We start from the raw sequence: 115,343 nt of genomic DNA on the forward strand, positions 1-115,343 counted from the left end.
CAATACGGCAATTGGTCCGCAACTACCGAAAACATGGTTGCCGGAAAGGGCTATATTGTAAGAGGTGGTCCGGAAGGTAATGGAACAAATGATACTGCCGCATGGAACACAGCAACATTTCAGGGTACACCTCACAATGGTATTATTACAATACCTTTATTAAGAGGTGATTGTATTGGCAACGGCTGTAGTGGTGCAGGTAATGGTGGCACTAATGGAACTGATTATACAGAGGATGATGATAATTGGAATTTAGTAGGAAATCCTTACCCATCGGCATTAAGTGCTGAATTGTTTTTAGAAGAAAATTCTGATTTAAATTCTAGAATTGAAGGAACTGTTTATTTATGGACACATGGGACTAAAATAAGACGAGGTAATAGTCCATTCTTTGGAGAATTTGTATTTAATTATGATATAGAAGACTACACAGAATATAACTATACGGGGTCTACTGGGGGCTTTAATGGATACATAGGTTCCGGACAGGGATTTTTTGTGCTTATGGATGATGCCAGCACTTCTGGAACTAATTTAGTGTTTAATAATAGTATGCGAGATCGGAGTTTTGAATCAGGTGTTCAATTCTTTAGAGTTTCTAATCAATATATGGGAGATCATGATAGGGAACGCCACAGAATCTGGTTAGATTTAATACCTCCATCCAGAAATGTTAGTACGACATTAGTTGGTTATGTATATGGAGCCAGTAACAGTAAAGACAAACTTTTTGATGCTAAATTCATGAATGGAAGTAATAAAAAAATATATTCCATAATAGAGAATAGTGACAAAAGATTCAGCATTCAAGGCAGATCAGTCCCTTTTGATGAAAATGATATAATTCCATTGGGAATAATTCTGGATGAAGAAGGCGAATATGCCATAAACATTCAAGAAATTGATGGGCTATTTGAAACTGAAAATCAAAATATCTATTTAGAAGATCTCGAACTAAACATTGTTCATGAATTGAGTGATACTCCATATTTCTTTATAGCTAATCAACTAGGGGAATTTACAAACCGATTCCGAATCAGATTTACCAGCAATCCCCTTTCAACTACCGATTTTATTAATGATTCTGAAATTAGTATTTCCACACCTAATAACAACTATATTAAAGTTGTCTCCAACACAAGTACTATTGACAAAGTAACTGTTTATGACCTTTTAGGTAGAACTTTGATTGACAAAAAACAACTAAACCTAAATGAATTAAAAATAAACCATATCGGGCAAGGTAATGTATTACTGGTTAAAGTTACTTTGATGGACGGCAGTCAAAAAATTCAAAAAGTTGTATTAAAATAAAAATCACAAATATTTTATAAATGCCCAAAAGAACCTTGACTTTAGATAGTCAAGGTCTTTTTCATGTTGATATGCTTCTCTTTCAAATGACAAATTTTGATACGTCATTTGCCAGTTTTTGTACATCATGAACTTGACCAAAAACTCCAAGATATACCAAATATAAAATATTACAATCAGACACTCCAATTGTTGACGCAAATGAATCCGTTCATGGTTAATCAATATCCTATCCTGCTTATTTGTGCGATATTTTAAGATGATAAATGGAAATATTGAAATTCCAATATAGCCTCCAGGTATCAAATATTTTGAAATCAAAATCATATTTTACAACAATCAAAAATCAATCCAAATTACATTATCTTTGTGGTATGAAAAAAATAATACCTATTGAAGAAGGTGATTTTTACTGGACACCTGAAGGGTATCGTTGTTTCACCGAACAATACCATTTAAAACGCGGGTATTGTTGCGAAAGTGGTTGTAGACATTGTCCGTATGGCTACAACAAAAAAACAAATTCACAATAAAGGATTTGGACATTCTTTTAATGACATACCGTATTAAAGTTGCCAACACCCACCATCGTGTTGATATCCGCTATCCATAGTTTCTATCTAAATTCAGACTTATAATTTAGATGATATTATTGATTAAAACATAAATTAAATGACATTTCAAGAACATATACTACAGGGTATTCCTGATATTTTACCCAATATAGAACCATTTGATGCAACCATCAACCATGCACCAAAACGAAAGGATATCCTTTCTGATGAAGAGAAAAAATTAGCGTTACAAAATGCCTTACGCTATTTTGAATCGAAACACCATGCTACATTACTTCCCGAATTTAAAAAAGAACTCGAAACATTTGGCCGTATTTACATGTATCGTTTTCGTCCAGATTACAAAATGTATGCTAGGCCTATAAAGGAATATCCCGCAAAAAGCAAACAAGCTGCAGCAATAATGCTCATGATTCAAAATAACTTGGATTATGCTGTAGCCCAACACCCTCATGAATTGATTACCTATGGTGGTAATGGTGCGGTTTTCTCCAATTGGGCGCAATATTTGTTAACGATGCAATATTTGGCAACCATGACCGATGAGCAAACGTTAGTGATGTATTCTGGTCATCCAATGGGATTATTTCCATCTCATAAAGACGCACCTCGAGTAGTCGTTACTAATGGGATGATGATTCCCAATTACTCCAAACCTGATGACTGGGAAAAATTCAATGCCCTTGGGGTTACTCAATATGGGCAAATGACCGCGGGTAGCTATATGTATATTGGACCTCAAGGAATTGTTCACGGGACCACCATAACCGTCTTAAATGGCTTTAGAAAAATAAACAAATCACCCAAAGGAAACATATTTGTTACCTCTGGTTTGGGAGGTATGTCTGGTGCACAACCCAAAGCAGGTAATATTGCAGGTTGCATCACAATCTGTGCCGAGGTGAATCCTAAAATCACTCAAATACGTTTAGATCAAGGGTGGATAGATGAAAAAATAACTGATTTGAATCAGTTGGTTGAACGTGTGAATTTAGCTCAAAGAAACCAAGAAACGGTTTCGATAGCCTATTTAGGCAATGTCGTTGAAGTTTGGGAAAAATTTAATGAAGCTAATATCCATATTGATTTAGGAAGTGATCAAACTTCCTTACATAACCCTTGGGCTGGTGGTTACTATCCAGTGGGTTTGTCATTTGAAGAATCCAATGATTTGATGGCTAACAATCCGGAACTTTTTAAAACCAAAGTTCAAGAAAGTCTTCGTCGTCATGCGGCAGCTATCAATAAACATACAGAAAAGGGCACCTATTTCTTTGATTATGGAAACGCCTTTTTATTGGAAGCCTCCCGAGCCGGAGCAGATGTAATGTCCAATAATCCAACGATTGGGCGTGAATTTAAATACCCAAGTTATGTTCAAGACATCATGGGACCCATGTGTTTTGATTATGGTTTTGGTCCTTTTCGTTGGGTATGTGCTTCTGGTAAATCAGAAGATTTAGCTAAAACAGATGCCATTGCTTGCGAAGTTTTAGAGGACATTATGAAGCATTCTCCAAAAGAAATTCAACAGCAAATGGCCGATAACATCCAATGGATCAAAGGCGCACAAGAAAATAAATTGGTTGTAGGCTCACAAGCACGCATCTTGTATGCTGATGCTGAAGGGCGTATGAAAATAGCTAAAGCCTTCAATGACGCTATAGCAAAAGGTGAAATTGGTTATGTCGTGTTAGGCCGAGATCATCACGATGTATCTGGAACCGATTCTCCATACCGAGAAACCAGTAATATTTATGATGGCTCGCGTTTTACAGCCGATATGGCCATTCATAATGTGATTGGTGATAGTTTTAGAGGTGCTACCTGGGTGAGTATTCACAATGGTGGTGGCGTAGGCTGGGGAGAAGTTATGAATGGTGGATTCGGCATGGTTCTTGATGGTAGTAATGATGCGGAAAGACGCTTAAAATCGATGTTGTTCTGGGATGTTAATAATGGTATATCGCGTAGAAGTTGGGCAAAAAACGAAGGTGCTATTTTCGCTATAAAACGTGCTATGGATGGCAATCCAGATTTAAAAGTTACGTTACCAAATTTTGTAGACAAGGATTTACTAAACTCGTTATAATCTAATTTAAAACAAACGCTATGAAAAATAAATTTTATAACCTGACCATTTTGGTTGTCTTGACCCTTTTTATAACTTCATGTAGTTCTGTTAGGGTTGTTGCAGATTACGACAAACAAGTGAATTTTGACAATTTTCAAACATTTGCTTTTTATAAAACCGGGATTGATAAAGCTGAAATAAGTGATTTGGACAAAAGACGCATTTTAAAAGCCATTGAATCCGAATTATTGGCAAAAGGATTTACGAAATCTGAAAATCCTGATTTACTGGTTAGTATTATTGCCTCATCACGAGAAAAAATTGATGTTTACAACAACTTCTATGGCCCTGGTTGGGGTTGGGGTTGGAATCCTTATTTTTACGGTAATTACAATACTGTTTCTACTTCAACAGAAGGGGTTTTATACATTGATTTGATTGATGCCAATAAAAAAGAGTTGGTTTGGCAAGGACAAGGTGTTGGTTATTTGAGTGTATCTAATAATATTGATAAAAAAGAAGCTCGAATTAAAGAATTCGTAAAACAAATTTTAGAAAAATACCCACCTCAAAAACAATAAATAAAAAAAGCGGCTTTCATTAAGCCGCTTTTTTTTAATAGTTAACTCAAACTTATTTTTTAACCTTTTCTTTTTCTTTCTCAAGCGATTTTAAATAAATAGCATATTGCTCAGCATTTAAAATAGCCTTGATTCTGGTATTTGTATTTTCAAGAACAGCAGATTTTGTCTTTTGAGATGTCTGTATATTTTGACCTTGAGAATTAATAGCAGACATATTGCTTTCAGCATCAACAAAAACCTTAAAAATCTCACCTTGTTGCTCACCAGTTAAATCAACTAATTGATGAAGCTCATAAGTTTTTAGTTTAGCAATTTCTTCTGGTCTCTGTTTTTTCTCTTGCGCTACTGAATTTTGCATTCCCACAAAAAACAAAGCAATAACACCAAATAATGTAATGTATTTCTTCATGATAACTTTAAGTTTTATTGATTTTAAGAGGTTGAATATACAAAATATATCAATATTTTATTTAGAACATATTTAATATTCCTCATACTACCAAAATATCGGTTAAATAACATTATGATACAGAGAAAATTGTCAGGAAACCCTTAAGCTACAGCTCACATCTGTACATTATGCTCTTCTGGAAATTGTTTGGGAATAGAATCAGGATCTTCATCTAACATCTGCCGTAAATCAATTTCTATGCCTCTGGCTATTGTCGAAATTGGTACATCATTTGAAGTCCCTTCAAAAGGATTCTCTCCTGCCCTAGCCATTCGCTCCATGATATGGAAAGCCCAAGAAACCGCTGCACAAAATGGGATACCTAGCCAAATAAAATTTTGTCCAATATGCCAAAAATCATCCACCATAGTTTCACCTATTTCAGCAAATTCAGGAATGATACCAAAAGGTAACAGCAGAGCAAATAATCTAGTTAAATATAATGCCAAACTTGCATATTGTCGAGGGTAAGGAAAATTCTTGATACGTTCGGTTTTACCTTGATGGGTAAATAACTCTTCCAATACATTTTCTAATTCCAGAAATGAAAACCCCCAAATAAGTCCTTTTTCCTTTAATTCCCTTAAATGTTTTGATTGTAAAAACAATATGGCTGTTTGCTTATTAGATTTACTTAAAACATAAGCTTCTTCCTCTGGAGATAAATACAACAATAAATTATCTTCTAAATTTGAGATTTCCTCAGGAATATGAATCATTTTTGACCATTCCTGATTGGTTTTGGCCTTATGTTGTGTCTCCCATGATTTTTTTTCTCTCATGGCATAACGTAAAGCCGTCAACCAAGCTATATGTCTATAAACCAATGTTTTTTTATGATTTGCTAATTCAACTTCAGAAATTGGTTGACTGGTGTAGGTATTTGATACCATATCCTGAACTTTCATGGCCCATGTTCTGGAGCTGTTGACTATAGCGCCCCAAATTTTTCTGGCTTCCCATATACGTCCATAAGCCGAATTATTTTGAAAACCCACCATAAATGCTACAGCCGTACCAATGAGTGCGATGGGAGTCCATGGCATATTTAAAAAAGTAAAACCAAAAACCTTGTAAAGAACAGTTATAATACCTGCGTAGCCAAAATAGATAAGTGTTTCCCATCTTGACCACATAACGATATCTCGGACAGAATAACGTTTTTTAGTTAACATTGAAGATTATTTTGCCCTCCAAGTTAAGTATTAAAAAGAAAATTTAATAACTCAATAAGAATTGTATTTTCTTTTTCACTTTTTCAGTAGACGGAATCATAGTTTGTTCCAATGTAGAATTTAACGGAATTGCCGGCATATTCTCACTTCCCATGGTCATTACAGGAGCATCTAAATACTGAAAACATGCTTCTTGTATTTTTCCTGATAAGGCTCTAGCAAAACTATTGTTACTAGGCTCTTCTGTTACGACTAAACATTTCCCTGTTTTCTTTACAGACTTCATGACAGTATCCTCGTCCAATGGATACAATGTTCTCAAATCAATAATCTCGATTTGATCCCGCATATTTAATTCTCCTGAAGCATTGTAAGCCCAGTGTACACCCATGCCGTATGTAACAATGGTACAGGTTTCTACATCTTCTTGTTTCCAGATTTCTTGTAATAGCCAAGCTTTTCCAAAAGGTAACACATAATCTTCTGCTGGTTCCACAGATGTGGCCCCTTGCGTTCCTGGAACTTTAGACCAATACAAACCTTTATGCTCAAATATGACCACTGGATTAGGATCATGATAGGCAGCCTTCATCAAACCTTTCAAATCAGCTCCATTACTTGGATAGGCTATTTTTACACCTCTAATATTTGTCACAACACTTTCAACTGAAGATGAGTGATAAGGTCCGCCACTACCATACGCACCAATAGGTACACGCAAAATCATGCTTACTGGCCATTTACCATTGCTTAAATAACAACTACGACTTACTTCCGTAAATAACTGGTTTAATCCTGGCCAAATATAATCAGCAAACTGAACCTCAACAATGGGTTTTAATCCAACAGCACTCATCCCAACTGTAGAGCCCACAATAAACGCTTCTTGAATGGGGGTATTAAACACACGATCGTCACCAAACTTTTGAGCCAATGTTGCGGCTTCCCTAAAGACTCCTCCAAGTCTTCCTCCTACATCTTGACCATAGAGTAAACATTCAGGATACTTTTTCATCAGTTCTTCAACAGCAAACAAGGCACAGTCAACCATAACAACCTTATCAGCTCCTTTTGGTGAACGCTCACCTGTTTCCTCTAAAATAGGTGTTGGAGCAAAATCATGTGTAAATAAATCTTCTGGCTTTGGATCTTCTGCTTTTAATGCTTTTTTAAAATCACTTTCAACTAACGCTTTTACATCAGCTTCAATCTTATCTATATCTTTCTGTGTGATACCATTATCCAATAATTGCTGTTTTAAAACCGGGTATGGATCACGTGATTTAGCCTCTTCTAAATCATCACGATACCACTCCATACGCACACCAGACGTATGGTGATTTAACAATGGAACTTTAGCATGTACCAAAAATGGTCGTCGCTCTTGTCGAATTGTTTTAATAACTTTTTCTAATGCTTCATAACTCTCCATAAAATTAGCGCCATCTATAGAGATAGCTTCTAATCCATGAAAGCCTTGGGCATACTCCGCTGCATTTTGCGCTCTGGTTTCAGCTTCATTTGCCGAAATATCCCAACCATTGTCTTGTACTAAATAGAGAATAGGCATTTGCTTTAATGCGGCCATTTGAAAAGCCTCCGCAATTTCCCCTTCCGTAACAGAAGCATCTCCCAAACTACATACCGTAATTGGTAAATCCGAAGATAAATCAGCATCACCCAAATTTGGGTTTCTTAAATTCTTCTTTTCTAAATATTGCATACCCATGGCAACACCAGTTGCTGGAATGGCTTGCATTCCTGTAGCCGAAGATTGATGAGGGATTTTTGGTTTATCAGTATCTTTTAAACTGGGGTGAGAATAGTAAGTTCGGCCACCAGAAAACGGATCGTCTTTCTTGGCTAACACTTGAAGCATTAAATCATACGGACGCATACCAAAAGCCAGAAGCATGGCATCATCTCGATAATAAGGAAAGGCATAATCTTGTGGCAGTAATTGCATGCCTAATGCTGTTTGAATAGCCTCGTGTCCACGAGACGTGGCATGCACATATTTAGACACCACTTTAAAATTAGCTTCATATAATTCTGCCATAGTTTTGGCAGTAACCAAATTTGTAAATGCCTTTTTTAATATTGATTTGTTCATATCTTTCTATCTACATCAAATTGTTCAAAATAATCGGCTACCCGTCGTACAAAACTACCTCCAAGAAATCCATCAACCACACGATGATCAAAAGACAAGGATAGATACATCATACTACGAATAGCAATTTCATCGCCTTTTTTAGTTTCAATTACTTCAGGACGCTTTTTTATAATTCCTAATGCTAAAATCGCTACTTCAGGTTGGTTAATGATAGGTGTACCCATAACACTTCCAAATGTCCCCACGTTGGAAATTGTAAATGTGCTACCCTGAATATCATCTGCTTTCAGTTTATTGTCACGCGCTTTTTCAGCTAGATCATTGACGTTAGCGGCTAATTCCTTGAGATTCTTGGAATTCGCATTCCTAACCACAGGTACAATAAGGTTTCCACTTGGCAAAGCGGTCGCCATGCCAATATTGATATCATCTTTAACAATGATATTTTTTCCATCTACAGAAGCATTGATATTTGGGAAATCTTTTATGGCTTTGGCAACAGCCTCAACAAATAACGGTGTGAAGGTTAAACGTTCGCCATATTTTTCATGAAAGGCCTGTTTATGTTTGTTTCGCCAGTTAACCATATTAGTCAAATCGGCTTCAACATAGGCCGTTACATGTGGTGATGTATGTTTGGAATACACCATATGATCGGCAATCATTTGACGCATTCTGTCCATTTCCACAATTTTACCTTTGCCTTTATCAAAATTTAACAGTGGAATACGATATGCCGTAGGGTCTTGAAGCATTGGTTGGGCAAATTGATACGGACGACCTTCTTCTATATAATTGAATACATCACTTTTTCGTAAACGTCCTTCCTTTCCTGTTGCTGGAATTCGAGCTAATTCTTCAAAACTAATATGGTGTTGTTTGGCAATTGAAATGACCAATGGTGAAAAGAATCGATCTTCGTTAGAAATTGTAAATGACGTGCCACTCGAAGGCATGACTATAGACGCCTTTGATACTGTTCTTTTCTTATTTTCCTTTTGTTTTACTTGAGGCTTTTCTTCAACCTTCAAAGGTGTTTCTTTCTTTTTAGATGCAGAAACTTTACCATCTGTTTTGATTATAGCAATAGTCTCTCCTATTTTAATAACTTCATTTGCCTTATACCGAATTTCCTCAACAACGCCTGTAACGGTTGACGGTACTTCTGAATCTACTTTATCTGTGGCGACTTCCAAAAGCATTTCATCTTGTTCAATGGTATCACCAACATTCTTAAACCATGTTATAATGGCTGCTTCGGTTATACTTTCACCCAATTTGGGCATTTTAAATTCAAACTTCATATTATTTACTCATAAAATCACGAAGTGTTTGATAAACATCTTCTTGCATCCTTCTCTCTTTAGGAACTTCTCGTAATGGTTCTACCTCCCTTAATGTGTCATGACACTCTTTTGGTAGTTGCTGATACAACCGTGTGCCTTTGGTTTTCCAAGCAATCATATCATCACTAACTTCCTTAACAACTTTAGCTGGATTTCCTACTACTAAACTTCTTGGGGGTATTTTGGTTTCAGCCTTTACAAATGCCATAGCTCCCACAATACTTTCGTCACCTATTTTGGCATCGTCCATGATAACCGCATTCATACCGATTAAGCAATTACTTCCCAAATTTGCACCATGAATAATAGCTCCATGACCTACATGAGCACTTTCTTTTAAGGTGATTGATTTTCCCGGAAACATATGAACAGTGCAATTTTCTTGAACATTCACGCCGTCTTCCAAAATAATCTGTCCCCAATCACCACGAATGGCCGCTCCTGGTCCTATATAACAGTTTTTACCAATAATCACATTCCCAGTAACCGCTGCTAGTGGATGCACAAAACTGCTTTCGTGAACAACGGGTATGTAACCTTGAAATTCGTAAATCACTACTTAAATCGTTTTAAGGTCTCTTTTGTAAATTCACTTAACACCAAACGACCACTTATGGCAGCACGTTCAGCTAATAAGTTATCCCAATCTTCAGTGCCTTTCCAAAAAATGGCTTTCATCTCTTGCATAGCTTCAGGATTGTAAGTACATAAATGTTCTGCAGTAGTCTTGACAGCTTCGTCCAATGCTTCGGTACTTTCAAATACTTGCGTAAACAAACCTTTTTCTTTTGCCCATTCGGTTGGATAAAACGTATTCGCATCAATGGCTATTTGAGACATGGCACTTAATCCCATTTTACGTTCAATAGCAGGCCCAACTACAAAAGGTCCTATACCAATATTCAATTCGCTTAATTTAATAGCTGCAAACTTGGTTGCCATGCAATAATCTGTAGCGGCTGCCAATCCTACTCCACCTCCAACTGTTTTGCCTTGAATACGTCCAATAATAAACTTCGGACATTTTCGCATGGCGTTAATCACATTAGCAAAACCAGAAAAAAACACTTTGCCCGTGGCATCATCATTAATATTAATTAATTCTTTAAAACTGGCGCCTGCACAAAATGTTCGGTCTCCGCCACTTTTTAATACGATGACTTTTATAGCATCATTTGTTCCTGCATCGGTTATAGTTTGGGCTAATTCTGCCAAAACATCACCTGGCAAGGAATTATGTGCAGGATGAAAAAATTCTATATAGCCTACTTGGTTTTCTATTTCTAACTTTACGTATGGGTCACTCATATTTTTATGTTTTTGTCATTGCGAGGAACAAAGTGACGTGGCAATCTTTTATAAGATTCTTCCCTTCGCTCTGAATGACACTTCAATTTATATTAATTCAAATTGTTCAAAATGGTGATTCAAGTGCTTACGCTCCAATAAATACCATTCATATCGGTTCATGTTGCCAAACACCGCATTTTTCAATACAGCCTCTGGGTTTTCTTTAAAAAACTCCAAATAGGCTTCCCGAGATTCGATTAGTTTGGATTTGGCGGCTTCCAAACTATCATATTTGGTTTCTTTTATCTTTGATTTTTCGGCTAATGGAAAATCATATTGACGCGGCATTTTATCATAATTGTATAAAGTCGCATGCACTTTTTCCATTATCTTTTCTGGTGTTGCTATATCAAAATCTTGAATGTCACCTGATGCAATTCTATAGGTATATTCTAAATGTTCGACCATTTGTTGTGGCGTCATGGTTCCCCATAGCGGTTTAGAATCTTCTGTTAATTTGTTTAGGCATTCATGGATTTTATCATTAGTCATTTCAACAAAAGTCTGTTGCTTTTTCTCGACCATGGTTAATATTGTAGCTACTGCTACCAATGGACTATCCTTATCGGTCTTCTGACTTGCTGGTCTATTTTCAAAATTTGCATCGAATACCTCAACATGCCACTTGACAATACCGCTTGGATGTTCTTTACCATTAACATCTCTATCAACTTTTTCTTTACAAGTCAATCGCACATAAATGGTATCGTTGTGATATAAGGGTCTTAAAAATCGGATGGAATCCAAACCATAATTTGCTGCTACAGGACCCTTGTTTGGATATACAAATAAACCAGCTGCAGCCGAAATAATGAAATAACCGTGAGCCGTACGTTTTTCAAAAATACTACCATCCAGTGATGTAATATCCGTATGCGCATAAAAATGATCCCAAGTTAAATTGGCAAAATTTTGAATGTCGGAATCTGTTAGTGTACGCTTATGCGTTTTTAAAGACATTCCTGGTTGGATATCCTCCCAATGGTATTTAAACAGATGATCCTCTGCGTCTTTATACTTGGCATTTTGCTGATAAATACCGGTAATTTCGGTAATAGTTGAAGGCGTACCTTGAATAGCTGTACGTTGTAAATAGTGTTTTATACCTCGCAAACCACCCATTTCTTCACCACCACCTGCACGTCCAGGACCACCATGAACCAAATAAGGTAGTGGTGAGCCATGTCCTGTACTCTCTCTTGCCATTTCGCGATTAATGACTAAAATACGGCCGTGATGACTCGCTGCATTTACAACATATTCTGATGCTATTTTATCATCAAAAGTTGCGATTGATGACACTAAAGATCCTTTACCCATTTGCGCCAACTGAACAGCCTCATCCAGAGTTTTGTAAGGCATAATGGTACTTACTGGACCAAAAGCTTCTCTTTCATGAACCGCGTGACTTTTAAAGGGCTCATTTGTTCTAAATAATACTGGGCTTATGAAAGCACCTTTATTGGCATCAGCACCAATGGTCTCCAATTTATCTAAATTGCCATATACTATTTCGGCTTCTTTGGCGATATCTGAAATAGAATTTCTAACGGCTTCAACTTGTTGTTTACTAACCAAGGACCCCATGCGAACCTCTTTTAATCGCGGGTCACCAATAGTTACTTTATCCAATTCTTTCCCTAGAGCAATCTGAACATCTTCAACCAAATTTTCAGGTACAATAATGCGTCGAATAGCAGTACATTTTTGACCAGCTTTAACAGTCATTTCTTTTCTTACTTCTTTTATGAATAAATCGAATTCTGGTGTACCTGGAACTGCATCTTCACCTAAAACAGCAGCATTCAAGGAATCGGCTTCCATTGTGAATGGCACGGATTCCTGAATTAATCTTGGATGCGCTTTTAATAATCTTCCTGTGGAAGCAGATCCAGTAAAAGTCACAACATCTTGAGATTCAACCGTATCTAAGATCGATGTCACAGTACCATTAATAATTTGTAAAGCGCCTTCTGGTAAGATACCCGAATTAATAATTTCTCTTGCAACAGCTTCTGCCAAATATGATGATGAGGGTGCTGGTAAAACAACTGCTGGCACCCCAGCCATCCAGTTAACCGCACACTTTTCTAGCATGCCCCAAACAGGGAAGTTAAATGCATTGATATGTACAGCAACCCCTTTCTTAGGGACCATGATGTGATGCGCCATAAATCGTCCACCACGTGATAAATCAATAGGATCACCTTCAACATGATAGGGTTGATTAGGAAATAATTTTCTTAAAGATGCATTGGCGAACAAATTACCGAATCCACCTTCAATATCTATCCAACTATCTACTTTTGTCGCACCTGTTCGATAACTTAATTCGTAAAAAGCCTCCTTTCGTTTGGTTAAATATAACGCGAGACTCTTAAGCATGTTTCCTCGCTCCTGAAAGGTCATCTTACGAAGTACCTCTCCTCCTTTTGTTCGGCCATAATTCAGAACCTCTGGAATATCCAATCCTTCTACTGCCCAGTTAGTAAAATGTTCACCCGTTATGGCATCATAAATAGGCATGCCTTCTTCTTTGCCTTCAGTCCATTGTCCTTGGACATAATGTTTTATTTTGTTCATACTTGAAACTTTATAGTAGACTCCACATCAAACGCGGAATGACAAATCATTTAATATTTACATTTTCAATAATTGCGGCATAACCTTGCCCAACACCCACACACATCGTGACCAAGCCATAACGTTTATTTTGCTCTTGTAATTCTAATGCAGCCGAATAAGCAATCCTAGTTCCTGTGACACCCAATGGATGACCAATAGCAATGGATCCTCCATTTGGATTTAATCTAGGATCATCATCGGCTAATCCCCAAGCTCTGGTGCATGCCAAAGCTTGAGCTGCAAAAGCTTCGTTAAGCTCAATGATATCTATATCTTCTATGGTAAGACCTGCTTTAGCCAATGCTTTATTTGAAGCTTCAACTGGACCAATACCCATAATTCTGGGTTCTACGCCAACCACAGCTGAACTAACGATTCTTGCCAATGGTTTTAAATTATATTTTTTGACCGCTTCGTCTGATGCAATAATGGTAGCTGCAGCACCATCATTCAATCCAGATGAATTTCCAGCAGTCACACTTCCGCCTTCGCTTTTAAAAGCAGGGCGTAACTTTGCTAATATCTCTTTTGTGGTTGTTGGTTTGACAAATTCATCTTTTGAAAACACGATGGGGTCTTTTTTACGCTGCGGAATGGCCACTGGAACAATTTCCTTTGCTAAACGTCCATTTTCCTGCGCTTTGGTTGCTTTCATTTGACTCCAATATGCAAATGCGTCCTGATCCTCACGTGAAATATTATGAATTTCCACCAAGTTTTCCGCCGTATTTCCCATGCCATCTGTCCCATACATTTTTTCCATCATCGGATTTATAAAACGCCAGCCGAAACTACTGTCATACATTTTGGCATCTGTACCAAAGGCACTTGATGGTTTGGCAATGACATATGGACCTCTGGTCATATTTTCCACACCTCCGGAAATAAAAAGATCGCCATCTCCGGCTTTAATAGCTCTATTAGCATGAATAATGGCTGATAAACCTGAACTGCACAAGCGATTAACAGTTTCACCAGGAACGGTATATGGTAATCCTGCTAACAGGGAGCACATGCGTGCCACGTTACGGTTATCCTCGCCTGCTTGATTGGCACAGCCTAAAATAACATCGTCGTAAGCCTCTTTTGGGATGTTAGGATTGCGCTTTACAATTTCTTTAATGACCAATGCTCCTAAATCATCTGTACGGACGACTGATAAGGTCCCTTTGTAATTTCCTATTGGTGTTCTAACACCATCTATTATATATGCTTCTTTCATTCTAATGATTCTAATTTCTTATTCCCAATCCTTTTGAGTGCGATAAACCACTCCTTTAAACAGGGCTACCAATTCATCATCGCGTTTGACTTCTATGATATTAAATCCTAATTTAGTATTCACCTTATCAATGACTGATTCGGCAACCAAATAATCACCTTCTTCCAATGCTTCAATATGATTAATACTAGTTTCGATGGATACCGCAAACTTCCCGTGTGTATTGGCTGCAAATCCAAAAGCGGTGTCAGCTAATGCATAACTAATGCCACCATGAGCTTTGCCCATACTATTTAACATATCACTTCTAACAGTCATTGCAACTCGGCAACGACCAATTTCACATTCCAATATTTCTATACCCAACCATGTACTGAATGGATCCAGACTCAACATTTTATGTGGTATGAGTTCGCCCTTCAAAATTTATTATTTTTTAATAGCTAATTTGTGACCCAACCAAGCCATTGGAATGTAGGCTACAGCTAAATCTAAAACAATAAACCATGTTGGTGACGGTATCATATATGCTGCTGAAATGCCTCCCAATAAGAATATCACACCCACTATCATTGCTTTCATAAATTCATTGGTGGTTGCAATTTTAGTCGCAACTAAAGCACCTACCAATGTTCCAATAGCATGCGCTAGAAATGGCATAATGTAGTGTTTGGCTTCCAACAAATCTGCTGCTGCCTTGATTCCTTCTGCGGTAGTCAAATCGGCTCCTTCTGGTGGAGGAATGATGGAGCCACTAATGGTAATGATACCCATGTTAACCAATCCGCCAATTATAATACCTGAAATAACAGCCAAAATGTTTTTTAATGTTGTGTTCATAATTCTGTTTTTGATGGTTAGTAAAATTTTGAATTATTTCGTTTCATTTTACGCAATAATGGACTACAACGATAGCGGTCTTCGTGATACTCGTTATACAACTCATCTAGTTTTTCAACACACCAATCAATACCTTTTTCATCAGCCCATGCTAATAAGCCTTTTGGGTAATTAACCCCTTTTGTCATGGCATTATCAATATCTTCAGCAGAAGCAATATTCAAAAACAAGGCATCTGCCGCCTCATTGATTAGCATCACTAACACACGGTCAAAAATTGATTGTGATAATTCCTTATCTTGTTTTGGTTCAGATTTCATCGCAGCTTCTGAATAGTCATAATAGCCTTTTCCAGATTTTTCGTCCTAAATAACCTGCTTCTGCAAATCGTTTTTGGGTAAAACTTGGTTTATACCTTGGGTCGAAATAGAACGCCGTAAACACGGTTTCTGTTACCGTATAATTAACATCGTTCCCTATGAAATCCATTAGTTCAAATGGTCCCATTCTAAAACCACCAAGTGTTTTTAAACTATGGTCTATCGTCGCAAAATCAGCTATACCTTCTTCATAAATACGAAGGGATTCACCATAAAATGGCCTTGCCACACGATTAACAATAAACCCAGGAGTATCTTTAGCTACAGCCACAGTTTTCCCCCAACTTTTTATGGTTTCAACAGATTTATCTAAAACCGTCTTTGAAGTTTGAACAGCAGGAATAACCTCAACCAACTTCATTAATGGTGCTGGATTAAAAAAGTGAATTCCAATACACCTATCTGGTTTTTTTAGTGATGCAGCTATGGATGCGATTGATAAACTCGACGTATTTGACGCGATAATACAATCATCTGACAAATAGTTTTCTAATTCAAAAAAAACTTTCTTTTTAATATCTAGGTTTTCGATAATTGCTTCAATGGTCAAGTTGGAATCTCCTAAATCCTTTAAGCTATCCACATAGGTAATATTCCCTTGTATTCTTGATTTTTCATCCGAATCGATACGTCCCTTCTCCACTAATCGACTCAATATTTTTTCTAAACTATCTTTGGCTTTATCTAAAGCCGCTTGGTTGGTATCGTATAATTTGACCTGGCAACCTGCAGTGGCAGCCACTTGAGCAATGCCACTTCCCATAGTTCCAGAACCGATGATTCCTACGTTCATTATTTTCCTTTAAAAGTTGGTTTGCGTTTTTCAACAAATGCCGAAACACCTTCTGTATAATCGTCTGTTTGAGCAGCTTCGATTTGTAATTTTGATTCCAATGCCAATTGTTGCTCCAAATTATTTGTCAACGATTGGTTGAAAGCTTCCTTAATTTTCCCTAATGCCAATGTTGGCATATTGGCCATTTTAAGTGCTAACTTGTTCACTTCCTCTTGAAAACTATCAGATGGAATGACTTTATAAATCATTCCCATTTTTTCAGCTTCTTCTGCCGAAACCTTATCTCCTAACATAGCTAATGCTGATGCTTTTTGAAGCCCAATTAAACGCGGCAAGAAAAATGTACCCGCACTATCAGGTATCAGTCCAATAAGACTAAAGGCTTGAATAAAACTGACATTTTCATGTGCCACAACAACATCACAAGCTAGGGCAATATTTGCTCCAGCTCCAGCGGCCACACCATTTATGGCGCCAATTATTGGTTTTTTTATATTCCTTATTCTTGTGATTATAGGGTTGTAATGCTCCTCCAATATCTTTTTAAAACCAGGATTCAATTCTGGCGTTGTGACTTCTTTAAGATCCTGCCCAGCACAAAAGGCTTTTCCATTACCAGTTAAAACGATGGCCCGAACCTCTTGATTGGTTTCGCAATCATCCAAAATAGTCTGTAAACGTAATGCCATTTCCCGATTAAAGCTGTTGAATACTTCAGGTCGGTTTAGTGCGATGTACGCAATATTGTTTTCAATTTTTAATGCAATTGAATTGCTGCTCATACCTTTTTTACTAATTAAGCCTTCCCGAGGGAATGCATTATAATTTAAAATGGGGATTATAAATAATCCCTATAATATTCTTCCAAGGGTCATAGACCGAAGCCAAAGTAATATCGCCTCCCACATTATTTGGTGGTTCATGTGTTGTAGCTCCTGCTTCAAGCAATCTATTATAAACCTCGCTTATATTATCAACGCCCCAATAGGTCAATACGGTTCCGTTGTCTGTTCCAGTAACCCGTTCTTTTGGATGCAATCCCAATTCATAACCACCAATATTAAAGCCTACATAATAGACTGTATCATAGTAAGGTTTTGATTCAAATACCTTGGCATACCAAGCTTTTGCTTTATCCAAATCATCAACCATGTATACGATCGTTCGGAGTCCTAATAGAGGTGATTTTTCCATGTTACTTTAAACATTTAAAATAATCAAATGGTTCCTGGCAATCTTCACATTGAAATTGTGCTTTACATGCTGTTGAACCAAACTGACTAATCATTTTCGTATTTCTACTACCGCATTGCGGACATTTAACTAATTTTTTACCATGAAGCAAAACTGATTTATCAGCTTCCGCATCCAATGGTGCCGCTATGCCATATTTTTCCAATGCTTCTCTTCCTTTTGGGGTAATCCAATCGGTTGTCCAGGCAGGATGTAAAATCAATTCAACTTCAGCTTTATAACCAGCTTGAGACATGGCGCTTTTTATATCATCACCAATGACATCCATAGCTGGGCAACCACTGTAGGTTGGCGTGATTTCAATTTTCACTAGGTTATTTTCAATAACAGCTGAACGTACAACGCCCATATCCATAATGGAAAGCACAGGAATTTCAGGGTCTGACACTTGTTCCAAAATTGGAATTAAGGTTTCGTCTATATGTTGTTCTTGTGTTACCATTTTGAGACCTCTCGACTAGGCTCGAGGTGACATTTTTTTATAAGATTCCTGTATACACAGGAATTTGGTTACCATTCCATATTGGGATATGCCCGTTGCATATATTGTAATTCTGCCAATAAATAGCCTAAATGTTCGGTGTGAATACCTTGTTTGCCGCCTTTTTGAAAATATTTGCTTTCTGGAATTTCCAAGGTAGCCTCTTCCAAGATATTTCCAACTTGATTGTAATAGTCATCTTTTAACTTCGTAACATCTACACCAATACCTTCAGCTACCATGATTTTATCGGCCTCTGTTTGATGAAACAACTCATCGGTATATGTCCATAAATCATTTATGGCCGTTTGAATACGCTCATGACTTTCTGGTGTCCCATCGCCCAAACGCTTGATCCAATCTGAAGAAAACCGCTTATGATAACTAACTTCCTTTAGTGATTTGGTTGCAATAGCCGAAAGCGTTAAATCCTGACTCTTTTCAAGTTCAGTTAGCATCAAAAAATGATAAACATCAAACAAAAATTGTCTAGCTATGGTATAGCCAAAATCGGTATTGGGCTGTTCCACTAATAACACATTCACATAATCTCGCTCTTTCCGCAGCATAGCGATATCATCTTCTTTTCGCCCATCTCCAGCAAATTTGGCAGCATATTGATAAAAGCTTCGTACTTGACCTAACAAATCCAGAGAGATATTAGTACATGCAATATCTGTTTCCAAAGTTGGGCCGTGTCCACAAAGTTCTCCCAAACGCTGACCTAAAATCAGATTATTGTCAGCAATCCCAAGGATATAATTGTATAAATTTTCGTTTTTCATTACATATGTTTTACTTCATCTGGTAAATCATAAAAAGTTGGGTGACGATACACCTTATCTTGAGCTGGTTCAAACAACTCTCCGTTGTGTTCTGGGTTTGAAGCTGTAATATGCTTTGATTCAACTACCCATATACTCACACCTTCATTACGACGTGTGTAAACATCGCGAGCATTTTCAAGAGCCATTTCTGCATCAGCCGCATGAAGACTTCCAAAATGACGGTGCTCCAATCCGTTTTTACTTCTCACGAAGACCTCCCACAGAGGCCAGTTCTTTTTATCTGACATATCTAAACCGCTTGTTTATTTTTTAATTCATTCTTTTTATCGGCATAAGCCATGGCAGCATCTCTTACCCAAGCGCCATTTTCCCAAGCATTAACTCTTGCTTTCATACGTTCTTTATTACATGGACCATGACCTTTTACCACTTGCCAAAACTCATCCCAATTGATTTCTCCAAAGTCATAACCTTGCTTGGCTTCATTCCATTTTAATTCAGGATCTGGAATTGTCAAACCTAAAATGTCGGCTTGAGGTACCGTTTGGTCAATAAATTGTTGACGCAAGTCATCATTGGTTTTTATTTTTAATTTCCAATTCATAGATTGCGCCGTATGTGGTGATTCATCATCTTTGGGACCGAACATCATTAAAGAAGGCCACCAAAAACGATTGAGCGCATCTTGCGCCATGTCCTTTTGCTCTGGTGTTCCATTAGCTAATTTTAGCATAATTTCATAGCCTTGTCTTTGATGAAAACTTTCTTCCTTACAAATTCTAACCATAGCTCTAGCGTATGGTCCATAAGATGTTCCACATAACGCTACCTGATTAATAATAGCTGCTCCATCAACCAACCAACCAATTGCTCCCATATCGGCCCATGTTAAGGCTGGATAATTGAATATGGATGAGTATTTAGCCTTACCAATGTGCAATTGATCAAACATTTCATCTCGTGAAATACCTAATGTTTCAGCTGCACTATAGAGATACAGACCATGTCCGCCTTCATCCTGAACTTTTGCCAGAAGCGCCACTTTTCGTCTTAAAGAAGGTGCTCTGGTTATCCAGTTACCCTCTGGTAGCATTCCCACAATTTCAGAATGTGCATGCTGCGATATCTGACGTATATGGGTTTGCCTGTATTTTTCAGGCATCCAATCTTTGGGTTCAATTTTATCATCACGTAAAATTCGTGCTTCAAATTGTTCTTCTAAATTTTTTATTTGTTCTTCACTCATAATACAGTATTTAGATTCCGCATCACATTTCGAGCACCTCAATGTCCGTGCGGAATGACAAGTCTTTTTATTTAAACATCGAAATCAACGACAACTTTATCTGACGTTGGTACCGCTTGGCAACTCAATACATAATTTTGAGCCACTTCTTTTTCTTCTAGGGCATAATTAATTTTCATTTCTACTGCCCCTTCCTTCACTTGGCATTTACAAGTGCTGCATACCCCTCCTTTACAAGCAAAAGGCAAATCGGCCCCTGCACCTAATGCAGCATCTAAAATATTATCGTATTCTTTGGTCATGGTAAATAAAAACTCTTTACCGCCATCAATTATGGTTACTTGAGTACCTTCAACATTTTGTTGCGAGAGGCGTTCAGCTCTTTTTATGTCTTCTTCAGTCAGCCCTTTAACAAATAACTCAAAGTGAATTAACTCTTTTGGCAAACCAGCATTGGCTAAATAATTACTCACGTAATTGACCATATCTTCCGGACCGCATAAAAACACTTCGCTAGTGTCTGGAATATCAATAAATGTTCTCGTAAGAACTTTCATTTTTTCATCATCAAAACGACCATTGAAAAGTTCTATATCACGTCTTTCTTTCGTCAGAAAATAATAGATTTCCAATCGGCCAAAGTAAGTGTTTCGTAATTGCTCCAGTTCTTCCTTAAAGATAATGGATTTTGCTGTTTTATTTACATAAAACAACTTACATGTAGAATTAGGTTCAGCTGCCAAATGTGTCTTAATCATAGACATAATTGGTGTTATACCACTGCCAGCTGCAAAAAACAAATAATTTTTAGCATTTGCGGCATTGGTTTTTACTCCAAACGCTCCACTTGGCTCCATAATATCCAGTACATCACCTTTTTTAAGGGTAGTATTAACATAGGAAGAGAATTTACCACCTGGAATTTGTTTAACAGCTACTTTCCACTCATCCTCCATAGGGCTTGAACATAAGGAGTAGGATCGTCTTAAATCTTCACCATCTATAAGCGTTCTCAAAGTTAAATGCTGACCTTGTGCGTATTTAAAAGTCTCTTTTAAATCTTCCGGGATATCAAAAGTTACTACCGAAGTATCTTTAGTCTCTTTGTAAATATCTTTAATTTTTATTTTATGAAAGTCTGCCATACAAATTAAAAAAACCATTAAACTAACACTTGTTAGTTTGCTTGACAAATTTACAAAATAATTTTCAATTTAGATGTTAATTCCGTTTATCAAGACCTTACTCAATTGAGACGAAAGTAATTGGGTATCTAAATCTTCTTTTTTAGGTATCCAAAGATACAATGAACGTAAGGTTGATAGAACCGAAAATAACATGACTTCAATATTAAGATCTACAATTTCTCCTTTATTGACACCGTCAATCAAAACATTTCTAAAGTCATTTTCGTAAGCCGCGCGCAAAGCGAGATAGTAATCTCTTTTTTCTTCTAAATGCATCCAATCATTATTCAATGATGCCATACCATAGGTATTATTAGCAGTAATATCAACATGTAACTGGACAACCTTTTCCAATTTGTCAATATTGGAAATATTCGCTTGTTTAATCTTTTGCATGCCTTCTGTGAAATCTTCAGCTAAAGAAATAATGATCTCCTTTAAAATTTCCTGTTTAGAACTAATATGATTGTAAAGACTCGCTGCTTTGATACCCATTTCTGCAGCTAAATCTCTCATAGTAACAGCACTATAGCCTTTTTCTTTAAAAAGTTTAGCCGCCGTGTTGATGATTTCTTCTCTTCTTGTTTCTTGCCTCAATTTTATATTCTAATATTTTATTGTAAATTTAAGTAAAAAGGAGGATTATGGGATTTTTAGATTTTTTGTTTGGAGCTAAAAAGAGGCAGGTACAATTTTATATGGAAAACGGTGCTGAAATTCTTGATGTGAGAACGCAACGGGAATGGGACCATGGCCATATTGAAGGTGCCAGACATATTCCTCTTAATGAATTACAAAACCATGTTGACGAACTTAAATCTTTAGAAAAGCCCTTTATAGTATGTTGTGCCAGTGGCGTGCGTTCGGCCAAAGCTGCGAAATTTTTGAATCTACACAATATTGAGGCTACTAATGGTGGCGGTTGGGTGAGCCTTAAGCGAAAATTATAGTTTTAACCCTTGAAAATCTTCTGGAAGTGATATTGGTGTTTCATGATACTTTAATGTCCAACCCAATGAATTCGTCAATATATAGAACTTGGACAATTCACTAATCAATCTGTTTTTAGCATTCTGTTTTAATTCTGACTGCTCTAGTTTTTTTAATAAAGATGCCTTGACAGTTTCTTTGATGTTATTGTAATCATCAGCCTCAAACGGGTTAAAAAAATCGGCCTGAATATCATAATACTCCAAGTCTGGACTTATTTTAATTTCTTCTTTAGGAATATCAAGAATGGTTAATGTTTTAGTAGCTTCATCAATTTTAAAAGCAATCTTGCTCAAATCATAAGCCATATAAACATCAGCATTAACAACAACCAATGCTTTTTTTTCTGAAGTAAAATATTCCCCAAAAATCTCTTTGGAGTTTTTATAATTAAACACCTCACTAAAATGACCTTCGGTAACGATTAGCTTACTGACATTATTGATCTGTTCCTGAATCAGTGATGAGCTTTCTTTCAATATGACTTGATCGCTTTCTTTATCGTTACAGTTCTTGACTATCAATAAGGTAATGAGTGTTATGATAACACCCAACAATATTTTTCTCATACCCTAAAATACATAAAAAAACAAAGCATTGGAAACTTCGACGTTGAAGTCTTACCAATGCTTAAGTCCTCCTTGATTAATAGCACTTCAAAAGTATGCTATAACTATAATAACGATGTTATTTAAAAGTTAATTAACCATTAAATCAAATTTGTAAAACAATTTTCACAAAGGAATAAACAAAAAAAACACCAATCTTAAATCGCTTTTACCCGATCTATTAAATTGATGTTTCTTTATATATTGATTAATAGCATAATAAATTTACAACTAAAAGTGGTTTCAAAATTAAATTTTCGATAAACGGCTTTTAAAAAAGATTAAGCGTAATAACTCTCTTGTCATCACGCCCAATCAACAAATCTCAACAACAAGATTCATCTTTTATCTGTTAAGATTTTAATGTTCTTATGACAAAATATCGTTTTGCTTATTGAAAATTCAAGTTAAACGAACCGTTGGTGACACTCTTTACAGTATCATCATTACTATTTTTGCAATCAAAATTAAAGGTTCCCTTAACTTTAGAATCCGTTTGTTCAGAAATATTGATTTCTCCTATAATCCCTGAATCCTGATATGGTGCCGACCACGTTTGAGTTTCTGATGGATTACTAATATTAGGCTCAATGTAAGAGGCAATAATAAATACATTGTCATCTGAAATTTCATAGCTACCAACACCTTCATAACCATTGATAACGATATTAATTGCTTGCGACTGGGTATTACCTTGTAAAACCAAAGTAGTCTGACCTCCACCAGAAGCCATGTTTGCAATTGAAGTTATTTGAAGAGAGGTAAATTGATCTCCGTTAATTTTAGCAGAAATTGTACCTGAAGCTGCTCCCACACTACCTGGATCACCTCCATCATCATTGCTTTTACATCAAGTAAGGGATACCATAGACGTTACTATAACCAGTAACATAAATTGTTTTAAAATTCTCATTGTTGATAATATTTATTGTTAATAATGGTTCAAAAATGAGATAAAATGAAAGTGAAAACAATACGATGAATTACGTATTTTTCTAAAACATGATATGAGAATATACCTCTTGTACCTTTTGTTGCTTTGCTTTTAGATCTTTGAGAAACACTTGGTACGATTCAGAATTCGGATTAAATGGTTTATGATCTAATCCTCTTTGAATAGCCTCTATATCCTTAAGTGTTGCATCGGTTTTGTTTGAAATCCATACATTTTGAAACTTCTTCCAAATATATTCTATGGCCAAGTTATTGGGATGTATCATATCATTCTTATAGAATCGATACTCGCGGAGTTCATCCATCATGATTTCATAAGAGGGGAAATAATAACTTTGATTTCTAGGTTCCACCACATTATGAATGGCAGATATTAAATGTGCTTTACTTTGTGAATTAGCCACAAAACCATCTTTTAAATGCCGCACTGGCGAAATCGTAAAAATAATCGAAACTTTCGGATTGACACTTTTTAACATAACCCTAATAGCCTCCAACGACTCTGTTATCTGATCTACCGTCAATAGTTCTTTTTCAAACTGTTTTTGTGGCACTTTATGACAGTTTGCCACTAAAGAATCCGATTCAATATGTCTATAAACCCAAGCTGTACCCAATGTAATTATGACATGGGAACACGATTTTATGAAACTTGAAGTAAGTAAAATTTGATTATTTAGAGTATTTAAAAAACTTGCTTTTGAGGCATCACTCAATTTAGAATGCGTATCAAAACAATGCCATTGTTCATTATGAAAAAAAATATCCTGCTCTTGATATTCTTTTTCATTGATAGCATTGGTAATTAATTGTTCAATGGCCAACGGATGGAATAAAATTCCGAACGGGTTTTGAAGATGTTGAAATTTATAGTAGTTGAACTTCCCCCCAATATTTTCGGCAAAACAAGATCCCAATAACGCTAGTTTAGAGTGATAATCTATTTGATTATGTGGCTCTGATTGCAACGGTATTTGGGTTTGTAGTTTCATAATATGAGATTCTGAAAAGTCTTCAGAAAGACAATTTTATGCTATATAGTTTTTCACAGCCTCTAAAGCTTCATGTATACCACTAGGATTTTTACCACCAGCAGTAGCAAAAAATGGCTGTCCACCACCTCCACCTTGAATATGCTTTCCTAACTCCCTGACTATTTGTCCAGCATTTAAGCCTTTTTCAGCTACCAATTCTTTTGAAATATAGCAGGACAACAAAGCTTTCCCATCATTTTCAGCCCCAAAAAGTAAAAACAGGTTATCATATTGACTTCCTAACTCAAAACATAAATCCTTAATGCCTGCTGCATCTAAATCAATTTGTTTGGCTAAAAATTGAATCCCGTTTACATCGGAAATTTCATTTTTCAACTCGCCTTTAATGTTTTTGGCCTTGTCTTTTAAAAGCTGTTCAATTTGCTTTTTTAAATTATTGTTCTCGTCTTGTAAGTTTTGAAGTGCTTTTACAGGTTCTTTGGCGTTATTCAACAGGCTTTTAATTTCTGATAAAACTTGGTAGCCTTCTTCAAAATAATCTTTCATGGCGTCATTAGTGATGGCCTCAATTCTTCTTATTCCAGCAGCCACAGCACTTTCTGAAACAATTTTAAAATACCAAATATCACCTGTATTATTAACATGGGTACCTCCACACAGTTCTATAGACTGCCCAAATCTTACCGTACGTACCGCATCGCCATATTTTTCGCCAAATAGTGCCATAGCACCTTCAGAAATGGCTTGTTCCATAGGCACGTTTCGCTGTTCTTGTAATGGCAATTTTCCGGCTATTCTAGCATTGACAAAGTTTTCAACTTCTTGTAATTCCTCTGTAGTTACTTTAGAGAAGTGAGAAAAATCAAATCGTAAGTATTTGGCATGTACCGCACTTCCTTTTTGTTCCACATGTGTTCCTAAAATATCACGTAATGCTTGATGCAACAAATGAGTTGCTGTGTGGTTACACTCTGTACGATAACGTTGATTGGCATCCACAACTGCTTTATGGATTTCATTTAAATGCTCTGGAAGATTTTTGACAAAATGAATAATGACGTTATTTTCCTTTTTAGTATCCAAAACATAGACCACATCACCATTGATGTCTTCCAAATATCCTTTGTCACCAACTTGCCCACCACCTTCGGCATAAAATGGCGTTAAGTTAAAGACTAACTGGTACATATCGCCATCCTTTTTTGACGTCACCTTGCGATATCTTGTGATTTTGACATTAGCTTCAAGACTATCATACCCAATAAACTCCTGTTCGGCATCATCAATTAAAACCGTCCAGTCCTCCGTACTCATTTCACTGGCCGCGCGAGAACGGTTTTTCTGTTTCTCCAATTGTTCCTGAAAACCTTGTTCATCCAATTTCAATCCCTTTTCAGAAAGGATCAAAGCGGTCAAGTCTATTGGAAAGCCATAGGTGTCATATAATTCAAAAGCTCGCTCTCCGGAAACAGTATCCCCTTTTGTGTTAGAAACAATACCATCCAACAACACCAGACCCTGATCCAGTGTTCGTAAAAATGAAGCTTCCTCTTCTTTAATCACATTTTCAATCAAATGTTTCTCCTTTTTTAACTCTGGAAAGGCCTCTCCCATCTTCTTGCTCAATACATCAACTAATCGGTAAATAAATGGGTCTTTTTGATCTAAAAAAGTAAAACTGTAACGAATGGCACGACGTAAAATTCTACGAATCACATAACCAGCACCAGTATTACTAGGTAATTGTCCATCTGCTATAGAAAATGCTACGGCACGCACATGGTCAGAAATCACACGAATAGCCACATCTACCTTCTCGTTTTTACCATAATTCTTTCCAGCAATAGTTTCAATTTCTCGAATGATAGGTGTAAAAACATCGGTATCATAATTACTTTTCGCACCTTGAAGCACCATACACAAACGTTCAAAGCCCATCCCTGTATCTATGTGCTTACTTGGTAAGCTTTCAAGTGATCCATTGGCCTTTCGATTGTATTGCATAAAAACCAAATTCCAAATTTCAACTACTTGTGGATGATCCATGTTGACTAAATCCTTTCCAGAAACTTTCGATTTTTCTTCATCAGAGCGAATATCCACGTGTATCTCACTACAGGGTCCGCATGGTCCTTGATCACCCATTTCCCAGAAGTTATCCTTTTTATTACCCATCAGGATTCTATCTTCGGAAATGTGTTCCTTCCAAAAATCATAAGCCTCTTGGTCCATAGGTAAATCGTCACCCTTGTCTCCCTCAAAAACAGTTACATACAAAATATTTTTATCAATTGTGTATACTTCTGTCAACAACTCCCAAGCCCAAGCAATAGCATCTTTTTTAAAGTAATCACCAAAACTCCAGTTACCCAACATCTCAAACAAGGTATGATGGTAAGTATCATAGCCAACTTCTTCTAAATCATTATGCTTACCAGAAACACGCAAACATTTTTGCGTATCAGCAATGCGCTTGCTTTTAGGCTCGGCATTTCCCAAAAAATACTCTTTAAAAGGCGCCATCCCAGAGTTAACAAACATCAAAGTTGGATCATCCTTTAACACCATAGGCGCTGATGGTACGATGGCATGTTGCTTGTCTTCAAAAAACTTCAAAAATTTAGAACGTATATCTTGGGATTTCATATATGAATTTGTGTTTCAGGCTTATGTTAAAATTCAGTAATGTGCTAAACTATTTTTATATTTGTTAGTTTACGTATTAGAAAAACTAATTATTCCTTATAATTAACTGCAAAAATAGTAAATTTAGCCAATGAGTAAGGTAAAATATTATTACGATTCCGAAACGCTTTCTTACCGCAAAATTGAGAAAAGAAAGGGTCGTACTCTTAAATATATATCTGTATTTCTATTGGGATCCGCTTTGTTTGGCTTTCTTACGGTATTCATTACAAGCCAATATTTGGAATCACCTAAAGAAAAAGCTTTAAAGCGTGAATTGGCCAATATGCAGTTGCAGTATGAATTATTGAATAGGAAGATGGACGAGGCCCAATTGGTTTTGGAAGACATTGCCAATAGAGATAATAATATCTACCGTCTTTATTTTGAAGCCAATCCCATACCAGATGAGCAACGCAAAGCCGGTTTTGGAGGGGTAAACCGCTACAAATATCTTGAGGGTTTTGACAATTCAAAACTAATTATAGAGAGTAGTAAACGCTTGGATATTCTTCAAAAACAAATCGTTGTACAATCAAAATCTCTTGACGAAATAGCCAAACTTGCTGAAGAAAAGGAAAAATTACTAGCTGCCATTCCCGCCATTCAACCCGTTAGAAATGAAGACTTGACTAGAATGGCTTCTGGTTACGGTATGCGAAACGATCCATTTACCAAAGTGCGAAAAATGCATTGGGGAATGGACTTTACAGCACCAAGAGGCACACCAGTATATGCTTCCGGAGATGGTGTGGTTACTCGAGCAGACAGTAATTCGGCTGGATATGGGAAACACATACGAATAGACCATGGTTATGGTTACGTGAGCCTTTATGCCCATTTATACAAATATAATGTTCGGAAAAACCAAAAAGTCAGACGTGGTGATTTAATAGGATTTGTGGGTAATACTGGACGTTCAGAGGCACCGCATTTACATTATGAGATTTTCAAGGATGATCAGCGCATCAACCCAATTAATTTCTACTATGGCAGTTTATCGCCTCAAGAATTTAATGAGCTACTGGAAAAAGCGACTTTAGAAAACCAATCATTAGACTAATGCATATTGAACTACCTGAAAAACGTTATTATGGAATTGGCGAAGTTGCCAAGGCATTTGACGTCAACACTTCATTGATTCGATTTTGGGAAAAGGAATTTGATGTTCTCAAGCCTAAAAAAAATGCCAAGGGCAATCGAAAATTCACACCAGATGATATTAAAAATTTAAAGCTTATTTATCATTTAGTTAAAGAGCGTGGCTTTACTTTAGAAGGTGCCAAAATCCATTTAAAAGAAGAAAAGCAAAAAACATTAAGCACCTTCGATATTATTAGCAAGTTAGAAGATGTCAAAGCCCAGCTCATTAAAATTAAAGAGCAACTGTAACAAAAAATTTGTTTTTACAACAAATAGATAGAACACTATTTAACACTAACATTAAAATTTAGACATTATGAAAAAATGGCTTATTCCTGTAATCATTATTGCCGTTATTGCTTTTGCACTTTATTCATGGGCAGTAGGATTTAACAATACCGCAGTAGAATATCAAGCTGATGCTAAAACAGCATGGGCAGATGTAGAAAGTTCGTATCAACGAAGAAACGATCTAATAGGCAATTTAGTTAAAACGGTTCAAGGTGCTGCCGATTTCGAACGTACCACATTACGAGAAGTTATTGAAGCACGTGCCAAAGCAACCTCCACGACCATTGATGCCAGTAATTTAACTGCTGAAAATATGGCGCAATTCCAACAGGCACAAACAGGATTAAGTGGTGCACTGTCTAAATTATTAGTATCTGTTGAACGCTATCCGGACATCAAAGCCAATCAAAACTTTTTGGAACTTCAAACCCAATTAGAAGGAACAGAAAACCGTATAAATGTGGCCAGAGATCGCTATAACGAGAGCGTGAATGTTTATGACAAACATATTTCCAAATTCCCAGGTACGTTGTTAGCCGGTATGTTCGGTTTTGATGACATGCCACGATATAAAGCCGATCCCGGTAGCGAAAATGCACCTGATGTCAATTTTGATTTTGATTAACTATTATGTCCAAAATTGAAGATTTTCTAACTGCAGAAGAGGAACAAGAAATCATTGAAGCTATTCGAACAGCCGAAAAAAATACATCGGGTGAAATACGCATTCATTTAGAAAAATCGACTAATCTTGATGTATTTGAACGCGCCAAAGAGGTTTTTCACATGCTAAAAATGGATAATACCAAGCAACAAAATGGGGTGTTGATTTATGTAGCTGTCGAAGACAAAACCTTTGTTATTTATGGTGATCAAGGCATTAATGATGTGGTTACTGGCGATTTTTGGGATAAAACCCGAGACTCGATGTTGGCGCAGTTTAAAAACGGGAATTTTAAGCAAGGGCTTATTGATGGTGTTTTAAAGGCTGGTAAAGAACTGGAAACCTATTTCCCATGGGAACATGGAGATACCAACGAACTTCCAAATACTATTTCAAAAGGTTGATAAAAACATGTAACATATTTTTCAAAGTTGTCATCCTAATCAGTTTTTTACTGATTGGTAACGGCAACTCTTTTGCTCAATTTAAAATACCTGAAAAACCAACTAAACAAACCAGCGTCTATGATTACATCAATTTACTTCCATCATCAGAAAGAAATAGACTTGAGGAAAAATTAATCAGATATTCTGACACCACCTCTACCCAAATAGTGATAGCCATAATTTCTTCAACTGATGGTGAGAACATCAACTATCTCGGTGCCCAATGGGGTCAAAAGTGGGGCATTGGTCAAGAAAAAGAAGACAATGGCGTACTAATTTTATTAGCTAAAGATGACCGTAAAATTGCTATTAATACGGGTTATGGTGTTGAGCATCTATTAACTGATGCTATGTCGAAGCGGATTATTGAACGAGATATTATACCTTATTTTAAAAATAATGATTACCCTGGCGGTTTGAATCGTGGTGTCGATGCCATTTTTGAGGTCATGACCGGGGAATATCAGGGTACAAGGCAATCTTCTTCTAATGATTTCCCAATTGGTCTATTCTTCTTTTTGTTTATTGTTTTCATAATTATACTGATAGCCATATCCAAAAATCGAAGAGGTGGTAACAATGGTGGTTCTGGTGGCAGAAAACACGACGGTATGAGTATATTAGATGCCATTATTTTAAGCAACATGGGACGCGGTGGTTATGGGCGCAGCTCTGGAGGTGGTTTGTTTGGCGGTGGTTCCAGTGGTGGCTTTGGTGGAGGTGGCTTCGGTGGTGGTTTCGGAGGCGGCGGCTTTGGAGGCGGTGGTGCTTCTGGCGGCTGGTAGCCTAAAATTTTTAATCAAAAAAGAACACATCATCTCCACCTGTTTCTCCTTTTTTACCGAGGCTATTAAATTTCCAGCTAAAACTTAACATAAAATATTGTTCCAATACCGTACTCTGTGAATCCTGAATATAATTTTGTGTAGCCGTTCTTCGGGCATTAGTATTTTGATTCAATAAATCATAAACTTTTAAGGTAACGGTGCCGTTATCTTTCAAAACGGAATAGGCTAATGTGGAATTCCAAAACCAGGCACTTTTCTGAAAACCAGCACCAATATTCGGGTTGTAATTGTATTGAATATCATTACGCCATTCAAACTTTTTAGGCAGAAATAAGGCTGTTTTGATATTCAAATCATGATACGCAAATTCCCTATCTTCAAAATCGTCTATATCGTATTGATTCTTGGTAAAAGTTATGCGATATCTTGGTCTGATTTCAAGTATGTCTTTCCATGTAAAAGTCAACCCAGCACTTGGAGATATTGACTGGACATGACTTGCATATTGTACATCATTATTAAAATTGATGTTTTTGTTTAAGTTTCCAAAAGCCCCGAATTCAAATTTAACGGTCCTTAAACTATCGACTTTGACATCCTTACTGTAACTTAAATTACCATTTATGCGGTAATTACCATCAACATTAGCATAGGTGGTTTCTCTTACAAAATTTTCATCGATAGTCGTTTTTGAAACCACTTGATTATTAATAAAATTGGCACTAAAATAACTATAAAATCCAGTGCGTTTTTGCCAATCAAAGGCGTTAACACCCAAACTTACCCAATGACTATTCGTCGGTTCCAAATCAGGATTACCTATTACGGTATTCAAAGGGTCTGTTACATTAGCAAATGGCTGTAACTGTTCCAGTTGCGGCGGATTATTATTTAAACGGTAACTTGTCCATAAAGACGCTTTGGGATTAAAGCGATAGTTAAAGCTGGCCCATGATTCTATGGCCTCAAAACGACGTTTAATATTTAATTGCGGCCTTAACAAATCGATATTTTCCAGCGTTCTAAAGATATAATCAAAGCCTGCCCTTGCTGACCATTTTTCCTTTCGATAGCTCAAACTGATTCCAGGAGCCATACTTTCATTTAAGTACTCAAAATCCGTACTTAAATCCGTATTAAAAGTAGTATAATTACCACTTCCATCGTTATCGAAAGTACTTCTTCTATTGGTGCTTTTGTCACGATTATATTCATAATCAAAGTTTATAAAAAACTCCTTCTTGATTATGGGCAAACGGTATCTGATTTCTGAATTAAAATTATTGACATTTCCCTCACCATCCGTAAACTGATCCCGAATTACCTGATCTATCAATACATAGTCCGTATTAGTGGAATCATTAGGATCTTCACCATAAACATTCGTTTGGGAAGTTAAATAATCATCGGAGGTTCGTGAGGATATCTCATTGGTTAAATTGACTCTAACAAATGCACCTTTATCTCCAAAACGTTTTGTGGTACTAATTCTATTTGTAAAATTTTTGGCGTTATTTTCAACAAATGAATTGGTATTGGATTCATTGGTCAATATTCTTTCATCGTTTAAAGATTCTTCAAATCGGCCATAGGTATTTTTACTATTGGAATATCTGAAGGATGGATCAACATTTATCAGGAATGTAGAATCTACTTCAATATCAAATCCTACATTGGCGCTATGACTATCACTATCATTATAACTACTCGATAGAGAATTTGTGTAATATCTGGAATCAGGTAATATATTTTCCCTTTGAGTAGCGGTCTTATTTTCAGAACTACTGCCAGAGTAAAAATAATCAGCTGAAATATCGGTTGTTTCACTTAACTCATCAGCGTAATTAGCACCTACATTTTGAGATTTTACAATACCTTCACCGCCTCCAAACGAACGTCCATCTATGGTAAACGATCCGTTGCTGGACATAGACATACTATAGCCGCCTCCGAACATTTTTCTTATCTCACCAAAACTAAAACCAGGCGAATTAATATTATTCCCTCCAGCCAATACACTGATTCGTTGGTCGTTATCAAAATAGTTTAGCATGCCCGCCATTTCATATCGCTCATCCGTACCACCTCCTGCAGCAACACGACCAAAAACACCTTTATTGTTTTCTTCTTTTATGGTTAGATTAATGGTTTTATTCTCACCATCAACCGTTTCACCTGTAAAGGCTTCCGATTTAGTTTTAGTATCAACTACCTGTATTTTTTCAATGATATCCTTGGTAAGGTTTTTTGTGGTGATCGTTGGATCGTCTCCAAAAAAGGGCTTCCCATTCACCAATATCTTGTTGACTTCTTTACCATTAACCCGAATTTTACCCTCATCATCCACCTCTACACCAGGCAATTGTTTGAGCAAATCCTCAACGGTTGCGTTTTCTTGGTTTTAAATGACTTTACATTAAATTCCAATGTGTCTTTTTTAATGGTTATTGGTGCAGCCGATTTAATGACTACTTCATCCAAGGCATTGGAAACTTCCATTTCAATTTCACCCAAATCAATAACCTCACTTTTTAAATCAACTTTTTTGAAATAGGTTTTATAACCCACATAGGATATAAATAGGTTAACAGATGTGTCATTGGATTTATCTTCCAATTCAAATCTTCCATCTTTATTCGTAATGGTGTAAGTGATTACAGTGCTATCCTTAACTCGCTCTACATGAACCGTTGCTGATTCCAAAGGCAAGTTTTCGTCAATTGATTTTATACTTCCAATTATTTTAAAATCTTCAGATTGCGAAAACGAAAAAGTAAGGCAAAAAAAAGTGATTACAAGAAATAGATACTTCATGTTTTTTGATTGATGGATGATTAGATTTTTTCAAAAAACGAAAGTAACTCGAATTTCGTATGAATTTTCTTAAAAAAAAGATAAAGTTCTGTTATTTTTTACGCATGTAGACACTCACCGGAACACCATGAAAGTCAAAATGTTCCCGAAGTTTGTTTTCCAAAAATCTCTTGTAAGGATCACGAACATATTGCGGTAAATTACAGAAAAACGCAAACTGCGGCTGTGGTGTTGGCAGTTGCATGATATACTTAATTTTCACGAACTTCCCTTTGTAGGCAGGTGGTGGATAGCTTTCAATGATTGGTAATAAAATTTCATTGAGCTTACTAGTCTTTATCTTTTTGGTTCGGTTATTATAAACCTCAACAGCCGTCTCAATAGCTTTAAAAATACGTTGCTTATTTAAAACTGAAATGAAAACAATTGGCACATCAGTAAAAGGTTCAATTTGGGATTTTATATATTTTTCAAATTCTTTAATGGTTTTATTGTCCTTTTCAACCAAATCCCATTTGTTCACCAAAATCACGATACCCTTTCGGTTGCGTTCTGCCAGCCAAAAAATGTTTTGCACCTGACCATCAAAACCTCTGGTTGCATCCAAAACCAACAAACAAACATCGCAATGCTCAATGGCACGAACACTGCGCATCACGGAATAGAATTCTAAATCTTCCTTGACTTTGGATTTTTTTCTGATTCCTGCTGTATCAACTAAATTAAATTCAAATCCAAACCGATTGTATTTGGTATCTATGGCATCACGTGTTGTTCCAGCTATGTCGGTAACAATATAACGGTCTTCACCTATTAACGCATTAATGAATGATGATTTTCCAGCATTGGGTCTTCCAACAACTGCAAATCGCGGCAATTCCCCTTCATTAGTTTCTTCTTTTTCTGGTAACGCAGCAACTAGTGCATCCAAAAGATCACCTGTACCACTACCATTTATACTGGCAATTGTAAAATAATCACCTAATCCCAATGAATAAAATTCAACAGCATCTTCAGCGCGTTTGGCATTATCTACTTTATTAACAGCTAAAAACACGGGTTTTTTGACTTTTCGCAGTAGTCTGGCTACATCTTCATCCATTCCAGTAACGCCAGTTTCAACATCAACCATAAATATTATAGCATCGGCTTCTTCAATGGCTATTTCAACCTGTTTATCAATTTCAGCCTCAAAAATATCATCACTCCCCTTGACATAGCCTCCTGTATCTATTAAGGAAAACTCTCTCCCATTCCAATCACTTTTCCCATAATGACGGTCTCTTGTCACACCACTTACAGCATCAACAATAGCTTCGCGTCGTTGAATTAAGCGGTTAAAAAAAGTTGATTTGCCCACATTTGGCCTTCCTACTATGGCTACAATATTGCCCATTGCTTGTTAAATTTGCTGCAAATATAATGATAACCTTATGATTTCGTTATATTTTAGTGACAACAAAAAAGGTTACTCTAGTCGATATCAAAATTAAGTCCAATAAAAATGTCCATTAACAAACAAGACATTGTATTAAGACCACGATTTAAAAAGTTATTAAATAAAAGGAACATATTTTATTTAGAACAGTTTAAACTGGCTAAAACTACCCAAAATAAATTTATTGTCTCGGTTATTGACGACCATGTCTTTTTAAAACTCCCCAAAGACAAACAACAGTTTTGGTCTCCGCAATTGCATTTGGAAATTAATGAAGACGGTGAAAAAACATCTATCCTTTATGGGGTTTTCGGCCCAAATCCAACCGTTTGGACCATGTTTATGTTTTTACACTTTTTAGTAGCTGGTTTATTTATTGCTTTTGCCATCTGGGCTTACTCCAATTGGTCATTAGACAACTCCTACAGTGTTCAATTAGGTGTGATGTTTTTATTAGTTGTGTTATGGTTTGTACTCTATTTTGCTGGTCGCATAGGTAAAGATTCCAGTAAGGAAGAAATGCACGACCTGTATGATTTTATGAATAGCATTATAGAAGAAAAGTCCAACTAAATACAGTTGAACTTTCCCTTCTTACTATCTTAAAAATATAAACTTATCAGGCTAATTTCTGTTTTCATAAATCGTGACGGTACCACTATCTTCATTGGAAACAATCAACAAATCTTTACCATTTGGGCTATCTTTTGACGGAACTGCCAACAATCCTTCCGGAGCTTCATCGCCAGGTGTCGATAAGATTGTCATAAACTCTGGAGCCGTTGGATTCGTGATATCATAAACCAAAACTTGATCGGTTCTTTCTAAACCAACAAATAATACATATTTATTACCCTTGACCTTCAACACCTCAACAGCTTCTGGTTCCGCACCCTTATCATCACTTCTTCCATCATCATCATTAAACATATCTGGTGTCAAGTTCAATGTTTGTTGTGAAATATCATTGGCACTATCATAAACCATTTGACCGTTACCATTCCAAACCGTAAATGATCGTCCACCATAACTGTAAAGTTTGTCGTAATCGCCATCGTTATCGGAATCACCTAACGTGGTGGTAATCTTTAAACGTCCTAAATTTTCATCTTCTTTCAAAAATTCAGCATCTGGAAATGCTACAGGATCTAATACGATATTATCATCTTTAATACGCGCTTCCTCACCAAAACCATCATAATCTCGCGAATCACCCTCATTGGCAGTGATAATGTAATCTGTTCCATTGACTTTTATGTATTCAATGGCATCAGGCATATAAACACCATAAACTGGCCAACTTGCTAATACTTTGGCATCATCTCGGTCGCTGACATCTATAGCATTTTCTGGCATATTAAAATCTTTAAATCCTAATGGATAAATAGCTTCAATGGTTTTGGTAAGTAAATTAACTTTCGCCACACCATTATTCTCTTGTAAGGTCACCCAGGCATAATTTGAGTTATCGGAAATAGCCACGTATTCTGGCTCAATATCTTGAGTAAAAGAGGCATTCGGACCAAATACTCGGAAACCGTTAGCTTCTAAATTTTCTTGTTGTGCTGCAAATGCATCGAAGCCTAAAGTCGTCACGTTACCAGAAACAACTTCAATTATACTTATTGTACCATCTGGATCCACGGTATACTCATCATTTGGTTCACCTTCATTAGCTGACACAATAAATTGTCCGTTTGGTGAAAAGGTAACCATATCTGGTAAGGCTCCAACTGTATAAGACGCAATTAAAGCGCTAGAATCTGTATCAAATAATAATACTGAACCAGGGTTTTGCTTGGTGTCTGCTTCAACAGCAACAGCCAATTTACCGTTATGAACAGCCACACTATTTGGCGCTCCAGATGGCAAAGCAATAGCCGGCTCTTCTACAATATTATCAAGGTCTGTTAGGTTGTAAACAGAAATTTGGGTGGATGCCACATTGACTACAAAAAGCTTTTTGTTTTTGGAATCAAATGCTGAAATCTCTGAAGCACCCTCACCACCAACATAAACGGTAGCCTTATGTTGAAAATTGACAGTTGACGAACGGAATTGATTTTCTTGATTGGTTTCAACCACGTTATCCTCTAAATTGGAACAAGAAACTATGGTTAATAAAAACGTTAAAATGGATAGATTAATTAATTTTTTCATTGGATGATTATTTAAATTCATCCAAATGTAATCTCCTATTGTAAAGTTAGCGTTACTTAAAAATAAAGGAATGTTTAGATATTACTACTGATTGTAACCAAAACGTTTCAGCTGCTGTTGGTTGCTGCGCCAATTTTTATTCACTTTAACGTATAACTCCAAATGCACCTGCTTTCCGAAGAACTTTTCCAAATCTTTTCTGGCTTCAACACCAACGCGCTTTAAGGCACTTCCCTTATGTCCAATAATAATCCCTTTTTGCGTATCTCGTTCAACCATGATAACCGATCGCATTCTAATAATATTATCTTCTTCAAAAAATTCTTCCGTGTCTATTTCAACGGCATAGGGTATTTCTTTCTTGTAATGCAATAATATTTTCTCGCGAATAGTTTCATTAACAAAAAAACGCTCCGGTTTATCGGTTAATTGATCTTTTGGATAAAATGGTGGTGACTCTGGCAATAGTTCAATAATACGATTGAATACATCCTGAACCTGAAATCCTTCTAATGCAGAAATAGCAAATATTTCAGCATTGGGTACTTTTTCAGACCATAAGGCTACTTGTGTTTCTAATTGTTCCTGATTGGAGGTGTCAATCTTGTTGAGTAAGAGTAAAACAGGAATTTTGGAATGGGTTATTTTTTTAAAAAAGGCTTCATCCTTCAATTCTTTTTCGCCTATTTCAACCATATAGATCAACACATCAGCATCGTCAAAAGCCGATTTCACAAAATCCATCATGGATTCTTGCAACTCATAAGCCGGTTTGATAATACCTGGTGTGTCCGACAAAATCACTTGAAAATCCTCACCATTGACAATACCAAGAATGCGGTGTCTTGTGGTTTGAGCTTTTGACGTAATGATGGAAAGTTTTTCACCAACAAAAGCATTCATTAAGGTTGACTTACCAACATTGGGATTCCCAATAATATTTACAAAACCAGCTTTGTGCATTTTAAAATTTTTACAAAGTTACGACCTTGGTTTGTTTATTCCCCTATCATACATGACAATACTTCCAGCAACCGATACATTTAAACTCAATTCTGAATTAAATTTTACTAAATGATGAGATTTTTCTATAGCCTGTTTAGACAAGCCATGATCTTCTGCACCGAGAAGATATACGCAACGTCTAGGATGATGAAAAGTCTCTAAAGACAGTGCATGATCACTCAACTCAACTCCTACCAGCATGGCGCCTTTGGGTAAATGACTGTAGAAATCATCAAAAGTCTCATAATGAAAATACGGCATGGCCTTAACCGCATTGTGGGTATCACAGGCTTGTTTGGCATACCGATTTCCAATAGTAAAAATAAAACTGGCTCCAAGGTTTTGAGCTGAACGCCACAGTACACCTAAATTTTCTGGGGTTTTACCATTTTGAATACCAATACCAAAGAATTCGTTATGAAAGTTGTCTACCATAAGCCAAAAATAAATAATCCACTTGATATGTGATAAATTTGAGTGCTTTTAGAGATATAAACATTTTGGGAATAAACGCAATTGTGTTTATACATCTTAAGTTTACAATTCATTAAATTTATTGTATGAAAAAACTCTTGTCTTTACTTTCCCTTTTCTATAAATAAATCCCTATAAGTTTTTAAGTTGTTTTCAAACAAAACCCATAAACAGTTATTTTGTTTAACCATTTTTTTGGATTAAGTTTATAGCTATGAATAACTATAGCTTAAAATCTTTAATTAAACATCTTTTTTTCTTAATAGCATTCTTTCCAAATTATTCGATGAATGCGCAATTAGAAACTGTTTTGACTGGATTGCGCAATCCCGCCACAATGGTTGAATATGATAATTATATTTATTTTTCTGAACGACATGCCAGCAGGATATCTAAATTTGACCCTACATCTGAAAATCCAGAAATAATACCAGTTTTAGAAAATGCCGGTGGACCCTCTGATATGTTTTTGGTAGGTTCAATACTTTATTATACTGAATTTGATGGAAATAAAATATCTAAAATAGACTTAAGTCAGAGTAATCCGGTGGTAGAGGTGGTTTATGAGAATATAATTAAACCAAATGGAATTATATTAATTGAAAACTACTTATTTTTTTCTCTGTTTTACGAAGGCACAATTTACAGATTAGATATTACAATGGATTTTCCAGTGGCTGAATTGGTAATTGATGGAACTGGTGGGACGAATGGATTTTATCATTTAGGCAACAATCTTTTTGTAGTAGCAAATGGAAATGGAATGATTTTAAGACTAGATGTCACGGATCCATCTACCAACTATTGGTATGCTTTTGAATATGCGACTGGATTGAGTAATCCTAATTTCGATATGATTGTTTATGAAAATCATTTTTATGTTTCTGAATATTCAGGTGATAGAATTTCGAAACTAGATATTTCTGAATCCAATCCAACTGCTGTCAACGTAATCAATGATATTGATGGCCCAGGTGGTCTTTTATTATTTAATGATACATTATTTATCACACAAACTGATGATAGTCAAATTGTTAAAATGAATCTCTCTGAATTGAGTGTTCCAGATCCTTACCTTGATTCCGATATTACAATATTTCCTAACCCAGTTACTGAAAATATTTTTTTTAAAAATCTAAAGTCAACTCAAAATATTTCAATTACCAATTCACTTGGTCAATGTGTTTTAAAGACAAAAGTTCATCCTAATCAGTCTTTAAATATTAGTAGTCTTGATTCAGGCATTTATTTTTTAACCTTTGAGAATTCGCTAACCTTCAAATTAATAAAGTCTTGATGATAAAAAAACTACCTAGAACAACGTGTATAGTTCCTTTAGACTTGCATAATAAAAAAGGTAGTAACTTTAGGATTGACCAAAGAGCAGGTAAATTATTATAGTTCATAGCTTTTAAAGCTACGCAATGATTAAGAACCCGCTCTTTGCTATTAATAGAATTCGAAATAGATATTAGGGACTAAGAGCCCATCATTAAGGAATTGAGCCTATTAATATTTCAATCCTCTAAAACGTATTCAAAATTATGCAAAATTCGCTTTTTATTAACCTCTTATCACACTCAAATTTAAAGGTGATAATAAATGCTTTGAAGATTGGTCATCTAGAACACTTCTAATTGCAAAGCTACTTTTTATACTGTTGATCATAGTCAATTCAGAAATACGTTCAAGAATAAAATGATTATAATCATCCATGTCTCTTAGTAATATTTTTAAATGAACATCGTAATCACCAGCAGTAAAATAGGCCTCTAATACCTCGCCAAACTTTCTTATCTCCTTTTCCAATTCCTTCAAAATTGATTTCTGATGTTCCTTTAACTTGATCTGCATAAAAACAATCAAATTCAGATCTAAAGCATCAGGTTCGATAACTGCAGAATACCGGTGAATAATTCCAGATCTTTCCATACGCTTAATTCGTTCATGAACAGGGGTTAGCGAAAGATTTACTTTTCCAGCTATCTGTTTTACAGGTTTTTTACAATCTATCACCAACTCTTTCAGTATTATTAAGTCTATTTCATCCATAATATTTTCTTTTCAATCGTACTTTATGACATAAAAATAGTATTAATCACTGCAATATACCTTAATTAGTACTTTATTTTCTTATTATTATCATTTTTAACTAGTATTTATTTTTATACTATAAGTTTGCAATGAAAATAAATACTAATAAATTATGGAAAACTGGATAAAATCTAACTTCGACAGAATTCAAGAAAGCAACAACACTTTTTTGGGATATCCTCTATCTAAAGATTTTAAATATGACAATTTTGCTCCCTTTTTAAATCTGTGCATAAATAACGTTGGAGATCCTGAAAATAGCTCAACCCTTGCCATAGATACCAAGGAAATTGAATTAAAAGTGATACGATTTTTTTCAAGAGTATTGCAGGCCAGCCCTGAAGAGGTTTGGGGGTATATTACGAACGGTGGTACCGAAGGAAATCTATATGGTTTATATGTCGCCAGGGAAGCTTTTCAAAATGCAACAGTATATTATAGTGAAAGTACGCATTACAGTGTTAAGAAAAATTTGCACCTTCTTCAGTTACCCAATGTAGTCATTAGGTCACAGGAAAATGGTGAAATGGATTATGAAGATCTGGAAAGCGTATTAATGTTGCATAGGGAAAAACCTGCCATATTTTTTCTCAATATCGGAACTACCATGACCGAAGCAGTAGATCAGATTGATGAGATTAAAAGGATCATTAAGAAATTTGCTATTAAAAATTATTATATCCATTGTGATGCCGCATTTTTAGGAAGTTTTGCCCCATTTGTTGATGAGAAACCAAAATTCGATTTTTCCAACGATATCGATAGCATTTCCATCTCCGGACATAAATTTATCGGAAGTCCAATTCCTTGCGGACTAGTGCTCGCAAAGAGAAAACACAGGAACAGAATTGCTAATTCTGTGTCGTATGTAGATACAATGGATACAACAATTACCGGGTCCAGGAACGGTCTTACTCCATTACTTCTATGGTCATTCATTGAGAAGTTTGGAGTAAAAGGTTTGCAGGAACGAGCTAAAAATGCTCAAAAACTTGCTAGGTACACAGAAAAGGAACTAAACAAAATAGGACAAAATGCCTGGAGAAATAATGACGCACTTACGGTTGTTTTTGACAGTCCGTCGAGAAAGATTATTCAGCGATTTCAACTGGCAACTGAAGGTGATATTTCCCATCTTATTTGTGTTCCCGGTATAAAAAAGGAAAATATAGATAATTTCATTCTTGCTTTAAAAGAAGATATAGATAATAATATATCCAGCAAGGAAGATACAGTTCAATTCAAAAAGAAGAACCTGTATATTCAAACCTAAATTCTGGTAGGAGAGCAAAAAGAAAGGACCAAATTTGAATTTGGTCTTTTCTTTTTTCATTGTATTAAATCCTTGCACCTTTTTTGTAACTCGTCAATTTAACCAACAATAACAAGGGTTTAACATTTCTATATCACCAATAATGCATTTGTCTAAATCCAGACTGGCAGCTATACCTTGGCCGATCTTTTATTATCTTTCAAAAAAACAAAAAACGGTCTGGCAAGCTGCAACCCAGCATAGCCCAACCGTTGTAGGTAATTTAAGAAACTTACTCTGAAAAAAATGAATTACACTTTTTTACTCATTTTAATTCTAGTTGTAACTGCAGTTAAAATCTACTCGAGTAAAAAGAAAAAACAAACTACTGAATTTTTAAAATCGTTAGAATCTGAATATTCTAATCGGATTAAAACAAATGGAAAAGTTAAGTTTTCAAGAATACATATTTTACTCGATGTTGACCTGAACATACTCTATTCCGAAAATAATTTATTGATTTATGGATTTGATTATTATAGACATCGAAAAACAAGGTTTATTTTCCACACGAATCAGAACTTTAAAGACAATAAGGAAAACCGAATTCCAAATTATCTGATTACTAAAATTGACGTAATTGAAAACGAGAAGATTATAATAACGAACGAAAATAATTGTGAAATAACAATTATGTTTAAAAGCTACGGAAAAGAAAAAACGCAACTAAAAGAAGATAAATTTTTAGAATTGATAAAAAACCTGAATAAAAACTACCTACAACAACGTGTATAGCTCATTGCGGCAGAATTCCTAATCGGAATTCATTGCAATTTGCTATCTTTCGGTTACGGCGGAAAATCCTTGCGGATTTTCACGCAACGAAACCATAGCCTAACCGGTACCCACAATATGAAAAAAACGAATATGATACAAACCTTACTCTTCTTTTTAGTTGTCGGAATAGGATTGTTTTACGCAATAAAATACGGAAACAAAGCCAAAAAAGATATTACGGATTATCAACAAAAAACTAAAAAACAAACTGAACAAAATCCTTATTCGGATATGCGAAATATGGCGTTTTCAGTTACATCTGAACAATTGGGTTTGAATGGAATTGGAAAAGATGAAGTTTTTGGAATAATTTCGGAAATGGACATGAATGGAGCGACTGCAACAGTCGTAACTTTTGCAACAGGAGACACAAGCCTTTACTTAAGTTCTGGTGGTGGATTTATTGGATCTGGACAACACGAAATCGTTAAAAATATCGTAAAAAAATATGTAGAAAACGGACAAAAGTATTTGAATAAAGGAACTAGAATTGAGAAAGCCGAATTACCAAAAAGCGGAATGACTAACTTTTATTTTCTGACTGACAACGGAATTTATAATATTGAGAAAAACACTAGTGAACTCGAATCTGGAAAATCGGAATTTTCAAATCTGTTCGAGGAATTAAACGAAGTAATAACACAAATTCGACTGAAAAGCGAAGAATAAAAATACTGTGGGTAACAATGGCTATAATTCAGCGCGGCGATTGCACAAATAAATGAACACCTATATGAAAATCACCCTACCATTATTAATTGCAATAAGCTTAATATTATCTTGTCAACAAAATCAGGATGAATTAATAAAAGGTGTATGGCATTATGTGGATAAGAATCCTCCAAAACCCACACTAACAAAAATGACCGAAATATCGGAAAGTGGAGAAGAAAAAACTATTGATTTAGAAAAAAAATATCCAGCCATAGATGAGCTTCATTTCTTTCTGACTTTTAAAAACAATTCTTTAACACAAAATAAATTTGGACTTAAGCTCACAACCGAATTTAAAATAATGGACAATATTATATTGTTGGACAATAACCCTTTCTTTAAAATAATAAAGCTAACCAAGAAGGAATTAATTATTCAAAGATTAGATAGTGGAAATCAAACAAAATATAATAAAGTGGAACCAGAATCTTCTTTATTAAAATTAGCGGAATAAAATAGCTGATATTTACAGGTATGATCAGAAATCTAAACGAAGCAGACAACAAACGTATTCTCGACATATATCGCATGGGTTTAAATACAATGAATGCCACCTTTGAAATAACGGTTCCAACATGGAAGGAATGGGATGCCAATCATCTGCAGCATTCAAGGTTTGTTTATATTGAAAACAACACAGTACTTGGTTGGTGTGCTTTATCTCCTATATCCAAAAGGCAAGCGTATGCTGGCGTTGCTGAAATAAGCGTGTATGTTGATACGAATGAGCTTGGCAAAGGTATTGGTTCCAAACTTATGGAAGCTTTAATTCAATCTTCCGAAAAACATGGTATATGGACTTTGTATTCCAGTGTTTTTCCAGAAAACAAGGCAACCCTTAAACTCCATGACAAATTTGGATTTAGAATAATTGGCACTCGGGAGAAAATTGCACAACTTGATAATCAATGGCGAGATACCGTTATACTAGAAAGACGGAGCAGAAACATAGGAACTTAACTTACCCATTCTTTTCCTCTAACAGTTAACCCTTTAAGTTTAACGCATAAAAAAAGCCAAACACTTTCGTATTTGGCTTGTTGTAGCGGGAACAGGACTCGAACCTGTGACCTTCGGGTTATGAGTTTGAACCCAAAAAACGCAACCTACTGATAAACAAGTGTTTGCTCTTACTAATTTTCTAAAATCGTATGCACTCTCGTATGCAAAACGTATTCAGTTTGATGTTGTAATTAAACATTAAATGATAATCAAATTTAATGGTTTTTTTTCATATAATCGCGCCAATTGATAATAGTATTTTTTTATCAAAATTTGGAAAATTTGGTTACTATAAAATTCCTATATTTATAAGACCTTCCTGTTAAGGAAAAAATGACCACCTCAATTTTACCAATAGAAGCTATACCCAACTTCTAAAAAAATCAAGCAATGTTTCGAAAACTTTATTGATAAAAGCGAAACTTAATTTAATACCATTTCCTATTGATTATTGAAAACAACATATTAAGAACTATTGCCGAAGGTTTTAAGCGTTCTCCAAAACAGAGAAACAATCTTTTAGAAAGTGATGCTGAAATTATTGAATTAAAGAGTAATTATTTTTTGGCCATAACTGTAGATGGCATTGTTGAGGAAATATCCACTGGTTTATATGAAGATCCATATCTTATCGGATGGATGACAGTTACGGCATCGATAAGTGACTTGGCAGCTGTAGGCGCAAAACCTCTTGGGGTTTTACTTAATGAAAACATTCCCTATGATTATCCAACAGATAAATTCAAATTAATTCAAAAAGGAATTAATGACGCTTGTTGTGAATATGATACTTATGTTCTTGGTGGAGATACCAATAACAGTAATGAGTTACAACTAACTTCAATAGCCATTGGCAGTATAGAAGAAAAAAAACTGATTTCTCGCAAGGGTTGTAGCAAAAATGATGTTCTCTTGATAAGCAACCCCATGGGGAGTGGAATGGGTTTTGCCTTAAATAAAATGTTCTATCAAGAATACAACATTTCATATTTACCAAAGCCGCAAATAAAATATGGAGAAATTATCAAAAAGTATGGAACAGCATGCATTGATTCGAGCGATGGATTTTTTCCTGCTATTGCTAATCTTATTGAATTAAATGGCATCGGATTTACAATAACGAAAGAATTTGATGATTTTTTAGATGAGCAGGCATTGGATATTGCAAGTAAAACCAATACACCAAGTTGGTTTTTTTTAGCAGGGCCTCATGGAGAATTTGAACTGGTTTTTACCATACCTTCTGACAAAATTAATGAATTTTTAGCAGAGGCTTCGAAGATCGAATGGTCACCAATTATAATCGGATCCGCCATAAAAAAACCAATCTTACAATATGATTCAAAAGAAAAAAATAAAATACTAGATGTTTTTGCTATCTCCAATTTGTTCTCTGAATCGAATGGAAATCCCAAAGCATACATGGAAGCACTTTTTAAAATGCACAAAAAATGGGAACATCATTAAATAATAAAAACCTATCTAAAATGACAAGTGGAAAAACAAGTTTGAAAGATTTTTTAAACAAAAAAATTCCTCAATCGTTTAGTAGTTTGATTAATGAATTTTCATCATTCATTAATAATCATAAAAAAAACAAAGAACATAGCTACTTTAGGTTAATTACTACTGCTCCAGGAAGTAATGTCCATGTTTTATCGGAAGCCTGCAACCAAGAGCAGAACATGCTACTTTTTGCGTCCAATAACTATCTCGGACTTGGAAATAATGATTATATCAAAAAAAAAGTCATACAAACCATTGATAAATATGGCACTGGATTGGGTGGACCACCAATATTGAATGGTTACACTAAGTTGATGAATGACGTTGAACAGCGATTAGCCCGATTGAAGAGTCATGAGGATTGTATGATTTTTTCTGCAGGCTATAATGCAAATCTTGGTTTTGTATCCGCTCTGGTTAAAAATAATGATTTGGTCATTTATGACGAATTGAGCCACGCTTCATTATATGATGCCCTAAAAATGAATAATGCAAAAAAAATTAGTTTTTCGCATAATGATGTGAATGATCTAAAAAGAAAACTCGCTGAAAATTCGCAGACAATTACTGGATCTATATTTGTTTGCATTGAAGGCATATATTCTATGGATGGTGATATAAGCCCATTGACTGAAATAATACCAGTGGCAAAGAAATATGGTGCTATTAGCGTTTTGGACGATGCGCATGGGTTAGGCATTTTAGGTTTGAATGGTAGTGGTACAGCTGAACATTTTGGTGTATCGAAAGATATTGACATCATTATGGGAACTTTTAGCAAAACACTTGCCGGGACAGGTGGATTCTTGACCGGAAATAAAGACGTGATAAACTACATGCGGTATTTTGCAAGACCTTATGTTTTTTCAGCGGCATTGCCTCCAATGTCTCTTGCAGCAGTACTTGCTGGATTGGATGTTATAGAATCAGAACCACATCTGAGAGATAGATTAAAGAAAAATATTAAATACGCTCAAAAAATACTATCCTCTTATGATATCGTAGCAAAACAGAATACCCCTATTATCGCATTATTAGTTCCAGAATGGATGAACATTAGAAAAGCAAATTCTCTAATTCATGATGAAGGTATATTTTTAAATGCCATTGAATATCCAGCAGTACCTAAAAATAAACAACGATTTCGTATTACTTTGATGTCTCAACATACAAAAGAAGACATCGATAAACTTGCTCAAACTCTTGCAAAAATTTGGGCAGATCCGAAGGTCAGGATTAATCAAAGTTCGTTAGAATCATGATTTATTATTCACATATTAATGAAGATAATTCTGTAGAAAGACAAATTTTAAATGAACAAGTTTTTGAGGACCTATTTTGTATTGCAGGAAGTGGAGAGAGAGTAATCTCCCTATTAGATTACCCAATGTTAAGACGAATTCATATTATTGATAACAATACAGATGCTCTTTACTTAACACAATTAAAATTAGCTGTTCTTAAGGCTTGCTCAATTTCTGATTACTCAGATTTCATTGGTTTAACCGAAAACAAAATAGATAGGATCCTCATTTTTGAAAATATTAAAGAGGAATTGTCATTTGATTGCAAAAATTATTGGCAAAAGCGTTTGAAGTATATCAAAATAGGTGTTTTGAATGTAGGTCATTTTGAGAAATTTTTATCCAATGTTAGACCGCTTATAAAAATATTTTTAGGGAAGAATTTCTATCAATGTTTCAACGAATCATTTTATTCATGTGAATCCTTTCCACATCGAAGATGGAATTTCTTGAAATGGCTTTTTTCAAATCGCTGGGTTTATCTCATTGCTGGAAATAAAGATAGCGCCTTTATTTCAAAAGGCGCAGACCAATTTATTATTCCAGAAGCCCTAAACAAAACGTTAATAGAAGATGAGGTGAATAAAAACCCACTGTTTCACTTGGTGTTTAATGGACATATTAATAAAATGCCCAAGGAATTCATGCCTATATCATTGTCCATTGAATCTTTAGAAAAAGTGAAGCATGCCTTAATGGATGAAAAATTTGAAATACACTATTACAAACAAGATTTCTTGGTGTTTATAAAATCATTTGATCTCTCTAAATGCCGAAATAGTTTTTATTCTCTTTCTGACCTGTTAAGTTTTGTTGACCAAGATTACGTAAAACAATTACTTGAAATGGTAAGAATGAGATCAAATAATTATTCCTCTTTGGTATTAAGGGCTTTTATACGGAATAGAATCACAGATTCTCAACTAAAGAAAATAGAATTAGCATATGGTAAACTGAAAGATTTAAGTCCTTTTGAAAAAACAAGGATGTATCAAGTATTTCAAATAAATATTAATAAATGACGTATGGCTCACCAAATTATTCCATTTGAACAAAAACACAATGATGGTTTAATGGCCCTTGAAAAACTAACGCCTCAAGGTAAGAAGATAAAACTCGAAATGTTACGGTCGTCATTTTTAAATCGATCAGAAGTATTTGATAAATATGCAATCTATGTTGCCGAAAATCAGGCAGAAAACACCCTAATAGGCGTTGCTGCAGTTTCAATAGTACCTTTCAAATATCAAAATACCCTTTTAGAGACAGGGTTTGGATATGATTTAAAAGTTACTCCGAATCAACGTAAAAAAGGCATTGCCAAAAAGTTAGGAAAAATACTTGTAGACGAATATTTAAAAAGCAACGATATATCTGATTATTTTATAACATTAAAAAAAGGAAATGAAGGTGCTGCAAAAGCAGTATATGTGATTCCCAAACCGTGGCATGCTTATGACTTCTACTACCTTACCATTCCAACATCTAAAAGAATTAAGTTAAAAAATACAACAAATAGAAATCAATTTTTTTCAACAGGATTATTAAGTCATCAGAACAATTTAAACGAATATATTATTGAAACAGATAGTGGTTTGCGGATATGGAAAACCTACAAGACTTATCAATTAAAAATAATTGATTTACCCTTTTTAATGAATGTCAGTGCTAATGTGGCAAACCTATTTGTATCGAAACAAAAGAAATTCCCAGTTAAAGGAAGTGTGCTGAAATTTGCAACTTTATTTGATTATAACACTAATAATATCAAAGACATAAACGAAGTGCTTCAAATTTTAGACAAAAAAAACATACAGTATTTGAATGTTTGCTGCACCAAAGAAGACTTAACTTACGAATTATTATCCCCATATTCCATAAACAAATTACCCTATACCATTTTGAACACTTTTGATGCTGAAAATGGACAGCATGTAACATTAGATGTGAGATGCCTATGAAAATAACTTTGAATATTTATGGTACAATTTATTACTAAAAATAAGTGGTTGATTATTGGTTTCATAGGGCTTCTATTTTGTGGATCCTTATGGTTAGTACCCCAATTAAGGACTAATGTGAATTTTTCTGATTTTTTCCCCAGAGATAATAATGCTTTAGCGTATCAAAATAAAATAACTAAAAATCTTGGAAGTAATGATCATTTTATTGCTATTGCCATAGTACCGGAAAGGTCAATATTTAATTTTGATTTTTTGAATCGGGTTGACCAATTTACAAGAGAATGCAAAAAAATCACGAATATTGAATCAGCCTCATCAATTACAAATTCATCGAGATATATCAAATCCCTTTTCGGATATTTTCCCGTCCCTTACATTCATTTGGATCAAAAAGAAAAATTGAAGCAAGACAGTATAATAATTTACAAAAATTATGCTACAACCCATCCATTTATAGCCAGCAATGCTAGTTCGGTTTCAGTAATAGTTAAGTTAAAGGAAAATATAGATTTTGAAAAGTATGATTCCGTAGTTACAGATATTGAAAAACTATTGAAGAGTTATCAATTTCATGAAACTCATGTCATGGGAAAAAAATTGATAGAAGTCCATTACAACAGAATATTGAACAGTGAGCTTGCCAGTAATATATTGATGAGTGTAGGTATTATAGTCTTGTTACTATTTATGATCTACAAATCGTTAAAGGAAGTCTTAATACCAATGATCACAGTATTAGTAACTTTAATGATATTCTATGGAATCTTCGTATTAATGGGTTGGGATTTAGGAATAATGTCAAGCCTTTTTCCAACAATCATTATTATCGTTGGCATTTCAGATTGTATTCATATTTTGACCAAATATAATTTAGAAGTCAAAAACTCCCAATCAACCAATCAAGCAATTTCTTTGGTAATACAAGAAGTTGGATTAAGTATTTTTTTAACGTCTCTAACAACGATTATTGGTTTTATGACTCTTGCAACCTCTTCCTTACCTGCACTACACAATTTCGGGATAGAAGCTTCTATAGGGGTAATTCTTGCATTTATCATATCTATCCTACTACTGCCTGCCATTTTACTGGTTCTACCTTTTAAATTCAAGAAACTTAAGTCTACATCGAACCATTATTGGTCGCGAGTCACTAGATGGATCTATATGATAATTATTGACAAAAAGTCTTTAGTTCTTGGAATAATTATTTTGTGTCTATTAATTTCAATAATTGGTATATCCTCACTCAATACCAATAACCGTCAATTAAGTAATATCCCTAACAATCACTCATTAAAAAAGGATTATATTTTCTTTGATAATGAGCTAGGAGGAGCAAGAACATTTGAACTCATAATAGAACTTAAAGATTCTTCCAGCATGTATCAGGACAAAAATCTAACTGATATCAAAAAATTAGTTGATTATCTCAATGATATTCCATCTATAGGGTATATCATGTCTCCAATCACATATTACCACAGTATTAGTAAATTATATAACACTAATTTGGATTCCATGGAAATATCTATAACGAATAATAAGGTAAGAGCATATGAAAATTGGATGTTACAAAATTCAAAGAATCAAAAATGGCGATTGGTAGATGAAAATCATAAATTAGGACGAATTACTGCTAGAATGCCCGATTTGGGAAGAAATGAAGTTAAAAAACTTAATGCTAAAATTAAAAATTGGATTAATCGAGAAATGGATCTGTCCAGAATGAATTTTCAATTTGTTGGTATGGACTTATTGAGTGATATGGGACACGAATTTAGAATAAAAAACATGATTTGGGGGATTATTCTTGCCTTAATTGCCGTTTCATTCTTGATAGGCCTCCTATTCAAACAAATTAAGATGGTTATTATTACTTTGATTGCGAACATCATCCCACTTATAATAATTGCCGGCCTTATGGGTTTTTTTGGAATTGAATTAAGAGGAACTACTTCAATAATCTTTGCCGTTGGTTTTGTAATTGTTGTAGACGACACGATTCATTTTTTGAGCAAATTTAGAATCGAACTTAAAAAAGGCAATTCTATTGAGCAATCAATAAAAACAACCTTATTGGAAACGGGAAAAGCAATACTAACAACTTCATTAGTCCTTTTTGGGGGTTTTATCGTGCTTTTAAATTCTGCTTTTGGAGATATCTATGCTGTTGGATTTATGGTTAGTTTAATGATTTTATTTGCTTTGTTTCTCGATTTATTTTTGGTGCCAGTTTTACTTCTATTAATTTTTAAAACCGCTTTGGATGACTGATAATCTCAACATCATAATATTGGTTAATCTTGATAGCAATAATAAAAGTGCCAGTAAAAAATGGCAAAAAATTTCTGATCAAGTGCAATTAAGATTCCCAACTCCTCCAAAAGTAATTACTTATCATGTCCCATTTGATACTAAAAAATGCCTAACAGATTTACTAAAAACTGATGCTTTAAATTGCATTATTTCTGCAGGGGGTGATGGAAGTGCTAACATTATTTTGAATGAACTTATTCTACTCCAAAAAACTATTAGTTTTCGTTTTTCTTTGGGCTTTATTGGCCTAGGTTCAAGTAATGATATATTAAAACCGTTTAAAACATTCATTGAAGGAATTCCCATCAAAATTTCAATGGATGGAACCAAAAAAGTGGATCTTTGCGAATCTACATACATAGACGTAAATAATAACACAGTGACAAGGTATTTTCTCTGTAATTCCAGTATCGGAGTTGGAGCATCTGCGAATTGGTTATTCAATCAAAAAGAACTAATAGTCAATTTCTTAAAATCTAGATGGTTGAATCTTACTATTTCTTATGTCACTATTAAGACTATTTTAAATTTCAGAAATTACCCAATAGAACTCACCTATAATAAAAAGAAACGCAAGGTAATTGTTAGTCATATGTCAATTATCAAAAACCCACACATTTCTGGTAATCTGAAATTTGATCAATTTATTACTGAAGATGATGGACAACTTGGTCTTAATATTTGTGAAAACATGACCAAATGGGAATTGATACGTGCTATGATGGATTTAAAAAAAGGTCAATTTTCAGGAAAACCAAAACGCCACTCATTTTATGTACAAGAATTAGAAATAAATCCAAAGCAACTAATACCTGTGGAGTTTGATGGAGAAGTTGAGCTTGCTAAAGAAATACGTTATACAATTAACCCAAAATGTATTAACATCCTAAATTAAACTCATTTAGCCTATGATATCAAATTCCAAAACCTATTCGCCATTGACATTTTCTTTCTGGAAAGCGTACTTCGTTCAAATGAGACCCTATTTATTGTTTGTATCTGGTGTTTCAGGATGGGCAGGAATGTCTCTAGCGTTCCATAGTTCGATTAATTTAAAAACCTATATTCTAACATTTATTCCCGTATTTTTTGGTTATGGATTTGGTCAGGCATTAACCGACTGTTTCCAAATTGATACAGATAGTATTTCTGCACCATATAGACCATTATCACGAGGTGATATTAGTGTCAATTCAGTGCTAGCGACCAGTATAAGTGGCCTAATCATAATATCATTAATATTAATTTATTTAAATTATTGGAACATTCTGTTGTGCTTGCTATCTATCGTTGGATTAGCCAGTTATTCAAAAATTAAGAAAAAATATTGGTATGGAGGTCCTATATGGAATTCACTCATTGTAGCTATATTGCCCATTATGGGATATATATCTGTAATGGGTGACAACTCCTTATCAATCGGAACACCAACTATCCAAAAATTGATTGCATTGAGCTTCTTTTCCTATGCCAGTTTCGTATTGATTGGCTATCTCAAAGATATTAATGCAGATAGAAAAACTGGATATCGAACATTTCCAGTTGTTTTTGGTTGGACAAGTACAGTTTGGATAAACTATTTTTTTATAATTTTTAGTGTGTGTTTTTGTTTTATGTTGGTTAGCATATCAACTTTAGGCCTAATATGTATGATAGCTGCTAGTGCTGTTGCAATATACGGTCAATTATATGCGTATTTTACGACGGTCAAAGAAGAGTCGAATGCCATAATTCCAATTTCATCCACCGTTCGCTCGTTTATTCTATGGCATATTTCAGTTATTTTGACATATCAAAAAGAACAACTTTTTGTTGCAATATTATTTTATTTGTTGTTTGAAATTGCTTTTTATTTAAGGCCTGATAAGAAGCAAATTTAACTATGAAAATTTGTTTCATGATATATTATCAACGATGAAATAACTAAATTCAGTTATTTAACTCCCATATAATCTTGCCACTTGATAAGAATATATTTTTCAACATTATGTTCTTGCTTTTTAAGAAACCCATATTCATAAACAAACAAGTAAACATCTCCTTTGTTGTTTTTCCAGTAATGGGTAAAGAAATTGGGGTCAAATCCTTCATCTTTTATCAAAGATGCTCTAACAGTTGCCTTTCCTGCTTTATTGAATTGTTTTAGAATACGTCTATTAGCCTTTAATTGATTATCAACTCTATTGTAAAATCGTGGGGCTTCTTCTAATGACCTTTTGTAGTGATAAGAAACTTATTTGCAAAAACTCGAACTTAAAAGATACTCCAATAATACTGTTAAAACCTATATTTCATTATTTGAAGATTTTATTAACTATTATTATGATAAAGACATTGATCAAATCAATGAAGTAGATATAAGAGACTACCTAAAAGTATTAGTTCAAAGTAAGCGTTCAAACTCATACATTAATCAAAGTATAAACAGTATTAAGTTCTATTACGAAATAGTTATGGGCATGCCGAATAGGCTCTATCGTATTGAACGTCCCAGAAAAAATAAGAAGCTACCAACCGTTTTATCTAAGACAGAAATTAAATCACTCATCGAATGTACTAATAACATAAAGCATCGCTGTATAGTGTCACTCCTCTATTCAAGTGGATTAAGACGAAATGAATTACTTAATTTGAAAATTAATGACATTGACAGTTCTCGAATGTTAATTCATATTGTTGATGCCAAAGGGAACAAAGACCGTTATACCCTATTATCGAATAACGTTCTAAACGACTTAAGAGAATATTACAAAATCTGGAAGCCAAAGAACTTTCTTTTTGAAGGAACACGAGACAACCAGTATAGTGGAAACAGTGTTGGAAAAATAGTTTCTGAAGCAGCGAGAAAAGCAAGAATTAGAAAGAAAGTCACACCGCATATTTTAAGACACAGCTTTGCTACTCACTTGTTAGAAAACGGAACAGACCTCAGGCACATACAGCTATTACTTGGGCATAATTCAACTAAAACCACCGAAATCTATACGCATGTAGCTAAAAGCAGCTTTGATTTTATTAAAAATCCGTTAGATTTGTAAGTGTATACATAATAAAAATAAACACACTAGTGTGTTTATCCATACGTTGTGCATAATATAAAAATGACGAATCACCAATTAACATTTAGTAAAATAAAGGAACTTCTGAAAACCCAATTTTCGGAAAGAGTATCTGAATTTGACAATGGAACTCATCTGACTTTGGATTCTGAAAATGAAAACGAATCGTCGATTTGGATTGAACTTGACGAAAACGGACAATTGACAGTTGGATATGGAATTAGTCATTTACATTATGACCCAAAATATGATGACCTGAATAAAGGGTTTAACGAATTCCTGCGATTTTTGACTTGCAAAAAACGGAGAATTGATTTCTACAAAGGGAAATTTGCTTACCGAAATGAATATGAATTTGAAAACGAAAATGGGAGTTGGGAAAATTATGGAACTGCGTTGACTTGGGCTTATCCATTTTGGAAAAAGACTGTAAAAAAGACAACAACTCAAAACGGATTTATAAACTATGCGGAAATTGAATCTGAAATTGAGGAAATAAAAAATACTATGCACAACAACGTGTAAAAATAATTGCTTGGTTCTAACCTACTCGGAAAATCCTGCGGATTTTCCTCTGGTTCGTTCCATTTTTAGTAAATTAGTTGCTTGCACACGCAACTATCCTTACACAAACCGTTGTACAACATTAAAAAAAACATCCTGAAAACATTAAAAACCACATTATTGATTTTCCTTTTTGCGATTATTGGATGTACTTCCGATAAAAAATTAAATGGAAATTATTCAACTTGCCATAACGGACTTTACGCTGAATTGTATATTGAAAATGACTCAATGCAATCAGCAACAAGTATGAATTGGATATCTAATTGGAGAAAATTTGAAATAAAAAACGACACTCTTTATCATTTATATTTTGGGGAGTTTTCGGATTCAACCAAAGCCAAAATAACCTATATTAATAAAAATGAATTTGAACTTTATTATCCGCAAGATAGTGTTACGCATACTTTTAAAAAAATGAGTCTATTAATTGATGATAAAACTACTTATGAAGAATTTTGGGATGAATTTTATAAACGAAGAATAGAATCTGACTGTTTTACTGAATCTGAAAAATATACTGAACTCGAAAAATATTTTGGAAAAGAAAATATTAGAATTGATTATAGCGGAGAATTATTCAATAAGGTAAAAGTCACCCATATTCCGACAGGAAAAGTTATGTACGGAACTAAACACAAAACACAATTGGAAAACGCAATTTTCGCATTAGAAAAACTGAAGTCTGATATTAAAACAACTCAATAAATAACGTTGTACAACAACGTGTATAGCTCATTGCGGCTGAATTCCTTATCGGAATTCATTGCTATTTGCTATCTTTGGTACAACGGCGGAAAATCCTCACGGATTTCCCGCAACAAGCCATACACAAAAACGTTGTGCATAATTTCAGAAATACCAAGAATTGAAAAAAATAATCCAAATAATATTGACAATTTCTCTTCTGTTTTCTTGTAATAATTCAGAAAAAAAAGAAACGGAAAACCATTCTGAATTTGAAAACGGAATTACTCAAGCGGAATTTAAAAAAATCGAAACTAACAATTCGCTGGAGCTTGAATTTCAACTATTGGATGAAAATGATGAAATAGTAGAATTTGCAAGATTAGAAAAAATAGCGGAATTCCCTGGTGGGTTTGATTCACTTGCGATTTTTATACAACGTAATTTTATATTTCCAAAATCAACAGATAGTTTAAAAATTGAAGGTAGAGTTGAGACACTTTTTAGTGTTGACACAATTGGAAAAGTTATCGATGTGAGAATCAAAAAAGGACTTTTAAAAGACATTGACCAATCTTGTTTGGCTGTAGTATCAAAACTGCCTGACTGGAAACCAGCGAAATTGAGAGAAGGTAAAAAAGTAAAGATGAGATTTCTTTTACCTCTAAAATTTGTGACAGACAAAAACGAATAAAAACTATGCACAACACAGTGTATAATTCATTGCTTCCGATTTTCCTCGCGGAAAATCCTCGCAATTTTGCTAACTTAGTTTTTTAACCCGAAAATCCTAGCGGATTTTCACGCAACAAACTATACACAAACCGTTAACTATAATAAACTGATTGAGCTCCGGCGGAATACTGAAAGCTTTAAAACCTGATTCCGTTTTTCATTACAAACCTTTCTGATTTTCTTACTCGAACTCTGACTGAAATAAAGTTTGGCTGAACTTAACGAACTTTCTCAAAACTTTGAACTGAATACTTCGCGAACGAACTTCGGAATGATTTACTATAGTTAACAACGGCTATAGTTCATTGCGGCTGAATTCGCAAAGCCGAATTCACCGCTTTTTAGTATATTCGTTACTTATCGGAAAAATCCCAGCGGATTTTTCCGCAACGAAACCATAGCCAAGACCGTTAGCCTTCATTATGACCAACCTTTGACCAATGATAAAATTCTTTCGAAAAATTAGACAACAACTACTTTCTGAAAACAAATTCAGTAAATATTTAATTTATGCAATTGGAGAAATTATTTTGGTAGTGATAGGTATTCTTATAGCCCTACAGATAAATAATTCGAATGAGATTAGAAAAAGCCGAAAAAAAGAGATAAGCTATCTTCAGAACATAAAGGAAGACCTAAATATAAACTCTGAAAAAATTAATTCCTTAATCGAGAGACGAAACAATTGAATAGAAATTGCACATAAGCTTATTGGACACATCGAAGGCGAACCAGTACTTGATTGGCACAAATTTAATTTAGAAATTATTGAAATTTACACTTGGGAAAGATTCTACCAACACAATTATACTTTCCAAGAGCTAATATCTTCTGGTAACCTATCGTATATTCAAAATGATTCAATTAAAACACTTTTATTTGATTTAGAATCTACATATAAACAACTCAAAGCGGAAGAAGACCATTGGCGATTTGATTCAGAAGAGCTTATTTTTAAAACATCCTATAATGATTTAGATATGCAACTAATCTTGAGAGATTATCGAGGAGAAAAAGATGTTTTAAATAGCGAAGTTTTCACAGAATTCTTCGCGGATAGAAAAGTTAAGAATGGATATGTTATGGCTACAGTTGAATTTGGTATTATGAATAGCCATTTAAAAAAAATGAATCAGATTATTGAAAAACTATTAGAACTAGTTAATGAAGAAATAACGAAAGGCTAACAATGGCTATAAGTAATTGCTTGTTCTCGCCTACTTCTGAAAATCCTTGCGGATTTTCAGTTTGGTGTGTACTTACAAGATTAAGTGCTAACCCACGCAACTACTCATAGCCGAGACCGTTAACCACTATTTATGAAAAACGTAATCGGAAAAATATTTAAGAATCCAACAATATTCTCGATTTTGGGAATGATTCTGATATTGATTGGACTTCCGATTGGAATTAACGGATTGACTTTAAAAGGTGGCGGAAGTTTAGGCGGAGCAATAATCTTATTTGGAGTTTTAATAGTTGCAATAATTGTAATTCTCGACAGAATATTTGCAAAAAGAGTAAATACGAAAAAGCTAAACGGAATTGAACTTGCGCTTTTGATTGTTGGAATTACAATCTTTTCATTCACAAAACGTGAAATAATTATTGACTTGAGAGATGAGAAAACTGACTATTTCGTCGTGCTCGAAAATAACGGAACTTTAAAAAATTCGGATTTAAATTATTCTTTTCCGTTCAATAAAAAAATGGAATTTAAAAACAATGTTGGAATTATAAACTCAATCGCTGACAATTATCAACGGATTGAATTGGAAAGCCCAAACAACTGGAAATCCCAAAGAATGCAACCTTGGAAAATGGACAATTTTAAAATTAGATTTTACTCAAACGGAGATTTGAGATTGAGCGATATGGAAGTTGACTCGATAATAAAAAAAGAAATAAAAACAGTGGCTAACAACGTGTATAATTAATTGCGGCTGAATTTCCTCTCGGAAATTCAAACTTATTAATTATCTTTCGGTTACGGCGGAAAATGACTTGCGTCCTTTCCCGCAACTAATCATACACAAACCGTTGGCAACCATTATCATCAAAATTGTTCTAAGAACAAAACTTAATTAACTTTAGCAGTATGAAAAAAAAGTTTCTTATTTATTCTTTCCTAATTCTGGGCATTAATCTCAACTACGGACAAGAAATTAAGCCATACAGAATAGGAATTATAGTTGAAAACTTAAATAAGTCATCAGATTGGTATTCTGACATTTTTAATGTTGAAGTCTATAATGAATTAATGTACCCTGAATACGATAGTTTAAAAGTAAATCTACTCAAGAATGATGATCTTGAATTTGAATTAGTGGAAAGAAAATCTTCTTTTTCAATTAGAGATTTAAAACCTGACTACAACAATAAAGAAAAACCACTAGAAGGATTTTATAAAGTTTCTTTTGAAGTTGAAAACATTCAAAACTTATATGATGAATTAATGAAAAAAGGAGCTGAAATTTACTTTGATCTTTCCACTGATCAAGATTTAAAAATAAAATCGTTTATCATAAAAGATCTCGACAACAACTTATTACAGTTCCAAGAAAATATTAAAGATTAAAACGGTTGCCAACAACGGTTCATCGCCAATAAGCGGCAGCGTTAGAAAGAAAATAATTAACTTGACTAACAAACCAATACTAAGCCGACAAATACGCGTCCCTTACTCCGCCAACTGGCGATAACCGAGACCGTTGGCGTAAATATTTAAAATATATTATGAAACAAACAAGACATATAAGAATATTTCAAATTCTATTTCTTGTTTTATTGGCTATTATTCTTGATGGCTGTGAAAAAAGTAAGTACGTTGATTCTACGAAGACTTTACAAAGAAGTCATGAAGAAAACTTGGATCCCTATGACCAAATCATGGGTGACAGTATGCCTCCTATGTTCATGATAAAAGAAATATATGGAGACAGACCGCCTGGTGCACAGAAAGGAGGCGAAAAGTTTTTTATATATAGAGGTTCATATTTTGAGGTTTATTCTGAAGCAAAACAAATTTTTTCCGGAATAGATAATGGTAATCTCTATATACGTTCAAAAAACGCCACGGAAAAAACCATTTTGGCACAGAGTGATGATGAAATCGTATGGAATACAGAAACCGCTAGGTTTTCTCCTAATGGCAACCAAATTGCTGCTTACAGAGTTGATAATACTGGTGTTCCAAAAATTTTATTGAGACCCAATGAAATGGACTCCATATACAAGCCATACGTTCGTACGGGGCAAAAGATTCCTGAATACCAGGTCTTCCTGATTAATACGTTCACAGGTGATCAAATACAGGTCAAAAGAGATTTTCAAAAATTTCCATATGTGCATATTATGGAGTGGAGTTCAGATGGAAACTCCATTTATTTGATCCAATCAGACCGATTGTTAAAATCACTACAATTATTAGAAGTCAATTGCAAAACTGGCATATCTAAAGTGTTATTAACCGAAACAACAGACACCTATTTATTTGATGGTCTCAATCTCCAACCCGGATATACAAGTGAGCTATTAAAAATGGGAGTTGTCCATTTCTTAAGTAATGGACAGTTCATTTGGATGAGTGAACGAACTGGATTTTACCAATTATACCTATATGATAAATCTGGGCAACTTATTCGTTCCTTGACAAATTATCAGCAAAACGCCTTGATATCACGGTTGGTTGGAGTTGATGAAGAAAACAAATGGGCCTATTTTGTTGCGATCAATAATCCCGAGAAATCTTATAAAAAATCCCTATACAGAACATCTCTTAAAGACGAAAAAATTGAGGAAATAGTAGAATCTGCAAATAGTATTGTTGCTTTTGATTTGATATCTCAAGACACTTTACAGATTATAAACAGTTCCGTTCCCGATTACATTCATAGACAAGAAGTTTACCTCACCGATGGGACTTTTATTGAAACTAGGTGGAGTGCTGATATGGATAAGGCTAAAGAAATTATTGATAGTCGTATCATAAGTAATTGGCACGATACACCTGACGAGAATGTCAAACTTAAATCCGTCATGTTTGTTCCCAATAACCTAGATCTCTCAAAAAAACATCCAATTGTCGAAATTGTGTATGCAGGTGCATGGACAAAGATGACCCCCAATGATTTTGAAAACTTACCATATGAGCATCTAGATTTGCTCCGTAACGGTTTCATTTTGGTATTGATTGATGGCAGAGGAAGTGCCGGAAGAGGAAAGGCATTCCGGGATTTTTCCTACGGTAGAATTGGTAAGGTTGAAATGGACGATCATGCATATGTTATGAAGGAACTCTTCAAAAAATACGACTATCTGGATGCTAATCGTTTGGGAATAACAGGAGCCAGTTGGGGTGGACATAATACCATTACTGCACTGGCAGACTACCCAGAACTCTACAAAGTTGGAGTGGCTGCAGTAGCCAATGTAGAAGTAAAGGACAGTAGACGTTGGACTGAAAGTTATATGGGGTGCCTGCCTAAGGATTGCCCTGATCGCTTTGAAGATGTAGGTATATTAAAAACCGTTGGGCAAATAAAGGGCCCTTTACTCTTAGGTTATGGCACCTATGATGACGGGGTTCCTATTGTAGAAGGGTATAAGATTAAAACCGCTTTAGACAAATGGGGCATTAGCAATTATGTATTTAAGGAATATATTGGAGCTACTCACAGACTTAATAAAGACTTTAAGCAAGAAACCATACATTTTTTCTTGGAGCATCTATAAATAAAAAACTACCGCCAACAATGTATATAAGCCATTAAAACGGCTCATATACGAACCGTTACCACACATTTGAAAAAAGCAATCATCATATCATTAACAACCATTCTGATTTTAACATTCATAGTGTTATCAATGGGTGGCGGACACGGATTTTTTTGGCCAGCTAAAATCGTTTATCCTTATTCGATGATTATAAGCGTGCTGAATAATCAAATTGGAATTTTGGCAATTATTATTGCTGTTATCCAGGTTCCCATTTACGGAATTTTGATGACTAAAAAAACCAAATGGACAATCATAATATTCGGAATTCATATCGTTTCTGCAATCATCTGTCTGAATTTACCAACCGAAACTTTTAGCGGATGAGTGTGACCGAATTTTTAAAGCTAAAAACAAATTATATCGGAATTGGAATTAGGACAGTTCTGTTTTTTGGAATTCTGTTACTTCTGATTTTCATTGAGATACTTGCTTTCTTTTTGATTTATGGTTCTGGAGCAACTTCAAGCAGAATTGCGGAATTATGGTATGTTGACCTAATTTTAAACTATCTTCCGATTTTGCTTGTTGGCGGATTTTTAGTTTATGTAATAACAAAAGAATATAAAAAACAAGAATATGTGAAATTCAAAACAAATCTGATTACACTTTTGATTTTGATATTCCTATTCTCAATCAGAAATCAATTTGACCAACTGATTTTTTGAAATATAAAAATAAAAACGTGTGGTAACAACGTGTATAGCTCATTGCTTCTGATTTTCCTCACGGAAAATCCTCGCAACTTTACTATCTTAGTTTCTTAACACGAAAATCCTGCGGATTTTCACGCAACGAAACTATACACCAACCGTTGTGTGATATCTAAACCAAATTTTATGAAAAAATTAATTCCGATTCTTATTGTTCTTATTTTCTTTTGTTGCAAGAACGATCAATCAAAAGTTAATGATACTAAACTTCATGCCCAAAAAGAAGTAGAAAACAAGAATATTGATCTTGTTAAAAAGTTATTGATCGAAGGAGATAAGAATAACATTGCCTATTTAGATAAAATCTGTGATACTGACTATAAATATTACTTTCCAAGCAATGCTGCGCCGCTGAATCTAGAGGAGCATAAGAAGTTTTGGATTAGTGTTAATCATGCTTTTCCTGATTTAACTCATAGGATTCAAGAGATTTATGCTATAGATGAAGTTGTAGTTGCCCGTTTGATTGTAAGTGGTACACACCTCAACGAATTCGCAGGAATACCTCCAACCAATAAAACCGTGCAAATTAGTCAAATTTTTATTTGTCGAATTAAGGGTAATAAAATAGTAGAATTCCGCGAAGAAGCTGATTTGCTTGGTTTATATCAGCAACTCGGTATGGAATTAAAAGTAAAAGATTAGGTAAAAGAATAATCCCAACATCACACAACACTGGCTATAATTCAGCTTTAACCTCGAACAAACCAAAAACCATATCTTTAAAAACGGCTGGATTTCTCACTTGGAAAATCCTTGCGGATTTGCTAAGCCGAAATCATAGCCTGACCGTTAGCCACAAGTTTAAAAAACTCATTTAATCCTATATAATGAATTACGAAATACCAAACTCTTATAACTGGTTTGCAAAATTGAATTTGACTCAATTTATCCCTTGGAGTTTTGACGAAGAAATCAATCCTGATTCTTATATAAACGAAAGATTCAAAATTGAGTGTGAACAAAATCGCGAAGTTTTGACATTTGGTCGTAGACAAGACCAAGATACATTTGTTGGATTTGAAATTGTAAATGGCAAATTGACCGAACATGTAATTGTATTTCATCCTTCTTTCTCAAAAAATATTAAAGGCTGGAATATAATTGAATCTGAGCACACTGATTTCTTTGATTTTATGCATAAAAGAGTTTTACCTGAAATGAAAGAGTGGATTCCAGAAGATGATGTGAATGATTATATTTAATAAAAAAACCTGTGGCTAACAACGGCTATAATTCATTGCTTCCGACTTTCCTATCGGAAAGTCCTCGCAAATTTGCTATCTTCGGTTTACGGCGGAAAATCCTCGCGGATTTTCACGCAACGAAACCATAGCCAAGACCGTTGTAGTGCATTAAATAAATGACTGAAGAAATCATTAAAAATATTACTGATTTAAAAGAAAACCCTAATTCTGGAAAAGTTGACCATATATCAATATTGCATAAATTATATTGGAAATATTCAAATGGAATTACCGAATTAGAACCTATTGCAATATTTTATGTAAACGGATTTGACGATTTACCAGCTTTGAAAGAAAAGCATTTATGGAACGCTGAAAAATATGACGAAATAATGAAACCGTTTTATGAAGCTCATTCTGAACTGATTGAAATAGTTGATACAGTGCTGACAGAAAATGTAAATTGAATTAATAAACAAAATAAAAACGCACTACAACAACGGCTATAATCCATTGCTTGCAATGGTAATAAACCAAAAAACAGTAACTTTAACTTGGCTCGATTCCTACTCTGAAATTCTGCCGAATTTCTTCGCAACGGAATCATAGCCAAACCGTTACCATACATTTGAGAAAAGCAGTTCTAATATTAATTTTTAGTCTTTTGACAAACTTTGTGATTTCACAGGAAATTCACTCTGAATATGTTTACAAAAAAGAAAAAACTAAATCGAAAACTGGAAGCGGAATAAAATGGGATTACATCGATTCTGACAGTTTAGTGCTATACGAAAACGGAACTTTTCATCGGACTAAATTCTATCATTATCACGAAATAATTTACTCGGAATTAAAAGGGGAATGGAAAATAGAAAACGACACTCTAATTCTGAATATAAAGCAGGAGAAAGAAAGTAAATCGGACAAAAATTGGACTGAAATTAATTCGACCATAAGTTACCGAATAAGAAAATGGAAAATTAAACCAATAAACGGATACGAATTTTGGGCTACTCGGAATTTGAAACGTTTGAAAAAATAAAAACATATGGTAACACCGGCTATAATTCAGCGTGGCCTATGCCCTATTTTGAAAAATGTGTAAATTTAACAAACCTGATTTCTCTGCGGACAAATCCTGCGGATTTTACTCGCAACGGAATCATAGCCAAACCGTTACCTGCAAGCTGAAGAGAAACCTATGATAAAAAAACTGACTTTCACTTTATTGATATTAATTTCAATAACCAGTTGTGCCCAAGAGAACATCACTTTTAAAACTAAATTCAAGCCGAATAAAAAGTATAGAACTCAACTTAAAACAACTTCGTACACTGAAATTCAATTTGAAGCTGATAAAGAAATAATTGACAGAATAAAAGGCCAAGGAATTGAATTGCCGATGATAACGGAAAGTGAAACCAATATGTCAACTGACATAATCACGGACAAACTTGACAAAAATGGAGAGTTTCCTGCTACAATGAATTATGGCAAAATGATTTCCAAAACTATAATCAACGGACAAGCAACAACAGAAGAAAAACCTTATTCCGGAATGAAAATTCTTGGAAAATATAATTCTGAAAATAAATTCAAAGTAGATACGATAATCGGAGAAAACGTATCTCAACAAATGAGAAAAGTATTAATTACGACTTTGGAAAGTGTTCAACAAACAATAAAGTTTCCCGAAAGACCAATGAAAGTTGGAGATAAATTTAACAGTCAAATTCCAATGTCAATCCCTATGGAAGGTATGAATCCTATTTCCGTGAAAATAGATATGGAATATTTTCTAACTGAAATTAAAGACGGAAAAGCATTTTTTGACATAAAACAAACTGTCGGACTAGATATGAGCCAAGAGCAATTAAATGTTGTTGCAAGTGGAACTGGAACTGGAACATCGGCATTTGACATCAATGAGAGCTATCTAACAAAATTCAAATCCGAATTACCAATGGATATGACAATTAAGGTCAATGAAAAATTGACTATGAAAATGAAAATGACTACTACATCTGAACAAAATGTAGTAATTGAATAATAAAAGCCAGCAGGTAACAATAGCTATAATTCATTGTGGTTTTGTGCCACACCAAAATAGAAGTATTAATCAACGGCTGATTTCTCGGCGAAATAATCCTGCGGATGATTCCACAACGAAATCATAGCCAAACCGTTGTGCTTCATTATGTCGGAATCCCAACAAATAAAAAATCATATCTTTAGAGAAACTAACATCTAATGATTAAATTCTTCCGAAAAATCCGACAGAGTTTACTCTCTGAAAATAAATTCAGTAAGTATTTTATTTATGCAATCGGAGAAATTGTGCTTGTGGTTATAGGAATATTGATTGCACTTCAGGTTAACAATTGGAATCAAAAACGACTCAATAATCTAAAGGAGATTGAGATACTTATAGCAACTAAAGAGGAATTGACAAGTTTAATTAAAAGATTGGAGTTTTGGTCTGATTATAATAAATCTGGTGAAGAATTATGCCTAAAGGTTTTGAAGTTTAATCCTTCAAATGCCAATAAACACATTATGGATACATTGCTTTATGGTATGACTAAAGTTAATGTATTTGACAAAGGAGGAGGTTTACTTGAAACTTTAATATATAGTGGGAAATTGGAGTTGATTAGTGATGGTATTATACAAAAAGAGTTATCACGTTGGCCAGATCTGTTAGAAGACATTCATACAAATGATTTATCCTATAGGAACTTCATATGGCATGAAATTGTACCTTTTTTAGCTGAATTAGGGATTCCAGAACCTCCTCAAGACACACAGATTTCAAAAGCCTATTTAGATTTATTAGAAAACAACCAATTTAAATCATTATTAATGCTGAGATATGGTATGTTTAGAGCTGCTTCCAGAGACCATCAAGAAAAAGCCAATACAGCCAAAAAGACATTGAATCTTATAAACGCCTATTTAAAAGATTCGGAAATAAAGCAAAAATAATGGGGAAGTTAATGCCATTGGCATTCAAATAACAAAAGGCAATAATGTAAATGAAATTAGTACAACATTCGGTCGATCCAATACATGAACTTAAGGATATGCCTAATAATAACCAACCGCTAACCTATGATAAAATTCTTTAGAAAAATTAGACAAAAACTACTCTCTGAAAACAAGTTGAGTAAGTATTTTTTTTATGCCGTTGGCGAGATTGCATTAGTCATGATTGGTATTTTGTTGGCTCTTTATGTTAATAACTGGAATATTGAGAAAGAAAGAACTAAACAAGAAATCTCTGTTCTCAGTCAACTTCATAAAGACTTTGAACTCAGTCTGAATGATCTGGAAGAAAATTATAGAACACATGATAGGGGTTTGACCTCGGCAAGGATCATTCTGAATGCCTTGGAAACTGACCTACCTTACACTGATAGTCTGGGAAGACACTTTGGAGAATTGGGCATGACGAAATTCATTTCTACAACGGGTGCTTTCGAGTCATTGAAATCCATCGGATTCGATATAATTACTAATGACACATTGAGGAATAAGATCATTCAGATGCATGATGAATATTATGAATCTGTTTCCAGCTTCGATTCGGGAATTTTCTTAAGTCATAAATTCATTTTAGAATCCTTTGTTAAATATTATGATCAAGTAAGCTGGAGAGCAAGGCCATTGGATTTTGAATCGCTGAAATCAAGTGAAGAATACAAGACCATTCTAAGAACGCACATATATCAACTTGAGGTCCTTCAATACCGTTTGTATGATCGGGTTATTCAGGAAATGTTGAGTATACAGGATGAAATTCTAGAAGAAGTAAATAGGCTTCAAACATGATGAAAATAACGAAAGTACAACAACGGCTATAATTCAGCGTGGCTTAGGCCCTATATTGAAAAATATGTAAATTTAACAAAGCTGAATTCTTAAGCGGAATGTCATACACACGATTCCACGCCGAAATCATAGCCTAACCGTTAGGTCACAATCAGCTGAAGCTGACTTGTGTTGCTACGTGCTACGCACTCCCACCCCACAAGTAATTGTGACCTAACGCCCTGCTAAACCAAATTGTGCCTTTACTTATCAGCATATTACAGCTCCAGCTGACGCACTCAAGTGCTTAACATGACATAACAAGTGCTAAAAGCAATTTGGTACGGGTAATCTAACTCCCAATACAATAAAATGGCAATTAACGATAACTTCATTATCTAATTGACAACCGATGCCATGATCATTATCAGAACTCTATCATGGCTTCGTTATCCATTTTATCGTATCTTCGTTTTCATACCCGAACTGCGTTTAGCAGGGCGTTGTGGTTAATGCAATAAACCAACGAATTTGAATGAACAAAACGATATTTGAGATTACCAAAATGGATTGTCCTTCCGAGGAAAATCTAATCCGAATGAAATTGGACGGAATCTCAAGTATTGCGAATTTGGACTTTGACATACCGAACCGAAAACTGACTGTTTTTCACAGCGGACAAATCGACCAAATTGAAAAGTCCGTTCTAGAACTTAATTTAGGCGGAAGGAAAATCTCCACCGAACAAACCGACCAAACAGAATTTATTGAAAACGCAAACCAGAAAAAACTACTCTGGACTGTACTTGGAATTAACTTTGCATTTTTCCTCATTGAAATGACTACTGGACTGATTTCAAAATCAATGGGATTGGTTGCTGACAGTTTGGATATGCTTGCCGACAGTTTCGTTTATGGAATCAGTCTTTTTGCGGTTGGCAGAACTCTGACAAGAAAAAAACGGATTGCAAAACTTGCTGGATATTTTCAAATAACACTTGCGATTATTGGATTTGTGGAAGTCTTAAGGAGATTTTTCGGAGACGAGAAACTTCCTGACTTTTCGACAATGATTATCGTTTCGATTTTCGCACTTATTGCAAACGGAATTTGTCTTTACATTTTACAAAAGTCAAAGAGCAAAGAAGAAGCTCATATGAAAGCGAGTATGATTTTCACTTCAAACGATGTGATTATCAATTTGGGAGTAATTATAGCTGGACTTTTAGTAAATTGGTTGAGTTCAAGCAAACCTGATTTGATTATCGGAACAATCGTTTTTGTTCTGGTAATTCAAGGAGCATTTAGAATATTAAAATTGAGTAAATAAATAAAAAAACACTAACCACAACAACGGCTATAGTTCATTACGGCTGAAATTCCTAATCGGAATTTCAAGCCTTTTTGCTAAATTTATGGTTACGGCGGAATGATACTCGCGTACCATTCCGTAACGAAACCATAGCCAAACCGTTGTGCACAATTTGACGCAACCATTCTTTAGTTTTTGCATCCTATAATAAAAACAATTCAATCATGAAAAAAACAGCTTTACTATTATTGGCTATTTTACTCATCATCTCCTGTAATTCAGATAATGAAAACGAACCTGAAATTAATGCTGTTTGCGACAATTCTTATTCAGAATTTCAGTCAATATTCAGTGATTTAATTGCGAATTCATATACCGACGAAGTAACGATGGACCATTTGACTCATGAATATACTTTTGAAGTTTCTTCGCAAAAAGAAGTGTGTGAGATCGGATATCAAAGTTATCCTGCGATTGAAACTATGCCATATGTCATTGAAATTTACGATAATACAAACAGTCTTTCAATTTATCAAGACAATCATATCTTCTCTTCAGCCAGCACATCCTATGTAACCCCGAGCCAAACAATTATTTTGCAGCCCAATATTTCATATACTATTAAAAGAACCCAAAATAATTGGGCTCCATATGTTGACAATGTTATTGGAAGATTGGCATATAAACAAACAATGGAATTCCCATATTCAGAAGGGGTTTTAACAATTAACAGTTCTGACTTTCATACAGGAGGTTTTGGTTCATTGCCTAATTTTGCCTTGCCTTATATTGATATTATTTTTACGGATTAAAAAACTGTGCACAACAACGTGTATAATTCATTGCTTCTGATTTTCCTATCGGAAAATCCTCGCGCTGAATTATTGCCTTTCATTTTTTATTAAATTAGTTGCTGAAACACGCAACGAAATCATACACAAACCGTTAGGCATAATTAAAAACCAACATACCATTATATGAAAACTAAAATTTATTTTTTAGCCATACTCTATTTAATCACCATTACAGTCTATGCCCAGACGGACACTAGTGAATTAAATTTCAATTTTGATAAGAAAGGAAGTGGAAGCCCTGTGATACTATTTGAATCAGGTCTTGGAGAAACTTTAGAAGGTTGGAAAACTATTCAAGATAGTATTTCAAAAATAACTACTACCATAAGTTATGACAGAATAGGTCTTGGTAAATCTTCTACCACTGAAAAACCAAGAACATTAGAAAATTTTGTATCTGAATTACACGGATTTCTTGAAAAGCAAGAAATAGATGGTCCATTTATTTTGGTTGGTCATTCTTTGGGTGGATTAATAATTAGAAAATTTCAAAATTCTTATCCGGAAAAAGTTGTTGGGCTGGTATTTGTTGACCCTACTCTAGAAGGTCTTCTGGAACGACTATTTGCAGCAAGACCAGAAGAAGAATCAGAAATGCTGACCAAAGAAATGGATGGTTTTTTTGCCTCTCAATCCATCGGAGTCCAAAATGAGTACAAAGAAGTACATACTATGGAAAATGAAATAAAAGAACTGAAACTGCCAACTGAACTATCTATTACAGTTTTAGTGTCTTATCAGGAACTACCGCCACCTTTTAGTCCAGACGATATAAAAATTAAAATGGAGCTATTTGAAAATTGGGTTAAAAGCGCCCCTCAAACTAAACTGATTAGCACCACAAAAAGTGGTCATTATATTCATTATTCTGAACCTAATCTGGTCATTGATGAAATAAAAAAAATACTAGACGAAATAGAGAATTAAATAACTATGCCTAACAATGGCTATAAGTAATTGCTTGTTCCCGCATGCTTCTGAAAATCCTTGCGGATTTTCAGTTTAGTGTGTACTTGCAAAATTAAGTGCTAAACCACGCAACTACTCAAAGCCGAGCCGTTGTGTGCAATTTTGACCTGTCTATAACGCTAACTGATTTTTATAAGACCAAATAAAACGAAGTAAATTATGAATCGAAAAATTAAAAGTATAAGACTTAACATTTTTATGTTAGTTATAGTGATGTTAACAATAAGTTGTACTAATGAAAAGCATATACGGGTAGCTGCCATTCAGCTTCATGTTAAAGTGGGAGAATTTGACGCTAACCTTAAGAATGCAGAAAAATATATTCGAAAGGCATTTGAAGGCGACGCAGACCTTGTTCTAATTCCCGAGTTTTTTACCTCACCCGGGTTTGGTTTTCCTTTCGATCAGAATGTCGTGGACGCCACAGAACCCCTTGAAGGGAAATCACTGAATCTGCTTAGGTCACTTTCCAAAGAATACAACGGTATCATTGGAGGATCTTTTCTTGCCTTTCACGGAGAAAATATCTACAACAGCTTTGTCCTCGTATTTCCCGACGGAAAATATTTTGTTCATAATAAGGATTATCCAACCTATAACGAGAATTGTTTTTACACAGGAGGAGAAGATGATGGTGTCTTTGAGACCGAAATAGGAACTATTGGAGTAGCATTATGTTGGGAATATTTGCGTACCGAGACTGCAAGAAGAATGTTTGATAAGGTAGATCTTGTCATAGGCGGATCTTGCTGGCCTGCATTTGAAGATCCTGTGCAAAAAGTGGATACGAATAACCTCGCTTTATTGCAAAATGCACCAACCGATTTCGCAACTCTGTTAGGTGTTCCGGTAGTACATACCAATCATGTGGGAAAGGTAACAGACAACTATACCTGGAAAGACAAACAAAAAAATTCCACCAGGTATTTTTTGGGAGAGGCTAAGATTGTTGATGGACACGGACAGGTTATTCAAAAGTTATCCTATGAAGACGGGGAAGGGATAATTTGGGGTGATATCACATTGGGAAAAGTGAAGGAATCAACGTCACCAATACCAGACAGATTTTGGATACCCGAACTTACAGAAAGACAGCAGAATAACTGGAAAGCTGCAATGACAGGTCCATATCGTGATTTTTATGAGGAAGTCGCCTTGCCATACAATATCAAAAGATGGAAAAAATGAGACTAATAAATAGATGATAATGATAAAAAATTAAAAACATATTCTTTATTGAAAAAAACTGCACACAACAAATTGCAAATTGCATTGCGGGTGCAGTGGTGTGCGTTGTCTCTGCTCCTTTCTTGACCGTCATGTCCTTTCGGACACTGACGCTCTTCGAAATCCGCAACGACAACTTGCAAGTGACCGTTGTGCAACATTTCCAAAACTAATAGCTGAATGAGAAAAATCGTAAATCTGACCAAACCAAAAGACGGAATTGTCCGACTTATGATTTTCAATGACGATTATGGAACTTACCTATTCGGATATAAAAAAAATGAGGATTGCGGAGCGGAATGGGACGAATGGTATGAAACTGAAAATGATGCAATGGAATCTTGTTTAATGGAATACGGAATTAAGGAATCGGATTGGAACGAAATTCCAAATCCAGAACCGAATTGCCAACACGATTGGATAAATCCTGTTCGAGTTAAAGGACGTGAAAATGAACAGCCAGAATTCGGAAAATTGGAAAAGCTTGTAAATGGAAAATGGACAGAATTTGAGCAGAATTAATAAAAAACGTTGCACAACAATGTATAACCGCAATTACGGCGGATTCGACTACGTCCGAATCCACTCGGAATTGCTAACGTCTGTACTAAACCGAAAATCATTAACTTTAATCCCGTAACTGACGGTTATACGAGACCGTTGGCAAACATTAAATAGAAACAGATGAAATATTTAGGCATTTTATTTTTGATTTTAACAGCATCATGTAAAAATGAATATTCCATAACGGAGGGTCAAAAGGAAAATTTTAAAAATCTTACTATAGAATATCAATCTAAATACATGGATGGAAGTGATAACTGTGAATACATTTTAAACGCACTGGATGAAAATATTAAAATGTCAGAATCACAATTTGGACAACCAATTTTGGACATTTCTTATGATCAATTAGTAAAATATTGTCCGCATTTGCCAAAAAAAGAAGTCATTAGTACAATAACCGAACAAAGGTTGCTTACTTCAAATTTAGGATACGATTATGTAAGTCAGCTTTATTTGAGAAAAAGTGTTGGGGATACAGCCCGAGAAACTAGTTCTCGCATTTGGGAAAAGAAAAATGGGATGTGGAAGATTATTCAAATGAATAATTCTTTAAACAAAGCATGTGATAATTAAATAAAACGTTTGCCAACAATGGCTATAAGTAATTGCTTGTTATCACCTACTTCTGAAAATCCGCAAGGATTTTCAGTTTTGTGTGTACTTGCAAAGTTAAGTGTTGAACCACGCAACTACTAATACCCCAACCGTTGTGGACAATTAAAAAAATTACCTAAAATGGGCAAGAAAGTCGAACATTACGAAGCACAATATTCCAATTTCAAACAAAAACTATACAAGGAAATAAGAGAGGAAATATTCAATGTTGACATCGGACAAAATAGCTGGATAACTGCTGATGAACAGGATATGTTCATTGAATGGCTTGGACTTAAAAATTCAAATAAATTATTGGACATTGCATGCGGTTCTGGAGAAACAACATTAAGAATAAGCGAACTCACGAATTGTTCTATCGTTGGAGTTGACATACAAGAAAATGGTATTAAAACCGCATTGTCCCTCGCAAAAGAAAAAGGATTAGAAGATTTAGCAGATTTTAAGCTATTAGATGGTAGTGAAAGACTTCCTTTCGAATCGGAATCCTTTGATAGTATACTTTGTATTGACGCAATAAATCATTTACCTAATAGAAAAAAAGTATTTCAAGAATGGAATAGACTTTTAAAACCAAATGGAAAAATACTCTTCACAGACCCAATTGTGGTTACTGGAATTTTGACCAAAAAAGAGATAGAAACTCGAGCATCTATAGGATATTTTTTATTTGTAGCTGATGGAGTAAATGAAAGTCTTCTTAAGGATACTGGTTTTCATCTTATCAAAAAAGAAGATAGAACCTACAATATGGAATTTACTGCAAGAAATTGGGTGAATGCAAGAAATAAAAGAAAAACAGAATTAATAAATATTGAGAATTTAGAAACATTTAATGGGCAGCAAGAATTTTTTGAAACTTGTGCGTCCCTTGCGGAAAGCAAAGATTTAAGCCGATTTGCATATTTAGCGACTAAAAAATAAACTGCCCATAACACCCTATAACGCCCATTGCTTCGTGGCTTCCTCTTCGGAATCCACTCGCCTACCAAGGTACCCTCAATTTACTATCTTAGTCTTAAGCCACGCAACGCTACGTTATACAAACCGTTGGCACCAATGCAGAATTAACCACAAAAAAAATAAAATTATGAAACGATTTACAATCTTAATTTTAGTTTTCTTCGCTTATCTCGTTTCGTACGGGCAAGTGAAAGTTAATCCTAATGGAAAATTTTTCGATTATAACGGAACCAAAATTTATTATGAAGATACTGGTAGCGGAGAACCTCTTCTATTACTACATAATTTTTTTAAAACTGCGGATTCATGGAAACCTTTTGTGGAAGCCTATTCAAAACAATTTAGGACGATTGCCCTTGACATGTTAGGGCATGGACGTTCGGATATTTATAATAAGGACGATCCCGATTTTAGGCATAGTGAATATGCAAAGATAATCCTTGCTTTACTGGACTCCTTGAAACTGGATAAAGTAAATGTCATTGGTGCTAGCGGTGGTGGGACGACTGCTCTTTACCTAAATACAATGCAACCAGATAGGTTTAAATCAGTTATAACTATAGGAGCACATATTTACTATAGTAAGCCAGCCAGAGAATGGCTAGCGAATGCAGAAATGTCTCAAATTATGGAATTAGCTAAAGACCATGAACCAGAAAAACAAAAATATTTGGCAAAGGTGTTCAAGCAAAATGGAATGCTATCTGATGGAGATCCTTCCTTTACGCCTGACAAATTAAATACCATTACAGCAAAATGGTTAGTTGTATTAGGTGATAATGACTATTTCGTCCCTGTTCAAATTGGCATGGAATTGTATCAAAATGTACCCAATAGCCGACTTTGGATTGTTCCCAATGGCGGACATTTACCACACTTGATTACTGATTTTCAGCCAGAGTTTATAAGAGTAACACTTGATTTTTTAACTGGAAAATGGGATAGAAAAAATTAATGCACAGGTGCCAACAATGTATAACCGCAATTACGGCGGATTCGACTACGTCCTAATCCACTCGGAATTGCTAACGCCTGTTCTAAAACGAAAATTAAAGTATATTTAACCGATAACTGACGGTTATACTAACCGTTACCCAACATTTGCGGAGAAAAATTGAGCAAACCAAAAACCAGTGGAATTGAACAATAAAATAGAAATACCATTAAGCCGAAAGAAAATAATCTTACTCTTATTAGCTTCAATCGGATTTATAAGTGGCGGAATTTGGATGGTAATAAATCCTGAAAATGCAGGACGTTATTTTAATCCAATTACTAAAAGATTTTTCTATCTCAATTCCGAATCGATTCAGGTTATCGGAATTGTTGGAATTTTATTTTTTGGAGCGGCAGCAATCTACGGAATGAAAAAACTATTTGACAAACAAATCGGACTGATTCTTGATTCAAACGGAATTACTGACAACTCAAACGCATCAAGCATTGGACTAATAGAATGGAACGATATTTTGGATATCAGAACAAAGCAAGTTATGTCTACAAAATTTCTTCTAATTGACATTGTGAACCCTGAAAAATATATCGGAAAAGCAAAAAACGGAATACAATCAAGACTTATGAAAGCAAATTTGAATATGTACGAAACACCTCTTTCGATTACATCAAATACGCTGAATTATGATTTTGGAAAACTTGAAAAATTAATTAAAACAGAATTTAATAAAAATAAAAACGTTGGGTAACAATGTGTAAAAATAATTGCTTGTTCTCTCCTACTTCTTTAAATCCCTCGCTACTCTAAAGGTCGTGTTGTTATGCTTCAAGATTTTCATAACAGTTAATTAAAAATCATATCTTTAAAGAAACCAACCTTTAATGATAAAATTCTTTAGAAAAATCCGCCAAAGATTGCTGTCTGAAAATAAGTTCGGAAAATATATGACTTATGCAATTGGAGAGATTATACTCGTTGTTATTGGAATTTTGATTGCACTGCAGATTAATAATTGGAATGAAGACCATAAAGCCAGACAATTGGAAATTATGCTCTTGGAAAACATTCAGAAAGATTTTGAACTGGATACCATTGATATAAATTTTAATTTGCGCTATCACTCACAATTTATTAATGAAGAAAAGAAACTATTAAACTTTCTTTCAAGTGATTTAGATAAACCGACTATTACAATTGATTATAATGCAGCGCTTTCAACACCATTAATTATTATGCTGCATGAATCTACATTCGCAAACATACAAAACAACAGTATTGCAATTTTAAGTAATAACAACCTTCGTAAAGATATTGCTCGTTTCTATGATTTTTTTAGCGGTGTTATAAAGAAAATAGAAAATGATCCTAAAACTTATGGAACCTATCATTTAAAGTTACCATATTTTCAAAAGTACTTTAAGCTCGACCCCAATGGAGAGCCCATGTCATTAAAAAATGTTGAAAATCAAGATTATTATAATCCAGATTTTCAAAAAACCTCTCTTGTTTTGGAGGATTATTTAGAAGTTAAAAAGGATGAAGCTTTTAAAATCCTGTTAAATGAGAGTATCTTTTTTAGGCAGGTGAAAATTGATTTCTATGTGGATATGCTCAAGCGCATGAAAGAACTTAATATGGCCATTGAAAAAGAGTTAACCCATTTGAAACAATAAACAAGGTAAAACAAACTAACCATGAGAATCGGTATTTTAATTTTAGCAATTATTTTGACATCTTGCTACAACACAAACAATCAACCCGATTTACGGGAAGCCAATTTACAATTGACCTCTCGGTATTTTAACGAGGTCTATAATCAAAACCGATTGGATCTTATTGACTCACTTTTTGTAGCTGATTATGAGCACACCAATACTGAGGGCAAAACATTTACCGGTCGTGAAGAATTAAAAGCAGCGGTGCAGCGCATAGAAAAACTATTACCCAGCCTAAAACTGGAAATTGTTGAGGCTGTGCCAGATACCGAAAAAGTGATGTTTTTAATCCGCATGCAATCCAATTTACCCAATATGGCCAGTGTACATACCAAGGCCACCCACACCGATTTTAATGAAACCTTTATATTTTGGGTTAAGGATGGTAAAATATACAAAGGTCAATCTGTTGGTGCGCATTTACCATTTATCAAGCAGGTGTCCGGATTTGAAGGTGGGCTTATGGATGTTATTAAAGCCTTGGAAGTCAAAAGTGACTCATTATCTTTGGAATAAAAATACTTCATAAATGATAAAAAACGTGTGCTAACAATGTATAACCGCAATTACGGCGGATTCGACTACGTCCGAATCCACTCGGAATTGCTAACGTCTGTGCTTAACCGAAAAACATTAACTTTAATCCCGTAACTGACGGTTATACGAGACCGTTGGCGTGCATTTAAAAAATGAATAAAACCACAAAAAAAGTATTGATTTGGACTTTTTCGATTCTTGGAATTGGACTAATTGGCTATGTTGGTTTTATCGGATATACAATGTTTACTTTTTTGGATGGATGCGGAATGAACGATGGACCTTTTAAGGCAATAGTAATCGACAGAGCTGAAATTTCCGGAAATATTGAAGAATTTAGCTTGTCCGATAATGGAATATTGATTTTGGACAACCGAACTGACTCGCTCTCACCTACTCTTACTTTAAAAGAAAACGGAATTGTTAAATGGACTTTGGACACTGACACGCGAAATACCAAAGGATACGAATCAACTCGAATTTGGAAAATAAGTAACGTAACGATAACTAAAAACACCGATCCTATAAAACTGAATTTTGCTGGACATTGGACTTATGGAGCAGAAGCAGGTTCAATGGAAATTGACAGAGAAGATGGAGAAAATAGTTTCTGTTTGAGTTGGTAAAATGAATAAAAAAACGACACGCCAACAACGGCTATAATTCAGCGTGGCAACAGTGCTAAAACCGAAAGTAAAACATATATTTAAGCTGATTTCTTACGCGGAATGTCCTGCGGACGATTCCACGCCGAAATCATAGCCAAACCGTTGTACGCAAGCTGAAAAACTCACTCGAAATTGACAAAAAAGATAATATTTGGAATTTTAGCATTTGTAATCGGAATTATCATAGCCTATTCTTCCGAATCTTTTTTTCGTGCAATAATTCAGGACATTTTTAAATGGTCAACTTCTGACAAAATTCAATTTGTTGGAAAAAACTTTTTTATTTTCTCTAATAAACTTTATTTCCAGACATTCGGAATTGGACTTCTGATTCTGACTCTTGATAATCTGAATCAAAAATTCTCTGATTTTTTAAAAAATGTAATAATTAGTCTTCTGATTTTCGGAATTTTAATAATCGGATTTTCCTCTTTAGATGCAAACCTAAAAATTATGGAATGTACGGCTTGTGACGACGGAATTAGAAAATTACATTGGAATGATATAAATTACGGACTGATTTTAGGTTTAAGCGCTATAATTGCAATTATTCCAAGTCTGATTAGAATAATTAAACGGATAAAAAAGCCAGCGTACAACAATGTATAACCGCAATTACGGCGGATTCGACTACGTCCGAATCCACTCGGAATTGCTAACGTATGTGCTAAACCGAAAATCATTACCTTTAATTCCGTAACTGACGGTTATACGAGACCGTTGGCATTAATTATGTAAAATGAAATATTTATTGAATTTCAAATCTCTGTTACAATTGATAATTTCAATTACATTATTAATGAGTTGTAATTCCCAAAAAAAAGAAAAACTAAAAACTAACATAATATATAATGAATCAGGAACTCTGATTTCATTTCATATTGAAGACCATAGAAATTTCCTGTATTTGGATAAGAAAAATTCTGCTAAAATTTTGTTCTTTGAAGCTACAAACTTAAGTATTCAAGGTGCAGGAATTAATCTGATAAGAGCAAATAACAATGAATTTCACTTGGAAATAACTCCAAAAAAGGAAAATCTTAATAATGAAAGTAGATTACCAATCAAAATAAGATTTGAAAAAGATGGAAAGTCAGAAACAGTTGATTTTTCGATTAAAGTAAAATAAAACTAATGCCAACACCATGTATAATTCATTGCTTCCGATTTTCCTCACGGAAAATCCTCGCAATTTTGCTAACTTAGTTTCTTAAACCTGAAAATCCTGAGGATTTTCACGCAACGAAACTATACACAAACCGTTGTATGCAATGCACGAAAACTGCTAACGATTAAAATTTAGAAAACTAACAAACAAATGAGGTTATATTTGTTTAAGTTTAATTTAAAAAATATAAAAAATGGCTAAATCAAGTGGATTAAAAAATGCTCCAAGCACAACAGGAAGACCATCAGGAAAAGGTAGAGGAAATGCACCTACAAGACCAGGAAGAACATCTCCTCCTGCACCAAGAACTAAAAAGTAACTTAAGTATTGAATGCGCTATCTGAAAGGATAGCGCAAATTATTTATGGAAGATTTTGATTGTAAAAGAAAAAGACATAAAAACGGAGCTCCAGTATTATTTATAATTGGTTGTCTAATTAATTATAATTTTAATTCATTTAGAAGCTTCCTAATCTATATATTTCATTTTTCAGGTTATCTTGACTTAAGAGAAAAAGATTCTACTCAATATAAAGATGAACAGCTCGTTAAAGGATTAGATTTACTCTATAAGAAAAAAATTGATAAAAAAAATCTTTATGAATTGACTGAATGTAATAAGAATACATTCAATAAGCAGTTCAAAGAATATTTTGAGCAAAAAGGTTTTGTCGGAAAAAGAAAATTTACATTATATGAAACTTATGGAATCTTAAATGAATGGCAAGGTCAAGGAAAATGGGGAATGATGCAGTCCATAAAAAAAGAAAGATTAGCTAAAATTATTAACTCTGGAAACTACAAGAATTTAGCAAATGAGTTTAGCTTACTTATAGGAGAGGATGTTTATAAGAGTAAAGACAAGTTTTCACCTAGAGAAGTAAAAAAACTATTAAACCATATCGATTTATCCGAATCAAGAGAGGCTGAAAGACTGTTAAGATTTGATGAATTTAAAACTATTTCTCTATGGATTTTTGGAATTTTCATCTTTTACAATGCTTGGGAGAACAATAAGCACAGCATACAACAACGTGTATAATTCATTGCTTCTGATTTTCCCTTCGGAAAATCCTCGCGCTGAATTATTGCCTTTGTTTTTTTATTAAATTAGTTGCTGTAACACGCAACGCATCATACACAAACCGTTGCCAACAATATGAAAAAAGTTCTCGATAGCCGAAAATACAACCTAATCGGAATTTTAGTCGGAACAATAACTGCGTGGATTATTGGAATGCGGACTGACTTGCCAGCGAGTTCAAATCACGGCGGATTTATTCCCTTAATTTATCCACCTTTCATCGGAATTTTGACTGTTATTGGCTATTTAATTAGCAGATTGATAACAAAAAAATATAATTGGATAATAAGCATAATCGGAATAGTTTACATTCTACATTTCGCAATTGATTTTAATTCAAGTTATGCTTAAAAAAATAACCAAATGGACTTTTCTAAAAGGCTATTTGTTAGTCTATCTGACTTGTTGTTTGATTTTTACAATCATCAAATGGAAAACACTCTCATACGGAGAAGGCTGGGGAGTTGTTTATATGGTTGGACTAATCGGACTTGGACTTTTTGGATTGGTAATTGACTTTATTTTGACTTTAATAATCAAGAATAAAAAAATACTCAACGGAATTGGAATTTTAATAGCAATCGGATTTTCAATAATGTTGATAATGGAATTTAAATAATAACTGAAAAATTAAAAAATACTGTTGGCAACAACGGCTATAATTCAGCGTGGCGAAAGTGCAAAAACCGGAAGTAAAAACTATATTTAAGCTGATTTCTCTGCGGAATAGTCCTGCGGACGATTCCACGCCGAAATCATAGCCAAACCGTTGTAAGCAATTTGAGAAATGACATTCTGGAAAACTGAAAATAGTATTGAACCGAAGAAAAATTTCTACACAGAAATCGAGGAATACTATACTGGAATTTCTAACAACAGAATTCCGACTGAATTGCTGACCGAAATAATCGAAAAAGCAACGGACAAAATTTACGCAGATTACCAACGTTTTTGGAAACAATATCCGAAATCCAGAAAGCGATACTCAAAATTGAAATTAGAGGATTTAGAACACGATTTTGTTTACTTTTTGATTACGGAATTTATCAAAAAAACTGAACCGAAGGAATATCGGAATTATTCAAAAGTCTTGCTAAAAATGAACGATGAGGAATTTGACAAATATGAGGAAAGAAAATATTGGTATGAAAATAAATAAAAACTGCTTACAACACTTTATATAAAAAATTGCTAGTTTTAGCTTAACCAATGTTAGTTGCTTTGTTTGCTAGCTTCTGATTTTCCTTCGGAAAATCCTCGCTCACAAACACGCAACTTTCCATATACAAACACGTTAAAAAAACACCTAGTTTGTTGTTTCTTTTTTTTTTGAATTTTAAATAATAAAATTCCGAAAAATATCAATGGAGAAATTTAAAATTTAGGATACTAAAAGACTGTCTTACGAATGGATTTGATATGGCCATAAATACACCACATTGTTTGTTTCCATATCAAAGTATGGCTTTCGACCATCTGGCAATGGGTTAGCGTTCAAAACCAAATGGTACCGCCCATTAATTTCAGCTGCAATTTTTCTAATATCACCTTTTGTTAATGGTTTATTTTCGTGTTTTGTGACCAAGGACTTAAATCCATCAACAGCCAATGTACCCAATACAGAATTAGTTACACCCGCCAAACTCACTTGCTCAACTTTAGTTTTTGGGTGTTTTACATTATTAACCAATTCATTGGAAACTTTTTGAGGAAGGTTGGTGTGTGGTTTTAATTGCTCATTATTAGTCTTTCTATGGTAAAATGCTTTTGAGCGACAAGTGCTACTGCAATACTTTTGTGCTTTACGCCTTGTGGGGATAAATTCACTTTGACAAAAATTGCAGATATAATATTTTGATTCTATCATTATGCGTCAAACAAACGTTTGTTTTACGTTTAATAAGGTTTATTATTAATGTTTATACCAAAAACGGTCTCTAACAGATATTCCTCCGCTTTTGATTTAGTAACTTCCTTTAATCTTTTAATATGCTCATGTCTGTTCAAACCGTGGTTTGTTGTTTTCTTAACAAACCGTTTGTTAAGGTTTGCTACTATCGGTTTGATATTCCCTAACACGGTTTTAGTGCTTGTTTCACTGACTAAAAACGTAGGTGCCATTTTGCAAAACTTTGCTTCAAACTCCTGTTTGTGTTTTAACAAAAACTGGTATTGCAAATTTAAAGCTGTTTTCTGGTCTCCTGTTAAATTAGAAACGTCTCCCTGAACATTATTCATTAACCATTCACTCAAATAAAGAAATGACTTCACCAGCTCACTGTACTTTTCTACTACATATTCAAACCCTCCTTTGCTGTTATTTTCCTTAAAATCATACAAGAGTAAAATATTTTCATCCAAAACCCCTTTTTTTGACAAAATGAACCTTCCTGCTTGAGTTTGATCAGGATTTAAAGTATATCCATCCTTGTCTATTAAAACCAGTTTGTTGACGTCCGACATAATGACTTCGGTTTTTTGGATCTTCAATAAATCTACAAATGATTCAGGTACATAAAAGATACTCACCTTAACCAGGTTTACCGTTGTTTCATGTATGATTTGTTCTAACCTTCCTTTCATTCTGTTTTTATGAATTTAGAATAATCTTCTGGTAACTCTGCATCTATATCTCTTAAGTACTTTTCCAATGCCGACATTGTTGAATGACCTGTGATTTGCATCAAGAAACTTTTGGTCTCGTGAGGAGTTTTTGTTTTACGCAGCTCTCGGTATAACTTCGTTATGAAAGTATGTCGAAAACTGTAAATACCAAATTCTGGTCCCAAATCAAATTTGTCCTTCACAAACCTTTTAAACCGCTTGGAAAAATAATTTCTCTTGGCGTCAACCGAACTCTCCCACTCCCCTCCAAAACCATCAGGTGTAAATAAATACTTGTCATTACTGAATGCTCCCAAGTCTGGTAAATCATTCCACAGAACCTCTGGAATTATTTTAGTCTTTAAAGGACTATTCTTTGCCTTAAAACTTAAGGTACGGTTTTCACGATCTATATCCTCTATTTTCAATCGACACACCTCTATAGGTCTCAAAAAATTATAGGATACAAATTTTATAAAAAGTAATAGTGTCGGATCTTCTTTTTGTAGATAACTGAATATCTCTTGTTGTTGGATTTTTGTATAAGTTTTGTTTCTGGTAGCTGTAGTCTTAAGAACTTTAATTTTTTTTACGAAATTCTCTACGATTATTTCATGATCCTCTAACGTGGAGAAAAAACTGCTCAAGCTGGCTCGGTAATTATTTCTGTTTCTCGCTGAAGATTTGGCCATAATACCCAACAAAAACTCTGACACGATCGATTTATCAATTTGTTTTATATGTTTTAGCCCCTTCTTTTCCTTTTTTAGCCAATCATGAAAAATCCGTATATGACTACCATAGGAACGCAAACTACTATCTTGAAGTGTTTTTAATTTCAATGCCATATCAAAGTCAAAAGCTTCTTTCAAAGTCGTTCCTTTTGATTCTTCAATTTCTGTCTTGTTTTCTTGTTTTGCCTCTATTGCTTGATGATTCCTATGTAAGTTATCTTTTTGTTTCTTTTCTCTGGAATCATTTTCTAATGTCTTATTCTTGACATTATAAAGCTCTTCATTGTCTCGATAAGGATTGAATCCTTGTCGAAGTAGTTTTAATAAGACTTGTCGTAAAATGGATAGAACGGCTAATCGTTCTTCTTTAGTTTTGTATTTATTGGCTTCCCCATAAATTGGAGTTTGCCGTTTTAGCTTACCTGTTTCGGGATTTCGAAAAGAAAAATACACATACCACCGTTTGGTTAAATCGTTATTGGCAGTGTAGATTTTGGGTGTGGAAAATTCTTTTTTCAATGACAAATCGTATGCACTTTCGTATGCACTTTTGTATTCTCTCTCAATTAAGTCGTTAAAATTAAACATAAAAAAACGGTTTGGCAACACCGAACCGTTTAAATACGTGACTTTGTCATTTGTAGCGGGAACAGGACTCGAACCTGTGACCTTCGGGTTATGAGCCCGACCTTTACCCCTATTTTAACACAAACACTGGGTGTTTGAGCTGTTAATTTTATGAAATCGTGTTCAAAATCGTGTTCAAGATTTTGTCTACTTGTTAATTTAACATATAGTCCCGAAATTAATAAATTTTGAATGAAATACTGGTACTTAAGGAAAACTATTTTTTGACTCCTGACCATCATTTCAAAGTAATCAATTTTATAAATCTTCTTTATTTGTAAGAATTTTGAGTACTTTTAGAGGTATAACCATAATGGGGATAAACGCAATTGCGTTTATCCAATTGTTGCCAGTAATTTGAGCGAACCCACAGAATTTTGTAGTTTACTCAATCAAAAGAAGAATTCCCTCATTTTGACTTTATACCTTAAAACTCACTATATACATTTGAATAAAATGTAAAATATGAACAAACTATTTTTTTTATCACTTCTTCTTTTAAGTTTCATTTCTTATGGACAGAAAGTTATCGTTAAGGGAATAGCGATTGATTCAACAAATGGACGAAATAAAGTAACTATAAGCTTAAATGATACCATAAGAAAATATTCTAAAAGTGAGGATTTTAATTTTGACAATTACAAATCGCTGTATGAAAACAAAGATTATTACACAACAGTTAATAAACAGAATAAATTCAAAATTAAAGCAAATCTAACTGACTCTCTTACTTTCAGTTCTTGGAGACATATTTCTAAATCATTTTTAGTGTCAGATTTAATATCAATGACAGAAATTAAAATCATATTAGAACCAGAAGTTTGTGAGGAATATGTTCCTTGTGAAGAAGAAAATCCAAAATTATACGTTTTTATTGGAGAAAAAATAAAAGTGGATTACGCTAAAAGAAAATATTATTGTAATCGTATTTCAATGGACTCGAAATTTGACGCAAAATATAAAATCATAGAAAACTTATATGGAGACTATATGAATGAAACCATAGATTTTGTTGCATATGACCATTATGGTAAACCAGGATTTTCTGAATATGATAATGTTATACTTTATGTTGCGGAATATTGTGGAGAGCTTTATCACGTAAAATACCAATACAATAATGTTTATAAAACAAAAGACGGAAAATGGGCTTCCCCTTACCAAGGTTTTGACTATAAAAAACTTGACTCATTAAACATTAAGAAACCTATTAAAATAGAGTTCGACGAAGAAGTAACGTTTGAATTTGGAAAAGGTACTGACACTCTATGGTTTCAAAGACGATTTCCCAAACCATATTATGAAACTAATGGATTTAAAGCTAAAGCAGTTTATGGAAATTATGCAATTGATATTTTCGAAATAATGAAAAAAACAATTTTAAAAACAAGAGGATACTTTGAATAAAAACTACTGGCAACAACGTTTATAGCTCATTACTAATCATTTGCTTTATCGAAGTTATGGCATATTTGGAAAGTCGCCAAATTTTTAAATTTGACGATTTCCAATAAAAAAGATAAATAGTAAAATTTAAAAATCTGGCTTGTGGCTTAACCGAAAATATTCGCTAATTTGCACGCAACGAGCCATACACAAGACCGTTGGCGTGCATTTAAGAATGAAGTTACACAAAGCAATTTTACTTACTATTTCATATTATCTTTTATTAGAATTAATCGGATTTTGGATTCTTTTAATTCCTGATGGAATAGAATATTTGGAATTAATAAAGTCTTCCCATTTTATCAACTCGATTGCTACGATAATTTTACTATTATTAATATTCAAATCGATTAAACAATCTGATTTACTAAAGTTCAAAAAAACTGACCCAAAATATTATCTGATAGCATTAATATTAGGAATTGGATTCGTTTTCTTTCAATCAATTCTAAATATTTTTTATCATCAAGAAATATCGAGTAAAGTATTTGATTACGATTTCACTCTTGAACGATTAACGTCTTTGAGTGTAATAGCATCAATTTTGGTCGTGCCTATCACAGAAGAATTATTCTTTCGGAAATATATACTTGGTGGATTATTAGAAAACTATAAAGCTCTAATAGCTATAATTCTATCATCTTTACTATTTTCATTTATTCATATTCCCTTCGTTTCCTTGTTTTATGATTTTAATGACTTTAGTCTTCATCAAGCCTATATTGCAATATTTGGTGGATTGATATCTGGAATATTATTTTACAAATCGAAGTCAATTATACCTTCAATAATATTTCACATATTTTGGAATTTGACAAGCTATGTCTTATAAAAAACGACACGCCAACAACGGCTATAGTTTATTGCTTCTGACTTTCCTCTCAGAAAGTCCTCGCAAATTTGCTATCTTCGGTTTACGGCGGAAAATCCTCGCGGATTTTCACGCAACGAAACCATAGCTAAAACCGTTGGTAATAATTATCTAAATGAAATCAACATATTCTATAATATCATTTTTTTTAGTTCTGTCGTTCAATCAGATATTTTCTCAAAATGTATATGTGGTTGGTAATAATAATTTTATATACTTGCTTAATTCAAGTAATACCCTTGAGTATGTCTATACGATTGATACTGGAATAGTTACTGGAGATATTGCTATTTCTTCTAGTGGAACAATTTATGGTCTAAAAAATGGTTTTCTTCCTAATCCAGAAATAATCGAAATTGACATAGTTAATGGAACTAATAATGTAATTGGTACTGTTCCTGTTCCAACAGATAGTTTTTCAATGGTTTGCAATAATAATGATGAATTATTTGTTTTAGGATCCAATAATGAACTTTGGAAATTTAATATTAACTCACATCAAAGTACTTTCATTGATAATCTTGGAAGTTCCTCACCCGGTGATATTACTTTTTATAAAGGCAATTTAATATTTCAAAGTACAGATGGGGGGAATATTAAAGCATATAATTTATCCAATGGTAATATTTCAACAATTTTATGTAAAGATGAACCTTTAAATGACAATCTAATTTGGGGGATATCAAATGTCTACACTAATTGCGGAAATGAAATAATTGTGGCTTCAGATTATGCAAATAATTTTTATGAATTAGATATAGAATCTAACTCTATCAATCTATTGAATATAGATATTAGCATACTACCTCAAAATGTTCAAATAAATGGAATGGCATCTACATCGGAGCATTTTGCTTCTTTATGCAATAGTATTCAATTACCTAATGTTGAATGTAGTCTATCGATTGATGAATTCAGTTTATTAAACGATGAATCTATTTTCTATCCAAATCCATTCAATGATAATGTTCAAATAAATCTAAACACTGAAATTGAATTAGTCGAGATTTATGATTTGAATGGGAGATTAATTAATAAATTCATATGCCCTAATTACAGTATTCCTACAGCTGATTTACCATCTGGTGTTTATTTTTTAAAAGCATCATATCAATCAGTAACTGTTACAAAAAAAATGATTAAAAAATAACTATTACCAACAATGGCTATAAGTAATTGCTTGTTCTCGCCTTCTTCTGAAAATCCTCGCGGATTTTCAGTTTGGTGTGTACTTGCAAAGTCGAGTGCTAAACCACGCAACTACTCATAGCCGAGCCGTTAGCTGCAATTTGAGAAATGGACATAAAAGAAATTTCGGACAAACTAAAAAACCAATTATTAGAAGTTAAACCTTCTAACGACTGGACAATGGAATATCGACCTTGTCAAGTAAAACTGAAAAACGGAGAAATACTTGACCGAGTTTACATGTCGGAATCTGAAACATATATGAAAACTTGGGGCGTAATGCCTGACCAAGACAGTGGAAAAAGATATATTCTTATCGAAGATGTAGAAGATATAAAAGAAAGTCCTTTTCGAATGCCAGTTGACTTGGCTAATAAACTCTATGAAGCAGGAGAATCCGGAATGGGATATTGTCTTTATAAAATGAAATTTGATAACGGAAAGACCATTGACGTAGTAACAGGAAATGCCGTTGACTTCCCACCAATCCCAAATGGACTGAAATCTGAAAATATTAAAGACGTATTTCCTCACCAAGGTTCAAGAAAGAATCCGACAAATAGTCCTGACTATACTTGGTGTTTATTTAAAGGGGAAATGCCCGAAATTGAAAAAGAAAAAACAGCAGCTAACAATGGCCATACGACAATGGCGGCTGATGTGCAAAATGATAAAACAGAACCTAAATCAAACTTGTGGTCAAAGCTGAAAAGTTTGTGGTCTTAATCCGCCACTGCGCATAGCCGAGTACGTTAGGTCACAATCAGCTGAAGCTGACTTGTGTTGCTACGTGCTACGCACTCCCACCCCACAAGTAATTGTGACCTAACGCCCTGCTAAACCAAATTGTGCCTTTACTTATCAGCATAGTACAGCTCCAGCTGACGCACTCAAGTGCTTAACATGACATAACAAGTGCTAAAAGCAATTTGGTACGGGTAATCTAACTCCCAATACAATAAAATGGCAATTAACGATAATTACATTATCTAATTGGCAACCGATGCCATGATCATTATCAGAACTCTATCATGGCATCGTTATCCATTTTATCGTATCTTCGTTATCATACCCGAACTGCGTTTAGCAGGGCGTTAGCTTTACTTATGAAGAACATTTTCATCTTAATCTTATCTCTGAATTCTATTCTTGGATTTTCTCAAAATTCGGAGCTAATCGTATTGAGTGAAAATGACACTTTAAAAAGTTCAGATTTTGATTTCTGGATAAAAACCGAAGATGATTTTCTAAAATTTAACGATTCGAATAAATTGCTTTATGACAATCTTGTACTGGAAAATAATGATATAGTTTCCTTACTATTTATTTTTAAGAACGATACTCTGAATTTTGAATTGGATAAAATACAATTTTGGAATTTCGAAAAAGAATATTCCGAATACAAATCTTTGAGCCTTACTGTTGGGCACAATGATAAAAGCGAAAAAAAATTTGATTTTGAATTCCATAAAAAAAATAAATCCAATATAATAATTAACATCGCTGATAAAGATTTTAAAAAAGTGTTTAGTGAATTTGCTATTGGACTGGAAAACCCAAATGGAAAATATGATGAAGAAATCATATCAAAATATAAGATTCGGCAAAGAAATAAGAAATTCAGGATAAGGAAAAAGGAATTGAAAAAGCATTTTAAGAAAACGGATTTCATAACTCTTGCTTTTGGAAACAATATTATATTCGAACAAATAACTAAAGCTAACAATGGCTATAAGTAATTGCTTGTTCTCGCCTACTTCTGAAAATCCTTGCGGATTTTCAGTTTGGTGCGTACTTGCAAAATTAAGTGCTAACCAACGCAACTACTCATTGCCGAGACCGTTGTAGTGCATTTAAAAAACCCTATCTGAATGGATTTAAAACCTGGAAAATTGATTCTCTTCTTCGGACTTTTTTGTTTTGCAATTTCTTTGGTTTTAGTCTATGTTTTGTTTTTTGTGCTTGAGGAATATGAAAACGGCGGACTTTTGAGTGTCCTTTTAATGTTAATTGGATTTTTCTCAATCGGACTTTATCTGACCTTACATTATTACAAGTATAGAATTATAATCGGAGATAAATCAATGATTATTAAAAACGAAATTGGGACAAAAAAAGAAATTTATTGGACTGATATTGACAAAGTGGATTACAATAAAACTTTCAATATGATTGTTGTTTTGAGCAATAAAAAGAAAAAATGGATTAGTCCGATTTATGTACAAATAGTTGATTTTATTGACCCTAAAAAATATTCCGAAAACCTTAAACGACTGATAAAATAAAAACGCACTACAACAACGTGTATAGTTCATTGCTTCTGACTTTCCTCGCGGAAAGTCTTCGCAAATTTGCTATCTTCGGTTTACGGCGGAAAATCCCCACGGATTTTCACGCAACGAAACCATAGCCAATCCGTTAGCACCAATATGACAAAAATCCTACGAAAATTCATATCGTATTTTATAAAAAGCGGTTTAGTTTACTACTTGTTTTTAGTTGTCGAAACCATCAGCTTGTATTTTAGCGAATTTGGATTTGACCTAACGTATGGAATACTTTTTAGTTTTAGTCAAATACCCGCAGTAATTAATTTTGGGGTTTTCATTGCCTTAATCCTGGTTACAGCGGAATTCATAAAAGAGAAAATTCCTGTCTCAAAATTTTTCCAATTCGGACTTATCGCATCCCTAATCTTTGGCGGACTAATATTCTTACTATCTAATAGTGTGGTGCCAAAACTGCGAATGACATCATTCTTGGATAGATATGAAAACGCAAGAAAAGAACCATTTACGTCACAAGAAAGAATTGAAAAAGCTACCGAATACAAAAAAACAAATGTTGATATGATGAGTATTGGACTTATAAACCAATATTCTGACTCTTTAGAAACTGAAAATAAGTCTCAAAAGAAAATTATCTCTGACTTGTTTAAAAAAATTCCTGATAGCATAATTCAAAGTGATTTTTCTAAAACGGAACTTAACGAATATGGAATCTCAAAAAACGAGTTGACAAAAGAATTTAATCGCAGAGATTTATTTCAATTAAAAAACGAAATAAGAAAGAATACGTTGTTGACAAAGCAATTGAGAAAATCTAATTGGACAAAAAACGTTCGATATTTAAATAGTTTTCTGACTTTATTTCTAGTTTGCTTTGCAATAGTTATTGGAGCGAATTTTAAAAATCAGTTAATATTTTCATTGGTCTGTATCGGAATAGTGATTTATTCACAGACCTTAACTTTATTAACAACATCATCGGACTACTTTATAAACGGAGAGAACTTATTGGGACTGATTTTTAAGTTTACGATAATTTTGGTTGTATTTTTATATTTAATCTATCGAATGAAAACGAAAAAAAATACTGGTGCTAACAATGTATAACCGCAATTACGGCGGATTCGACTACGTCCGAATCCACTCGGAATTGCTAACGTCAGTGCCAAACCGAAAATTAACGCATATTAACCCGTAACTGACGGTTATACGAGCCGTTGTAGCCAATTAAAAAAATGAAATACGCCATCATTCCATTTATCGCCATCGGACTTGTATTGTCTATGGCAATTGGAATTGAGTATAATTGTGATGGGCAAGAAATGTTCCCAACGTTTTTTGGAAGTCCTTTTGTGTTTAAAAAAGAATCTTTGGGAAGTTCAATGGAATATTTCTACAGTATTTCGGGACTAATTTTAAACATCCTGACTTGGAGCTTCGTTTTATATTTTATCGACAAAGCAATCCAGCGAATTATAAAGCAAAAAATAATCAAAATTGGCTATAAAGTTTTAATCGCACTTATGATTGCCTTTACAACCTTAAACTTGGCAATGGACTCGGTAATGATTGGACACGGATTTGACAAAAACTCGAATTATTGGTACTGGAATATGGACAAAGAAGCTAAAGACTGGGGCATGACTTGCGAAGGCAAATTAATAATAATTAAAATATAAAAACTGGCTACAACAACGGCTATAATCCAGCGTGGCGATAGTGCATAAACCGAAAGTAAAACCTATATTTAAGCTGATTTCTCTGCGGAATAGTCCTGCGGACGATTCCACGCCGAAATCATAGCCAAACCGTTGGCAACAATATGAAAACCCAAGACAGTAATAATAAATTTAGAAATAAATTGTTCAGTGTAAAACAGATTTTGATATTAATAGGACTTGGATTTATTTTCATTGCTTGCGAAAAAAAAGTTGAGCAAAAGAAGAATAAAAAACTAATCGGATTTAAGTCCGAATGGATAGGAGAATTAGGCGATGAAAACTACGAAGCAGCCGAACCTCTTGCTGAAAGTAAAAAAATAGATGTAAAACAAGTAGATGATATTCTAATTGTAAAATCTTGGCAGTTTACCAATACTTGAGGAGAATATGAAGAGGACATTACTATTAGTTCTGACACAATTACTCTGGAATTGAAATTAGTATCAGATGAAGTCTGTACATCAATGTCAATTGAAAAACTAACCTATTTAATCGATAATCCTAAAAAGAAAAAATGGATAATAAAATAAGATACTGTTGCCAACAACGGCTATAATCCATTGCTTGCCAAATGCTAAACCAAAATTTGTTACCTTTAACTTGGCTCAATTCCTACTCCGAAAAATCTCCGATTTTTCTCCGCAACGGAATCATAGCCAAACCGTTGGCAATAATTTATGAAAAAACTAAACTTCAAAAAATGGGTGTTTCTGATTTTAATTCAGATTTTTATACTCTATTTGATTTATAGCTTTTTCTATAACGGAGTTTAAAAAAAGAGGGAAATATTAGATAATAATCTTGTGAATGATATAAAACTGGAACAATACTACAAAGGAGATAAAAATTGGATAAAATATTCAAATTGCTTTTCTGAATATTGGACCGAATCTGACTTTCAAAAAAGATTACTTGAGTATTTAGAGAATAGAATTGATTTTGCTCAAGTAATTTATTATCACTTACAAGGAAACAGTATAAGTTGGATAAATTCAAAAGTATCTGAATTAGATAATTTAACACCATTGGAATGCTTAAAAAACGATAACCTGACTAATAGACTAAAAGAATGTTTAATGAGATTTCCGACTTAAAAAAACTATTGCCAACAATGTATAACCGCAATTACGGCGGATTCGACTACGTCCGAATCCACTCGGAATTGCTAAAGTCAGTGCCAAACAAAAAATTAACGCATATCAACCCGTAACTTACGGTTATACGAGACCGTTGGCAAACATTTTAAATGAAACTCTTACCATATATTTTGTTTTTTGTGCCATGTATCATCTTTTCTCAAGAAGATGATTATAACCCTTTAAAAAGAAAATTAATTGATAGTATTCATTCCAATAGATTATGCATCGAATATCCAGGACTAACTAGATTTTTGACTACTAAAGAGGCTTTTGATGAATCAGAATATGTTTTTACTGGAAAGGTGACTAAAATTATTAGAACTGAACAATTGGAACCTCAAGATTACGAATTGGATGAAAATAATAAATTGATCCCATTGTATATAGAACCAACTTATCAATATTGGTATATCCTCAAAACAAAAAAAGTTTACAAAGGAAAGGAAAGTGAGTTTATAAAAATTTATTCTCAAATATTTAGCACAATTTCACCTTTGCTGATGCTGGACAAGGAGTATCTGATTTTTGCAAAAGCTGGAGAGTTTCAGGATTCACCATACATTTATTGTGGTGGAAACTCTTGCCATATCAAATATGCTGATGATGACATTGAAGAAATTGAAAATATTTTGAATAACTAAAACGATTTGCCAACAACGTGTATAGTGCATTGCTTCGAATTTTTCCAGCAGAAAAATTCTCACTTTAATTAACTATATTTATTTCAGGAAACATTTCGTTAGTACAACCTCACGCTTTTGTTTTCCAACGCGGAATTTTCGCCAGTCTAGCTGGCTCATCCTAACGCAAAAGCGTTCGGCTGAAATCCCGCAACACACCATACACGAACACGTTGTACCCAATTTGAGAAAATGACCACGTCTAAAGAAATTTACGATACCAAACGAAAAAATTTTGTCAATAAAACAAGGTTACATTTTGAATTTCTGATATCGGAATTTTATTTTGACAAGCCGAATTATACATTCTCGGAACAATCAAACGGAACTGTAATAGCAGACAAATTTGAATTTAATAATTCTGACAAAAATTTGAGAATAACTATATCAAACGCATATCATCCTGTGGACTACGGATTTGAAATAAATCTGACGGATTTAAATACTGGAGCTGAAGAAATGATTCATCACGTGCTGAAAGAAAATCAAGATATCGAACAAAGCTATATCGAAAAAGCATCGGAATTTTTAAAAACTGGATACGGACAAAGATTACGCAGAAAACACTGATGAATAAACCGAATAAAAAACTGGGTACAACAATGTATAACCGCATTTGCTTCGCCAGTCGCTTTGCTCGTGTCGGCGGATTCGACTACGTCCGAATCCACTCGGAATTGCTAACGCCAGTTCTAAACCAAAATTAAAGTATATTTAATCCGATAACTGACCGTTATACGGACCGTTGTAGCACATTTGAGAATGACCGAGAGAATTTACTTATATCCAAAAGGACTTATTAATAGCTTAATTGCGAAATTCCTCATATTCGGTATTATAACTGTACCAATCTTGGTAATTGAGTTTATTTCAATTCTAACTTTAAAATTCTCTTTCGGATTAAAAATTGAAACAGTAATTGGAATAAATGCAATATTTATTGCCCTAGTTATAATATTAATTGTAATAAAATCTTTGAGGGAAATCAGCTCGGTTGAATTTAAGTCTGAAGTTATAGAATTTACTTATAGGTATGGAAAACAATTTAATATAAAATGGAATGATTTACGGAATATCAAATTCTATACTGAAAAAGAAGGTGATTATTATCAATTTGAGACAAACGAAAAAAAAATAGAAATTAACACAAACCGATACGATACAACACACGAGCAAATCTTTTCAATTTTCAAGGAAAAGGGAGTTGTTTTGATTAGTCAGTATTTCTAATAAAAAAAACGTGCTACAACAACGGCTATAATCCATTGCTCGCTAAATGCTAAACCAAAAAACTGTATATTTAACTTGGCTCGATTCCTACTCCGAAAAATCTCTGATTTTTCTCCGCTACGGAATCATAGCAAAACCGTTGGCAACAATTTGAAAAATGATAAAATCGATAATTATAGTAATAAGTGTTTTTTTAATTCTTACTGGATTTAAAACCTACAAATTCTTAAAGGAAAACATAAAGAAAATACCAAAAGTCAGTTTTGAGGAACAATTAAAAACGTATAAAGAATTAGGTTTCAAACTAAACGATGGAATCACTAAAGAAACTTTACTTGAATCATATGACAAATCTGATTTTGAAGAAGACACTTGGATTCTTATGTATGTCACTTTAGGTTCTACAATAGAAAGAGAACCTTGGACACCTATAACAAATGATTGTTGGCACTTCGATGCTGAATGCATTGAGGATAACGGTTCTTATGTTGATATATTAGAAAACTTAAAAAGAATTACAAAGAATCAATTGAATTTCGAACACATCAAGGACTTCGTGGACATTGAAAACGAAAAAGCGTGGGTTTCTTTCGACTTTAGAGGGAAAAATTATAAATGGAATTTAAGAGTTGCGGATGACTGGGTTGATGGAGCTCTATTTGACAAAGTCCAAGAATTAAATTTAGTACTAAATAACTCATATAAATTTACTTCCTATGGCTTGGGACAAGATGGAGTAATTGGCTATATGAATGAAAAAGAAATGGCTGAATTTAAAAAAATGACCAACATAAGAATAAAATGGCTAGATGGAATTAAAGATATTGGACAATAAAAAACTGGTGCCAACAATGTATAACCGCATTTGCTTCGCCAGTCGCTTTGCTCGTGTCGGAGGATTCGACTACGTCCGAATCCACTCGGAATTGCTAACGCCAGTTCTAAACCAAAATTAAAGTATATTTAATCCGATAACTGACCGTTATACGGACCATTGGCATAAATTAAAAATGAACCTCGAACAATTCAAAAATAAGTACAAAAATCAAAAGAAACTGATTAATCAAAAATCAGTTGAATTGACCACACCGATTAACGAATTGAATGAATTATTTGACCAATATGGTGGATTTTCCTTTGAAAAGGGAATTTTAAGGATTCACAATTTCGAGACCTCAAAAAAATGGACTGAAATAATATGCGAAACCTTTCCAAAATACACTAACCGAATTATAGTTTTCGGATTTGATTGGGTTGGGAGACAATACGCAAAAGATATTAATAAGGACTTTACATACTTATTCGATATTGCAACTGGAGAAGATTTTATGCTGGAACAACATATTTCGGAATTTTTCAATGTTGACCTGATTGAATATGCAAACGAAACATTAGACATAGACGGATTTAAAAACTGGAACTCAAAAAACATTGAATTAAAATTCAACGAAGTTGTGGCTTATAAAATACCTTTATGGCTTGGCGGAAAAGATGACCCTAGCAATTATGAATTATCTGATGCGGAAGTAAACTGGGAAATAAATCGACAACTAATGAATAAATAACTTGTGCCAACACCGGTTAAAAATAATTGCTTGGTTCTAGCCTACTCGGAAAATCCTGCGGATTTTCCTCTGGTTCGTTCCTTTTTAGTAAGTTAGTTGCTTGCACACGCAACTACCCTTACACAAACCGTTGTATGTAATTATGAGAAACATGAGAATAACTACATTCATTCTACTATTTTTTACAATCATTTTAAATGCTCAAGAAAATTCTGAAAAAGCAAAAGAATTTCTAAATGCTCTGGATTCGGACAAAATAATTACTGAATATTATGATAAATACAAAAATAAGGTACTTGAATCAACAGAATTAATTTTGATCGAATCAGATTTAGATATAAAAGATAGTTTAATCGTAAATGAATTTACTGAATCTATTAACAAAAACTTTAGGTTCTATATTCAAGAAGCAAAAGACAGAACTTTATCAATTTATTCATATTATGAAGTGGATAGATTAGAGAAATTCATCAATCTAATTAGATCAGAACCAGATTTCAACAAAGTTCTTGTTGAAACTAATTTTGCGAAAATTGTAGAAAACATTACAAAAGAACATAGCGAATATGTCGCACATGATATTCCATTCATAATAAAGGAAATAAAGGCTACTTATGAACCTTTAAAATTAAGACTAATAATTGATAACGACACAATATCAAATATTAGTAAAACTGATTTGAATTTAGAATTAGTTACCACAAATGAAAAATATCAACAAATAGAAGTTTTAAATAAGTTGACCTCTGAAATTACAATTCCAAAAGATTTAGAATATAAAGAAATAGAACACGTCATTGTTACTTATAATGACAAACAGTACACTTTTTTCGAAAAACATTATGAAAGACTACCTAAAGAATTGAGAGCCATTTTAAGTGATAAAGACAAAGAATTGCATAATCCTCTTTCAGAATATTGTTTTGAAAAATTATTGTTCTGGGAAATTGTTATTGACAATAACCCTAAAAAAAATCCAGACTATGATTTAATAAAAAGACAAGATGAGAATATTAAGGGATTAATTAGTTTTAAAACTCGAATAAAAACAATCGGAAAAATAAAATAACTACATACAACACCGTGTATAATTCATTGCTTCTGACTTTCCTCTCGGAAAGTCCTCGCAACTTTACTATCTTAGTTTCTTAACCCGAAAATCCTACGGATTTTCACGCAACGAAACTATACACAAACCGTTGTACTGTATTAAAACCAATCAATAATCTATGAGTTTATTCAAAAGTTTGTTTTCTTCAAATAAATCTGAAAAGGATTTTGGAATTAAACTTTTTAGAGCACTTTACGAACCGAACAAACAAAAAGTGATTGAATTAATTCAAAGAGAAAAAATAGGAATAAACGATTATTTGGATTCATCCAACTCGAACTCAATTCTAATTAATGCAGTCAATTGCTCATCCGAATTTCAAGACTCAAATGAACAATTGGAATTAATTGATTATCTAATTGACCAAAAAGCAGATGTGAATTGGAAAAATGATAATGGATTTAATGCTTTACATATCTCTCTTGCCTATCATAATCTTTCGAAAACATCCTTACTATTATTAAGAAAAGGGAATCCAAATGTAAATATTGTTGAGGAAAAACATGGAAATAGTCCAATATTTACAGCAATTCGAGAATACGGACTGACTTGGCGAGAAGAACAAAAAGAAGTCAACCAATTAAGATTTGAGATTATTAAAGAGCTCTTGAATCGTGGAGCTGAATTGGATAAACTAAATAATCACGGAATTTCAGCCAGAAAATGGATTGAAAGAGTTTCTGAAAACGACAAATTACATAATCTGATAAATGAATTTGACAAAAAATAACGCGGTACAACACCGTGTAAACGCAATAACGGTTGAATTTCCTCATCGGAAATTCAACTCGTTTTGCTAAATTAGGTGCGTCACGGGAAAGTACTCGCGCACTTTCCCGTTACTGACGCTTTCACAAACCGTTGGCAAACATTTGAAAAATGGGATACGAATTAAACATTCAGAGAGAAGAAAATAATAAAATTAGCAAAGAAGAGTGGATAGCCTATATGGAATCTGACTCTGAATTTAACCGAATTGAGGAATTTTCAGCTGATTTAGGAAATAATGAAGTTCTAACCGTACCAACACCAAACGGTGGACTTTGGATTTCTGATAAAGGAGAGGTTCCTTTTACTTTTTCGGAGAAATATGGGGAAATAACTGTTAAAAATCCCGAAACCTGGATTATTAAAAAAATGATTTCGATTGCGCAAAATCTAAACGCAATAGTCGTTGGAGAAGAAGGTGAAAAATATGATGAAGAATATTTGAAAGACCCATTTGGAAATCCTTTTGAAAATGAAAATTCCATGACTGAAAAAAAATGGTGGCAGTTCTGGAAATAAAAACGATTTGCCAACACCGTGTAAAAATAATTGCTTGGTTCTTGCCTACTCGGAAAATCCTGCGGATTTTCCTCTGGTTCGTTCCATTTTTAATAAGTTAGTTGCTCGCACACGCAACTATCCTTACACAAACCGTTGAGCACAAATACAAAGCCGTTTTGAGGTTATGATTTTAAAAAAAGAAAAAATAACAGCAGTTCACCAAGGGCTAGGTGGATATATAAAACTAAAGGATAGGGAATACTCAATTGAACATATAGAGAGCGGAGTTTTTTCTATTCATTTTCCAGACGGTAATAAAGGTGGTTTTCTGTTAAAAGACTTTGAACTGATTACTAAATTTGCCGAAAAGCAAAACCCAGCTTGGTTTGTGGAAGATAAACGAAGAAAAAAATAGAATTTGTATCAATGCACAACACCAGCTATAGTCCCTTTAGAATTTTCTCGCAACGACACGAGCACAGTGAACTGAATGAAGTTAAACCATACTCAATCACGTTGCCAGTAATTTGAAAATGATAAATCTGTTTAAAAAGAAACCGACAGAAATAAAAGAGGAATTTACAATTGGAGATTATGATTTTTCAATTGACCACGGGAATTCTATTGTCAAAATCGACGGAAATAAAATAATCGATTTGACCATTAAAGCAAACGATAATGTTTTTGATAAACTTTGTGAAAATGATGATTTTGAGTTTAATTTCGGACTTTACTCACCAGAGTTTTATGCAAGAAGTGTTGATTTAGGAAGAAAAAGACAAATTATAATCAACCAAGAAAACGGAACAGATATTGAATGCGCTCTATATTTTATGGAACATAATGATGTCAAAATAAATTTAAGTATTCATGATAATTGGATTTTAGTTGCTGGTTGGACTGATATTATGGGAAAAGAATATCCGATTTTGATAAAATTAAAAAATAACTTGCTACAACACCGTGTATAATTCATTCCTTCTTTCTTTCCTCTCGGAAAGTCCTCGCAATTTTGCTATCTTCGGTTTACGGTGGAAAATCCTCGCGGATTTTCACGCAACGAAACCATAGCCAAAACCGTTGAGTACAAGCTGAATTAAAAAAATGAATCGACATTTATATCTATTTATATTTTTTTTGATTGCTATTTCTAGTTGTAAAAAAAATAAATCATCTGAAATATTACTCGATAAAACTGTTGTTACCAATTGTAAAGGAAAAACAATCGAATTGATCTTACCAAAAGATTGGCAAACACCAGACAGATATGAATATGAGGAAGGTTTTCTACAAACCTACATTTATCCTGACAAAAGTTATTTGACTGTAATGTGTGGTGGAAATGCTGAACTAAAAAAGCAAAAAATCGTAAAGGAAAACGAATTTGCAAGAGAACAAAATTATAACGGATTTTCTTTGATATATGGGAATGTAAATGAGGAAAGAAAAGCGGAATTTGACAAGGCTTTTGACCTAATGAAACAAATCGACTAAAGAAAAAAATAAAAGCCAGTGCCTAACACTGGCTATAATCCATTGCTCGCTAAATGCTAAACCAAAAAACTATAACTTTAACTTGGCTCAATTCCTCCTCCGAAATTCTGCCTAATTTCTCCGTAACAGAATCATATACAAACCGTAGGCAACAATTTAGACTCATAATGTCAATGCACAAATTACTTTTGATTTTTATTATAGCTTTAACCGTAAGTTTTCAGTCCTGTGCTCAATCGACTTATAAAAATACGACGTATTCATATCAAGCAAAAATACCAACAGATTGGAATATAGTTGGAGAAATAAAAAATGATACTATTCAGAACTTTTCTATTGTGGAATGGGCGCTTCCTAAAGTTATTTCTGAATCAAAAGAATATGAAGTTCAGAATTCTATCGAAATCTACGCTTATAAAAACAGTGATATTAAAAATATAGAAGAACTTATAAATCAAGAAAAACAAAAATGGCAACCATTTCTATTTAAAACGGATATTTCACAAGAGGATTCCGAATATATAAGAGGAGTTATGACTACCTCAAAAATACCAAGTTTTGACCATAAATCTAAAAAGTACTTTATTTACAAAAATGGAATCTGCTATAGAATCCAGTTAGTTTGTACACTTGATACTTTTGACAAAAATCTTTCCGATTTTGAAAATTTCTATAAAGAATTTAATATTATTGAAAACAAAAAGGAATAAAAAAGATATGTTAGAAAAAGCCAGAAAATTACCGCTACTGACAAAAATAATATTAACAATAACACTCTCTCTGTTTTGGATTTTCATTGCATCAAGTTTTGACTTGGATATAAAATCGAATTGGATTTTGTCTGCATTTGTGATTGCTGGAATATCCAGTATTTTTTTTGGTTTCGGTACGAAAAACAAATCGGATGACAAATAAAACCTCTTAATCTGACTGACCAAAATTCCTACTGAAAAATTATGTTAGAATGGATAAAGAATAACGCAAGGTAACAACGTGTAGAATTCATTGCTTCCGATTTTCCTCGCGGAAAATCCTTGCAACTTTATTATCTTAGTTTTTTAACCTCGAAATCTCAGCGGATTTCACATTACGAAACTATACACAAACCGTTGTAACCAATTTAAGAAATCCGAACCCTAAAAAATGATTTTTGTAAAAAAACACAATCTTGTAACAGACAAACCAATTGAGATTGTTCGGAATAATTTAAAATCATCAACTGAAAAATTATCAGTAACAGAATTAAGTGAGATAAAATTATACGGATATATGAAAAACACTCACGGAAGAGGTTATAACATTGTATCTGACATAAATTTAAAAGAAAAAGCAGACAGAAAAACAATCGTTGAAATTAAAAACGAATTTGATTTGTTGACTAACTTGTTTTTGATAGCAACGTTTGTCGGACTTTGGGGAATTGCCATTTACAAATTAATCAATGGAGCAAATATTTTGAGTCTTGAACTGATTTTAATGCTGACTTTTCCAATTATTGGAGCTTTGATAACAAAGTCATCTTTTGAAATTTATGAAAAAAGACTTATGAACATTTACTCATCGCTACTGGAAAATGAAAAACCAAATTAAAAAAACTGGTTACAACAAGGACTATAATTCATTGCTTCCGATTTTCCTCACGGAAAATCCTAGCGGATTTTCACGCAACGAAACTATACATAAACCGTTACCCGCAAGCTGATAAAATGAAGTACTTAATAATAATTTTCGCTCTTTTTTTAACGTCCTGTCCAAATGGACAAACTAAAAAAGAAATTAATGGATTGATTATTGACCCTAACATTAAAAATGAGGTTGATAAATACATTTCTGACCAATCTAAATTTGAGAAGTTTGCAGATTTAATGCAAATATATTCTAATAGTTTATCTGTTGAGAGTTATGAAAATGACAGTTTAATAGTTTCAAGCAAAGATTTTTCAAGAAAACTTCCCTTTAAGTCTTTTTATTTATGGAATAAAGACACTCTCGGAATTAATGGTGCTTTCGGACTTTTTGGTGGAACCGGATTTTATATAAAAATTGCTGATAGCAAAGCAGAGCTTTTTCATTTATTGAGTTCGGATGATTTTCCGACTTATGCCTACAAAGAAAAGGACAGTTTAATTATGAGGCTTGAAGTCCCATGTACTGAAACTAAAATTATTTTATCTGAAGTTCCTGACTCGACCAAAAATCAAATAATTTATGGATTTGTGGAATTTAAAAGCAATGACTTTTATTCAGCTTCAGGTGCTTTTATTGAGGGGAAAGAACCGAAAAGAAAAAAGATAAGAAACAATATGAACATCTACTTTAAAAGTGGATTACTTAAAATGAACGAATAAAAGCCAGCAGGTAACAACATTTATAATTCATTGCTTAACCACGCAATGCATCATTGCCAAACCGTTGAAACCAATTACGAAAAACATATGAAAACAAAATTTATTTTAATCTTTCTAATAGGCTTAATTTGTTTTTCTTGTAATGTGAGCTCTCTTGATAAAAAATATAATTTCTGGGCTTCAAACAATGAATTTAATGGAAAAAAAGAATTAGTTGAACAATTTCAACAAACTATTAATGAAAGATTAAGCGACTCATTGAATTATCCAAATTTTTATTTCCTAAATGGCAAATTCAGCTGGCAGCTCAATAATAATATATTAACAAATAAAAGTTATGACAAAGCTGTTATTATGCTAATGAGTTTAGGACTTGACAATAAAAAGGACACTCTTGGATCAGTAAATTTACTTTCAGCAGAATACATTTCAGATAATTGGATTATTAACGACAAAATTGATTTGACATTTTATTACTTTACCCACTATTACGATGATAGATTGACTTTTGAAAAAATAACTGAATTATCCACAAAAAGAATGATTGAAGCAGGGTATATGAAATCTGAAAAAGAGTTTAATCATAAATTCGTAGAGGACAATTGGAGTTATTTATTTGGAAAAGAATAAAAATAACCAGCTACAACGCTAGCTATAATTCAGCGTGGCAACAGTGCAAAAACAAAAAGTAAAACCTATATTTAAACTGATTTCTTACGCGGAATAGTCCTGCGGACGATTCTACTCCGAAATCATAGTCAAACCGTTGTAAACAATTACTGAACTGAACGCAATTTTAAAATATAAAGGACTGATTTTTAAACTGATTGTTACTGCTGTGATTATTGGCTCGTTCCTATTTTCAAGCGGAATATTAATCAAACCAAAATTTGATTCGGAAAAGTGGAAAAATTGGGTAGAAACCGAATCTGAACCTTCTCTACGTTGGGATATGATAAAGAGTCTCAAAAGGACTCACGAATTAATTGGAATGCCAAAAGAAAAAGTTTTAGAATTACTTGGTGAACCGAACTCAAAAACCGATTCGACATTTAGCTATTATCTTGGTTACTCTAAAAATGGAATTAATACTGGAAACTTAACCATAAGATTTAACGAAAAGGGAAAGGTTTTGATTTATTTAATTGGACAAGGTTAATATGGTTTTCAAAAAAGAAACAAAGGATAATGAATTGTATGTTTAAATGAACGGAAAACTGATTTATAAAAAGTGGCTGAATACAGGTGAATCTAAAATATTTGACTTTATAGCCTATGACAAATACACTCTGAAATCGATAAATGACAAAGAATAAAAAACTGTTTACAATAACGGCTATAATCCATTGCTTGCTAAATGCTAAACCAAAATTCATTAACTTTAATTCCATAACTGACGGTTATAGGAGATCGTTGTATCGAATTAGTGAATGACCAATCTAGGTACCAGAGTTTTTAAAAGAAATAAGATAAAAGACTTATTCTTTTTTTTATTATTTACCACATTTACAACTATAGGGTTTTCTATACATAAAGAATCTAACGTGAAAAGTTTAATCAGTATAGTCTTTTTTGGAACAGGTTCATTTTTGTTTTTAATTCAACTAATAGCAAACTTTAATTACCTGAAAATAAACAATGAAGGGTTTGAACAGAGATCCCTCCTGACAACAAAAGGTTTTAAATGGAAAGATGTCTCCAATTTTGAAGTTAGAAATTTTCGCTGGAACGAAAGTATCTACTTCGACCACAAAGATGAATTTGGAAATCATAATTGGAAATCAATTACCTCAAGCTATACTATTAAGACGAAAGACTTAATAAAATTAATGAGAAAATATAAAGATAACAGTAAAAACATGCTACACGACCGTGTATAATTCAATGCTGCGGATTTTTACGTTACGAAACCATAGTTAAACCGTTACCACACATTTGAACAAACTAAATGGACTTAAACGACATTAGAGAAAATTATAGAAATTTTGACGATTATAAAATCGAAAAAATTGCTTCCGAAGAAGCTGGCTCTTTAAGACCAGAAGTATTGGAAATCCTTAAATCGGAAATCAAAAAACGAAATCTGAATGAGAGCTTGCTAAAAAGTGTTGACTCACAAACAAAGGAATTGACCAAATCTGAATTTGAGGAATACTGTAAAATGTTGAGAAATCATCCTTGTCCTAAATGCAATTCTAAAACAAGTAAACTAAATGTTTCAATGGTTGGTAGAGTTGTAAGTATGTTGTTGTTAACCAACTATGAGAAAAAATTAAATGTGGCCTGTTCGGATTGCCTTGATGAATTGAATAAAAACGCAAATATGAAATCGGCACTTTTAGGTTGGTGGGGATTTCCTTGGGGACCGATTCAAACAATTCGCTCTTTTATGTTCAATTCCAAAATGAAAAAGAACAATCGGACTGAAAAACCTAATGAAATATTCCAAAGTTTTGTTCTAGGAAATATCGGAGTTTTAGAGGCTTTCAAAGACAATCCTGAAAAGCTGACTGAATTTCTTAATCGGATTAATAATAAAAACTAAAAACGTGTTACAACAATATATAATCGCAATAACTGACGGTTATACGACACCGTTGGCAAAAATATGAAAAACGAAAAAAATACTATACTGGTAATCGGAATTGTGCTTGGATTGATAAGCACTCTTGCAAGATTAAGTGTTGCTGGTTGGCTTTTTCTTTTTGGAATAATTTCAGCACTTGTATTCGGAATAATTCACTTGATTTTTTTATACCAATTATCGAATGATTTTGAAAAACTACAATCGTCTGACAAAAAAATCGCTTGGATTGGAATTTTAACTTATCCAATGATTTTTCTATTTCAATTTGATTTTGGAGATAGTGCTGGAACTTTTTATGTTTATGAATATTTAACCGGAGAACGAACATCAGATTTTGAGCATTTCGCCTTTTATATAGCAGTAGTTTCTGGAATAATTTATTTAGTGAATTTTATAATTTGGCGAGTGAAAATAAAAAATACAGTTGCCAACAACGTGTAACGCGCATTGCTTCTGCTTTTATTCCAAAAAATGCTCGCACTTTCACTATCTTGGATTCTTAATAGGAAAATCCTGCGGATTTTTACGCAACGAAATCATAGCCAAACCGTTGTATAACATTCTGAAAGATGATCATTTCACGGATATCAATATTGTTAAGTATAATTGGACTATTCATTGGAATATCAATGCAACATCATTTATTTGTGGGATACCAAACCGCCACTGGAAAGACGCAAGCCCTTTACGGACTTGAGCAATTGGCATATATTGAATATGCATTGTTTGGGTTAATTTCACTACTTCTTTCAGTGATTTCTATTTTTAAAAAGGAAAACAGAAAAACTATTATTCTGACTTTAAGCCTGTCCATACTTTCTATACTTGTTTTTGTACTTGAAATATGGAGATTATTCATTTGACAAACAAACGTTTTACAACAACAACTATGGTTGATTACTTCCAATTTTCCTTGAGGAAAATCCTCGGGCATTTTCTCGCAACGAAATCGAAGATTTAACGAAGTTAAACCATAACCAAACTGTTACTTGTAATTTATGGAAAACACTTAAAAAATATAAATAGCTAATGAATAGAATTTTAATCATTCTAAAATTTTGTAATAACAATTATTGAGGTTTGTGTGTAATTATTTTATGGTTTTTAGACCCGAAAATAGCTGTTTTAGGCTACAAAAGTCACCTAAAACAATGGTTTGTTGCTCTCGTTTGTATTTTGTGATAATTTTTTATCACAAAATTATCACAGTATTTATCACAATTAATTTTGTTCCAAATTCGGAAATATAAACCCCTTCAAATCGGGCACTTCAATATTCTTGACTCCTTTTATATTGATAAATTGGTTCAACTTAGCGTCATCTAATAGAAACTTTTCTACTAACTCTAAATTGAACTGCTTATTTTTTTCATAAGTACTATGAAATTTAAACTCTTTGAAATACTTTGCCTGCTCTGTTTTGACAATCAGGATATCATTCAGGACCTTATCAAACTCATCTGTAATGTTTTGTGGCAAATGACCATCAAGTTTCTTTAAAGCCCTAATATATCTATTTAACTCCTGATCTGTCACCTCTTGCTTTCTATTTTCTCTCTTTCTATAAATCCAAACCATAAGCTGAAGAAAATCCTTCGAATAAATCACTGATTCTATTCTATCCTTTACCTGTTCTTTGTAACAGTAATCACCATTAAATACGCTCTCTAACAAGTCTCTTAAATATGCAGAACTCGTTTGATTTTTTTCTTGAGCCTTTTCTTCAATAGATGCCTTTAGTTCTTTGGGTAACCTAAAGTTTATGGAAGGGTCGCTATTCTTAATTGGTTTTTTCTTTGACATAATGATTTACTTTTAATGGTAATCTTGAACTTGATGCTTTCAATACTATGAATTTACTCTGAAAACTGTTTTAAGCAAAAACTTCTCTGCTTCCTCATCTGTTACAAGTATTTTATTTCCTTTCTTTTTAGGTAAGGGTTTCGTATTCATACTATGTTCTGCTTTTGCTACATTGGGAATATTAATCAGATTATTTACTGTTTTTAGGTCTTCCTTCTTGATTTCCCCTTCAAGTGGATTAGTAGTTTGGTGGCTTTCCTTTTTGAAATTTTCTTGCAAATAGTCCCAATGCTCCTGGAAAATTTCCATCTGCTTCTCAAATGAAAACAATGTCTCTTCTCGAATGTCCTTGATGTCTGTTCTGATATTATCATACATCCATTTGGAAATCCTGACATAAAAGACGAGGTTCTTTAAATAGTTATCCAATAAAAAACGAAAAGAAGGATCGTTTAGTTCTTCCTTTAGATCAAATAAGTCATAGGTGTTTTTACCCAATACCAATCCTTTTGGAAGAATGTAAAAGTTGGATGGATTGCCATCTAGCGCTTTATTGCTTCCATCCTCCTTGATAAGGACAACCGTATCAAACACGCCATCAAACTTTTCATGATCCCAATTCCCTTTTGGGTCTAGTTCCGTGTAAAGCCTTCTGGGTATATAGAATATGAAAGGTTTATAAAGCCTTTCTATAAATATCTGGTGTTTGTCCTTGAGTGATTCTTCCATGTTTACATTTAAGATTTTATCAGCTCGGAATAATCTTCAGGAAGTTCGGCATCAATCTCTCTCAAATATTTCTCAAGAGCTTTCATGGATGAATGACCTGTTATTTGCATTAACTGACTCTTGGCTTCAAACGGTGTAGCAGTCTTTCTAATTTGTCTGTATAATTTCGTAATAAAAGTATGTCTAAAACTATAGAGTCCATATTCTGGTCCAAGTCCAAATTTGTCCTTGACTTTTGTTTTGAACCTTTTTGTGAAATAATCCCTTTTATTGCTTAATTCTGTGTCCCATTCACCTCCTAGACCTTCTGGGGTGAATAGGCTTAGATTCTTGTCCATTTTTGCTATGTCAAAAAGTTCTTCAAGCATTAGATCTGGAATAATCTTCGTCTTTTGAGGACTGTTCTTGGCCTTAAAGCTGACTTTCTTATTCCTTATGTCCAAATCACCAACATTCAACCTACAGACCTCTATAGGTCTTAAAAAATTATAAGATATAAATTTGATGAAAAGCAGGAGATCCTTATCATGTTTTTCTAAGTGTTCAAATATTTTTTCTTGCTCCTCTTTTGAATAAGACTTATTTCGCTTTGGTGTCGATTTAAGAACGGGGATTTTTTTAATGTAATTGACCTCAATAATGTCATCATCTTCTAATGCTTGAAACAAACTACTTAGATCCGTTCTATAATTGTTACGATTCCTTGGACTTGTTCTCTCCAATATCTCATTTAAAAAATCCATAACAACTCTCTTATCAATTTCTGATATGGTATTTTTTTCAGGGTGATTATCATTTATCCAATCGGTAAATGTTTTAATTCGGTTTTTAAAGCTCTTTTTGGTCGTATCACTCAAAAGCTTATCCTTTAGCTTTAAACCTCTTGAAAAGGCATCTTGTATGGATATAGATGGTTTTACAACATCAATTGACCCTTTCGCCTCTTCAATGTCATAGCATGAATTAGATTCCTCAACTTTCTCAACAGAACTTTTTTGATTTCGTTTATCGATAAGCTTAGAATTATCTTCAAATGGATTAAAACCTTCTTTTAATAATTGCTTTAGCTTGTTTCTGTAAACTGTTAGAACCGCCAAACGGTCTTCTTTGGAATTATAATTATTTGCAGTTCCATAAATATTCTTCATCCTTTGAAGCTTTCCTGTTTGAGGATTTCGGAATGAAAAATAAACATACCAGCGCCTGCTTAAATTACCATTGGCATTGTAGATTTTTGGGGAGGAGAAATTTTTCTTTTTTAGCAAATTGTGTTCTAAAACGTGTTCAATTCCGTGTTCATCGGCAAGATAATCATTTAATGTAAACATAAAAAAAATGGTTTTGCGTAAACAAAACCATTGATTATAAACCGATTATCTTTAGTAGCGGGAACAGGACTCGAACCTGTGACCTTCGGGTTATGAGCCCGACGAGCTACCTACTGCTCTATCCCGCGATATGGACTGCAAATATACAATGCTTTTTAGATAAAACAAGGGTATTTTAAAGATTTTTATTGTTCAATGCTAATTGCTGAAAAAGAATGGAGTTCACCTGCTTTAAATTCAAGAGTAAACTGAATAGGATTACAGCACACCTCACAATCTTCTATATATTGTTGAGATGGAATCGAACTATCCAACATTAGGGAAACCGTTTCCCAACAATATGGACAGGTATAAAAGTGTTCAAACATGAATTTTAAATACAAAAAAAAGAGACCATAAAATATGGCCTCTTTATTAAACAATTACTAAAAAACTTAAAATCAATCATTGTCGGTGATCGTGGTATCTGCATTATTTAAATCCATAAAGTTAGGATTGTTACCATTCACCATGCTAATGTACTCTTGGTTTAATTTGTTATCACTTACCATAAATGTAGATAATTTAGGAAAATAAGATAACTCAAAGGGCAAATCACCTGTAAATTCATTACTCGCTAAAACCAATTCTTCCAGTTCTGTTAGTGCAGCAATTTCAACAGGAATCTCACCAGAAATCTTATTATCGATTAAACTTAATTTTTCTAATTTGGTGAGGGATTTTATTTGTGTTGGAATCGTACCTGACAACATATTGCTACCAAGTAACATTTCCTTTAAACTTGCTAAACCTTCAATAGACTCTGGAATATCACCAGTTAAACTATTGCTGTATAATTTTAATACTTCAAGATTGTGAAGGTTTCCAATTTGAGCAGGAATCTCACCTTCAATACTATTCATAAATAATTCCAACGAAACCAGATTTTCTAATTCACCAATGGAATTTGGTAAACTACCTGTAATTTTATTGAAACCTAAATTCATAGATCTTAAATGAACTAAATTTCCAAGCTCTTCAGGAAGACTTCCTTGAAGATTATTAAATTCTAAATTCAATGCAACAACTTGATCATTTTCGGTTGTAACACCATACCAAGTATTGATTGATGCATTCAAATCCCAAGTGTTGACCCATTCGTCACCATTGGTTGAATTGTATAATGCTATTAAAGCTTCTTTCTCGCTATTTGAAACGTCTGCAAACGAAAATGCAGTTAAGAAAAGACACAGTAGTGTTAGTTTTAAGGTTTTCATATTCAATAGATTTGGGATTAATCTGAATCAATATTAGAACAAAGAACGCTTAAAACCAAAAATATTCGTTGAAATACTATTTTGTGTAAGAATTTACATATTAATTATACGATTCGATAGCATCCTGAACGGATTCCCAATCTACCATCAATGATTCCAAACGGTCTTTTTTAGCCTGATATGTATCGAAAAATGTTGGGTCAGAAACAACCTTATCATAATTAGTCGCCAATTCGACATCAATAGACTTAATATCCTTTTCCAGCTGATTTATTTTGGCTTCTATATTGCTTAATTTATTGGTAAGGGATTTCAATTTCTTTTGAGATTCATAAGAATCCTTATTACTCAATTTCGGAGTCTGCTTCACAACATCACGTTTTTCAACCTCGCGAAGGTTTTCTACATTGCGTTGTTCCAAATAAAAATCTATATTCCCTAAATACTCCTTTATTTTTTGGTCTTTGAACTCATAAACCGTATCGGTTAAGCCTTGCAGAAAGTCCCGATCGTGAGACACTAAAATTAAAGTTCCTTCAAATTTCTTTAGCGCTTCTTTTAAAACATTTTTTGACTTTATGTCCAAATGGTTGGTAGGCTCATCCATGACTAACACGTTAAATGGCTGTAACAGTAATTTGGCCAAAGCCAATCTGTTTCGCTCACCACCTGATAACACCCGAACATATTTTTCCACTTCATCACCACGAAATAAAAAGGCTCCTAAAATATCCCGAACACGACTTCTATTGCTTTCATTGGCCGCATCAATCATGGAATCTAAAACTGTTTTACTGCCATCTAAATATTCTGCCTGATTTTGTGCGAAATAGGCGATTTGAACATTGTGGCCTAAATTTAAATCCCCTTGATGTTTTATTTCACCTACAATAATTTTTGCTAAAGTCGACTTCCCTTGACCATTTTGCCCTACAAAAGCCGTCTTGGTATCTCTGGCTATAGTGAGATTGATATTTTTTAAGACTTGTAAATCGTCATAGTTTTTAGACACGTTTAAAGCTTCAACCACGACTTTGCCTGGTGTAACAGATACTGGAAAATTTAATGACATCACACTGTTATCATCTTCATCAACCTCAACGCGTTCCATGCGATCCAATTTTTTGATTAATGATTGCGCCATAGTGGCCTTGGAAGCCTTGGCGCGGAACTTTTCTATTAATCGTTCAGTTTGCTGGATTTGCTTTTCCTGATTTTTTTGAGTTGCTAATTGCTGCTCTTTAATCTCTTTTCGCAATACTAAAAATTTGGAATATGGTTTATTGTAATCATAAATTCGACCCAACGAAATTTCTATTGTTCTATTAGTAACATTGTCCAAGAACATCTTATCGTGAGAAACAATAACAACAGCACCAGGATAATTTTTAAGGAAGCCCTCCAACCAGATAATAGATTCGATATCCAAATGGTTTGTAGGCTCATCCAATAGCAATAAATCATTATTTTGTAGTAACAGTTTTGCCAACTCAATGCGCATGCGCCAACCTCCTGAAAATGTATCGGTTAGATTATTAAAATCCTCCCGTTTAAAACCCAATCCTTGAAGTATTTTTTCTGTTTCACCCTGATAATTGTAACCGCCAATAATTTCATATTGATGCTGTAAATCATTTAAATCAACCATTAATTGATGATAACCGTCACTTTCATAATCGGTTCGCTCAGCTAATTGCGTATTGATATCTTCCAGTTTAGCTTCAAGTTCCTTTATTTCGGTAAAGGCTTCGTAGGATTCTTCTAATACTGTTCGACCAAACTCAAAATCAATATCTTGTTTCAGAAATCCAATCTTAAGGTTTTTATCGGCAGCAATTTGTCCAGAATCAGGTTGCAATTCCTTTGCAAGAATTTTAAGCATGGTAGATTTTCCAGCACCATTCTTTCCAATTAACCCTATACGATCTCCTGAAGTTAACTTAAAAGTGATTTCTTCGAACAAATACTCGCCTTGAAATGATATTGAAAGATTATGAATGTTAAGCATTATGTTACAAAAGTTACAAATTGATGTTGTTTAAAAGGTTAATTTTGTGTAACCCAAAATGCAAAAGTAAACTTTTAAAGATGATTAAAAAAGGAACCAAGCTATATAGTATTTTGACTGGCGCATGTCCTAAATGCCACCAGGAATCCATGTACGAGAACAAGAACCCATATGCCTTACAAGATGTCTTAAAAATTAACGAAAAATGCTCTCATTGTGGAACCAAATATAGAATGGAACCATCTTTCTTTTATGGTTCAATGTACGTAAGTTATGCTGTGGGTATTGCCTTTGCCGTTGCAGCATTTGTTATTAGCTATGTGTTTTTGGAAAGTAGTCGGAATATCGCGTTTATCTCAATTATAGGAACACTGATTGTTTTTATGCCCATCATCATGCGCTTATCAAGAAATATTTGGATTAACCTATTTATGAATTACGATAAAAATTTGGTTAAGAAGAAAATCGATTAATATCAATTTCCGGATTTAGGGGTTTTTCTAATTCAACATAATTAAATAATTCCTCTGAAATATAGGGTGCTATCATCACACCTCTTGTTCCCAAACCATTTATGATATGGATATTCCTGTAATTTGAATGCGTTCCTACCAAAGGTCTTCTATCCTTAACGGTTGGCCGGATTCCAGCTACTTGATCAACGACATTAAAATCGCATTTTAAAAAGACCTTCAGTTTATCAATCATCTCAATTTTTGCATCTTCTGTCACTAAATTGGTTTTATCTTCCCAATTATAAGTGGCTCCAACAGAATAGAGATTGTTGCCTTCAGGAATTATAAAAACAGAAGATTTTATGGCAAAATCAATGTTTAATTCTGGTGCTTCTATGGTCAACACTTCTCCTTTGGTCCCATTCAATGGTAATTGATTGAAATATGGATTTTTTTTCATTCCAAATCCTTCACAAAACACCATATTAGAAGCATGAATATTTTCATATTCAACATAGCTCTCATAAGTTTTTAGACTGTCATAATTGAATGGTTGTGATTTCAAAAGATTTTGGTTATCCAAAAACATCAAGTACTTATCGATTAATGTATTGGTATCAATTCTACCAGCTTGTAAAACTTCTCCAAAACCAAATGGCACATCAATGGCGGGATTGCTATTTTTAACAATATTTCCAGATAAAAAGGGTTCTAATGTTGGCTTATCCATGGCCGTAAACCACAGATTTTGCTCTTCGATTGAAGAAAACCGTCTTAATAGCCCAAACTCATAATCTATTTTAGTGTGAAGTAGTCTTTCTAAATCCTTATAAAATGGTTTGGCGAGTTGTAATTGCCTCTCGGCCATCCAAACTTCTGAAAAACGTTTTAGGATAACTGGATTGTACATACCGGCAGCAACCAAGGAGGACTGTTGCGAGCGATCATCAAATACTAAAAATGATTTGTCGTGCTTTCGCAATTGCTCACAAAATGCAATTCCTGCCAAACCACAACCAACAACTATATAATCTACTTTATGCAACATTAAGTCCTTTAAAATCTCTTGCAAATATCGTAATAAAAAACGCTCACTGAAAAGTGAGCGTTTAAACCTTTTATTGCAGGACCTAAATTAATAAGCCCACATATCTAATTCGAAGTTTCGAATCTTCTCCTTAATTCTGTCAGATTCCAATAACTGCATCAAGGCATTTTCAGAGATATATTCGGTAACCTTACGGTCTCCATAAACATTTTCCTCTTTATAAACATAGCCGTTGAAGCGTCTAGAGTTTAACAAATGATCAAAACTGAATGGTACAGCACTATTCTCATTGTTAAAAGCCTTGGCTTCATGCAAAATTTCTCTAGCATCTGGATAGAATACCCAAAACAATGGAATTGGTTCTTTGTTAGCCTCATCATCAGAATCTAAAAAGTTAACATCTGGCGCAGCAGGTGCTATACCTATTAGACGATATTTCATTTCCGCTTGTCGCTTGTCAAAATACCACAAACCTTTCATTAGATAAGCACTAATATTATAAGAAGTAATATCAGTTTTAACGATATACTCTGGATCTACATATCCATCAGCGTTATATTGTTCATAACCAATATCTAACGTATCAATTTTAGACATACTTGCTTGTAAATCTTTAATTGTGCGCTTGGCAGTGAAATAAGAATCATCGTAAATGTTTTCTAATTCTCCTTTTTTAACACTGTTCCAAAGTACATCAAATAACGATCGTCTGTTCTTACCAATGTTATTGGTATCCACAGGATAGTATAATGGGAAATTAACACGCTCATCAAGAACGACGCGTTCCCATGTCATTTTAGAATACATAACGTCTCTGTCATCAACATAGCCGTATTCTAATGGTTGATCATTGTCCAATGCTTTTTGCGCTTCAGTTCTAACACCAATTTCTTCAGGTGATTTCGCGCTCAATAAATTGGCTTGCGAAAATGAAGCAGTCACAAAAGACATACTTAAAACGGTTAATAATAAACTTCTTAATCTCATCTGTTTAAATTTTAGTTATTAGGGCTTATCATTCAGATGCTTAAACCTTCTTTTTAATTTGTAAGCTCAACAATTACAGAAGAAACTCCTTTTAGCTTATAAGAAGAATTTCCTTTAATTTGAGCTTTAATATCAAATATGACAACTTGATCACCACGTCTTGCTTTACGTAAAGCATTTTTCGCTTGGGAGTTTAACTTAGTACCATTTACAGACACAGAAGGCTGACCTGGAACCTTAAGCTTAAACGAAGTTACTTGAATTGGCAATTCGAAATCAAAATCTTGCAATTCTGCACCAATAGTTGAAATCTCAACACTATTACGTGGTAACTTAATTATATCATTTGATTGACCACTTACAGTACCCGTAGGCTTTGGAATATCTTTAATTCTAAAGGTAGCCTTATCACTA

Annotated in this window: 131 protein-coding genes, 1 tRNA gene and 2 pseudogenes (2 of these 134 running past the window's edge); 90 read left to right on the forward strand and 44 right to left on the reverse strand. The window is 33.9% G+C overall.

Annotated features, from left to right (window positions below; genetic code table 11):
• The 4 genes from ACKXGU_RS05200 to ACKXGU_RS05215 form a co-directional block, all read left to right on the forward strand.
• Positions 1–1,314, forward strand: partial view of an Ig-like domain-containing protein gene (locus ACKXGU_RS05200; RefSeq protein ID WP_463466997.1) — the 3' portion only. Its footprint begins 3,108 nt before the window's first position; the window shows 1,314 of its 4,422 coding nt (coding positions 3,109–4,422); the start codon falls outside the window, past its left edge; it ends in the stop codon at positions 1,312–1,314.
• A 374-nt stretch (positions 1,315–1,688) separates the two neighbouring features.
• A complete protein-coding gene (locus ACKXGU_RS05205; protein WP_165780073.1) occupies positions 1,689–1,847 on the forward strand; it encodes a DUF5522 domain-containing protein in 159 nt (52 codons plus the stop codon).
• A 139-nt stretch (positions 1,848–1,986) separates the two neighbouring features.
• Entirely contained in the window at positions 1,987–3,981 is a 1,995-nt protein-coding gene (locus ACKXGU_RS05210) for a urocanate hydratase (RefSeq protein WP_463466998.1), read from the forward strand.
• 20 nt (positions 3,982–4,001) lie between these two features.
• Positions 4,002–4,544: a DUF4136 domain-containing protein gene (locus ACKXGU_RS05215; protein ID WP_463466999.1), complete on the forward strand. Its 543-nt coding sequence runs from the start codon at positions 4,002–4,004 to the stop codon at positions 4,542–4,544.
• A 52-nt stretch (positions 4,545–4,596) separates the two neighbouring features.
• Here ACKXGU_RS05215 and ACKXGU_RS05220 read toward each other — a convergent pair whose 3' ends face one another.
• From ACKXGU_RS05220 to ACKXGU_RS05310, 19 genes and pseudogenes are all read right to left on the reverse strand, one after another.
• Positions 4,597–4,956, reverse strand: a complete 360-nt coding sequence (locus ACKXGU_RS05220) for a hypothetical protein (RefSeq protein ID WP_463467000.1) — start codon at positions 4,954–4,956, stop codon at positions 4,597–4,599.
• 155 nt (positions 4,957–5,111) lie between these two features.
• The gene (locus ACKXGU_RS05225) at positions 5,112–6,173 is read right to left on the reverse strand and encodes a bestrophin family protein (RefSeq protein WP_463467001.1); all 1,062 of its coding nucleotides are present in this window, start codon (positions 6,171–6,173) and stop codon (positions 5,112–5,114) included.
• Positions 6,174–6,216: 43 nt separating this feature from the next.
• Complete coding sequence (locus tag ACKXGU_RS05230; protein WP_463467002.1) at positions 6,217–8,286, reverse strand: alpha-ketoacid dehydrogenase subunit alpha/beta; 2,070 nt, start codon at positions 8,284–8,286, stop codon at positions 6,217–6,219.
• Complete coding sequence (locus ACKXGU_RS05235) at positions 8,283–9,593, reverse strand: dihydrolipoamide acetyltransferase family protein (RefSeq protein WP_463467003.1); 1,311 nt, start codon at positions 9,591–9,593, stop codon at positions 8,283–8,285. Before ACKXGU_RS05235 ends, ACKXGU_RS05230 begins: the two co-directional genes overlap by 4 nt.
• Position 9,594: 1 nt before the next feature.
• Positions 9,595–10,191 carry an acyltransferase gene (locus tag ACKXGU_RS05240; protein ID WP_463467004.1) on the reverse strand — a complete coding sequence of 199 codons (597 nt, stop codon included), beginning with the start codon at positions 10,189–10,191 and terminating at the stop codon, positions 9,595–9,597.
• On the reverse strand, positions 10,191–10,943 hold the full coding sequence (locus ACKXGU_RS05245; RefSeq protein WP_463467005.1) for an enoyl-CoA hydratase/isomerase family protein: 753 nt from the start codon (positions 10,941–10,943) through the stop codon (positions 10,191–10,193). The genes ACKXGU_RS05240 and ACKXGU_RS05245 overlap by 1 nt, the downstream gene beginning before the upstream one ends.
• 87 nt (positions 10,944–11,030) lie before the next feature.
• Positions 11,031–13,568, reverse strand: a complete 2,538-nt coding sequence (gene paaZ, locus ACKXGU_RS05250; RefSeq protein WP_463467006.1) for a phenylacetic acid degradation bifunctional protein PaaZ — start codon at positions 13,566–13,568, stop codon at positions 11,031–11,033.
• A 46-nt stretch (positions 13,569–13,614) separates the two neighbouring features.
• Entirely contained in the window at positions 13,615–14,832 is a 1,218-nt protein-coding gene (gene pcaF, locus ACKXGU_RS05255) for a 3-oxoadipyl-CoA thiolase (RefSeq protein ID WP_463467007.1), read from the reverse strand.
• Between the two features lie 18 nt (positions 14,833–14,850).
• Positions 14,851–15,255 (reverse strand): PaaI family thioesterase, encoded by a 405-nt coding sequence (locus tag ACKXGU_RS05260; RefSeq protein ID WP_463467008.1) that lies wholly within the window; start codon positions 15,253–15,255, stop codon positions 14,851–14,853.
• Between the two features lie 6 nt (positions 15,256–15,261).
• Positions 15,262–15,672: a hypothetical protein gene (locus ACKXGU_RS05265; RefSeq protein WP_463467009.1), complete on the reverse strand. Its 411-nt coding sequence runs from the start codon at positions 15,670–15,672 to the stop codon at positions 15,262–15,264.
• 17 nt (positions 15,673–15,689) lie between these two features.
• A pseudogene (locus ACKXGU_RS05270) lies at positions 15,690–16,845 on the reverse strand (3-hydroxyacyl-CoA dehydrogenase NAD-binding domain-containing protein).
• On the reverse strand, positions 16,845–17,630 hold the full coding sequence (locus ACKXGU_RS05275; RefSeq protein WP_463467010.1) for an enoyl-CoA hydratase-related protein: 786 nt from the start codon (positions 17,628–17,630) through the stop codon (positions 16,845–16,847). Before ACKXGU_RS05275 ends, ACKXGU_RS05270 begins: the two are co-directional and overlap by 1 nt.
• 37 nt (positions 17,631–17,667) lie before the next feature.
• Positions 17,668–18,042 (reverse strand): VOC family protein, encoded by a 375-nt coding sequence (locus ACKXGU_RS05280; RefSeq protein WP_463467011.1) that lies wholly within the window; start codon positions 18,040–18,042, stop codon positions 17,668–17,670.
• Position 18,043: 1 nt separating this feature from the next.
• On the reverse strand, positions 18,044–18,544 hold the full coding sequence (paaD, locus tag ACKXGU_RS05285) for a 1,2-phenylacetyl-CoA epoxidase subunit PaaD (RefSeq protein WP_463467012.1): 501 nt from the start codon (positions 18,542–18,544) through the stop codon (positions 18,044–18,046).
• A 68-nt stretch (positions 18,545–18,612) separates the two neighbouring features.
• A complete protein-coding gene (gene paaC, locus ACKXGU_RS05290; protein ID WP_463467013.1) occupies positions 18,613–19,368 on the reverse strand; it encodes a 1,2-phenylacetyl-CoA epoxidase subunit PaaC in 756 nt (251 codons plus the stop codon).
• Entirely contained in the window at positions 19,368–19,658 is a 291-nt protein-coding gene (gene paaB, locus ACKXGU_RS05295) for a 1,2-phenylacetyl-CoA epoxidase subunit PaaB (protein ID WP_103051536.1), read from the reverse strand. Before paaB ends, paaC begins: the two co-directional genes overlap by 1 nt.
• A gap of 2 nt (positions 19,659–19,660) precedes the next feature.
• Positions 19,661–20,617, reverse strand: a complete 957-nt coding sequence (gene paaA / locus ACKXGU_RS05300) for a 1,2-phenylacetyl-CoA epoxidase subunit PaaA (RefSeq protein WP_463467014.1) — start codon at positions 20,615–20,617, stop codon at positions 19,661–19,663.
• Positions 20,618–20,688: 71 nt separating this feature from the next.
• A complete protein-coding gene (locus ACKXGU_RS05305; RefSeq protein WP_463467015.1) occupies positions 20,689–21,762 on the reverse strand; it encodes a 2Fe-2S iron-sulfur cluster-binding protein in 1,074 nt (357 codons plus the stop codon).
• A gap of 69 nt (positions 21,763–21,831) precedes the next feature.
• A complete protein-coding gene (locus ACKXGU_RS05310; protein WP_463467016.1) occupies positions 21,832–22,401 on the reverse strand; it encodes a TetR/AcrR family transcriptional regulator in 570 nt (189 codons plus the stop codon).
• 47 nt (positions 22,402–22,448) lie between these two features.
• Here ACKXGU_RS05310 and ACKXGU_RS05315 point away from each other — a divergent pair, with 47 nt between their 5' ends.
• Complete coding sequence (locus ACKXGU_RS05315) at positions 22,449–22,754, forward strand: rhodanese-like domain-containing protein (protein ID WP_463467017.1); 306 nt, start codon at positions 22,449–22,451, stop codon at positions 22,752–22,754.
• On the opposite strand, the gene ACKXGU_RS05320 is transcribed toward ACKXGU_RS05315, so the two are convergent.
• The 4 genes from ACKXGU_RS05320 to alaS form a co-directional block, all read right to left on the reverse strand.
• Positions 22,749–23,363 (reverse strand): DUF4230 domain-containing protein, encoded by a 615-nt coding sequence (locus ACKXGU_RS05320; RefSeq protein ID WP_463467018.1) that lies wholly within the window; start codon positions 23,361–23,363, stop codon positions 22,749–22,751. The two genes, ACKXGU_RS05315 and ACKXGU_RS05320, sit on opposite strands and share 6 nt — an antisense overlap.
• Before the next feature lie 430 nt (positions 23,364–23,793).
• A complete protein-coding gene (locus tag ACKXGU_RS05325) occupies positions 23,794–24,216 on the reverse strand; it encodes a DUF6252 domain-containing protein (protein WP_463467019.1) in 423 nt (140 codons plus the stop codon).
• A gap of 181 nt (positions 24,217–24,397) precedes the next feature.
• Positions 24,398–25,348 (reverse strand): GSCFA domain-containing protein, encoded by a 951-nt coding sequence (locus ACKXGU_RS05330; RefSeq protein ID WP_463467020.1) that lies wholly within the window; start codon positions 25,346–25,348, stop codon positions 24,398–24,400.
• Positions 25,349–25,384: 36 nt separating this feature from the next.
• On the reverse strand, positions 25,385–27,997 hold the full coding sequence (alaS, locus tag ACKXGU_RS05335; protein ID WP_463467021.1) for an alanine--tRNA ligase: 2,613 nt from the start codon (positions 27,995–27,997) through the stop codon (positions 25,385–25,387).
• A 130-nt stretch (positions 27,998–28,127) separates the two neighbouring features.
• Here alaS and ACKXGU_RS05340 point away from each other — a divergent pair, with 130 nt between their 5' ends.
• From ACKXGU_RS05340 to ACKXGU_RS05360, 5 genes are all read left to right on the forward strand, one after another.
• On the forward strand, positions 28,128–29,099 hold the full coding sequence (locus ACKXGU_RS05340) for a M23 family metallopeptidase (RefSeq protein ID WP_463467022.1): 972 nt from the start codon (positions 28,128–28,130) through the stop codon (positions 29,097–29,099).
• Positions 29,099–29,428, forward strand: coding sequence for a MerR family transcriptional regulator (locus tag ACKXGU_RS05345; protein ID WP_463467023.1), 330 nt, complete (start codon positions 29,099–29,101; stop codon positions 29,426–29,428). The genes ACKXGU_RS05340 and ACKXGU_RS05345 overlap by 1 nt, the downstream gene beginning before the upstream one ends.
• Before the next feature lie 67 nt (positions 29,429–29,495).
• Complete coding sequence (locus ACKXGU_RS05350; protein WP_463467024.1) at positions 29,496–30,095, forward strand: LemA family protein; 600 nt, start codon at positions 29,496–29,498, stop codon at positions 30,093–30,095.
• A 5-nt stretch (positions 30,096–30,100) separates the two neighbouring features.
• Entirely contained in the window at positions 30,101–30,538 is a 438-nt protein-coding gene (locus ACKXGU_RS05355; RefSeq protein ID WP_463467025.1) for a TPM domain-containing protein, read from the forward strand.
• A complete protein-coding gene (locus ACKXGU_RS05360) occupies positions 30,487–31,365 on the forward strand; it encodes a TPM domain-containing protein (protein ID WP_463467026.1) in 879 nt (292 codons plus the stop codon). The genes ACKXGU_RS05355 and ACKXGU_RS05360 overlap by 52 nt, the downstream gene beginning before the upstream one ends.
• 10 nt (positions 31,366–31,375) lie before the next feature.
• Here ACKXGU_RS05360 and ACKXGU_RS05365 read toward each other — a convergent pair whose 3' ends face one another.
• The 3 genes from ACKXGU_RS05365 to der form a co-directional block, all read right to left on the reverse strand.
• Positions 31,376–33,742 (reverse strand): outer membrane beta-barrel protein, encoded by a 2,367-nt coding sequence (locus ACKXGU_RS05365; RefSeq protein ID WP_463467027.1) that lies wholly within the window; start codon positions 33,740–33,742, stop codon positions 31,376–31,378.
• Positions 33,718–34,182 carry a carboxypeptidase-like regulatory domain-containing protein gene (locus ACKXGU_RS05370; protein WP_463467028.1) on the reverse strand — a complete coding sequence of 155 codons (465 nt, stop codon included), beginning with the start codon at positions 34,180–34,182 and terminating at the stop codon, positions 33,718–33,720. The genes ACKXGU_RS05365 and ACKXGU_RS05370 overlap by 25 nt, the downstream gene beginning before the upstream one ends.
• Before the next feature lie 91 nt (positions 34,183–34,273).
• Positions 34,274–35,578 (reverse strand): ribosome biogenesis GTPase Der, encoded by a 1,305-nt coding sequence (gene der, locus ACKXGU_RS05375; protein WP_463467029.1) that lies wholly within the window; start codon positions 35,576–35,578, stop codon positions 34,274–34,276.
• Positions 35,579–35,686: 108 nt separating this feature from the next.
• Here der and ACKXGU_RS05380 point away from each other — a divergent pair, with 108 nt between their 5' ends.
• The gene (locus ACKXGU_RS05380; RefSeq protein WP_103051553.1) at positions 35,687–36,193 is read left to right on the forward strand and encodes a GTP-binding protein; all 507 of its coding nucleotides are present in this window, start codon (positions 35,687–35,689) and stop codon (positions 36,191–36,193) included.
• Between the two features lie 51 nt (positions 36,194–36,244).
• Here the strand turns inward: ACKXGU_RS05380 and ACKXGU_RS05385 are convergent, their stop codons facing one another.
• From ACKXGU_RS05385 to ACKXGU_RS05395, 3 genes are all read right to left on the reverse strand, one after another.
• The gene (locus ACKXGU_RS05385) at positions 36,245–37,780 is read right to left on the reverse strand and encodes a choice-of-anchor I family protein (protein WP_463467030.1); all 1,536 of its coding nucleotides are present in this window, start codon (positions 37,778–37,780) and stop codon (positions 36,245–36,247) included.
• An 84-nt stretch (positions 37,781–37,864) separates the two neighbouring features.
• Positions 37,865–38,743, reverse strand: a complete 879-nt coding sequence (gene era / locus ACKXGU_RS05390) for a GTPase Era (protein ID WP_463467031.1) — start codon at positions 38,741–38,743, stop codon at positions 37,865–37,867.
• Positions 38,744–38,761: 18 nt separating this feature from the next.
• Positions 38,762–39,220: an RNA methyltransferase gene (locus ACKXGU_RS05395; protein ID WP_463467032.1), complete on the reverse strand. Its 459-nt coding sequence runs from the start codon at positions 39,218–39,220 to the stop codon at positions 38,762–38,764.
• A 325-nt stretch (positions 39,221–39,545) separates the two neighbouring features.
• Between ACKXGU_RS05395 and ACKXGU_RS05400 the strand changes: the two genes are divergently transcribed.
• A complete protein-coding gene (locus ACKXGU_RS05400; RefSeq protein ID WP_463467033.1) occupies positions 39,546–40,556 on the forward strand; it encodes a T9SS type A sorting domain-containing protein in 1,011 nt (336 codons plus the stop codon).
• Between the two features lie 266 nt (positions 40,557–40,822).
• On the opposite strand, the gene ACKXGU_RS05405 is transcribed toward ACKXGU_RS05400, so the two are convergent.
• Positions 40,823–41,311 (reverse strand): Lrp/AsnC family transcriptional regulator, encoded by a 489-nt coding sequence (locus tag ACKXGU_RS05405; protein ID WP_463467034.1) that lies wholly within the window; start codon positions 41,309–41,311, stop codon positions 40,823–40,825.
• 154 nt (positions 41,312–41,465) lie between these two features.
• On the opposite strand from ACKXGU_RS05405, the gene ACKXGU_RS05410 reads away from it, so the two are divergent.
• The 12 genes from ACKXGU_RS05410 to ACKXGU_RS05465 all read left to right on the forward strand — a co-directional run bounded on the left by ACKXGU_RS05410 (position 41,466) and on the right by ACKXGU_RS05465 (position 54,128).
• The gene (locus ACKXGU_RS05410) at positions 41,466–42,626 is read left to right on the forward strand and encodes a histidine decarboxylase (protein WP_463467035.1); all 1,161 of its coding nucleotides are present in this window, start codon (positions 41,466–41,468) and stop codon (positions 42,624–42,626) included.
• A gap of 285 nt (positions 42,627–42,911) precedes the next feature.
• Positions 42,912–43,400, forward strand: coding sequence for a hypothetical protein (locus ACKXGU_RS05415; protein WP_463467036.1), 489 nt, complete (start codon positions 42,912–42,914; stop codon positions 43,398–43,400).
• A 117-nt stretch (positions 43,401–43,517) separates the two neighbouring features.
• The gene (locus tag ACKXGU_RS05420; RefSeq protein WP_463467037.1) at positions 43,518–44,111 is read left to right on the forward strand and encodes a hypothetical protein; all 594 of its coding nucleotides are present in this window, start codon (positions 43,518–43,520) and stop codon (positions 44,109–44,111) included.
• Positions 44,112–44,175: 64 nt separating this feature from the next.
• A complete protein-coding gene (locus ACKXGU_RS05425) occupies positions 44,176–44,610 on the forward strand; it encodes a hypothetical protein (RefSeq protein WP_463467038.1) in 435 nt (144 codons plus the stop codon).
• A gap of 20 nt (positions 44,611–44,630) precedes the next feature.
• Positions 44,631–45,116, forward strand: coding sequence for an N-acetyltransferase family protein (locus tag ACKXGU_RS05430; RefSeq protein WP_463467039.1), 486 nt, complete (start codon positions 44,631–44,633; stop codon positions 45,114–45,116).
• A 486-nt stretch (positions 45,117–45,602) separates the two neighbouring features.
• Entirely contained in the window at positions 45,603–46,625 is a 1,023-nt protein-coding gene (locus ACKXGU_RS05435; protein ID WP_463467040.1) for a thiamine-phosphate kinase, read from the forward strand.
• Entirely contained in the window at positions 46,610–47,926 is a 1,317-nt protein-coding gene (locus tag ACKXGU_RS05440) for an aminotransferase class I/II-fold pyridoxal phosphate-dependent enzyme (RefSeq protein ID WP_463467041.1), read from the forward strand. The genes ACKXGU_RS05435 and ACKXGU_RS05440 overlap by 16 nt, the downstream gene beginning before the upstream one ends.
• Positions 47,923–48,990, forward strand: a complete 1,068-nt coding sequence (locus ACKXGU_RS05445) for a DUF3419 family protein (protein WP_463467042.1) — start codon at positions 47,923–47,925, stop codon at positions 48,988–48,990. The genes ACKXGU_RS05440 and ACKXGU_RS05445 overlap by 4 nt, the downstream gene beginning before the upstream one ends.
• 3 nt (positions 48,991–48,993) lie before the next feature.
• Positions 48,994–49,929, forward strand: coding sequence for a GNAT family N-acetyltransferase (locus ACKXGU_RS05450; protein WP_463467043.1), 936 nt, complete (start codon positions 48,994–48,996; stop codon positions 49,927–49,929).
• A gap of 117 nt (positions 49,930–50,046) precedes the next feature.
• Positions 50,047–52,206 carry an efflux RND transporter permease subunit gene (locus tag ACKXGU_RS05455; RefSeq protein WP_463467044.1) on the forward strand — a complete coding sequence of 720 codons (2,160 nt, stop codon included), beginning with the start codon at positions 50,047–50,049 and terminating at the stop codon, positions 52,204–52,206.
• Positions 52,199–53,143 carry a diacylglycerol/lipid kinase family protein gene (locus ACKXGU_RS05460; protein WP_463467045.1) on the forward strand — a complete coding sequence of 315 codons (945 nt, stop codon included), beginning with the start codon at positions 52,199–52,201 and terminating at the stop codon, positions 53,141–53,143. Before ACKXGU_RS05455 ends, ACKXGU_RS05460 begins: the two co-directional genes overlap by 8 nt.
• A 13-nt stretch (positions 53,144–53,156) precedes the next feature.
• Positions 53,157–54,128 (forward strand): UbiA family prenyltransferase, encoded by a 972-nt coding sequence (locus ACKXGU_RS05465; RefSeq protein WP_463467046.1) that lies wholly within the window; start codon positions 53,157–53,159, stop codon positions 54,126–54,128.
• Between the two features lie 53 nt (positions 54,129–54,181).
• On the opposite strand, the gene ACKXGU_RS05470 is transcribed toward ACKXGU_RS05465, so the two are convergent.
• A complete protein-coding gene (locus tag ACKXGU_RS05470; RefSeq protein ID WP_463467047.1) occupies positions 54,182–54,349 on the reverse strand; it encodes a hypothetical protein in 168 nt (55 codons plus the stop codon).
• A gap of 127 nt (positions 54,350–54,476) precedes the next feature.
• Between ACKXGU_RS05470 and xerA the strand changes: the two are divergent.
• The 35 genes and pseudogenes from xerA to ACKXGU_RS05645 form a co-directional block, all read left to right on the forward strand.
• Positions 54,477–55,286 (forward strand): annotated as a pseudogene (gene xerA / locus ACKXGU_RS05475) (site-specific tyrosine recombinase/integron integrase); the annotation flags it as partial.
• Positions 55,287–55,349: 63 nt separating this feature from the next.
• Positions 55,350–55,832 carry a hypothetical protein gene (locus tag ACKXGU_RS05480; protein WP_463467048.1) on the forward strand — a complete coding sequence of 161 codons (483 nt, stop codon included), beginning with the start codon at positions 55,350–55,352 and terminating at the stop codon, positions 55,830–55,832.
• A 159-nt stretch (positions 55,833–55,991) separates the two neighbouring features.
• The gene (locus ACKXGU_RS05485; RefSeq protein WP_463467049.1) at positions 55,992–56,579 is read left to right on the forward strand and encodes a peptide chain release factor family protein; all 588 of its coding nucleotides are present in this window, start codon (positions 55,992–55,994) and stop codon (positions 56,577–56,579) included.
• 160 nt (positions 56,580–56,739) lie between these two features.
• On the forward strand, positions 56,740–57,252 hold the full coding sequence (locus ACKXGU_RS05490) for an energy transducer TonB (protein ID WP_463467050.1): 513 nt from the start codon (positions 56,740–56,742) through the stop codon (positions 57,250–57,252).
• A gap of 481 nt (positions 57,253–57,733) precedes the next feature.
• On the forward strand, positions 57,734–57,982 hold the full coding sequence (locus ACKXGU_RS05495; protein ID WP_463467051.1) for a DUF6090 family protein: 249 nt from the start codon (positions 57,734–57,736) through the stop codon (positions 57,980–57,982).
• Between the two features lie 291 nt (positions 57,983–58,273).
• Positions 58,274–58,480, forward strand: a complete 207-nt coding sequence (locus ACKXGU_RS05500; RefSeq protein ID WP_463467052.1) for a hypothetical protein — start codon at positions 58,274–58,276, stop codon at positions 58,478–58,480.
• A gap of 132 nt (positions 58,481–58,612) precedes the next feature.
• Positions 58,613–59,230, forward strand: a complete 618-nt coding sequence (locus ACKXGU_RS05505) for a hypothetical protein (protein WP_463467053.1) — start codon at positions 58,613–58,615, stop codon at positions 59,228–59,230.
• Between the two features lie 161 nt (positions 59,231–59,391).
• Positions 59,392–59,871, forward strand: coding sequence for a VOC family protein (locus ACKXGU_RS05510; RefSeq protein WP_463467054.1), 480 nt, complete (start codon positions 59,392–59,394; stop codon positions 59,869–59,871).
• A 158-nt stretch (positions 59,872–60,029) separates the two neighbouring features.
• Complete coding sequence (locus tag ACKXGU_RS05515) at positions 60,030–62,027, forward strand: S9 family peptidase (RefSeq protein WP_463467055.1); 1,998 nt, start codon at positions 60,030–60,032, stop codon at positions 62,025–62,027.
• Positions 62,028–62,096: 69 nt separating this feature from the next.
• Complete coding sequence (locus ACKXGU_RS05520) at positions 62,097–62,396, forward strand: hypothetical protein (protein WP_463467056.1); 300 nt, start codon at positions 62,097–62,099, stop codon at positions 62,394–62,396.
• Between the two features lie 512 nt (positions 62,397–62,908).
• Entirely contained in the window at positions 62,909–63,427 is a 519-nt protein-coding gene (locus ACKXGU_RS05525) for an ester cyclase (protein ID WP_463467057.1), read from the forward strand.
• Positions 63,428–63,612: 185 nt separating this feature from the next.
• The gene (locus ACKXGU_RS05530) at positions 63,613–63,987 is read left to right on the forward strand and encodes a hypothetical protein (protein WP_463467058.1); all 375 of its coding nucleotides are present in this window, start codon (positions 63,613–63,615) and stop codon (positions 63,985–63,987) included.
• Positions 63,988–64,145: 158 nt separating this feature from the next.
• Entirely contained in the window at positions 64,146–64,436 is a 291-nt protein-coding gene (locus ACKXGU_RS05535; RefSeq protein WP_463467059.1) for a hypothetical protein, read from the forward strand.
• A gap of 161 nt (positions 64,437–64,597) precedes the next feature.
• A complete protein-coding gene (locus tag ACKXGU_RS05540; protein ID WP_463467060.1) occupies positions 64,598–65,011 on the forward strand; it encodes a hypothetical protein in 414 nt (137 codons plus the stop codon).
• Positions 65,012–65,170: 159 nt separating this feature from the next.
• A complete protein-coding gene (locus tag ACKXGU_RS05545) occupies positions 65,171–66,019 on the forward strand; it encodes a hypothetical protein (protein WP_463467061.1) in 849 nt (282 codons plus the stop codon).
• A 200-nt stretch (positions 66,020–66,219) separates the two neighbouring features.
• Positions 66,220–66,954, forward strand: a complete 735-nt coding sequence (locus tag ACKXGU_RS05550) for a DUF6090 family protein (RefSeq protein WP_463467062.1) — start codon at positions 66,220–66,222, stop codon at positions 66,952–66,954.
• Positions 66,955–67,080: 126 nt separating this feature from the next.
• Positions 67,081–67,800, forward strand: a complete 720-nt coding sequence (locus ACKXGU_RS05555; RefSeq protein WP_463467063.1) for a DUF6090 family protein — start codon at positions 67,081–67,083, stop codon at positions 67,798–67,800.
• A 514-nt stretch (positions 67,801–68,314) separates the two neighbouring features.
• Positions 68,315–69,109, forward strand: coding sequence for a cation efflux transmembrane domain-containing protein (locus ACKXGU_RS05560; RefSeq protein ID WP_463467064.1), 795 nt, complete (start codon positions 68,315–68,317; stop codon positions 69,107–69,109).
• A 206-nt stretch (positions 69,110–69,315) separates the two neighbouring features.
• Positions 69,316–69,903 carry a hypothetical protein gene (locus ACKXGU_RS05565; protein WP_463467065.1) on the forward strand — a complete coding sequence of 196 codons (588 nt, stop codon included), beginning with the start codon at positions 69,316–69,318 and terminating at the stop codon, positions 69,901–69,903.
• 165 nt (positions 69,904–70,068) lie between these two features.
• The gene (locus ACKXGU_RS05570) at positions 70,069–70,872 is read left to right on the forward strand and encodes an alpha/beta fold hydrolase (protein ID WP_463467066.1); all 804 of its coding nucleotides are present in this window, start codon (positions 70,069–70,071) and stop codon (positions 70,870–70,872) included.
• Positions 70,873–71,127: 255 nt separating this feature from the next.
• Positions 71,128–72,102: a carbon-nitrogen hydrolase family protein gene (locus ACKXGU_RS05575; RefSeq protein ID WP_463467406.1), complete on the forward strand. Its 975-nt coding sequence runs from the start codon at positions 71,128–71,130 to the stop codon at positions 72,100–72,102.
• 219 nt (positions 72,103–72,321) lie between these two features.
• Positions 72,322–72,663 (forward strand): hypothetical protein, encoded by a 342-nt coding sequence (locus ACKXGU_RS05580; RefSeq protein WP_463467067.1) that lies wholly within the window; start codon positions 72,322–72,324, stop codon positions 72,661–72,663.
• Positions 72,664–72,825: 162 nt separating this feature from the next.
• Positions 72,826–73,281: a hypothetical protein gene (locus tag ACKXGU_RS05585; RefSeq protein WP_463467068.1), complete on the forward strand. Its 456-nt coding sequence runs from the start codon at positions 72,826–72,828 to the stop codon at positions 73,279–73,281.
• Between the two features lie 162 nt (positions 73,282–73,443).
• On the forward strand, positions 73,444–74,247 hold the full coding sequence (locus tag ACKXGU_RS05590) for a class I SAM-dependent methyltransferase (RefSeq protein WP_463467069.1): 804 nt from the start codon (positions 73,444–73,446) through the stop codon (positions 74,245–74,247).
• Positions 74,248–74,413: 166 nt separating this feature from the next.
• Positions 74,414–75,241, forward strand: coding sequence for an alpha/beta fold hydrolase (locus ACKXGU_RS05595; protein WP_463467070.1), 828 nt, complete (start codon positions 74,414–74,416; stop codon positions 75,239–75,241).
• A gap of 184 nt (positions 75,242–75,425) precedes the next feature.
• Positions 75,426–75,989 (forward strand): STM3941 family protein, encoded by a 564-nt coding sequence (locus tag ACKXGU_RS05600; protein ID WP_463467071.1) that lies wholly within the window; start codon positions 75,426–75,428, stop codon positions 75,987–75,989.
• A gap of 133 nt (positions 75,990–76,122) precedes the next feature.
• On the forward strand, positions 76,123–76,914 hold the full coding sequence (locus ACKXGU_RS05605; RefSeq protein WP_463467072.1) for a DUF6090 family protein: 792 nt from the start codon (positions 76,123–76,125) through the stop codon (positions 76,912–76,914).
• 21 nt (positions 76,915–76,935) lie between these two features.
• The gene (locus tag ACKXGU_RS05610; protein ID WP_463467073.1) at positions 76,936–77,472 is read left to right on the forward strand and encodes a nuclear transport factor 2 family protein; all 537 of its coding nucleotides are present in this window, start codon (positions 76,936–76,938) and stop codon (positions 77,470–77,472) included.
• Between the two features lie 173 nt (positions 77,473–77,645).
• On the forward strand, positions 77,646–78,119 hold the full coding sequence (locus tag ACKXGU_RS05615; protein WP_463467074.1) for a hypothetical protein: 474 nt from the start codon (positions 77,646–77,648) through the stop codon (positions 78,117–78,119).
• A gap of 174 nt (positions 78,120–78,293) precedes the next feature.
• A complete protein-coding gene (locus tag ACKXGU_RS05620) occupies positions 78,294–78,770 on the forward strand; it encodes a hypothetical protein (protein ID WP_463467075.1) in 477 nt (158 codons plus the stop codon).
• A 190-nt stretch (positions 78,771–78,960) separates the two neighbouring features.
• Complete coding sequence (locus ACKXGU_RS05625) at positions 78,961–79,290, forward strand: hypothetical protein (RefSeq protein ID WP_463467076.1); 330 nt, start codon at positions 78,961–78,963, stop codon at positions 79,288–79,290.
• Positions 79,291–79,522: 232 nt separating this feature from the next.
• Positions 79,523–79,648 carry a hypothetical protein gene (locus ACKXGU_RS05630; protein WP_463467077.1) on the forward strand — a complete coding sequence of 42 codons (126 nt, stop codon included), beginning with the start codon at positions 79,523–79,525 and terminating at the stop codon, positions 79,646–79,648.
• A 45-nt stretch (positions 79,649–79,693) separates the two neighbouring features.
• Positions 79,694–80,371: a hypothetical protein gene (locus tag ACKXGU_RS05635; RefSeq protein ID WP_463467078.1), complete on the forward strand. Its 678-nt coding sequence runs from the start codon at positions 79,694–79,696 to the stop codon at positions 80,369–80,371.
• Between the two features lie 385 nt (positions 80,372–80,756).
• A complete protein-coding gene (locus tag ACKXGU_RS05640; protein WP_463467079.1) occupies positions 80,757–81,032 on the forward strand; it encodes a hypothetical protein in 276 nt (91 codons plus the stop codon).
• A gap of 168 nt (positions 81,033–81,200) precedes the next feature.
• Entirely contained in the window at positions 81,201–81,572 is a 372-nt protein-coding gene (locus ACKXGU_RS05645; RefSeq protein WP_463467080.1) for a hypothetical protein, read from the forward strand.
• A 243-nt stretch (positions 81,573–81,815) separates the two neighbouring features.
• Here the strand turns inward: ACKXGU_RS05645 and ACKXGU_RS05650 are convergent, their stop codons facing one another.
• From ACKXGU_RS05650 to ACKXGU_RS05660, 3 genes are read right to left on the reverse strand one after another with little or no spacing between them, the layout of a single operon-like run.
• Positions 81,816–82,280 carry a hypothetical protein gene (locus tag ACKXGU_RS05650; protein WP_463467081.1) on the reverse strand — a complete coding sequence of 155 codons (465 nt, stop codon included), beginning with the start codon at positions 82,278–82,280 and terminating at the stop codon, positions 81,816–81,818.
• 29 nt (positions 82,281–82,309) lie between these two features.
• Positions 82,310–82,996 carry a hypothetical protein gene (locus ACKXGU_RS05655; RefSeq protein WP_463467082.1) on the reverse strand — a complete coding sequence of 229 codons (687 nt, stop codon included), beginning with the start codon at positions 82,994–82,996 and terminating at the stop codon, positions 82,310–82,312.
• A complete protein-coding gene (locus ACKXGU_RS05660) occupies positions 82,993–84,339 on the reverse strand; it encodes a tyrosine-type recombinase/integrase (protein ID WP_463467083.1) in 1,347 nt (448 codons plus the stop codon). Before ACKXGU_RS05660 ends, ACKXGU_RS05655 begins: the two co-directional genes overlap by 4 nt.
• 504 nt (positions 84,340–84,843) lie before the next feature.
• On the opposite strand from ACKXGU_RS05660, the gene ACKXGU_RS05665 reads away from it, so the two are divergent.
• The 30 genes from ACKXGU_RS05665 to ACKXGU_RS05810 all read left to right on the forward strand — a co-directional run bounded on the left by ACKXGU_RS05665 (position 84,844) and on the right by ACKXGU_RS05810 (position 106,178).
• A complete protein-coding gene (locus ACKXGU_RS05665) occupies positions 84,844–85,785 on the forward strand; it encodes a hypothetical protein (RefSeq protein ID WP_463467084.1) in 942 nt (313 codons plus the stop codon).
• 214 nt (positions 85,786–85,999) lie between these two features.
• Positions 86,000–86,656, forward strand: coding sequence for a lysostaphin resistance A-like protein (locus tag ACKXGU_RS05670; protein ID WP_463467085.1), 657 nt, complete (start codon positions 86,000–86,002; stop codon positions 86,654–86,656).
• A 154-nt stretch (positions 86,657–86,810) separates the two neighbouring features.
• A complete protein-coding gene (locus tag ACKXGU_RS05675) occupies positions 86,811–87,845 on the forward strand; it encodes a T9SS type A sorting domain-containing protein (protein WP_463467086.1) in 1,035 nt (344 codons plus the stop codon).
• A 146-nt stretch (positions 87,846–87,991) separates the two neighbouring features.
• On the forward strand, positions 87,992–88,609 hold the full coding sequence (locus tag ACKXGU_RS05680; protein ID WP_463467087.1) for a hypothetical protein: 618 nt from the start codon (positions 87,992–87,994) through the stop codon (positions 88,607–88,609).
• Between the two features lie 380 nt (positions 88,610–88,989).
• On the forward strand, positions 88,990–89,622 hold the full coding sequence (locus ACKXGU_RS05685; RefSeq protein WP_463467088.1) for a hypothetical protein: 633 nt from the start codon (positions 88,990–88,992) through the stop codon (positions 89,620–89,622).
• Positions 89,623–89,754: 132 nt separating this feature from the next.
• Positions 89,755–90,168, forward strand: a complete 414-nt coding sequence (locus ACKXGU_RS05690; protein ID WP_463467089.1) for a hypothetical protein — start codon at positions 89,755–89,757, stop codon at positions 90,166–90,168.
• Positions 90,169–90,312: 144 nt separating this feature from the next.
• Positions 90,313–91,278 carry a hypothetical protein gene (locus tag ACKXGU_RS05695; protein WP_463467090.1) on the forward strand — a complete coding sequence of 322 codons (966 nt, stop codon included), beginning with the start codon at positions 90,313–90,315 and terminating at the stop codon, positions 91,276–91,278.
• 128 nt (positions 91,279–91,406) lie between these two features.
• Positions 91,407–91,850, forward strand: coding sequence for a hypothetical protein (locus tag ACKXGU_RS05700; protein ID WP_463467091.1), 444 nt, complete (start codon positions 91,407–91,409; stop codon positions 91,848–91,850).
• A gap of 143 nt (positions 91,851–91,993) precedes the next feature.
• Positions 91,994–92,272 carry a hypothetical protein gene (locus ACKXGU_RS05705; protein ID WP_463467092.1) on the forward strand — a complete coding sequence of 93 codons (279 nt, stop codon included), beginning with the start codon at positions 91,994–91,996 and terminating at the stop codon, positions 92,270–92,272.
• 866 nt (positions 92,273–93,138) lie between these two features.
• Positions 93,139–93,672, forward strand: a complete 534-nt coding sequence (locus tag ACKXGU_RS05710) for a hypothetical protein (protein ID WP_463467093.1) — start codon at positions 93,139–93,141, stop codon at positions 93,670–93,672.
• Positions 93,673–93,903: 231 nt separating this feature from the next.
• Complete coding sequence (locus ACKXGU_RS05715) at positions 93,904–94,281, forward strand: hypothetical protein (protein WP_463467094.1); 378 nt, start codon at positions 93,904–93,906, stop codon at positions 94,279–94,281.
• A gap of 192 nt (positions 94,282–94,473) precedes the next feature.
• A complete protein-coding gene (locus ACKXGU_RS05720) occupies positions 94,474–94,941 on the forward strand; it encodes a hypothetical protein (RefSeq protein WP_463467095.1) in 468 nt (155 codons plus the stop codon).
• A gap of 157 nt (positions 94,942–95,098) precedes the next feature.
• Positions 95,099–95,776: a hypothetical protein gene (locus tag ACKXGU_RS05725; protein ID WP_463467096.1), complete on the forward strand. Its 678-nt coding sequence runs from the start codon at positions 95,099–95,101 to the stop codon at positions 95,774–95,776.
• A 175-nt stretch (positions 95,777–95,951) separates the two neighbouring features.
• Positions 95,952–96,506, forward strand: a complete 555-nt coding sequence (locus ACKXGU_RS05730; protein ID WP_463467097.1) for a T6SS immunity protein Tdi1 domain-containing protein — start codon at positions 95,952–95,954, stop codon at positions 96,504–96,506.
• Positions 96,507–96,648: 142 nt separating this feature from the next.
• Positions 96,649–97,575 carry a hypothetical protein gene (locus ACKXGU_RS05735; RefSeq protein ID WP_463467098.1) on the forward strand — a complete coding sequence of 309 codons (927 nt, stop codon included), beginning with the start codon at positions 96,649–96,651 and terminating at the stop codon, positions 97,573–97,575.
• Between the two features lie 160 nt (positions 97,576–97,735).
• Positions 97,736–98,347, forward strand: a complete 612-nt coding sequence (locus ACKXGU_RS05740) for an ankyrin repeat domain-containing protein (protein WP_463467099.1) — start codon at positions 97,736–97,738, stop codon at positions 98,345–98,347.
• Positions 98,348–98,496: 149 nt separating this feature from the next.
• The gene (locus ACKXGU_RS05745) at positions 98,497–98,904 is read left to right on the forward strand and encodes a hypothetical protein (protein WP_463467100.1); all 408 of its coding nucleotides are present in this window, start codon (positions 98,497–98,499) and stop codon (positions 98,902–98,904) included.
• A 166-nt stretch (positions 98,905–99,070) separates the two neighbouring features.
• Positions 99,071–99,301: a hypothetical protein gene (locus ACKXGU_RS05750; RefSeq protein WP_463467101.1), complete on the forward strand. Its 231-nt coding sequence runs from the start codon at positions 99,071–99,073 to the stop codon at positions 99,299–99,301.
• A gap of 118 nt (positions 99,302–99,419) precedes the next feature.
• Positions 99,420–99,857: a hypothetical protein gene (locus ACKXGU_RS05755; protein ID WP_463467102.1), complete on the forward strand. Its 438-nt coding sequence runs from the start codon at positions 99,420–99,422 to the stop codon at positions 99,855–99,857.
• 133 nt (positions 99,858–99,990) lie between these two features.
• Positions 99,991–100,380, forward strand: coding sequence for a hypothetical protein (locus ACKXGU_RS05760; protein ID WP_463467103.1), 390 nt, complete (start codon positions 99,991–99,993; stop codon positions 100,378–100,380).
• A 173-nt stretch (positions 100,381–100,553) separates the two neighbouring features.
• Positions 100,554–101,090, forward strand: a complete 537-nt coding sequence (locus tag ACKXGU_RS05765; protein ID WP_463467104.1) for a hypothetical protein — start codon at positions 100,554–100,556, stop codon at positions 101,088–101,090.
• 7 nt (positions 101,091–101,097) lie between these two features.
• Positions 101,098–101,295 carry a hypothetical protein gene (locus tag ACKXGU_RS05770; RefSeq protein WP_463467105.1) on the forward strand — a complete coding sequence of 66 codons (198 nt, stop codon included), beginning with the start codon at positions 101,098–101,100 and terminating at the stop codon, positions 101,293–101,295.
• 228 nt (positions 101,296–101,523) lie between these two features.
• A complete protein-coding gene (locus ACKXGU_RS05775; RefSeq protein WP_463467106.1) occupies positions 101,524–101,970 on the forward strand; it encodes a hypothetical protein in 447 nt (148 codons plus the stop codon).
• Positions 101,971–102,086: 116 nt separating this feature from the next.
• Positions 102,087–102,728, forward strand: coding sequence for a hypothetical protein (locus ACKXGU_RS05780; protein ID WP_463467107.1), 642 nt, complete (start codon positions 102,087–102,089; stop codon positions 102,726–102,728).
• 87 nt (positions 102,729–102,815) lie between these two features.
• Positions 102,816–103,358: a hypothetical protein gene (locus ACKXGU_RS05785; protein ID WP_463467108.1), complete on the forward strand. Its 543-nt coding sequence runs from the start codon at positions 102,816–102,818 to the stop codon at positions 103,356–103,358.
• A 208-nt stretch (positions 103,359–103,566) separates the two neighbouring features.
• Positions 103,567–103,887 carry a hypothetical protein gene (locus ACKXGU_RS05790; protein WP_463467109.1) on the forward strand — a complete coding sequence of 107 codons (321 nt, stop codon included), beginning with the start codon at positions 103,567–103,569 and terminating at the stop codon, positions 103,885–103,887.
• A 271-nt stretch (positions 103,888–104,158) separates the two neighbouring features.
• A complete protein-coding gene (locus ACKXGU_RS05795; protein ID WP_463467110.1) occupies positions 104,159–104,608 on the forward strand; it encodes an STM3941 family protein in 450 nt (149 codons plus the stop codon).
• 68 nt (positions 104,609–104,676) lie between these two features.
• Positions 104,677–105,273, forward strand: coding sequence for a hypothetical protein (locus ACKXGU_RS05800; RefSeq protein WP_463467111.1), 597 nt, complete (start codon positions 104,677–104,679; stop codon positions 105,271–105,273).
• A 63-nt stretch (positions 105,274–105,336) separates the two neighbouring features.
• On the forward strand, positions 105,337–105,756 hold the full coding sequence (locus ACKXGU_RS05805; RefSeq protein WP_463467112.1) for a hypothetical protein: 420 nt from the start codon (positions 105,337–105,339) through the stop codon (positions 105,754–105,756).
• Positions 105,757–105,944: 188 nt separating this feature from the next.
• Positions 105,945–106,178 (forward strand): hypothetical protein, encoded by a 234-nt coding sequence (locus ACKXGU_RS05810; protein ID WP_463467113.1) that lies wholly within the window; start codon positions 105,945–105,947, stop codon positions 106,176–106,178.
• 358 nt (positions 106,179–106,536) lie between these two features.
• On the opposite strand, the gene ACKXGU_RS05815 is transcribed toward ACKXGU_RS05810, so the two are convergent.
• From ACKXGU_RS05815 to ACKXGU_RS05845, 7 genes are all read right to left on the reverse strand, one after another.
• Entirely contained in the window at positions 106,537–107,118 is a 582-nt protein-coding gene (locus ACKXGU_RS05815) for a hypothetical protein (protein WP_463467114.1), read from the reverse strand.
• A 45-nt stretch (positions 107,119–107,163) separates the two neighbouring features.
• Positions 107,164–107,847, reverse strand: coding sequence for a hypothetical protein (locus ACKXGU_RS05820; protein WP_463467115.1), 684 nt, complete (start codon positions 107,845–107,847; stop codon positions 107,164–107,166).
• A gap of 8 nt (positions 107,848–107,855) precedes the next feature.
• On the reverse strand, positions 107,856–109,175 hold the full coding sequence (locus tag ACKXGU_RS05825; RefSeq protein WP_463467116.1) for a tyrosine-type recombinase/integrase: 1,320 nt from the start codon (positions 109,173–109,175) through the stop codon (positions 107,856–107,858).
• A gap of 55 nt (positions 109,176–109,230) precedes the next feature.
• Positions 109,231–109,303: transfer RNA gene (locus ACKXGU_RS05830), tRNA-Met, on the reverse strand.
• 57 nt (positions 109,304–109,360) lie between these two features.
• Positions 109,361–109,543 carry a CPXCG motif-containing cysteine-rich protein gene (locus ACKXGU_RS05835; RefSeq protein WP_463467117.1) on the reverse strand — a complete coding sequence of 61 codons (183 nt, stop codon included), beginning with the start codon at positions 109,541–109,543 and terminating at the stop codon, positions 109,361–109,363.
• Positions 109,544–109,615: 72 nt separating this feature from the next.
• Positions 109,616–110,431 (reverse strand): leucine-rich repeat domain-containing protein, encoded by an 816-nt coding sequence (locus ACKXGU_RS05840; protein ID WP_103051760.1) that lies wholly within the window; start codon positions 110,429–110,431, stop codon positions 109,616–109,618.
• 100 nt (positions 110,432–110,531) lie between these two features.
• Complete coding sequence (locus tag ACKXGU_RS05845; RefSeq protein ID WP_463467118.1) at positions 110,532–112,439, reverse strand: ABC-F family ATP-binding cassette domain-containing protein; 1,908 nt, start codon at positions 112,437–112,439, stop codon at positions 110,532–110,534.
• A gap of 80 nt (positions 112,440–112,519) precedes the next feature.
• Between ACKXGU_RS05845 and ACKXGU_RS05850 the strand changes: the two genes are divergently transcribed.
• Complete coding sequence (locus ACKXGU_RS05850) at positions 112,520–112,912, forward strand: DUF983 domain-containing protein (RefSeq protein WP_463467119.1); 393 nt, start codon at positions 112,520–112,522, stop codon at positions 112,910–112,912.
• Here the strand turns inward: ACKXGU_RS05850 and ACKXGU_RS05855 are convergent.
• From ACKXGU_RS05855 to porM, 3 genes are all read right to left on the reverse strand, one after another.
• Positions 112,893–113,942, reverse strand: a complete 1,050-nt coding sequence (locus tag ACKXGU_RS05855; RefSeq protein ID WP_463467120.1) for an NAD(P)/FAD-dependent oxidoreductase — start codon at positions 113,940–113,942, stop codon at positions 112,893–112,895. The genes ACKXGU_RS05850 and ACKXGU_RS05855 overlap by 20 nt on opposite strands.
• Before the next feature lie 87 nt (positions 113,943–114,029).
• Positions 114,030–114,929 carry a type IX secretion system ring subunit PorN/GldN gene (gene porN / locus ACKXGU_RS05860; protein ID WP_463467121.1) on the reverse strand — a complete coding sequence of 300 codons (900 nt, stop codon included), beginning with the start codon at positions 114,927–114,929 and terminating at the stop codon, positions 114,030–114,032.
• A gap of 53 nt (positions 114,930–114,982) precedes the next feature.
• Positions 114,983–115,343, reverse strand: the 3' portion of a protein-coding gene (gene porM / locus ACKXGU_RS05865) for a type IX secretion system motor protein PorM/GldM (RefSeq protein ID WP_463467122.1). Its footprint extends 1,193 nt past the window's final position; 361 of the gene's 1,554 nt are visible here — the last part of the coding sequence; its start codon lies beyond the right edge, outside the window — the gene reads right to left on this strand; its stop codon occupies positions 114,983–114,985.

The organism is Hanstruepera sp. CR43 (assembly GCF_055227665.1).

What these genes read in the sequence shown, in the direction of transcription:
- ACKXGU_RS05205 (WP_165780073.1), top strand. Translation starts at nt 1,689, where the DNA reads ATGAAAAAAATAATACCTATTGAAGAAGGTGATTTTTACTGGACACCT.
- ACKXGU_RS05210 (WP_463466998.1), top strand. Translation starts at nt 1,987, where the DNA reads ATGACATTTCAAGAACATATACTACAGGGTATTCCTGATATTTTACCC.
- ACKXGU_RS05215 (WP_463466999.1), top strand. Translation starts at nt 4,002, where the DNA reads ATGAAAAATAAATTTTATAACCTGACCATTTTGGTTGTCTTGACCCTT.
- ACKXGU_RS05220 (WP_463467000.1), bottom strand. Translation starts at nt 4,956, where the DNA reads ATGAAGAAATACATTACATTATTTGGTGTTATTGCTTTGTTTTTTGTG.
- ACKXGU_RS05225 (WP_463467001.1), bottom strand. Translation starts at nt 6,173, where the DNA reads ATGTTAACTAAAAAACGTTATTCTGTCCGAGATATCGTTATGTGGTCA.
- ACKXGU_RS05230 (WP_463467002.1), bottom strand. Translation starts at nt 8,286, where the DNA reads ATGAACAAATCAATATTAAAAAAGGCATTTACAAATTTGGTTACTGCC.
- ACKXGU_RS05235 (WP_463467003.1), bottom strand. Translation starts at nt 9,593, where the DNA reads ATGAAGTTTGAATTTAAAATGCCCAAATTGGGTGAAAGTATAACCGAA.
- ACKXGU_RS05245 (WP_463467005.1), bottom strand. Translation starts at nt 10,943, where the DNA reads ATGAGTGACCCATACGTAAAGTTAGAAATAGAAAACCAAGTAGGCTAT.
- paaZ (WP_463467006.1), bottom strand. Translation starts at nt 13,568, where the DNA reads ATGAACAAAATAAAACATTATGTCCAAGGACAATGGACTGAAGGCAAA.
- pcaF (WP_463467007.1), bottom strand. Translation starts at nt 14,832, where the DNA reads ATGAAAGAAGCATATATAATAGATGGTGTTAGAACACCAATAGGAAAT.
- ACKXGU_RS05265 (WP_463467009.1), bottom strand. Translation starts at nt 15,672, where the DNA reads ATGAACACAACATTAAAAAACATTTTGGCTGTTATTTCAGGTATTATA.
- ACKXGU_RS05275 (WP_463467010.1), bottom strand. Translation starts at nt 17,630, where the DNA reads ATGAGCAGCAATTCAATTGCATTAAAAATTGAAAACAATATTGCGTAC.
- ACKXGU_RS05280 (WP_463467011.1), bottom strand. Translation starts at nt 18,042, where the DNA reads ATGGAAAAATCACCTCTATTAGGACTCCGAACGATCGTATACATGGTT.
- paaD (WP_463467012.1), bottom strand. Translation starts at nt 18,544, where the DNA reads ATGGTAACACAAGAACAACATATAGACGAAACCTTAATTCCAATTTTG.
- paaC (WP_463467013.1), bottom strand. Translation starts at nt 19,368, where the DNA reads ATGAAAAACGAAAATTTATACAATTATATCCTTGGGATTGCTGACAAT.
- paaB (WP_103051536.1), bottom strand. Translation starts at nt 19,658, where the DNA reads ATGTCAGATAAAAAGAACTGGCCTCTGTGGGAGGTCTTCGTGAGAAGT.
- paaA (WP_463467014.1), bottom strand. Translation starts at nt 20,617, where the DNA reads ATGAGTGAAGAACAAATAAAAAATTTAGAAGAACAATTTGAAGCACGA.
- ACKXGU_RS05305 (WP_463467015.1), bottom strand. Translation starts at nt 21,762, where the DNA reads ATGGCAGACTTTCATAAAATAAAAATTAAAGATATTTACAAAGAGACT.
- ACKXGU_RS05315 (WP_463467017.1), top strand. Translation starts at nt 22,449, where the DNA reads ATGGGATTTTTAGATTTTTTGTTTGGAGCTAAAAAGAGGCAGGTACAA.
- ACKXGU_RS05320 (WP_463467018.1), bottom strand. Translation starts at nt 23,363, where the DNA reads ATGAGAAAAATATTGTTGGGTGTTATCATAACACTCATTACCTTATTG.
- ACKXGU_RS05330 (WP_463467020.1), bottom strand. Translation starts at nt 25,348, where the DNA reads ATGAAACTACAAACCCAAATACCGTTGCAATCAGAGCCACATAATCAA.
- alaS (WP_463467021.1), bottom strand. Translation starts at nt 27,997, where the DNA reads ATGAAATCCCAAGATATACGTTCTAAATTTTTGAAGTTTTTTGAAGAC.
- ACKXGU_RS05340 (WP_463467022.1), top strand. Translation starts at nt 28,128, where the DNA reads ATGAGTAAGGTAAAATATTATTACGATTCCGAAACGCTTTCTTACCGC.
- ACKXGU_RS05345 (WP_463467023.1), top strand. Translation starts at nt 29,099, where the DNA reads ATGCATATTGAACTACCTGAAAAACGTTATTATGGAATTGGCGAAGTT.
- ACKXGU_RS05350 (WP_463467024.1), top strand. Translation starts at nt 29,496, where the DNA reads ATGAAAAAATGGCTTATTCCTGTAATCATTATTGCCGTTATTGCTTTT.
- ACKXGU_RS05355 (WP_463467025.1), top strand. Translation starts at nt 30,101, where the DNA reads ATGTCCAAAATTGAAGATTTTCTAACTGCAGAAGAGGAACAAGAAATC.
- ACKXGU_RS05360 (WP_463467026.1), top strand. Translation starts at nt 30,487, where the DNA reads ATGGGAACATGGAGATACCAACGAACTTCCAAATACTATTTCAAAAGG.
- ACKXGU_RS05370 (WP_463467028.1), bottom strand. Translation starts at nt 34,182, where the DNA reads ATGAAGTATCTATTTCTTGTAATCACTTTTTTTTGCCTTACTTTTTCG.
- der (WP_463467029.1), bottom strand. Translation starts at nt 35,578, where the DNA reads ATGGGCAATATTGTAGCCATAGTAGGAAGGCCAAATGTGGGCAAATCA.
- ACKXGU_RS05380 (WP_103051553.1), top strand. Translation starts at nt 35,687, where the DNA reads ATGTCCATTAACAAACAAGACATTGTATTAAGACCACGATTTAAAAAG.
- ACKXGU_RS05385 (WP_463467030.1), bottom strand. Translation starts at nt 37,780, where the DNA reads ATGAAAAAATTAATTAATCTATCCATTTTAACGTTTTTATTAACCATA.
- era (WP_463467031.1), bottom strand. Translation starts at nt 38,743, where the DNA reads ATGCACAAAGCTGGTTTTGTAAATATTATTGGGAATCCCAATGTTGGT.
- ACKXGU_RS05395 (WP_463467032.1), bottom strand. Translation starts at nt 39,220, where the DNA reads ATGGTAGACAACTTTCATAACGAATTCTTTGGTATTGGTATTCAAAAT.
- ACKXGU_RS05400 (WP_463467033.1), top strand. Translation starts at nt 39,546, where the DNA reads ATGAATGCGCAATTAGAAACTGTTTTGACTGGATTGCGCAATCCCGCC.
- ACKXGU_RS05405 (WP_463467034.1), bottom strand. Translation starts at nt 41,311, where the DNA reads ATGGATGAAATAGACTTAATAATACTGAAAGAGTTGGTGATAGATTGT.
- ACKXGU_RS05410 (WP_463467035.1), top strand. Translation starts at nt 41,466, where the DNA reads ATGGAAAACTGGATAAAATCTAACTTCGACAGAATTCAAGAAAGCAAC.
- ACKXGU_RS05415 (WP_463467036.1), top strand. Translation starts at nt 42,912, where the DNA reads ATGAATTACACTTTTTTACTCATTTTAATTCTAGTTGTAACTGCAGTT.
- ACKXGU_RS05420 (WP_463467037.1), top strand. Translation starts at nt 43,518, where the DNA reads ATGAAAAAAACGAATATGATACAAACCTTACTCTTCTTTTTAGTTGTC.
- ACKXGU_RS05425 (WP_463467038.1), top strand. Translation starts at nt 44,176, where the DNA reads ATGAAAATCACCCTACCATTATTAATTGCAATAAGCTTAATATTATCT.
- ACKXGU_RS05430 (WP_463467039.1), top strand. Translation starts at nt 44,631, where the DNA reads ATGATCAGAAATCTAAACGAAGCAGACAACAAACGTATTCTCGACATA.
- ACKXGU_RS05440 (WP_463467041.1), top strand. Translation starts at nt 46,610, where the DNA reads ATGGGAACATCATTAAATAATAAAAACCTATCTAAAATGACAAGTGGA.
- ACKXGU_RS05445 (WP_463467042.1), top strand. Translation starts at nt 47,923, where the DNA reads ATGATTTATTATTCACATATTAATGAAGATAATTCTGTAGAAAGACAA.
- ACKXGU_RS05450 (WP_463467043.1), top strand. Translation starts at nt 48,994, where the DNA reads ATGGCTCACCAAATTATTCCATTTGAACAAAAACACAATGATGGTTTA.
- ACKXGU_RS05460 (WP_463467045.1), top strand. Translation starts at nt 52,199, where the DNA reads ATGACTGATAATCTCAACATCATAATATTGGTTAATCTTGATAGCAAT.
- ACKXGU_RS05465 (WP_463467046.1), top strand. Translation starts at nt 53,157, where the DNA reads ATGATATCAAATTCCAAAACCTATTCGCCATTGACATTTTCTTTCTGG.
- ACKXGU_RS05480 (WP_463467048.1), top strand. Translation starts at nt 55,350, where the DNA reads ATGACGAATCACCAATTAACATTTAGTAAAATAAAGGAACTTCTGAAA.
- ACKXGU_RS05495 (WP_463467051.1), top strand. Translation starts at nt 57,734, where the DNA reads ATGATAAAATTCTTTCGAAAAATTAGACAACAACTACTTTCTGAAAAC.
- ACKXGU_RS05500 (WP_463467052.1), top strand. Translation starts at nt 58,274, where the DNA reads ATGCAACTAATCTTGAGAGATTATCGAGGAGAAAAAGATGTTTTAAAT.
- ACKXGU_RS05505 (WP_463467053.1), top strand. Translation starts at nt 58,613, where the DNA reads ATGAAAAACGTAATCGGAAAAATATTTAAGAATCCAACAATATTCTCG.
- ACKXGU_RS05510 (WP_463467054.1), top strand. Translation starts at nt 59,392, where the DNA reads ATGAAAAAAAAGTTTCTTATTTATTCTTTCCTAATTCTGGGCATTAAT.
- ACKXGU_RS05515 (WP_463467055.1), top strand. Translation starts at nt 60,030, where the DNA reads ATGAAACAAACAAGACATATAAGAATATTTCAAATTCTATTTCTTGTT.
- ACKXGU_RS05525 (WP_463467057.1), top strand. Translation starts at nt 62,909, where the DNA reads ATGAAAAAATTAATTCCGATTCTTATTGTTCTTATTTTCTTTTGTTGC.
- ACKXGU_RS05530 (WP_463467058.1), top strand. Translation starts at nt 63,613, where the DNA reads ATGAATTACGAAATACCAAACTCTTATAACTGGTTTGCAAAATTGAAT.
- ACKXGU_RS05535 (WP_463467059.1), top strand. Translation starts at nt 64,146, where the DNA reads ATGACTGAAGAAATCATTAAAAATATTACTGATTTAAAAGAAAACCCT.
- ACKXGU_RS05545 (WP_463467061.1), top strand. Translation starts at nt 65,171, where the DNA reads ATGATAAAAAAACTGACTTTCACTTTATTGATATTAATTTCAATAACC.
- ACKXGU_RS05550 (WP_463467062.1), top strand. Translation starts at nt 66,220, where the DNA reads ATGATTAAATTCTTCCGAAAAATCCGACAGAGTTTACTCTCTGAAAAT.
- ACKXGU_RS05555 (WP_463467063.1), top strand. Translation starts at nt 67,081, where the DNA reads ATGATAAAATTCTTTAGAAAAATTAGACAAAAACTACTCTCTGAAAAC.
- ACKXGU_RS05560 (WP_463467064.1), top strand. Translation starts at nt 68,315, where the DNA reads ATGAACAAAACGATATTTGAGATTACCAAAATGGATTGTCCTTCCGAG.
- ACKXGU_RS05565 (WP_463467065.1), top strand. Translation starts at nt 69,316, where the DNA reads ATGAAAAAAACAGCTTTACTATTATTGGCTATTTTACTCATCATCTCC.
- ACKXGU_RS05570 (WP_463467066.1), top strand. Translation starts at nt 70,069, where the DNA reads ATGAAAACTAAAATTTATTTTTTAGCCATACTCTATTTAATCACCATT.
- ACKXGU_RS05575 (WP_463467406.1), top strand. Translation starts at nt 71,128, where the DNA reads ATGTTAACAATAAGTTGTACTAATGAAAAGCATATACGGGTAGCTGCC.
- ACKXGU_RS05580 (WP_463467067.1), top strand. Translation starts at nt 72,322, where the DNA reads ATGAGAAAAATCGTAAATCTGACCAAACCAAAAGACGGAATTGTCCGA.
- ACKXGU_RS05585 (WP_463467068.1), top strand. Translation starts at nt 72,826, where the DNA reads ATGAAATATTTAGGCATTTTATTTTTGATTTTAACAGCATCATGTAAA.
- ACKXGU_RS05590 (WP_463467069.1), top strand. Translation starts at nt 73,444, where the DNA reads ATGGGCAAGAAAGTCGAACATTACGAAGCACAATATTCCAATTTCAAA.
- ACKXGU_RS05595 (WP_463467070.1), top strand. Translation starts at nt 74,414, where the DNA reads ATGAAACGATTTACAATCTTAATTTTAGTTTTCTTCGCTTATCTCGTT.
- ACKXGU_RS05605 (WP_463467072.1), top strand. Translation starts at nt 76,123, where the DNA reads ATGATAAAATTCTTTAGAAAAATCCGCCAAAGATTGCTGTCTGAAAAT.
- ACKXGU_RS05610 (WP_463467073.1), top strand. Translation starts at nt 76,936, where the DNA reads ATGAGAATCGGTATTTTAATTTTAGCAATTATTTTGACATCTTGCTAC.
- ACKXGU_RS05615 (WP_463467074.1), top strand. Translation starts at nt 77,646, where the DNA reads ATGAATAAAACCACAAAAAAAGTATTGATTTGGACTTTTTCGATTCTT.
- ACKXGU_RS05625 (WP_463467076.1), top strand. Translation starts at nt 78,961, where the DNA reads ATGAGTTGTAATTCCCAAAAAAAAGAAAAACTAAAAACTAACATAATA.
- ACKXGU_RS05630 (WP_463467077.1), top strand. Translation starts at nt 79,523, where the DNA reads ATGGCTAAATCAAGTGGATTAAAAAATGCTCCAAGCACAACAGGAAGA.
- ACKXGU_RS05635 (WP_463467078.1), top strand. Translation starts at nt 79,694, where the DNA reads ATGGAAGATTTTGATTGTAAAAGAAAAAGACATAAAAACGGAGCTCCA.
- ACKXGU_RS05640 (WP_463467079.1), top strand. Translation starts at nt 80,757, where the DNA reads ATGCTTAAAAAAATAACCAAATGGACTTTTCTAAAAGGCTATTTGTTA.
- ACKXGU_RS05645 (WP_463467080.1), top strand. Translation starts at nt 81,201, where the DNA reads ATGACATTCTGGAAAACTGAAAATAGTATTGAACCGAAGAAAAATTTC.
- ACKXGU_RS05650 (WP_463467081.1), bottom strand. Translation starts at nt 82,280, where the DNA reads ATGATAGAATCAAAATATTATATCTGCAATTTTTGTCAAAGTGAATTT.
- ACKXGU_RS05655 (WP_463467082.1), bottom strand. Translation starts at nt 82,996, where the DNA reads ATGAAAGGAAGGTTAGAACAAATCATACATGAAACAACGGTAAACCTG.
- ACKXGU_RS05660 (WP_463467083.1), bottom strand. Translation starts at nt 84,339, where the DNA reads ATGTTTAATTTTAACGACTTAATTGAGAGAGAATACAAAAGTGCATAC.
- ACKXGU_RS05665 (WP_463467084.1), top strand. Translation starts at nt 84,844, where the DNA reads ATGAACAAACTATTTTTTTTATCACTTCTTCTTTTAAGTTTCATTTCT.
- ACKXGU_RS05670 (WP_463467085.1), top strand. Translation starts at nt 86,000, where the DNA reads ATGAAGTTACACAAAGCAATTTTACTTACTATTTCATATTATCTTTTA.
- ACKXGU_RS05675 (WP_463467086.1), top strand. Translation starts at nt 86,811, where the DNA reads ATGAAATCAACATATTCTATAATATCATTTTTTTTAGTTCTGTCGTTC.
- ACKXGU_RS05680 (WP_463467087.1), top strand. Translation starts at nt 87,992, where the DNA reads ATGGACATAAAAGAAATTTCGGACAAACTAAAAAACCAATTATTAGAA.
- ACKXGU_RS05685 (WP_463467088.1), top strand. Translation starts at nt 88,990, where the DNA reads ATGAAGAACATTTTCATCTTAATCTTATCTCTGAATTCTATTCTTGGA.
- ACKXGU_RS05690 (WP_463467089.1), top strand. Translation starts at nt 89,755, where the DNA reads ATGGATTTAAAACCTGGAAAATTGATTCTCTTCTTCGGACTTTTTTGT.
- ACKXGU_RS05695 (WP_463467090.1), top strand. Translation starts at nt 90,313, where the DNA reads ATGACAAAAATCCTACGAAAATTCATATCGTATTTTATAAAAAGCGGT.
- ACKXGU_RS05700 (WP_463467091.1), top strand. Translation starts at nt 91,407, where the DNA reads ATGAAATACGCCATCATTCCATTTATCGCCATCGGACTTGTATTGTCT.
- ACKXGU_RS05705 (WP_463467092.1), top strand. Translation starts at nt 91,994, where the DNA reads ATGAAAACCCAAGACAGTAATAATAAATTTAGAAATAAATTGTTCAGT.
- ACKXGU_RS05710 (WP_463467093.1), top strand. Translation starts at nt 93,139, where the DNA reads ATGAAACTCTTACCATATATTTTGTTTTTTGTGCCATGTATCATCTTT.
- ACKXGU_RS05715 (WP_463467094.1), top strand. Translation starts at nt 93,904, where the DNA reads ATGACCACGTCTAAAGAAATTTACGATACCAAACGAAAAAATTTTGTC.
- ACKXGU_RS05720 (WP_463467095.1), top strand. Translation starts at nt 94,474, where the DNA reads ATGACCGAGAGAATTTACTTATATCCAAAAGGACTTATTAATAGCTTA.
- ACKXGU_RS05725 (WP_463467096.1), top strand. Translation starts at nt 95,099, where the DNA reads ATGATAAAATCGATAATTATAGTAATAAGTGTTTTTTTAATTCTTACT.
- ACKXGU_RS05730 (WP_463467097.1), top strand. Translation starts at nt 95,952, where the DNA reads ATGAACCTCGAACAATTCAAAAATAAGTACAAAAATCAAAAGAAACTG.
- ACKXGU_RS05735 (WP_463467098.1), top strand. Translation starts at nt 96,649, where the DNA reads ATGAGAAACATGAGAATAACTACATTCATTCTACTATTTTTTACAATC.
- ACKXGU_RS05740 (WP_463467099.1), top strand. Translation starts at nt 97,736, where the DNA reads ATGAGTTTATTCAAAAGTTTGTTTTCTTCAAATAAATCTGAAAAGGAT.
- ACKXGU_RS05745 (WP_463467100.1), top strand. Translation starts at nt 98,497, where the DNA reads ATGGGATACGAATTAAACATTCAGAGAGAAGAAAATAATAAAATTAGC.
- ACKXGU_RS05750 (WP_463467101.1), top strand. Translation starts at nt 99,071, where the DNA reads ATGATTTTAAAAAAAGAAAAAATAACAGCAGTTCACCAAGGGCTAGGT.
- ACKXGU_RS05755 (WP_463467102.1), top strand. Translation starts at nt 99,420, where the DNA reads ATGATAAATCTGTTTAAAAAGAAACCGACAGAAATAAAAGAGGAATTT.
- ACKXGU_RS05760 (WP_463467103.1), top strand. Translation starts at nt 99,991, where the DNA reads ATGAATCGACATTTATATCTATTTATATTTTTTTTGATTGCTATTTCT.
- ACKXGU_RS05765 (WP_463467104.1), top strand. Translation starts at nt 100,554, where the DNA reads ATGCACAAATTACTTTTGATTTTTATTATAGCTTTAACCGTAAGTTTT.
- ACKXGU_RS05770 (WP_463467105.1), top strand. Translation starts at nt 101,098, where the DNA reads ATGTTAGAAAAAGCCAGAAAATTACCGCTACTGACAAAAATAATATTA.
- ACKXGU_RS05775 (WP_463467106.1), top strand. Translation starts at nt 101,524, where the DNA reads ATGATTTTTGTAAAAAAACACAATCTTGTAACAGACAAACCAATTGAG.
- ACKXGU_RS05780 (WP_463467107.1), top strand. Translation starts at nt 102,087, where the DNA reads ATGAAGTACTTAATAATAATTTTCGCTCTTTTTTTAACGTCCTGTCCA.
- ACKXGU_RS05785 (WP_463467108.1), top strand. Translation starts at nt 102,816, where the DNA reads ATGAAAACAAAATTTATTTTAATCTTTCTAATAGGCTTAATTTGTTTT.
- ACKXGU_RS05795 (WP_463467110.1), top strand. Translation starts at nt 104,159, where the DNA reads ATGACCAATCTAGGTACCAGAGTTTTTAAAAGAAATAAGATAAAAGAC.
- ACKXGU_RS05800 (WP_463467111.1), top strand. Translation starts at nt 104,677, where the DNA reads ATGGACTTAAACGACATTAGAGAAAATTATAGAAATTTTGACGATTAT.
- ACKXGU_RS05805 (WP_463467112.1), top strand. Translation starts at nt 105,337, where the DNA reads ATGAAAAACGAAAAAAATACTATACTGGTAATCGGAATTGTGCTTGGA.
- ACKXGU_RS05810 (WP_463467113.1), top strand. Translation starts at nt 105,945, where the DNA reads ATGCAACATCATTTATTTGTGGGATACCAAACCGCCACTGGAAAGACG.
- ACKXGU_RS05815 (WP_463467114.1), bottom strand. Translation starts at nt 107,118, where the DNA reads ATGTCAAAGAAAAAACCAATTAAGAATAGCGACCCTTCCATAAACTTT.
- ACKXGU_RS05820 (WP_463467115.1), bottom strand. Translation starts at nt 107,847, where the DNA reads ATGGAAGAATCACTCAAGGACAAACACCAGATATTTATAGAAAGGCTT.
- ACKXGU_RS05825 (WP_463467116.1), bottom strand. Translation starts at nt 109,175, where the DNA reads ATGTTTACATTAAATGATTATCTTGCCGATGAACACGGAATTGAACAC.
- ACKXGU_RS05835 (WP_463467117.1), bottom strand. Translation starts at nt 109,543, where the DNA reads ATGTTTGAACACTTTTATACCTGTCCATATTGTTGGGAAACGGTTTCC.
- ACKXGU_RS05840 (WP_103051760.1), bottom strand. Translation starts at nt 110,431, where the DNA reads ATGAAAACCTTAAAACTAACACTACTGTGTCTTTTCTTAACTGCATTT.
- ACKXGU_RS05845 (WP_463467118.1), bottom strand. Translation starts at nt 112,439, where the DNA reads ATGCTTAACATTCATAATCTTTCAATATCATTTCAAGGCGAGTATTTG.
- ACKXGU_RS05850 (WP_463467119.1), top strand. Translation starts at nt 112,520, where the DNA reads ATGATTAAAAAAGGAACCAAGCTATATAGTATTTTGACTGGCGCATGT.
- ACKXGU_RS05855 (WP_463467120.1), bottom strand. Translation starts at nt 113,942, where the DNA reads ATGTTGCATAAAGTAGATTATATAGTTGTTGGTTGTGGTTTGGCAGGA.
- porN (WP_463467121.1), bottom strand. Translation starts at nt 114,929, where the DNA reads ATGAGATTAAGAAGTTTATTATTAACCGTTTTAAGTATGTCTTTTGTG.